The organism is Methylobacterium sp. Leaf94 (assembly GCF_001426045.1).
Classification (GTDB): domain Bacteria; phylum Pseudomonadota; class Alphaproteobacteria; order Rhizobiales; family Beijerinckiaceae; genus Methylobacterium.
This window is the reverse complement of sequence record NZ_LMRM01000001.1, coordinates 166,258-278,298: the sequence shown is the minus strand read 5'-3', so window position 1 is coordinate 278,298 and position 112,041 is coordinate 166,258. Positions and strand designations below refer to the sequence as shown.

105 protein-coding genes and 4 tRNA genes (2 of these 109 cut by a window edge) are annotated in these 112,041 nt (G+C 70.9%); 49 read left to right on the top strand and 60 right to left on the bottom strand.

Going from position 1 to position 112,041, the window contains the following annotated elements; translation table 11 throughout:
• Positions 1-2,058 carry the 5' portion of a transglutaminase family protein gene (locus tag ASG63_RS01300; RefSeq protein WP_056211264.1) on the bottom strand. 1,227 nt of this gene lie to the left of the window's left edge, so only the first 2,058 of its 3,285 coding nucleotides appear in the window; the start codon lies at positions 2,056-2,058; its stop codon lies off the left edge, out of view.
• A 407-nt stretch (positions 2,059-2,465) separates the two neighbouring features.
• Between ASG63_RS01300 and ASG63_RS01295 the strand changes: the two genes are divergently transcribed.
• On the top strand, positions 2,466-3,614 hold the full coding sequence (locus tag ASG63_RS01295; protein WP_056211262.1) for a zinc-binding metallopeptidase family protein: 1,149 nt from the start codon (positions 2,466-2,468) through the stop codon (positions 3,612-3,614).
• Between the two features lie 31 nt (positions 3,615-3,645).
• On the opposite strand, the gene ASG63_RS01290 is transcribed toward ASG63_RS01295, so the two are convergent.
• The 5 genes from ASG63_RS01290 to ASG63_RS01270 form a co-directional block, all read right to left on the bottom strand.
• Positions 3,646-4,041, bottom strand: a complete 396-nt coding sequence (locus tag ASG63_RS01290; protein WP_056211462.1) for an acyl-CoA thioesterase — start codon at positions 4,039-4,041, stop codon at positions 3,646-3,648.
• Between the two features lie 79 nt (positions 4,042-4,120).
• Positions 4,121-4,249: a hypothetical protein gene (locus ASG63_RS26740; protein WP_274534706.1), complete on the bottom strand. Its 129-nt coding sequence runs from the start codon at positions 4,247-4,249 to the stop codon at positions 4,121-4,123.
• 188 nt (positions 4,250-4,437) lie between these two features.
• On the bottom strand, positions 4,438-4,734 hold the full coding sequence (locus ASG63_RS01280; protein WP_056211258.1) for a hypothetical protein: 297 nt from the start codon (positions 4,732-4,734) through the stop codon (positions 4,438-4,440).
• A 150-nt stretch (positions 4,735-4,884) separates the two neighbouring features.
• Entirely contained in the window at positions 4,885-5,070 is a 186-nt protein-coding gene (locus tag ASG63_RS01275) for a YegP family protein (RefSeq protein ID WP_056211256.1), read from the bottom strand.
• Positions 5,071-5,215: 145 nt separating this feature from the next.
• Entirely contained in the window at positions 5,216-6,703 is a 1,488-nt protein-coding gene (locus ASG63_RS01270) for a DEAD/DEAH box helicase (protein ID WP_056211254.1), read from the bottom strand.
• Between the two features lie 401 nt (positions 6,704-7,104).
• Between ASG63_RS01270 and ASG63_RS01265 the strand changes: the two genes are divergently transcribed.
• Positions 7,105-8,523 (top strand): lipopolysaccharide biosynthesis protein, encoded by a 1,419-nt coding sequence (locus ASG63_RS01265; protein ID WP_056211251.1) that lies wholly within the window; start codon positions 7,105-7,107, stop codon positions 8,521-8,523.
• Positions 8,520-9,743, top strand: a complete 1,224-nt coding sequence (locus tag ASG63_RS01260; RefSeq protein WP_082559129.1) for a GNAT family N-acetyltransferase — start codon at positions 8,520-8,522, stop codon at positions 9,741-9,743. The genes ASG63_RS01265 and ASG63_RS01260 overlap by 4 nt, the downstream gene beginning before the upstream one ends.
• Positions 9,744-9,759: 16 nt before the next feature.
• On the opposite strand, the gene ASG63_RS01255 is transcribed toward ASG63_RS01260, so the two are convergent.
• The 5 genes from ASG63_RS01255 to ASG63_RS24870 all read right to left on the bottom strand — a co-directional run bounded on the left by ASG63_RS01255 (position 9,760) and on the right by ASG63_RS24870 (position 12,223).
• Positions 9,760-10,533: a prephenate dehydrogenase gene (locus tag ASG63_RS01255; RefSeq protein WP_056211461.1), complete on the bottom strand. Its 774-nt coding sequence runs from the start codon at positions 10,531-10,533 to the stop codon at positions 9,760-9,762.
• A 219-nt stretch (positions 10,534-10,752) separates the two neighbouring features.
• Entirely contained in the window at positions 10,753-11,142 is a 390-nt protein-coding gene (locus ASG63_RS01250) for a tautomerase family protein (RefSeq protein ID WP_056211249.1), read from the bottom strand.
• Between the two features lie 39 nt (positions 11,143-11,181).
• Positions 11,182-11,535: a hypothetical protein gene (locus ASG63_RS01245; protein ID WP_056211246.1), complete on the bottom strand. Its 354-nt coding sequence runs from the start codon at positions 11,533-11,535 to the stop codon at positions 11,182-11,184.
• A gap of 15 nt (positions 11,536-11,550) precedes the next feature.
• Complete coding sequence (locus tag ASG63_RS01240) at positions 11,551-11,838, bottom strand: hypothetical protein (protein ID WP_056211244.1); 288 nt, start codon at positions 11,836-11,838, stop codon at positions 11,551-11,553.
• A 103-nt stretch (positions 11,839-11,941) separates the two neighbouring features.
• Positions 11,942-12,223 (bottom strand): hypothetical protein, encoded by a 282-nt coding sequence (locus ASG63_RS24870; RefSeq protein ID WP_056211242.1) that lies wholly within the window; start codon positions 12,221-12,223, stop codon positions 11,942-11,944.
• A gap of 198 nt (positions 12,224-12,421) precedes the next feature.
• Between ASG63_RS24870 and sseA the strand changes: the two genes are divergently transcribed.
• The 9 genes from sseA (at position 12,422) to ASG63_RS01190 (ending at position 23,653) form a co-directional block, all read left to right on the top strand.
• Positions 12,422-13,270 carry a 3-mercaptopyruvate sulfurtransferase gene (sseA, locus tag ASG63_RS01230; protein ID WP_056211240.1) on the top strand — a complete coding sequence of 283 codons (849 nt, stop codon included), beginning with the start codon at positions 12,422-12,424 and terminating at the stop codon, positions 13,268-13,270.
• A gap of 9 nt (positions 13,271-13,279) precedes the next feature.
• A complete protein-coding gene (locus tag ASG63_RS01225; RefSeq protein WP_082559128.1) occupies positions 13,280-14,134 on the top strand; it encodes an urease accessory protein UreD in 855 nt (284 codons plus the stop codon).
• 266 nt (positions 14,135-14,400) lie between these two features.
• The gene (gene atzF / locus ASG63_RS01220; protein WP_056211238.1) at positions 14,401-16,206 is read left to right on the top strand and encodes an allophanate hydrolase; all 1,806 of its coding nucleotides are present in this window, start codon (positions 14,401-14,403) and stop codon (positions 16,204-16,206) included.
• Positions 16,207-16,301: 95 nt separating this feature from the next.
• Entirely contained in the window at positions 16,302-18,527 is a 2,226-nt protein-coding gene (locus ASG63_RS01215) for a glycosyltransferase family 2 protein (protein ID WP_056211237.1), read from the top strand.
• A 118-nt stretch (positions 18,528-18,645) separates the two neighbouring features.
• Positions 18,646-19,950 (top strand): SLC13 family permease, encoded by a 1,305-nt coding sequence (locus ASG63_RS01210; RefSeq protein WP_056211235.1) that lies wholly within the window; start codon positions 18,646-18,648, stop codon positions 19,948-19,950.
• Between the two features lie 165 nt (positions 19,951-20,115).
• Positions 20,116-20,517: a succinate dehydrogenase, cytochrome b556 subunit gene (gene sdhC, locus ASG63_RS01205; RefSeq protein ID WP_056211233.1), complete on the top strand. Its 402-nt coding sequence runs from the start codon at positions 20,116-20,118 to the stop codon at positions 20,515-20,517.
• A 12-nt stretch (positions 20,518-20,529) separates the two neighbouring features.
• Positions 20,530-20,943: a succinate dehydrogenase, hydrophobic membrane anchor protein gene (gene sdhD, locus ASG63_RS01200; RefSeq protein ID WP_056211232.1), complete on the top strand. Its 414-nt coding sequence runs from the start codon at positions 20,530-20,532 to the stop codon at positions 20,941-20,943.
• A gap of 29 nt (positions 20,944-20,972) precedes the next feature.
• Positions 20,973-22,787 (top strand): succinate dehydrogenase flavoprotein subunit, encoded by a 1,815-nt coding sequence (sdhA, locus tag ASG63_RS01195; protein ID WP_056211230.1) that lies wholly within the window; start codon positions 20,973-20,975, stop codon positions 22,785-22,787.
• Between the two features lie 62 nt (positions 22,788-22,849).
• Complete coding sequence (locus ASG63_RS01190; protein ID WP_056211228.1) at positions 22,850-23,653, top strand: succinate dehydrogenase iron-sulfur subunit; 804 nt, start codon at positions 22,850-22,852, stop codon at positions 23,651-23,653.
• A gap of 225 nt (positions 23,654-23,878) precedes the next feature.
• Here ASG63_RS01190 and ASG63_RS01185 read toward each other — a convergent pair whose 3' ends face one another.
• The 3 genes from ASG63_RS01185 to ASG63_RS01175 form a co-directional block, all read right to left on the bottom strand.
• Positions 23,879-27,043 (bottom strand): multidrug efflux RND transporter permease subunit, encoded by a 3,165-nt coding sequence (locus ASG63_RS01185; protein ID WP_056211226.1) that lies wholly within the window; start codon positions 27,041-27,043, stop codon positions 23,879-23,881.
• A gap of 3 nt (positions 27,044-27,046) precedes the next feature.
• Entirely contained in the window at positions 27,047-28,366 is a 1,320-nt protein-coding gene (locus ASG63_RS01180) for an efflux RND transporter periplasmic adaptor subunit (RefSeq protein ID WP_244479778.1), read from the bottom strand.
• A 332-nt stretch (positions 28,367-28,698) separates the two neighbouring features.
• Entirely contained in the window at positions 28,699-29,130 is a 432-nt protein-coding gene (locus ASG63_RS01175) for a hypothetical protein (RefSeq protein WP_156389519.1), read from the bottom strand.
• A 248-nt stretch (positions 29,131-29,378) separates the two neighbouring features.
• Between ASG63_RS01175 and ASG63_RS01170 the strand changes: the two genes are divergently transcribed.
• Both ASG63_RS01170 and ASG63_RS01165 read left to right on the top strand, forming a co-directional pair.
• On the top strand, positions 29,379-29,951 hold the full coding sequence (locus tag ASG63_RS01170; protein ID WP_056211222.1) for a L,D-transpeptidase: 573 nt from the start codon (positions 29,379-29,381) through the stop codon (positions 29,949-29,951).
• Positions 29,952-30,028: 77 nt separating this feature from the next.
• Positions 30,029-30,829, top strand: coding sequence for a TSUP family transporter (locus tag ASG63_RS01165; protein WP_056211220.1), 801 nt, complete (start codon positions 30,029-30,031; stop codon positions 30,827-30,829).
• An 81-nt stretch (positions 30,830-30,910) separates the two neighbouring features.
• On the opposite strand, the gene ASG63_RS01160 is transcribed toward ASG63_RS01165, so the two are convergent.
• The 4 genes from ASG63_RS01160 to ASG63_RS01140 form a co-directional block, all read right to left on the bottom strand.
• Positions 30,911-31,123, bottom strand: coding sequence for a DUF4287 domain-containing protein (locus ASG63_RS01160; RefSeq protein ID WP_056211218.1), 213 nt, complete (start codon positions 31,121-31,123; stop codon positions 30,911-30,913).
• 182 nt (positions 31,124-31,305) lie between these two features.
• A complete protein-coding gene (locus ASG63_RS01155; RefSeq protein WP_244479777.1) occupies positions 31,306-33,378 on the bottom strand; it encodes a TonB-dependent receptor in 2,073 nt (690 codons plus the stop codon).
• Positions 33,379-34,485: 1,107 nt separating this feature from the next.
• A complete protein-coding gene (locus ASG63_RS01145) occupies positions 34,486-35,532 on the bottom strand; it encodes a MaoC family dehydratase (protein ID WP_056211214.1) in 1,047 nt (348 codons plus the stop codon).
• A gap of 93 nt (positions 35,533-35,625) precedes the next feature.
• Positions 35,626-35,928, bottom strand: coding sequence for a YggT family protein (locus ASG63_RS01140; protein WP_056211211.1), 303 nt, complete (start codon positions 35,926-35,928; stop codon positions 35,626-35,628).
• A gap of 121 nt (positions 35,929-36,049) precedes the next feature.
• On the opposite strand from ASG63_RS01140, the gene ASG63_RS01135 reads away from it, so the two are divergent.
• Positions 36,050-36,125, top strand: a tRNA-Ala gene (locus tag ASG63_RS01135).
• Positions 36,126-36,202: 77 nt separating this feature from the next.
• On the opposite strand, the gene ASG63_RS01130 is transcribed toward ASG63_RS01135, so the two are convergent.
• Both ASG63_RS01130 and ASG63_RS01125 read right to left on the bottom strand, forming a co-directional pair.
• Entirely contained in the window at positions 36,203-36,556 is a 354-nt protein-coding gene (locus tag ASG63_RS01130) for a DUF3140 domain-containing protein (protein WP_056211210.1), read from the bottom strand.
• Between the two features lie 392 nt (positions 36,557-36,948).
• The gene (locus ASG63_RS01125) at positions 36,949-37,362 is read right to left on the bottom strand and encodes a hypothetical protein (protein WP_056211207.1); all 414 of its coding nucleotides are present in this window, start codon (positions 37,360-37,362) and stop codon (positions 36,949-36,951) included.
• A gap of 210 nt (positions 37,363-37,572) precedes the next feature.
• Between ASG63_RS01125 and ASG63_RS01120 the strand changes: the two genes are divergently transcribed.
• Positions 37,573-38,067: an HD domain-containing protein gene (locus ASG63_RS01120; protein WP_056211206.1), complete on the top strand. Its 495-nt coding sequence runs from the start codon at positions 37,573-37,575 to the stop codon at positions 38,065-38,067.
• A gap of 102 nt (positions 38,068-38,169) precedes the next feature.
• Here ASG63_RS01120 and ASG63_RS01115 read toward each other — a convergent pair whose 3' ends face one another.
• From ASG63_RS01115 to ASG63_RS01105, 4 genes are all read right to left on the bottom strand, one after another.
• The gene (locus ASG63_RS01115) at positions 38,170-38,457 is read right to left on the bottom strand and encodes a hypothetical protein (RefSeq protein ID WP_056211204.1); all 288 of its coding nucleotides are present in this window, start codon (positions 38,455-38,457) and stop codon (positions 38,170-38,172) included.
• A gap of 219 nt (positions 38,458-38,676) precedes the next feature.
• Positions 38,677-38,850 (bottom strand): hypothetical protein, encoded by a 174-nt coding sequence (locus ASG63_RS25880; RefSeq protein ID WP_200927198.1) that lies wholly within the window; start codon positions 38,848-38,850, stop codon positions 38,677-38,679.
• A gap of 145 nt (positions 38,851-38,995) precedes the next feature.
• Positions 38,996-39,655 (bottom strand): 3-oxoacid CoA-transferase subunit B, encoded by a 660-nt coding sequence (locus ASG63_RS01110; RefSeq protein WP_056211202.1) that lies wholly within the window; start codon positions 39,653-39,655, stop codon positions 38,996-38,998.
• A gap of 23 nt (positions 39,656-39,678) precedes the next feature.
• A complete protein-coding gene (locus ASG63_RS01105; protein ID WP_056211200.1) occupies positions 39,679-40,407 on the bottom strand; it encodes a CoA transferase subunit A in 729 nt (242 codons plus the stop codon).
• Positions 40,408-40,776: 369 nt separating this feature from the next.
• Here ASG63_RS01105 and ASG63_RS01100 point away from each other — a divergent pair, with 369 nt between their 5' ends.
• Positions 40,777-42,642: an AsmA family protein gene (locus ASG63_RS01100; protein WP_056211198.1), complete on the top strand. Its 1,866-nt coding sequence runs from the start codon at positions 40,777-40,779 to the stop codon at positions 42,640-42,642.
• Between the two features lie 22 nt (positions 42,643-42,664).
• Here the strand turns inward: ASG63_RS01100 and ASG63_RS01095 are convergent, their stop codons facing one another.
• From ASG63_RS01095 to ASG63_RS01080, 4 genes are read right to left on the bottom strand one after another with little or no spacing between them, the layout of a single operon-like run.
• On the bottom strand, positions 42,665-43,438 hold the full coding sequence (locus tag ASG63_RS01095) for an ABC transporter permease subunit (protein WP_056211196.1): 774 nt from the start codon (positions 43,436-43,438) through the stop codon (positions 42,665-42,667).
• Positions 43,435-44,322 (bottom strand): ABC transporter permease, encoded by an 888-nt coding sequence (locus ASG63_RS01090; protein WP_056211188.1) that lies wholly within the window; start codon positions 44,320-44,322, stop codon positions 43,435-43,437. The genes ASG63_RS01095 and ASG63_RS01090 overlap by 4 nt, the downstream gene beginning before the upstream one ends.
• 2 nt (positions 44,323-44,324) lie before the next feature.
• Positions 44,325-45,407 (bottom strand): ABC transporter ATP-binding protein, encoded by a 1,083-nt coding sequence (locus ASG63_RS01085; RefSeq protein WP_056211186.1) that lies wholly within the window; start codon positions 45,405-45,407, stop codon positions 44,325-44,327.
• 16 nt (positions 45,408-45,423) lie between these two features.
• Positions 45,424-46,116, bottom strand: a complete 693-nt coding sequence (locus tag ASG63_RS01080; RefSeq protein WP_056180343.1) for a Crp/Fnr family transcriptional regulator — start codon at positions 46,114-46,116, stop codon at positions 45,424-45,426.
• 183 nt (positions 46,117-46,299) lie between these two features.
• Here ASG63_RS01080 and ASG63_RS01075 point away from each other — a divergent pair, with 183 nt between their 5' ends.
• From ASG63_RS01075 to ASG63_RS01050, 6 genes are all read left to right on the top strand, one after another.
• On the top strand, positions 46,300-48,174 hold the full coding sequence (locus ASG63_RS01075; protein ID WP_056211183.1) for an ABC-F family ATP-binding cassette domain-containing protein: 1,875 nt from the start codon (positions 46,300-46,302) through the stop codon (positions 48,172-48,174).
• Between the two features lie 479 nt (positions 48,175-48,653).
• Complete coding sequence (locus ASG63_RS01070) at positions 48,654-49,637, top strand: alpha/beta fold hydrolase (protein WP_056211181.1); 984 nt, start codon at positions 48,654-48,656, stop codon at positions 49,635-49,637.
• Between the two features lie 70 nt (positions 49,638-49,707).
• Positions 49,708-50,142 carry a GlcG/HbpS family heme-binding protein gene (locus tag ASG63_RS01065; protein ID WP_056211179.1) on the top strand — a complete coding sequence of 145 codons (435 nt, stop codon included), beginning with the start codon at positions 49,708-49,710 and terminating at the stop codon, positions 50,140-50,142.
• Positions 50,143-50,146: 4 nt separating this feature from the next.
• Positions 50,147-51,748 (top strand): peptide ABC transporter substrate-binding protein, encoded by a 1,602-nt coding sequence (locus tag ASG63_RS01060; protein WP_056211178.1) that lies wholly within the window; start codon positions 50,147-50,149, stop codon positions 51,746-51,748.
• Positions 51,745-52,668 (top strand): ABC transporter permease, encoded by a 924-nt coding sequence (locus ASG63_RS01055; protein ID WP_056211176.1) that lies wholly within the window; start codon positions 51,745-51,747, stop codon positions 52,666-52,668. Before ASG63_RS01060 ends, ASG63_RS01055 begins: the two co-directional genes overlap by 4 nt.
• Positions 52,665-53,747, top strand: coding sequence for an ABC transporter permease (locus ASG63_RS01050; RefSeq protein WP_056211174.1), 1,083 nt, complete (start codon positions 52,665-52,667; stop codon positions 53,745-53,747). Before ASG63_RS01055 ends, ASG63_RS01050 begins: the two co-directional genes overlap by 4 nt.
• Here the strand turns inward: ASG63_RS01050 and ASG63_RS01045 are convergent.
• A complete protein-coding gene (locus ASG63_RS01045; protein ID WP_056211173.1) occupies positions 53,731-53,979 on the bottom strand; it encodes a hypothetical protein in 249 nt (82 codons plus the stop codon). The genes ASG63_RS01050 and ASG63_RS01045 overlap by 17 nt on opposite strands.
• Before the next feature lie 131 nt (positions 53,980-54,110).
• Between ASG63_RS01045 and ASG63_RS01040 the strand changes: the two genes are divergently transcribed.
• A complete protein-coding gene (locus ASG63_RS01040; protein WP_056211171.1) occupies positions 54,111-55,601 on the top strand; it encodes an MFS transporter in 1,491 nt (496 codons plus the stop codon).
• Positions 55,602-56,003: 402 nt separating this feature from the next.
• On the opposite strand, the gene ASG63_RS01035 is transcribed toward ASG63_RS01040, so the two are convergent.
• Positions 56,004-56,471, bottom strand: a complete 468-nt coding sequence (locus tag ASG63_RS01035; RefSeq protein WP_056211169.1) for a nucleoside deaminase — start codon at positions 56,469-56,471, stop codon at positions 56,004-56,006.
• 387 nt (positions 56,472-56,858) lie between these two features.
• Here ASG63_RS01035 and ASG63_RS01030 point away from each other — a divergent pair, with 387 nt between their 5' ends.
• From ASG63_RS01030 to ASG63_RS01010, 4 genes are all read left to right on the top strand, one after another.
• Positions 56,859-57,062 carry a CsbD family protein gene (locus tag ASG63_RS01030; RefSeq protein WP_056211453.1) on the top strand — a complete coding sequence of 68 codons (204 nt, stop codon included), beginning with the start codon at positions 56,859-56,861 and terminating at the stop codon, positions 57,060-57,062.
• A gap of 1,145 nt (positions 57,063-58,207) precedes the next feature.
• Positions 58,208-60,136, top strand: coding sequence for a pseudouridine synthase (locus ASG63_RS01020; RefSeq protein WP_244479730.1), 1,929 nt, complete (start codon positions 58,208-58,210; stop codon positions 60,134-60,136).
• Complete coding sequence (rsmD, locus tag ASG63_RS01015) at positions 60,133-60,690, top strand: 16S rRNA (guanine(966)-N(2))-methyltransferase RsmD (protein ID WP_056211166.1); 558 nt, start codon at positions 60,133-60,135, stop codon at positions 60,688-60,690. The genes ASG63_RS01020 and rsmD overlap by 4 nt, the downstream gene beginning before the upstream one ends.
• 90 nt (positions 60,691-60,780) lie before the next feature.
• Positions 60,781-61,899, top strand: a complete 1,119-nt coding sequence (locus tag ASG63_RS01010) for an SPL family radical SAM protein (protein ID WP_056211164.1) — start codon at positions 60,781-60,783, stop codon at positions 61,897-61,899.
• 15 nt (positions 61,900-61,914) lie between these two features.
• On the opposite strand, the gene ASG63_RS01005 is transcribed toward ASG63_RS01010, so the two are convergent.
• Positions 61,915-62,310 carry a winged helix-turn-helix transcriptional regulator gene (locus tag ASG63_RS01005; RefSeq protein ID WP_056211162.1) on the bottom strand — a complete coding sequence of 132 codons (396 nt, stop codon included), beginning with the start codon at positions 62,308-62,310 and terminating at the stop codon, positions 61,915-61,917.
• Between the two features lie 76 nt (positions 62,311-62,386).
• On the opposite strand from ASG63_RS01005, the gene ASG63_RS01000 reads away from it, so the two are divergent.
• Positions 62,387-62,998, top strand: a complete 612-nt coding sequence (locus ASG63_RS01000; RefSeq protein ID WP_056211160.1) for an FMN-dependent NADH-azoreductase — start codon at positions 62,387-62,389, stop codon at positions 62,996-62,998.
• Here ASG63_RS01000 and mutL read toward each other — a convergent pair.
• Entirely contained in the window at positions 62,995-64,896 is a 1,902-nt protein-coding gene (gene mutL / locus ASG63_RS00995; protein ID WP_056211157.1) for a DNA mismatch repair endonuclease MutL, read from the bottom strand. The genes ASG63_RS01000 and mutL overlap by 4 nt on opposite strands.
• A gap of 161 nt (positions 64,897-65,057) precedes the next feature.
• Here mutL and ASG63_RS00990 point away from each other — a divergent pair, with 161 nt between their 5' ends.
• Positions 65,058-66,146 carry a glycosyltransferase family 61 protein gene (locus ASG63_RS00990; RefSeq protein ID WP_056211155.1) on the top strand — a complete coding sequence of 363 codons (1,089 nt, stop codon included), beginning with the start codon at positions 65,058-65,060 and terminating at the stop codon, positions 66,144-66,146.
• A 4-nt stretch (positions 66,147-66,150) separates the two neighbouring features.
• On the opposite strand, the gene ASG63_RS00985 is transcribed toward ASG63_RS00990, so the two are convergent.
• On the bottom strand, positions 66,151-67,179 hold the full coding sequence (locus tag ASG63_RS00985; protein WP_056211152.1) for a KpsF/GutQ family sugar-phosphate isomerase: 1,029 nt from the start codon (positions 67,177-67,179) through the stop codon (positions 66,151-66,153).
• Positions 67,180-67,462: 283 nt separating this feature from the next.
• Between ASG63_RS00985 and ASG63_RS00980 the strand changes: the two genes are divergently transcribed.
• Positions 67,463-69,169, top strand: coding sequence for an outer membrane beta-barrel protein (locus ASG63_RS00980; RefSeq protein WP_082504697.1), 1,707 nt, complete (start codon positions 67,463-67,465; stop codon positions 69,167-69,169).
• A 61-nt stretch (positions 69,170-69,230) separates the two neighbouring features.
• On the opposite strand, the gene ASG63_RS00975 is transcribed toward ASG63_RS00980, so the two are convergent.
• Positions 69,231-69,827, bottom strand: a complete 597-nt coding sequence (locus tag ASG63_RS00975) for an AprI/Inh family metalloprotease inhibitor (protein WP_056211151.1) — start codon at positions 69,825-69,827, stop codon at positions 69,231-69,233.
• A gap of 566 nt (positions 69,828-70,393) precedes the next feature.
• Here ASG63_RS00975 and ASG63_RS00970 point away from each other — a divergent pair.
• Both ASG63_RS00970 and ASG63_RS00965 read left to right on the top strand, forming a co-directional pair.
• A complete protein-coding gene (locus ASG63_RS00970) occupies positions 70,394-71,362 on the top strand; it encodes a DUF2778 domain-containing protein (protein ID WP_056211449.1) in 969 nt (322 codons plus the stop codon).
• Between the two features lie 466 nt (positions 71,363-71,828).
• On the top strand, positions 71,829-73,466 hold the full coding sequence (locus tag ASG63_RS00965; protein ID WP_056211149.1) for a multicopper oxidase family protein: 1,638 nt from the start codon (positions 71,829-71,831) through the stop codon (positions 73,464-73,466).
• Positions 73,467-73,528: 62 nt separating this feature from the next.
• Here ASG63_RS00965 and ASG63_RS00960 read toward each other — a convergent pair whose 3' ends face one another.
• The 4 genes from ASG63_RS00960 to ASG63_RS00945 all read right to left on the bottom strand — a co-directional run bounded on the left by ASG63_RS00960 (position 73,529) and on the right by ASG63_RS00945 (position 78,490).
• Entirely contained in the window at positions 73,529-75,523 is a 1,995-nt protein-coding gene (locus ASG63_RS00960) for a methyl-accepting chemotaxis protein (RefSeq protein WP_082559125.1), read from the bottom strand.
• Positions 75,524-75,678: 155 nt separating this feature from the next.
• The gene (locus ASG63_RS00955; RefSeq protein WP_056211147.1) at positions 75,679-76,923 is read right to left on the bottom strand and encodes a cytochrome P450; all 1,245 of its coding nucleotides are present in this window, start codon (positions 76,921-76,923) and stop codon (positions 75,679-75,681) included.
• Positions 76,920-78,227 carry an NAD(P)/FAD-dependent oxidoreductase gene (locus ASG63_RS00950; protein WP_056211145.1) on the bottom strand — a complete coding sequence of 436 codons (1,308 nt, stop codon included), beginning with the start codon at positions 78,225-78,227 and terminating at the stop codon, positions 76,920-76,922. The genes ASG63_RS00955 and ASG63_RS00950 overlap by 4 nt, the downstream gene beginning before the upstream one ends.
• Positions 78,224-78,490, bottom strand: coding sequence for a ferredoxin (locus tag ASG63_RS00945; protein WP_056211143.1), 267 nt, complete (start codon positions 78,488-78,490; stop codon positions 78,224-78,226). Before ASG63_RS00945 ends, ASG63_RS00950 begins: the two co-directional genes overlap by 4 nt.
• A 233-nt stretch (positions 78,491-78,723) precedes the next feature.
• Between ASG63_RS00945 and ASG63_RS00940 the strand changes: the two genes are divergently transcribed.
• Entirely contained in the window at positions 78,724-80,850 is a 2,127-nt protein-coding gene (locus tag ASG63_RS00940; protein WP_056211142.1) for a TonB-dependent receptor, read from the top strand.
• A gap of 115 nt (positions 80,851-80,965) precedes the next feature.
• Positions 80,966-81,223 carry a hypothetical protein gene (locus ASG63_RS00935; protein ID WP_056211140.1) on the top strand — a complete coding sequence of 86 codons (258 nt, stop codon included), beginning with the start codon at positions 80,966-80,968 and terminating at the stop codon, positions 81,221-81,223.
• Between the two features lie 201 nt (positions 81,224-81,424).
• Here the strand turns inward: ASG63_RS00935 and ASG63_RS00930 are convergent, their stop codons facing one another.
• Together ASG63_RS00930 and ASG63_RS00925 are read right to left on the bottom strand one after the other, a co-directional pair.
• Positions 81,425-81,799, bottom strand: a complete 375-nt coding sequence (locus tag ASG63_RS00930; RefSeq protein WP_056211138.1) for a DUF6481 family protein — start codon at positions 81,797-81,799, stop codon at positions 81,425-81,427.
• 243 nt (positions 81,800-82,042) lie between these two features.
• Complete coding sequence (locus tag ASG63_RS00925; RefSeq protein ID WP_055952791.1) at positions 82,043-82,252, bottom strand: cold-shock protein; 210 nt, start codon at positions 82,250-82,252, stop codon at positions 82,043-82,045.
• 551 nt (positions 82,253-82,803) lie between these two features.
• On the opposite strand from ASG63_RS00925, the gene ASG63_RS00920 reads away from it, so the two are divergent.
• Both ASG63_RS00920 and ASG63_RS00915 read left to right on the top strand, forming a co-directional pair.
• The gene (locus ASG63_RS00920) at positions 82,804-84,780 is read left to right on the top strand and encodes an autotransporter assembly complex protein TamA (protein ID WP_056211136.1); all 1,977 of its coding nucleotides are present in this window, start codon (positions 82,804-82,806) and stop codon (positions 84,778-84,780) included.
• Positions 84,780-89,111 carry a translocation/assembly module TamB domain-containing protein gene (locus ASG63_RS00915; RefSeq protein ID WP_056211135.1) on the top strand — a complete coding sequence of 1,444 codons (4,332 nt, stop codon included), beginning with the start codon at positions 84,780-84,782 and terminating at the stop codon, positions 89,109-89,111. Before ASG63_RS00920 ends, ASG63_RS00915 begins: the two co-directional genes overlap by 1 nt.
• Before the next feature lie 3 nt (positions 89,112-89,114).
• Here the strand turns inward: ASG63_RS00915 and ASG63_RS00910 are convergent, their stop codons facing one another.
• On the bottom strand, positions 89,115-89,303 hold the full coding sequence (locus ASG63_RS00910; RefSeq protein ID WP_056211132.1) for a hypothetical protein: 189 nt from the start codon (positions 89,301-89,303) through the stop codon (positions 89,115-89,117).
• Between the two features lie 118 nt (positions 89,304-89,421).
• On the opposite strand from ASG63_RS00910, the gene ASG63_RS00905 reads away from it, so the two are divergent.
• The 4 genes from ASG63_RS00905 to ASG63_RS00890 all read left to right on the top strand — a co-directional run bounded on the left by ASG63_RS00905 (position 89,422) and on the right by ASG63_RS00890 (position 91,130).
• Positions 89,422-89,925, top strand: coding sequence for a peptide deformylase (locus tag ASG63_RS00905; RefSeq protein ID WP_244479776.1), 504 nt, complete (start codon positions 89,422-89,424; stop codon positions 89,923-89,925).
• A 112-nt stretch (positions 89,926-90,037) separates the two neighbouring features.
• Positions 90,038-90,502, top strand: a complete 465-nt coding sequence (locus ASG63_RS00900; RefSeq protein ID WP_200957515.1) for a hypothetical protein — start codon at positions 90,038-90,040, stop codon at positions 90,500-90,502.
• A complete protein-coding gene (locus ASG63_RS00895) occupies positions 90,499-90,804 on the top strand; it encodes a hypothetical protein (RefSeq protein ID WP_056211128.1) in 306 nt (101 codons plus the stop codon). The genes ASG63_RS00900 and ASG63_RS00895 overlap by 4 nt, the downstream gene beginning before the upstream one ends.
• 62 nt (positions 90,805-90,866) lie before the next feature.
• Positions 90,867-91,130: a hypothetical protein gene (locus tag ASG63_RS00890; protein ID WP_244472747.1), complete on the top strand. Its 264-nt coding sequence runs from the start codon at positions 90,867-90,869 to the stop codon at positions 91,128-91,130.
• A gap of 111 nt (positions 91,131-91,241) precedes the next feature.
• Here ASG63_RS00890 and ASG63_RS00885 read toward each other — a convergent pair whose 3' ends face one another.
• From ASG63_RS00885 to ASG63_RS00840, 10 genes are all read right to left on the bottom strand, one after another.
• Positions 91,242-91,421 (bottom strand): hypothetical protein, encoded by a 180-nt coding sequence (locus ASG63_RS00885; protein WP_244472776.1) that lies wholly within the window; start codon positions 91,419-91,421, stop codon positions 91,242-91,244.
• Between the two features lie 288 nt (positions 91,422-91,709).
• Complete coding sequence (locus ASG63_RS00880) at positions 91,710-92,384, bottom strand: HAD family hydrolase (protein WP_056211124.1); 675 nt, start codon at positions 92,382-92,384, stop codon at positions 91,710-91,712.
• Positions 92,385-92,492: 108 nt separating this feature from the next.
• Positions 92,493-92,780, bottom strand: coding sequence for a hypothetical protein (locus ASG63_RS00875; RefSeq protein ID WP_056211122.1), 288 nt, complete (start codon positions 92,778-92,780; stop codon positions 92,493-92,495).
• Positions 92,781-92,987: 207 nt separating this feature from the next.
• The gene (locus ASG63_RS00870; RefSeq protein ID WP_056211120.1) at positions 92,988-93,503 is read right to left on the bottom strand and encodes a DUF2934 domain-containing protein; all 516 of its coding nucleotides are present in this window, start codon (positions 93,501-93,503) and stop codon (positions 92,988-92,990) included.
• A 94-nt stretch (positions 93,504-93,597) separates the two neighbouring features.
• Positions 93,598-93,858 (bottom strand): hypothetical protein, encoded by a 261-nt coding sequence (locus tag ASG63_RS00865; RefSeq protein WP_056211118.1) that lies wholly within the window; start codon positions 93,856-93,858, stop codon positions 93,598-93,600.
• A 99-nt stretch (positions 93,859-93,957) separates the two neighbouring features.
• Complete coding sequence (locus ASG63_RS00860; protein ID WP_056211116.1) at positions 93,958-94,359, bottom strand: hypothetical protein; 402 nt, start codon at positions 94,357-94,359, stop codon at positions 93,958-93,960.
• Positions 94,356-94,760: a hypothetical protein gene (locus ASG63_RS00855; protein WP_056211114.1), complete on the bottom strand. Its 405-nt coding sequence runs from the start codon at positions 94,758-94,760 to the stop codon at positions 94,356-94,358. The genes ASG63_RS00860 and ASG63_RS00855 overlap by 4 nt, the downstream gene beginning before the upstream one ends.
• Before the next feature lie 238 nt (positions 94,761-94,998).
• Complete coding sequence (locus ASG63_RS00850; RefSeq protein WP_056211112.1) at positions 94,999-95,454, bottom strand: hypothetical protein; 456 nt, start codon at positions 95,452-95,454, stop codon at positions 94,999-95,001.
• Positions 95,455-95,498: 44 nt separating this feature from the next.
• Complete coding sequence (locus tag ASG63_RS00845) at positions 95,499-96,767, bottom strand: class I SAM-dependent RNA methyltransferase (protein WP_056211110.1); 1,269 nt, start codon at positions 96,765-96,767, stop codon at positions 95,499-95,501.
• Complete coding sequence (locus tag ASG63_RS00840; protein ID WP_056211107.1) at positions 96,764-97,510, bottom strand: TlyA family RNA methyltransferase; 747 nt, start codon at positions 97,508-97,510, stop codon at positions 96,764-96,766. Before ASG63_RS00840 ends, ASG63_RS00845 begins: the two co-directional genes overlap by 4 nt.
• A gap of 248 nt (positions 97,511-97,758) precedes the next feature.
• On the opposite strand from ASG63_RS00840, the gene ASG63_RS00835 reads away from it, so the two are divergent.
• A complete protein-coding gene (locus ASG63_RS00835) occupies positions 97,759-99,336 on the top strand; it encodes a CYTH and CHAD domain-containing protein (protein WP_056211105.1) in 1,578 nt (525 codons plus the stop codon).
• A gap of 22 nt (positions 99,337-99,358) precedes the next feature.
• On the opposite strand, the gene rlmB is transcribed toward ASG63_RS00835, so the two are convergent.
• Positions 99,359-100,186: a 23S rRNA (guanosine(2251)-2'-O)-methyltransferase RlmB gene (gene rlmB / locus ASG63_RS00830; RefSeq protein ID WP_082504699.1), complete on the bottom strand. Its 828-nt coding sequence runs from the start codon at positions 100,184-100,186 to the stop codon at positions 99,359-99,361.
• A gap of 152 nt (positions 100,187-100,338) precedes the next feature.
• Between rlmB and ASG63_RS00825 the strand changes: the two genes are divergently transcribed.
• Positions 100,339-100,414 (top strand) — tRNA-Glu (locus ASG63_RS00825).
• Positions 100,415-100,675: 261 nt separating this feature from the next.
• Here ASG63_RS00825 and ASG63_RS00820 read toward each other — a convergent pair.
• The 3 genes from ASG63_RS00820 to queA all read right to left on the bottom strand — a co-directional run bounded on the left by ASG63_RS00820 (position 100,676) and on the right by queA (position 103,185).
• A tRNA-Lys gene (locus ASG63_RS00820) sits at positions 100,676-100,751 on the bottom strand.
• Between the two features lie 118 nt (positions 100,752-100,869).
• Entirely contained in the window at positions 100,870-102,042 is a 1,173-nt protein-coding gene (tgt, locus tag ASG63_RS00815) for a tRNA guanosine(34) transglycosylase Tgt (RefSeq protein ID WP_056211103.1), read from the bottom strand.
• A 57-nt stretch (positions 102,043-102,099) separates the two neighbouring features.
• A complete protein-coding gene (queA, locus tag ASG63_RS00810; RefSeq protein WP_056211100.1) occupies positions 102,100-103,185 on the bottom strand; it encodes a tRNA preQ1(34) S-adenosylmethionine ribosyltransferase-isomerase QueA in 1,086 nt (361 codons plus the stop codon).
• 181 nt (positions 103,186-103,366) lie between these two features.
• On the opposite strand from queA, the gene ASG63_RS00805 reads away from it, so the two are divergent.
• Together ASG63_RS00805 and ASG63_RS00800 are read left to right on the top strand one after the other, a co-directional pair.
• Positions 103,367-103,615, top strand: a complete 249-nt coding sequence (locus ASG63_RS00805) for a hypothetical protein (RefSeq protein WP_056211098.1) — start codon at positions 103,367-103,369, stop codon at positions 103,613-103,615.
• 119 nt (positions 103,616-103,734) lie between these two features.
• On the top strand, positions 103,735-104,622 hold the full coding sequence (locus ASG63_RS00800) for a cation diffusion facilitator family transporter (protein ID WP_056211096.1): 888 nt from the start codon (positions 103,735-103,737) through the stop codon (positions 104,620-104,622).
• 60 nt (positions 104,623-104,682) lie between these two features.
• Here ASG63_RS00800 and lipB read toward each other — a convergent pair whose 3' ends face one another.
• Positions 104,683-105,456 (bottom strand): lipoyl(octanoyl) transferase LipB, encoded by a 774-nt coding sequence (lipB, locus tag ASG63_RS00795; protein WP_082503893.1) that lies wholly within the window; start codon positions 105,454-105,456, stop codon positions 104,683-104,685.
• 32 nt (positions 105,457-105,488) lie between these two features.
• On the opposite strand from lipB, the gene ASG63_RS00790 reads away from it, so the two are divergent.
• Positions 105,489-105,794: a FliM/FliN family flagellar motor switch protein gene (locus ASG63_RS00790; RefSeq protein WP_056211093.1), complete on the top strand. Its 306-nt coding sequence runs from the start codon at positions 105,489-105,491 to the stop codon at positions 105,792-105,794.
• Positions 105,795-105,929: 135 nt separating this feature from the next.
• Positions 105,930-106,014: transfer RNA gene (locus ASG63_RS00785), tRNA-Leu, on the top strand.
• Positions 106,015-106,094: 80 nt separating this feature from the next.
• Here ASG63_RS00785 and ASG63_RS00780 read toward each other — a convergent pair.
• Positions 106,095-107,273, bottom strand: a complete 1,179-nt coding sequence (locus ASG63_RS00780) for an FAD-dependent monooxygenase (RefSeq protein WP_056211091.1) — start codon at positions 107,271-107,273, stop codon at positions 106,095-106,097.
• 371 nt (positions 107,274-107,644) lie between these two features.
• Here ASG63_RS00780 and ASG63_RS00775 point away from each other — a divergent pair, with 371 nt between their 5' ends.
• Positions 107,645-107,854, top strand: coding sequence for a hypothetical protein (locus ASG63_RS00775; protein ID WP_056211089.1), 210 nt, complete (start codon positions 107,645-107,647; stop codon positions 107,852-107,854).
• 66 nt (positions 107,855-107,920) lie between these two features.
• On the opposite strand, the gene ribB is transcribed toward ASG63_RS00775, so the two are convergent.
• The 3 genes from ribB to ASG63_RS00760 form a co-directional block, all read right to left on the bottom strand.
• The gene (gene ribB / locus ASG63_RS00770) at positions 107,921-108,997 is read right to left on the bottom strand and encodes a 3,4-dihydroxy-2-butanone-4-phosphate synthase (RefSeq protein WP_056211087.1); all 1,077 of its coding nucleotides are present in this window, start codon (positions 108,995-108,997) and stop codon (positions 107,921-107,923) included.
• A gap of 51 nt (positions 108,998-109,048) precedes the next feature.
• A complete protein-coding gene (aroC, locus tag ASG63_RS00765) occupies positions 109,049-110,152 on the bottom strand; it encodes a chorismate synthase (RefSeq protein WP_056211085.1) in 1,104 nt (367 codons plus the stop codon).
• Between the two features lie 94 nt (positions 110,153-110,246).
• Positions 110,247-111,386, bottom strand: a complete 1,140-nt coding sequence (locus ASG63_RS00760; RefSeq protein WP_200917640.1) for an anhydro-N-acetylmuramic acid kinase — start codon at positions 111,384-111,386, stop codon at positions 110,247-110,249.
• Between the two features lie 134 nt (positions 111,387-111,520).
• Here ASG63_RS00760 and tyrS point away from each other — a divergent pair, with 134 nt between their 5' ends.
• Positions 111,521-112,041, top strand: partial view of a tyrosine--tRNA ligase gene (gene tyrS / locus ASG63_RS00755; protein ID WP_056211083.1) — the 5' end (the start) only. 778 nt of this gene lie beyond the right edge of the window; 521 of the gene's 1,299 nt are visible here — the first part of the coding sequence; it begins with the start codon at positions 111,521-111,523; the stop codon falls past the right edge of the window.

Genomic DNA, 112,041 nt, shown 5'->3' with positions numbered 1-112,041 from the left:
CGCGCCGAGGCGGATCTGCCGGGCATCCTCGTAGAGGTCGGTGGTGATCCGCACGGCGTCGCGCCAGGCCGCGGCGGGATGCACGTTGACCTCGATCACGCCGGGATCGGGCGTGACTTTGATGACGTTGAGGCGCGGGTCGAAGGGGGGCTCGTAGCCTTCGATGTGGAGCGGCTGCTTCAGCGCAGCGGCCGTCGCCTCGAGATGGCCCAGGAGCTCCAGGTACTCGTCGACCCGCTGCAGGGGCGGCATGAAGACGTGCAGGATGCCGTCGCGCGGCTCCACCGCGAAGGCGGTGCGGACCGCGACGCCGGTGACGCCGGAGCCGTTGACGGTCTCGGGGCCGGGATGGCCCTCGGGGAGCGGGGCGCGGGCTTCCAGCGTGTCCTGCGGCTGGTAATAGGGATAGTGCTCCGGCGGCACGAAGGGCAGCGAGGACAGGGGCAGGCGGTAGCCCACGGGCGAGTCGCCCGGCGTCAGGAAGGCGTGGCCCCGGCGAAAGTCCCACGGCTCCGAGATCCAGAGCCGGTCGGAATCGCTCGCCTTGCCGGTGGGCAGGCTCGCCAGCGGGAGGGCATAGCCCGCGGCCTCGCCGAGACCGCGCGCGAAGACCCGCGCCATGCGGGCATTGGTCTCCGGGTTCGGGTAGTGCGGCTCCGCCGTCGTGACGTTGGGGGGCAACTCGTCGCGCTTGTCGGACCAGTAGACCGGATCCTCGAAGGCCGGGAACACGTAGGCCCCGAGGCCGAGGCGCTTGGCGACTCCGTCGATCAGGGCCTTGGCCTTGTGGATGTCGGCGTCGCGGGGGCCGTCCTCGGGGGCGATCAGGCCGGCATCCTTCCAGACCGGCACACCGTCCCGGCGCCAGTACAGGGCGAAGGCCCAGCGCGGTAGGCTCTCGCCCGGATACCACTTGCCCTGGCCGTAATGCAGCATGCCGCCGGGGGCGAAGCGATCGCGCAGGCGACGGATCAGCTTGTCGGCGAGGCCGCGCTTGGTCGGACCGACGGCGGCGGCGTTCCACTCGGGCGACTCGAAGTCGTCGATGGAGACGAAGGTCGGCTCCCCGCCCATGGTCAGGCGGACGTCCTGCTCGGCGAGGTCGGCGTCGATGCGGTCGCCGAGGGCGTCCATCGCGGCCCAGACCTCCTCGGAGAACGGCTTGGTGATGCGCGGCGCCTCCGCCACGCGGGTCACCGTCATCTCGAAGCCGAACTCGACGCCCGCCGGTTCGGCGAGGCCGGAGATCGGCGCTGCGGAGGCGTGGTGTGGGGTCGCCGCCAGCGGGATGTGGCCCTCGCCGCAGAGGAGGCCGGAGGTGGCGTCGAGCCCGATCCAGCCGGCGCCCGGCAGGTAGACCTCGGCCCAGGCGTGCAGATCCGTGAAGTCGGTGGTGGTGCCGGCCGGCCCGTCGACGGCGGTGGTGTCGGGGATGAGCTGGATCAGGTAGCCCGACACGAAGCGGGCCGCCATGCCGAGGCGACGCAGGATCTGCACCATCAGCCAGGCCGAGTCGCGGCAGGAGCCGCTCTTCAGCGTCAGGGTCTCGGCGGCGGTCTGGACGCCGGGCTCCATGCGGACGCCGTAGGTGATCTCCTGCGCCACCTGGGCGTTCAGGGCCACGAGGAACAGGACCGTGTTCTGCTCGGCCGGGAGGCGCTCCAGGAAGGCATCCACCTCCGGCGCCATGGCGTCGTCGAGGACGAGGTAGGGCTTCAGCTCGGCCGTGAGGTCGTCCGCGTAGGTGAAGCCGCGGGTCTGGGCATAGTCTTCGACGAAGAAGTCGAATGGGTTGATTACCGACATGTCGGCGGTGAGGTCGACCTCGATCTTCAGCTCGGTGGTCTTCTCCGGAAAGACCAGCCGGGCGAGCCAGTTGCCGTTCGGGTCCTGCTGCCAGTTGATGAAGTGGTTCTCCGGCAGAACCTTGAGCGAGTAGGCCGGAACGGCGGTCCGCGTATGCGGCGCCGGGCGCAGGCGGATCACCTGGGGGCCCAGCGTGATCGGCCGATCGTAGGTGTAGTGGGTGACGTGGTGCAGGGCGGCTTTGATCGACACGGGGGCTCCCGCTGTGACTGGACAGGGCGCCGGGCGGGCGGATCGGCACGCGCCGGCGGCGGAGGGACGGGGCACCACCCTGCGGTGCTCCGAAGAAAGCTTCACCAGAGACATACGCCAACGGAGACCCGCAAGCGATGCCCTTGCGCGCGGGGACCCGGAAGGCCGCCCGCACGACGACCGCCCCATCCTCGCGCCGGGGGATGGCCAGGACGGGTACGGCCCGTGACGGCCTGCAAGTTTCGTGCTCCCGCGATTCGGCCATGCCGGCCGAGCCCCTGGGCCGGAACTTCGGTCCCCTCCCATGCTTTGCCACCGTATCGCGTGCGGATAGGCTAAGAGGGTTCCCTCGCGGGCGGCATGCGACGCTCCGCGGACAGACAGGAAAGGCGTCCCCCGACGGCTCCATGAAGATCTTCCAGTGCCAGGCTTGCCACCAGCCGATCAGCTTCGAGAGCACCCATTGCGAGAGCTGCGAGCGTCGGCTGGGTTATGTCTGCGACGTCCACGAGATGTCGGCGGTGGAGCCGGTGAACGGCCTCTGGCACGCCTACGCGAATCCGGGCCGCAAGTACCGGTTCTGCGCCAACGCGGATCACGACGCCTGCAACTGGCTGGTCCCGGACGATTCTCCCAACCGCTACTGCGTCACCTGCCGCCACAACCACGTGGTGCCCGATCTCTCCATCGCCTGGAACCTGACCCGCTGGCGCCAGATCGAGGCGGCCAAACACCGGCTGTTCTATTCGCTGCTGCGCCTCGACCTGCCGCTGATGACCCGCGACGAGAACCCCACCACGGGTCTCGCCTTCGATTTCCTGGTCGATCCGTCGGAAAGCTATCAGATCGGGCCACCCGTCCTCACCGGGCATCGCAGCGGTCTCATCACCCTCAACATCGCCGAGGCCGACGACGTCGAGCGCGAGCGGCGGCGGATGCTGTTCGGCGAGTATTACCGCACGCTGCTCGGGCATTTCCGCCACGAGATCGGACATTACTTCTGGAACGTGCTGGTGCGCTTCGACCAGAGCCTGTGGACCTTCCGGTCCCTGTTCGGGGACGAGCGGCTGAACTATTCCGGCGCCCTGCAGCGCCACTACGCCCACGGAGCACCGCCGGACTGGGAGGAGAGCTACGTCAGCGCTTACGCCACGGCGCATCCGTGGGAGGACTTTGCCGAGACCTGGGCTCAATACCTCCACATCGTCGACACGCTGGAGACCGCCAGCACCTTCGAGATGCATGTGCGTCCGCGCCTGCGCCACGGCTCGTCCGAGCCGGTGGTGATCGACTTCGACCCCTACCGGATGACGGATTTCAGCCGGATCGTGGAGGCGTGGCTGCCCCTCACCTACGCGGTGAATTCGCTCAGCCGCAGCATGGGCCAGCCGGCCCTGTTCCCGTTCAAGCTGACCCCGGCGGTGATCGCCAAGCTGTCCTTCGTGCACGAACGGATCGAATCGGTCCGCTGCATGGGCAGCTCCGATGCCGACGCGGATGTCCTCAAGGCGGTCATCACGGGCCTGCGCCAGAAGGTGGCGGCCCCCAACGCCTGAGTGCCCGGCCCCGATCGGACCCCCCGGGCGGTCAGGTCGGTTCGATGGCGCGCGGCCGGCCCTCGTCGTCGATGGCCACGAAGGTGAAGGTCGCCTCGGTGACCTGCTCCCGAAACTGGGTGCGGAAGCGCCGCGCCCAGGCCTCGACCTCGATCTTCATGGAGCTGCGCCCCACCCGATCGATCCGGGTGTAGACGCAGAGGACATCGCCGACCCGCACGGGCCGGATGAACGTCATCGCATTCACCGCGACCGTGACCGCCCGTCCCTGCGAGCGCTCCACGGCGGCGATCCCGCCGGCCTGGTCCATCTGCGACATGACCCAGCCGCCGAAGATGTCGCCGTTGGCGTTCGTGTCGGCTGGCATTGCGATGGTGCGCACCGTCAGGTCCCCGCTGGGGCGCCGCGCCTCGTCCGTCTCCGTCATGATCCCGCTCACGTCTCACCTTCGACCGCCAGCAATGTAGGCCGATGCCGGGCCCTTTGCCGAGGCATCGCGACCGCCTTCAGGGCATCACGTCGGCATATTTCAGGGCACCGGCCAGGATGATCGCGAAGGCGGAGAGAACGAGTTCGAGAGGAACCAATTTCCAGAGTGCGCGCACCTCGGCGCGGCGGGCCGCAAGGACGTTCATGGCGTAACCTCCGAAGCGAGCCGTTTCGATGACGGCCGTCTTCCAAGGCAGCAACTTATCGCATCCCGCCGGTGGGTCACAGCCATCGGCCTGAAGTTTACTGCTGAAAACGAGGACGGCCCGGCCCTCGTCGTAACGAAGGCCGGGCCGCGAAGGCTTTGCGTCCGTGTCGGGACGCAGCCGGTTCCTTAGTAGTAGAAGCGGCGCGGGCCGTAGAAGCGACGCGGACCATAGAAACGACGCGGGCCGTAGAAGCGGCGCGGGCCGTAGTAGCGACGGCCGTAGAAGGGGCGCGGGCCGTAGAAGCGACGCGGGCCATAGAAGCGGCGGCGATAGCCGTAATACTGAACCGTCTGCACAGCGGCCGGCGCAGCCTCGCTCTGGAGGGCGAGGGCAGGACCGACGGGGGCGGCCGAAGCGCCCTGTGGCGCGGTGGCGGCGAAGCCTAGGGCCAGCAGCGCGGCCAGCACGAGTTTCCTCAGCACGTTCTCAACTCCCTGAATTCTGTCGAGTCTCGACACACCGGCATCCCTCGTCGCGAGGCCCGGATGCAGCAAACGCACGAGGTGCGAAAGCGTTTCCCACGGCTCGGCAAGCGTTGCCGTGATGGTCAACGAAGCCCTGCGTGCGGTTCGTCACGCGATCTTCAGGGTCATGTCCACCGTCGGTGCATCGGCACTGCCCTTCACGAGGCCGATACCGTGCTCGCAATCCTCACGACGCAGATAGGCCTCCGCCGAATCTGCGACGACGTTTCCGTTCTGCGACCGCAGGCGCCAGCGCCATCCGCCGGCGGAATCCCGGTAGAGTTCAAACCGCATCGCTCATGCCTCCGAAGACGCCGGGCTCGGTACCCGGCCTGTTTGATGTGGCCCCGCGAAACGGCACGGCAATGCCCGGGGCATCGGACGCGAAAACGCCGCCCCGGAAACCGGGACGGCGCTCGAATGCGTCGGGTGTAACGGATCAGGAACGCGGGCCGCGATCCAGCCAGCCGATGGCGCGACCCTCGCCGCCGCCCTGCGGGCGCGGGGCCCGGGGGCGTTCGCCACGCGGCTCGGCGCGGGGCTCGCCCTGAGCGGCCGGCCGGCGATCGCCGCGGCCGTCCTGCGGACGGGCCGCACCGTCGGAACGGCTCGGGCGTCCGGAGCCACCGCGGTTCTCACCGCCGCGCCCCTCGAAGCCACGGCCCTGGCCGGGACGGCCGCCCGGGCGGCTGCTCGGGCGCTGGCCCTGGCGCTGGCCGGGACGCTGGCCGTTCGGCGCCGGACGGCGCTCCTCGGCCTGGGCGTTGTCCGCCGCCTCCTGGCGAGACGGCGGGGTGAAGCCCTCGGGGAAGGCGCCGACGGGGATCTTCTGGCGCGTGGTGCGCTCGATGTCCCGCAGGTAGGCCTTCTCCTCGTCGTTGCAGAACGAGATCGCGAGCCCGTTCGCCCCGGCGCGCGCGGTGCGGCCGATACGGTGGACGTAGCTCTCCGGCACGTTCGGGAGGTCGTAGTTGATGACGTGGCTCACCGCCTCGACGTCGATGCCGCGGGCGGCGATGTCGGTGGCGACGAGCACCCGGCAGGAACCGTCCTTGAAGGCGGCCAGCGCCCGCTCGCGCTGCGGCTGCGACTTGTTGCCGTGAATCGCCGAGGCGTTGATCCCGACCTTCTCCAGGCCGCGGACGACGCGGTCGGCGCCGTGCTTGGTCCGGGTGAAGACGAGGACGCGCTCGATCGCCGGATCGCGCAGGATGTGGTTCAGCAGGGCCTGCTTCGCCCCGGTATGGGCGAAGATGACCTCCTGGGTGACGCGCTCGGCGGTGGTGGCGACCGGAGTCACCGCCACCTGGACCGGATCGCGCAGGTACTGGTCGGCGAGGCTGGCGATGTTCTTCGGCATGGTCGCCGAGAAGAAGAGGCTCTGGCGCTCCTTCGGCAGCATCTTCACGATGCGCTTGAGGGCGTGGATGAAGCCGAGGTCCAGCATCTGGTCGGCCTCGTCGAGGACGAGGATCTCGACGGCCTCGAGGGTCAGCGAGCGACGCTCGATGAGGTCCATCAGGCGACCGGGGGTCGCGACCAGGATGTCGACGCCGTTGGCCAGCGCCTTCTCCTGACGGGAGATGGTGACGCCGCCGAACACCACGGTGTTGGTGAACGAGAGGTATTTTCCGTAATCGGAGAAGTTCTCCGCGATCTGGTTGGCGAGCTCGCGGGTGGGCGAGAGCACCAGCACGCGGCAGCCGCGACGGATCGCCTTGCGCGGGGTCTCGGCGAGGCGGTGCAGGATCGGCAGCGCGAAGGCCGCCGTCTTGCCGGTGCCCGTCTGGGCGATGCCGCAGAGGTCGCGGCCCTGCATGGCGGGGGCGATGGCCTGGGCCTGGATCGGGGTCGGGCTCTTGTAGCCGGCCTCTTCCAGGGCGCGCAGCACGGGCTGGGCGAGGCCGAAATCGGTGAATTGGGTCAAGGAGTCACTTTCAGGCAGCGGGACCGTGCCGGACGCCCTCGTGGCGAGGGAAATCGTCGAAAAAGGTGGTCGGTCCGTTGAGCTGGAGCCGCCCGCGTGCCGGGGCAGTCCGGGTGCATGCACGTTGAAGAGAGGGGCTCAGGTCGCGCGGGGCCCGCAGAAGCGATCCGGCAATCCGTCACGCAGCCCTCTCAAGCGGAACCATGACGGCCGCTGACGCTGCACCTGCGATATGATCCTTCGCGGGTGCGAAGTCAATGGCCACGTTGACGACGACACAGGCCGTTCGCGTTCATCGCCAACGTCGAGGGCGAATGGCGGACGAACGGATTGACGCGGCAGCAACACTGGCGTGTTACCTCGTCCCACCAGCCGGACCGCCCGGCACTTCACGGGGTCGGATGATCGCGCGCCATACCCTCACCTATGTCGGCTCGCGGGGTGTCGCCGCAGCCCTGAACATGGGCGCCCTCGCGGTATTCACCCGGCTCGCGCCCACGGACGTGTTCGGACTCTACCTGCTTATCCTGTCCTGGGCGCTGGTGCTGTACAGCGCCACCTGCCAGTGGCCGAAATTCTCGTTCTTCGCCCTCTACGCCGAGGAGCGTGCGATCTTGCAGGTGGGCACCGTAGTCCGACTCCTCGGCGCGATGGCGGCGCTCGCCGCCCTGATCGCGGCGTGCGCCGCCGGGCTCGGACTGCTCGAGCCGCACGCCGCGCTCGCGATCTTCGCCGCCGTCTTCGGCATGATGGCCTTCGAGGGGGCCGCCGAGATCGCGCGGACGCGGCTGGAGGTCGGTGCGGTCGCCGCGTCTGTGGTGCTGCGCGCCGTGCTGGTCCTGGCCCTCGGCAGCAGCGCCCTCCTCCTCGGTGGCGGCGCGATCCCGCTGCTGCTGGCCACCGCCGGCGCCAACATCGTCGCGGCCCTGCCCACGTTCTATGTCATCCGCGGCCTGCTGCGGGGCGGCGGGAGCTGGGCGGAGGCGCGGCGCCTCCTCGCCTATGGCTGGCCCCTGGTGCTCTCGTTCGGGGCCGCCGCCCTGGCGCAGACTGCCGACCGCCTCGTGATCGGGGCCAGCATCGGCGTCTCGGAGCTCGGGGCCTACGGCGCCTTCGCCGACTTCCTGCGCCAGAGCTTCGTCGTCTTCGGCGACAGCGTGGCCCTCGCGCTGATCTCGATCGCCAAGCGAGATGCCCGCGACGGCGGCATCGCCGCGGCCGGTCCGGTGCTGGAGGATGCCATCCGCCTCCTCACCCTGATCGCCGCCTTCGGCGCGGTGTTCTTCCTGGCCTTCGACGGCCTCCTCGTCACCCTCCTGCTCGGCCCCGATTACCGCGAGACCGCCCTGCGGGTGGCGCCCCTCCTGGTGGCGGCCAGCATCCTGCAGATGTTCCGGTCGTATTATTTCGGGCAGGTCATTTACTTCACCCAGAAGAGCCAGCTCGATGCGGTCGCATCGCTGACGCTGCTCGTGGCGATCGGTGGCCTTTCGGCCCTGCTCATCCCGCGCTACGGCGTCGAGGGGGCGGCCATCGCCATGGCGACGGGGCAGGCGCTGGCCTGCCTCGTCTTCATCCTCGGCTCCCGCGAGCGCTTCCGCATGCCGGTGCCCCTGCGCGACCTCGCGGCGATCTGCGGCCTGGCCCTGGCCTGCGCCGCCGCGATTGCCGGGCTCGGCCGCCTCCCCCTGGATCCGGGTCTCGCCCTCGGCCTGCGCCTCGCCTGCCTCGCCGCCGTCTCGGCCGGGACCGCGTGGGCGTTCAACATCCTGGGCGTCGCCGACCTCGCGGCGCGCCGCTTCGGTCGCGCCGCCTCATGAGCCGCTCCGCCCAGCGCCAGGTCGCGACCCCCGACGGCCTCGTGGTCGCCCTGCGCGCCCTGGCGGCCGACGCGCCCTGGATCGCGGCCTGGCACGACCTCGGCCGCCGGCCACTCGTCGACAACCTGTTCTACGATCCCGACTACGCCCTGCCCGCCGCCGGCGCCTTCGGCAGCGGGGTGCAGGTCGCCCTGGTTGGCGACCGCGCCCCGGAGGAGCCCGGCCTGCGGCTCGTCGCGGTCTGGCCCCTGCGGGTGAAGCGCTGGCGCTGGGGGCTGCCGCTGCTCCTCGCGATGGGCTGGATGCATGATTTCGGCATCTTCGGCGCCCCGCTCCTCGACGGCGCCGACCCGGGTCGCGCCCTCGACGGATTGCTCTTCGGCCTGCGCAGCCTTATCGGCCCGCGCCTGATGCTGACCCATGTCCCGACCTCCGGCCCTTTCGCGGACCTGCTTGCGGACCGGCTCGGGCGCAACCGCCTTCGCCACGCCCGCTTCTGGGCGCACGAGCGCGCCTTCCTCGACCTGACCGGCCGGGACGCCGGGGCGCGCGCCGCCTATCTTGGGCACCTCTCGTCCCGCAAGCAGCGCAAGCTGCGCCAGGCCTGGGACCGCCTAAACGCGGACGGCCCGGTGGCGTTCGAGACGATCCGCGATCCGGCCGCGCTGTCGGCGGCCATCGACGACTACATCGCCCTGGAAGGCGCCGGCTGGAAGGGCGCGCGCGGCACCGCCATCGCGGGCGACGCGGTCCAGACCCGGATGATGCGCGCCTTCGTTGCCCGCCTCGGCGCCCGCGGGGCGGTCCGGATCGACCGCCTGCGCCGGGACGGCCGCACCCTGGCCGCCGTGGTCAGCTTCACGACGCGCGGCCGGCTCTGGAGCCTGAAGATCTCCTACGATCCCGCCGTCGCCCGGCACTCGCCCGGTGCCCTGGCCTTCCACCGCCTGACCCAGGCCATCCTGGCCGATTCGACGCTGAGCACGGCGGATTCCTGCGCCCCGCCGGACTATCCCCTCCCCGAGACCTTCTGGAGCGAGCGGCTGGCCCTCGCCCACATCCTGGTCGAGGCACCGGGCGGCGACCGGTTGTTTCCCCTCGCCGTCCGCCTGGAGGGCTGGCGGGCCGGGGCCAATCTCCGCCTGAAGGCCTGGCGCGACCGCCTGCGGGACCGCCTCTCCGGCGCTGCCGCGGCCCGGGGCCCCGATCCCGAGGCCTGAAGGTGCTCCACCTGCCTCAGGCCGCCCGGATCGCCGGCTCCGGCGCGTCCGACAGGTCGTGGGCGAGCCGGGCCGCCTCGGCGACGAAGCTCCGGCGGACCGCGCCGGCATAGGGGTTGGCCCGCTCGATGGCGTCGAAGACCTCCGGCGCATCGTGGCGCACCATCGCCACCGCCTGCATCAGGAGGTCGAAGCTCCGGGTGGTCATGCGGGTCGGCAGCGGCTCCATCCGCACCATCACCTTCGCGATGAGGTGGGTCAGGCCCTGGACGACCGCCGCGTCCCGGTCATGCGCCTCCGGCGTCGTCAGGATGACGTCGAGGCCGAGATGCCGGCGCAGGAAGGCGGCGACCTGCCGGGTTTGACCGCCCCGCACCTCGCAGAGCGCAATCTTCAGGCCCCGGAGGCCGTCGCGGGCGCTCTGCGGCCCGAACAGCGGATGGGTGGCCACGATGGCGACGTGCCCCGGCAGTCCGTCTCGCATCGCCGTCGCGGCCACGGCCTTCACCGAACCGACATCGAGGACGAGGGCGCCCGGGCGGAGATGCGGACCGATCGCGGCCACGATACCGGGGATCGCCGGAACCGGAGCCGCCAGGATCACCACCGGGCAATCCGCTGCAACGCGCAGGGCGCCTGGGGACACATCGGACACCGGCTCGGCCGGCATCGCCGGGTCGTAGGCGTGAATGACGAAGAATGGTGCAAGGTGGCGCGCCACGAGGCGGCCGAAGGCACCGAAGCCGATCAGGCCGAGGCGGGGACGGGGATTCTCGGGGGAATGGGACAGCACGGACGTGACCTCGGTGGAAGCCGGGCCGTCGACGTGTGGTCCTGGATGGAGATCAACCGCCGACGACGCAGCGGTTGAGACATGACGAGCCCCGCGCCGCTAAGGGTGCGGCGCCGGATACGCGAGGGGGCGAAGGACGGTCGTCATCGTGGCGCCTGTCTAAGGACACGCCGGGTGTCGCGTCAATGCCGCCGCCGCCTCCCTGCGGGTGGGCCTTCAGGCCGGCGCGTACTGCATCTCGCCGTTGCCGAAGGACCAGTTCTCCTTCGCCACCTCGACGAGGTTGATGAAGACGTCCGTACGGCGGATCCCGGTCCGCGCGGCGATACCGTCGGCGATCTGCCGGTACAGGGCGCGCTTGACCGCGACGGAGCGCCCGGCATTCCAGGTGATCTGGATGATGACGAGGTCGTCCGTGTAGGTCACGCCGAGATAGCCGGCCTCGGGCGCCACGATCTCCCCGGCCCCGTGGCGGGTGACGATCTGGAACTCGTCGTTCTCGGGCACGCTCGCCACCGCGCGCAGGGCGGCATAGACCACGTCGCCGACGGTCCGGGCACGATCCGGCGGTGCCGTGCGGTTCAGGTCGATGCGGATGAGGGGCATGGCGGTCTCCCGGCGGCCCTGCGCCTCATGAACGTGGTCTCACCAGCCGAAGCGGGCGATCTCGCCGAGGCGCGCCTGCACGGCGGCCTCGTCGCGCCCGAGGGCGGCGGCGCGCTGGGACAAGGTGTAACACGTCCCGCAGAAGCCGACCTGCATCAGCGGAATGCCGTCCGCCCGCGCCCGCGACACCGATCCGATCAGGCAGGCGATGACGGAGTCGCCCGCCGGGAGGCCGAGACAATCGGCCCGCGGGCTGCCGAAGAGCGGCCGGTTCGGCCAGGCGAGCGACACGCTCGTCCCGCCGCGCCGGTCGGGGGCCGGGGGCACCGTGTAGCTGCGCACGAAGAGGGCCGCGAACAGCAGGACGAGGCCGGGCAGGATGAGGGCGCGCATGGCGGGACCACTCCGTCAGGCCGGTTCGTCGAACCGGCTCCAGCGGAACACCTCCGTGCCGGCGCCGTCGATGACCCGCACGGCTTCAGCGGGCGCGCCGCTGCGCTGGGGCGCCCGGGCCCGGGCGAACAGGATCAGGGCCCGCTCCTTGGCGGCCTCGACCGTGTAGGTGCGCACGGAAATGCGCTGGCTCACGGGATCATCGCCGCGCGCGCCGGCCTCATCCTCCGCGGCGAGGACTTCGATGTGGTAGGTCTCGCGCGGGTTCACGGCGGCTCCATCACGCTGGCACGGCCCGACCATCCATAACCGCAGCGGCCGTGCCTTGGCACCATGGCCGGGCCGGCTGCGACGAAAAAGGCCGGGCCTCGCGGCCCGGCCCTCGGTCCGGATGGTGGCGGAGGCCTCAGCGGGGCGCGGGCCCGGAGGGCGGGGTGCTCGGCGCTGCAGTGCCCGGCGTGACGGCACGCCCGGCGCTCGGCAGCGGGGCGGCGCTCGGGTTGCGCACGGCGCCGGCGCCCGGTGCGGTCCCGGTGGTCGCGGGGGCATTGGAGGTGCCGCCGCCCATGCCGGTTCCGGAACCGTTGATCGCGTTCTGGCCGGCGCCAGTCACCGAGGATTGCGCCTGTGCGGCGCCCGCGAGGGCGAGGCCGAGGGCGGCGGCGAGGAGGAAGGTCGGCGTGCGCATGGCGGCTGTTTTCCGGGAGATGAGGAATTGATCTGGAGCGTCTTGCCGGTTCAACGCGGGGCGGCAACAACGGGTTCAGATCGCAAAGCGGCCGGTGACGGGTGCAACTGCCGGCCGGATGTGGTTTGGTGGCCACTCCCGACAACCCTCCTGGCGAGTCCGGCTGGACGCGTTCCGGCCCACAGAACAGAGAACACCATGCCGACGACGCCCTTCGTCACGGCCGACTGGCTCCACGCCCGTCTCGGCGCGCCCGACATCGTGATCCTCGACGGGTCCTGGTACCTCCCGGCCCAGGGGCGCGATGCCCGGGCCGAGTATCTCGCCGGTCACATCCCCGGCGCGATCCGCTTCGACATCGACACCATGAGCGACGAGACCTCGTCGCTGCCCCACATGCTGCCGCGCCCGGAGGTCTTTGCCTCCCGCATGCGGGCGCTGGGCGTGGGCGACGGCGCCCACATCGTCGCCTATGACGGGATGGGCCTGTTCTCGGCGCCGCGGGTGCGCTGGATGCTGAAGGCCTACGGGGTCCGCGACGTGGAGATCCTGGAGGGCGGCCTCCCGGCCTGGGTGGCGGCGGGCTACCCCCTCGAGGACGGCGAGGGCCGGCCGCGCGCCCGGCGCCACTTCACCGCCCGCCTCGACCACGGCGCCGTGGCGGATGCCTCGGACATTGCCCGGGCCCTCGAATCGGGCAGCGCCCAGGTGGTCGACGCCCGCTCGGGCGCGCGCTTCCGCGGCGAGGAGGCGGAACCCCGCCCCGGCGTCCGCCCCGGCCACATGCCGGGCGCCCGCAACGTCCACTATGCCGCACTCCAGAGCGAAGGTCGCCTGAAGGAGGAGGCAGCCCTGCGCGCGGTCTTCGCAGAGAAAGGCGTCGATGTCGGCAAGCCCGTGATTACCACCTGCGGGTCGGGCGTCACCGCCGCCATCGTCGGGCTGGCGCTGGAGACCCTGGGCCGGCCGCCCCGCGCCCTCTACGACGGCTCCTGGTCGGAATGGGGCTCGGATCCCGAGCGTCCGGTCGCCACCGGCCCGGCCTGACCCGCCGTCTTGCTGAACTCCGACCCTCCGGCGGTTCGCGGCGCCGCGCCGGAGCGCCAGCGATCGCAGGGCCGCATCCACCTGCGCGTGGCCTGCGCGGACGGGCACGACACCCGCATCCTCGACATCGGCGAGGGCGGACCCTTGCGCCTGCGCCTGCCGCGGCGGCCGAAGGGCCCGTGCGAGGCGGTGCTCCTCAACACCGCCGGCGGCATCGCCTGCGGCGACACGTTTCGCGTCACCGCCGATGTCGGTGCGGGGGGCGACCTCACCCTGACCACCACGGCGGCCGAGAAGGTCTACCGTTCGGACGGGCCGGTGAGCCGGATCGCCACCGTGGTGACGGTGGGAGCCGGAGGGCGCCTCGCGCATCTGCCGCAGGAAACGATTCTGTTCGACCAAGCCGCCCTGGCGCGGCGCTTCGAGGCGGATCTGGCGCCGGGTGCCCACCTCCTCGCCTTCGAGGCCATCACCTTCGGGCGGACCGCCCGCAACGAGCCGATGACGCGAGGCCACCTCTCCGACACCTGGCGCATCCGCCGCGACGGACGCCTCGTCTACGCCGACACCCTCCGCCTCGACGGCGCCCTCTCGGACCAGCTCGCCCGAACGGCGATCGGCAACGGCGCCCGGGCGATGGCGACGCTCCTCGACGTCTCGCCCGTGGCGGAGGGCCGCCTGGACGAGACCCGCGCCCTTCTCGACGCGACCGGCGTGGACGGCGTCGCCGCGGCGGCCAGCGGCTGGAACGGACACCTCGTCGTCCGCCTTCTCGGCCGCGATCCGGACGCCCTGCGGGCCGTGGCCCAGCGCTTCCTCACCGCCTATCGGGGACGGCCCCTCCCCCGCGTCTGGCAGAGCTGAGCATTCGGATGGGCCGACCGCCATCTCGGCAGGCCGGTGCACGCGTGCGGGCACCGGCGCTGGTTGCCGTCCCGAAAATCCGGTCGGCGAGGCCGGCCCGGTCGGCACGAAGGATGCAGTGTCCGCCACGAGGCCGGGCAATGTCCGTGGGCGTCGGGGCGCTCCGGCGGCGGACCCCGTGCCGGAGAATCCACGCCGGCCCGACCCGGCGCGGCGGCCGCCTTGTCTCGGTGATCTTGTCGCGGTGACCCAGGAGACCTGAATCCATGCTGCCCACGATCCTGGACATTGCGAGCCTGCGCGCGGCCTTCGCCTCCGGCAGCCTCGACCCCGTCGGCCTCGCCGAGACCGTCGCCGAGCGGATGGCGGCCTCGCCCGACCCGGCCATCTTCATCACCCCGGTGCCGCGCGCCGACCTCGTCGCGGCGGCCCGCGCCCTGATGCAGGCGCACCCGGAGCCGAATTCCCTGCCGCTCTGGGGCCTGCCCTTCGCCGTTAAGGACAACATCGACGTGGCGGGCCTGCCCACCACCGCCGCCTGCCCGGCCTTCGCCACCACGCCCGAGCGCGATGCCGCGGTGGTGGCGCGGTTGAAGGCCGCCGGCGCCCTGGTGACGGGCAAGACCAACCTCGACCAGTTCGCCACCGGCCTCAACGGCACGCGCTCGCCCTACGGTGCCCCGCGCAGCGTGTTCAACGCCGACTTCGTTTCAGGCGGATCGAGTTCCGGTTCGGCCGTGGCCGTGGCGGCCGGGCTCGCCTGCTTCAGTCTTGGCACCGACACCGCCGGCTCCGGCCGCGTGCCGGCGGCCTTCAACAACCTCGTCGGCATCAAGCCGACGCCGGGGGCGCTGAGCACCACCGGCCTCGTTCCGGCCTGCCGCAGCCTCGACTGCATCACGGTGTTCGCGAGCACCGTCGGGGACGGCCTCGCCGTGCGCCGGATCGCCGAGGGGTTCGACCCGGCCGACCCGTATTCGCGCCCGGTGGTCCCGCATCCCCTCCCGGCGACAGGCCTGCGCTTTGGCGTGCTCGCCCCGGCCGAGCGCGAGTTCTACGACGATGCCGAGACGGCGGCCCTCTACGACGACGCCATCGCCCGGCTGGAGCGCCTCGGTGCCGTCGCCGTGCCGTTCGACTACGCGCCGTTCCGGGAGATCGCAGCCCTCCTGTATGACGGCCCCTGGGTCGCCGAGCGGCTCGCGGCGGTCGAAGCCTTCCATGCCGACCATGCCGCCGCGATGGATCCGAGCGTGCGCGCCATCCTCGACTCGGCCCGCACCTACAGCGCCGTCGACGCCTTCCGGGGTCGGTACGCGTTCGAGGCCCTGAAGCGCCGGACCGATGCGATCCTCGCCGGGCTCGACGTGCTGTTGCTGCCGACCGCGCCAACGATCTACACGGTGGCCGAGATGGCGGCGGAGCCCATCGTCCGGAACAGCCATCTCGGCCGCTACACCAATTTCGTCAACCTGCTTGGGATGGCCGCCATCGCGGTGCCGGCTGGGTTCCGCCGGGACGGCCTGCCGGCGGGCGTGACGCTGGTGGGCCCCGGCTTCAGCGACGAGGCCCTGGCGCCCTGGGCCGATGCCCTGCATCGCGACCTCGCCGGCGGCATGGGCGTCGAGCGTGCCCTCTCCCTCCCCGAAGAAGGCCGCGTTCCTGCCTCGCCCTCCGGGCAGATCCCCCTGGTCGTGGTCGGTGCGCACCTCACAGGGCTCGCCCTCAATCACCAGCTCCAGGACCTCGGAGCGACGTTCCTGCGCGCGACCCGGACGGCGCCCGACTACCGGCTCTATGCCCTGCCCGGCACGGTGCCGCCGAAACCCGGCCTCGTGCGCGCGCCCGGCTTCGCGGGCCCCGGGCTCGAGGTCGAGGTCTGGGCGCTCGACCCGGCTGCCTTCGGGCGTTTCGCCGCCGCGATTCCCGCGCCCCTCGGCCTCGGCAAGATCGCTCTGGCCGATGGCGAACCCGTCTCGGGCTTCCTCTGCGAAGCCCATGCCGTCGCGGAGGCGCCGGAGATTACCCGGCACGGGGGGTGGCGTGCCTATCTCGCCGCCGGGCGCGGCTGAGGCGAGGTCCGGGGCTGCCCTTGCGAGGGCCGGTGGGCTTGCCCTAAACCCCCGGGCACGGCAGGCCCTGCGCCCGCCTCGAAGAGGATCCGGGTTTGCCGCGCACCCTACGCTGTCGCCTCGACGCCGTCAGCCAGATCGAGGCGGAGGGGACGCCCGACACGTGGCGCGCGACCGGGTCGGACCCGCATTTCCGCCTCTGGCCGCCGGAGGGACGCCGGCGCCATCGCGGCGGCTGGGTCCGCTTGCGCGCCGACCTCACCGCCCTCGACCGCACGAAGCTCGTCCCGATTCTCTACGTCGATGACGGCCAGGGGTTTCGCGAGACCCTGACCATTCCGCTGGAGGCCGATGCGACCGGCATCGACAACCTCGTGCACCTGCCGCGCCGGGTCCGGGGCCTGCGCCTCGATCCGATGAGCGGCGCCGGACGATTTCGCCTGGGCCACGTCTCCCTGACCCATCTCGGCCCCCTCGGCGCGACCGCGGAGACCGCCCGCCGCCGCGTGCAGGCGCTGCCCGAGGCGGAGCGCGCGCCGGCCCGCCTCCTCGCCCGCCTCCGCGACGCCTGGCGCGCGAAGGGCGCCGCGGAACTCTGGCGCGACTTCCGGGCGAGCGCCCGGCCCCGCCCGGTGCCGGCCTCCTACACGGCCTGGATCGACACGGTGGAGACGCCAAGCCGCCTCAGCGTGGCGGCGATGCGGGCCGAGATCGAGGGCTTCCGCTCTCGCCCCCGTATCTCCATCGTCATGCCGGTCTACAACACTCCCCGGCGCTGGCTGGAAGCCGCCATCGCCTCGGTGCAGGCCCAGGCCTATCCGGACTGGGAACTCTGCCTCTGCGATGACAACTCGCCCGACCCGCAGATCTGGCCGCTGCTCCAGGCCTTCGCGGCCGCCGACCCGCGCATCAAGCTCCATCGCCGCACCACGAACGGGCGCATCTCGGCCGCTTCGAACGACGCAATGGCCCTGGCGACCGGCACATACCTGACCCTGATGGACCACGACGACGCGATTCCCGACAACGCGCTCTACGAGTTCGTCCGTATCCTGAACGCCGACGCGAGCGTCGACTTCATCTACTCGGACGAGGACAAGATCTCGATCGACGGGGTCCGCTACGAGCCGTTCTTCAAGCCGGACTGGTCGCCCGAAGCCCTCGAAGCCTGCATGTATACGGCGCACCTGGCGCTCTACCGGATGGACATCGTCCGCCAAATCGGCGGCTTTCGCGACGAATGCAACGGGGCTCAGGATTACGACTTCGCCCTGCGTTACACCGAGCATGTCCGCAACGTCGTCCACGTGCCGAAGGTGCTCTACCATTGGCGCGCGATCCCGGGCTCCACCGCCCAGACCATGGACAACAAGGACTACGTCATCGCAGCGGCGATCCGTGGCCTGGAGGACCGGGCCCGGCGCACCGGCGAACTCGACTTCGCCCGCTCGAGCGCGTTCAAGGGCTGTTTCGAGATGCGCCGCAAGCTGACCGAGCGCCCTTTGGTCTCCATCGTGATCCCCACGGCCGGGCGCGACAGCACCGTCGGCGGCTGCACGGTGGATCTCCTCGCCGCTTGCCTCGACAGCGTCGCCGCGACCAGCACCTATCCCGACATCGAGTTCGTGGTGGTGGACAACGGGGACCTGCGATCCGGCACGGAGGCGGCCCTCGCCCGCCACGGCGCCCGACGCGTGACCTGGTCGGAGCCGGTCTTCAACGTGGCGGCCAAGATGAACCTCGGCGCCGCGGCGGCGAGCGGCGACATTCTGATCTTCCTCAACGACGATATCGCGGTCATCACGCCCGACTGGATCGAGGCGATGCTGGCGCAGCTGCAGATCCTCGGCGTCGGCGCCGTCGGCCCCAAGCTCCTGTTCGAGACCGGCGAGATCCAGCATGCCGGCGTCTCGATCGTCGACGCCACCCCCGATCATGTCCGGCGCGGCTATCCCGGCGACGATCCTGGGCAGTTCTTCTCCACCGTCGGCAGCCGGAACTACCTTGCGGTCACCGGCGCCTGCGTGATGGTGCGGCGCGCGGACTTCGAGGCCATCGGCGGCTTCGATGCGGGCTTCGCCGTGAATTACAACGACGTCGACCTGTGCCTGCGCCTGCGCGAGCGCGGGCTGCGCAGCGTCTACTGCGCCCAGGCCAGCCTCTACCACTATGAGAGCCGCAATCGCGCCCGCACCGTCGACCCGGCCGAGCACCAGCGGTTTCGCGATCGCTGGGCGGCGAAGCTCCCCCGCGATCCCTATTACGGCGAATGGTTCGAGGCCCTGCCCCCGACCTTCGAGCTCGACCCGGCCCGCTTCTGAGCCTTCGCGTTTCGCGAAGGCTGGATCGGAAAACTCCGAATTGCGAACGGCTCCAAGGTAGGATCATCGTCCCGCCGGAAGAGACGGATCGGACTCGGGCATGCCGGCAGGGGCGTTCATGAGCGGGGAGGCGACGGTCGCGGTGACCGCGCTCCTGCTCGTGCTCTGCATGGGCCTCTGGGCCAGCGGCCTCATCGCGGAGATCGTCACGGCGATGCTGTTCTTCGCCGGGGCGATGCTGTTCCACCTCGCGCCCCCCGCGACGGTGTTCTCGGGCTTCGCCTCCTCGGCGTTCTGGCTTGTCCTGAGCGGCATGGTGGTCGGGCTCGCCATGACGCGCTCCGGCCTCGGCGAACGTCTGGCGCGAAGCCTGTCGGGGCATCTCTCCGCCTCCTACCCGGCCTTCGTCGCCGGGATCGTCGCCCTGTCCTTCGCCGTCGCCTTCGTGATGCCGTCCAATCTCGGGCGGATCGCCCTGCTGGTCCCGGTGGTGCTCGCGCTCTGCGACGCCTTCGGGCTCGCAATCGGGCGCCCGGGCCGGCACGGCGCGGTCCTGGCGGTGGGACTCGCCACGCCGCTCCTCTCCGCCGCGATCCTGCCCGCCAACGTCCCGAACCTCGTCATGGCCGGCACCGCGGAGACGCAGTACGGCCTCCACATCGCCTACCTGCCCTACCTGCTGCTGCACGCGCCGGTCCTGGCCCTGGCGAAGGGGGTCCTGCTCGTCCTGGCGATCCTCTGGCTGTTTCCGGACCGGCTCGACCACGGCGAGAACGGGGCCGCCCTGGTCAAGGAACCCCTGCGCCCGGAGGCGCGGCGCCTCGCCGTGATCCTGGCCGCCACCCTCGCCTTCTGGGTCACGGACAGCCTGCACCACATCGCCCCCGCCTGGGTGGGCCTCGTCGCCGCGATCCTCTGCCTGATGCCCCGCATCGGCGTCCTGCCCGCCGAGGCCTTCGGCGCCGTGAACCTGCGGACCTGCTTCTACGTGGCCGCCCTCCTGGGTCTCGTGGCCACCGTGAACGAGACCGGCCTCGGCGCTCGCCTGGGCCATGCCCTGCTCCACGTCGCGCCCCTGACGCCCGACGCGCCGGGCTACAATTTCGGGATTCTGACAGGGCTCGCGGCGATCCTGACCCTCGCGGTCACCGCGAACGGCGCCCCGGCACTCTACACGGCGCTCGCGGGCGAGATGGCCCGGGTCAGCGGTCTCGACCTCATGGCCGTGGTGATGATCCAGGTGGTCGGCTACTCGACCCTGTTCCTGCCCTACCAGGCGCCGCCGATCGTCCTCGCGGTCGATCTCGGCAAGGTGCCGCTGCGGGCGGCGACCAAGCTGACCCTGGCGACGGGGCTCGCGTCGCTCGTCGTCGTCGCACCCCTGGATTATTTGTGGTGGCGCGCGCTCGGATGGCTGCCATGAGGCGATCCGAACCGGATGACGATTTGGCGCCCATGTCGCATGTGCGCTGCGGCAAGCCGGGGTTGCGCATTGGCGCCTGCCCGCTAGCACTTTAGAGACGATCCAAATTTTTCTTGGCGCGCCTTCAAATCCCGGTGCGCCGCCCAGTCGAGGACCTTCCGCACGATGGCTCCCACCGTCCGTCCCACGGTCGCCCCGCCGCTCTCGCCCCATCTCCAGATCTACCGCTGGACCTGGACCATGGCGATGTCGGTGTTCCACCGCGTCACCGGCACCGCGCTCTACGGCGGCTCGGCCCTGGTGGCGATCTGGCTGGTGGCCCTCGCCTCCGGCCCGTCCGCCTACGGCACCGTGTCGTGGTTCTTCGGCTCGATCGTCGGCTGCCTGGTGCTGTTCGTCTACACGTGGATCCTGATGCACCACATGCTGGGCGGCCTGCGCCACTTCATCTGGGACCTCGGCTACGGCTTCGACCGCGCCCAGCGCATGGGCCTCGCCCGCGCCACCCTGATCGGTTCCGTCATCCTGACCGTCCTGATCTGGGCGCTCGCCCTGACCCTGCGCTGAGGAGGCCGATCGATGGTCGACAATCGCCAGAACACCCACGTCACCATGCGTACGCCCCGCGCCCGGGTGAAGGGCCTCGGGGCTTCGGGCCACGGCGCGGGCCATTTCTGGATCCAGCGCCTGACCGCCGCCGCCAACGCGCCGCTCATGCTGGCCTTCGTGGTGGTCGTCGCCCTGATGGCGAACCGGACCTACCCGGAGGCCGTCGCCCTGATGTCGCACCCGGTGGTGGCGCTCATCCTGATCCTCGCCGTGATCTCGGTCACGGCCCATATGAGGATCGGAATGCAAGTCATCATCGAAGACTACGTACAAGACAAGACACTCAAGCTCTTGAGCCTGCTCGCCAACAACTTCTACGCGGTCATCGTCGCCGTCGCCTGCCTGTACGCGATCCTGCGCGTCAGCCTCGGCAAGCTCGTCTGACCCGCATCCCGAACCCGAAGGATCAGCCCATGGCCACCAACGGAACCAACGGCACCCCCGCCTACACGATCAACGACCACACCTTCGACGTGGTGGTGGTGGGTGCGGGCGGCGCGGGCCTGCGCGCCACCGTCGGTTGCTCCCAGGCCGGCCTGCGCACCGCCTGCATCTCCAAGGTGTTCCCCACCCGCTCGCACACCGTGGCGGCGCAGGGCGGCATCTCCGCCTCCCTCGGCAACATGGGACCGGACGATTGGCGCTGGCACATGTACGACACCGTGAAGGGGTCGGACTGGCTCGGCGACCAGGACGCGATCGAGTACCTCGTGCGCAACGCGCCGGCCGCGGTCTACGAGCTCGAGCACTGGGGCGTGCCCTTCTCCCGCACCGAAGAGGGCAAGATCTACCAGCGCCCCTTCGGCGGCATGACCACCGATTACGGCAAGGGCACCGCCCAGCGCACCTGCGCGGCGGCCGACCGCACCGGCCACGCCATGCTGCACACCCTCTACGGGCAGGCGGTGAAGAACCACACCAACTTCTTCATCGAGTACTTCGCCCTCGATCTCATCATGGACGAGGAGGGCCGCTGCCTGGGCGTCATCGCCATCGATCAGGCCTCGGGCGAGATCCACCGCTTCCGCGCCCAGCAGACCATCCTGGCCACCGGCGGCTACGGCCGCTCGTACTTCTCGGCCACTTCGGCCCATACTTGCACCGGCGACGGCAACGCCATGGTGCTGCGCGCCGGCCTGCCCCTGCAGGACATGGAATTCGTGCAGTTCCACCCCACCGGCATCTACGGCGCCGGCTGCCTCATCACCGAGGGCGCGCGCGGCGAGGGCGGTTACCTGACCAACTCCGAGGGCGAGCGCTTCATGGAGCGCTACGCCCCGAGCGCCAAGGACCTTGCCTCGCGCGACGTGGTCTCCCGCTCCATGACCATGGAGATCCGGGCCGGTCGCGGCGTCGGCAAGTCCAACGACCACATCTACCTGCACCTCGACCACCTCGACCCGGCCATCCTGCACCAGCGCCTGCCCGGCATCTCGGAATCGGCCAAGATCTTCGCGGGCGTCGACGTCACAAAGGAGCCGATCCCGGTACTGCCGACCGTGCACTACAACATGGGCGGCATCCCGACGAACTATCACGGCGAGGTGCTGACCCTGCGCAACGGCAACCCCGACACGGTGGTGCCGGGCCTGATGGCACTGGGCGAGGCGGCCTGCGTCTCGGTTCACGGGGCCAACCGCCTCGGCTCGAACTCGCTGATCGACCTCGTGGTGTTCGGCCGGGCCGCCGGCCTGCGCTGCGCCGAGATCGTCGAGCCGGGCGCCCGCCAGATGGACCTGCCGAAGGATTCCGCCGACAAGGCGCTCGCCCGCCTCGACCGCTTCCGCTACGCCAGCGGCGGCACCCCGACGGCGCAGCTGCGCGCCGAGATGCAGAAGACCATGCAGAACAACTGCGCGGTGTTCCGCACCGGCGAGGTGCTGGAGGAGGGCAAGACCCTCATCCACAAGGTCGCCGCCGGTATTCCCGACATCCACGTCAACGACCGCTCGCTGATCTGGAACACCGATCTCCTCGAGACCCTCGAGTTCGACAACCTGATCGGCCAGGCCGTCGTCACCATGGAATCGGCGGCCAACCGCAAGGAGAGCCGCGGCGCCCATGCCCGCGAGGACTTCCCGGACCGCGACGACAAGGAGTGGATGAAGCACACCCTCGCCTGGATGGACGACTCGTCCAAGCAGGTCAGCATCGATTACCGTCCGGTCCACACCTACACGATGTCGAACGAGATCCAGTACATCGAGCCGAAGGCGCGGGTGTATTGAGGACACCACTCCCGTCGTTCCCTGGACTGGTTCTCACGAGACGGATTTAGGCACGCCACACCATGGCTCAGTTCAATCTTCCCAAAAACTCTCAGATCACCGAGGGCAAGACCTGGCCTCGGCCCGCCGGCGCCAACAACCTGCAGGAATTCCGGATCTACCGCTGGAATCCCGACGACGGGAAGAACCCGCGCGTCGACGTATACCAAGTCGATCGCGACGATTGCGGCCCGATGGTCCTCGACGCCCTCCTGTGGATCAAGAGCAAGGTCGACTCCACCCTGGTGTTCCGCCGCTCTTGCCGCGAGGGCATCTGCGGCTCCTGTGCCATGAACATCGAGGGCCAGAACGCGCTGGCCTGCACCATGGGCATCGACGAGTGCCAGGAGCACGCCAAGGGTAAGAAGACCGGCGCGGTGCGGATCTATCCGCTGCCGCACATGCCGGTGCTGAAGGACCTCGTCCCCGACCTGACGAACTTCTTCGCCCAGCATGCGTCCATCGAGCCCTGGCTCCAGACCGAGACGCCCGCGCCCGAGGGCGAGTGGAAGCAGACGCCGGAGGACCGGGCCCAGCTCGACGGACTCTACGAATGCATCCTCTGCGCCTGCTGCACCACCTCGTGCCCGAGCTACTGGTGGAACGGCGACCGCTTCCTCGGCCCGGCGGCCCTGCTCCAGGCCTATCGCTGGCTGATCGACAGCCGCGACGAGAACACCGGCGAGCGCCTTGATGCGCTGCACGATCCCTTCCGGCTGTATCGCTGCCACACGATCATGAACTGCGCCAACACCTGCCCGAAGAGCCTGAACCCGGCCAAGGCCATCGCCGAGATCAAGAAGATGATGATCGCCCGCGAGGTCTGATACGGGCTCCGCTCGATCACAGCGGAGCGTAATTCAGGCAAGCCGGCGCGTCGTCTGGGCGAAGCCCAGATCCGCCATCCCGAAGGGATCAGCCGGATCTGGTCTGAGGCTCGGCCCCGGTCGCGACCGGACATTGGAAGAAAAGAAGGGGCGCGTGGTCGATCGGACCGCGCGCCCCTTTCTCATGTGCGGGGCTCCCCGGTGGGCGAGCTCCGCCGCGCCGGACTACTCAGCCGGGGCGTGATGGGGCCCATGCACCGTGGCCGGCTCCGCCTTGGGTTGGATGCCCTCGGTGGCGTCCTTGCGGCGGAAGATCCGCATCACCACCACGAAGAACACCGGCACGAACAGCACCGCCAGGATGGTGGCCGAGATCATGCCGCCGAGCACGCCGGTGCCGATCGCCTGCTGGCTCTTCGAGGCGGCGCCGGAGGCGATCGCCAGGGGCACCACGCCGAAGATGAAGGCCAGCGAGGTCATCACGATCGGTCGGAAGCGGAGCGTCGCCGCCTCGATGGTCGCGTCCACCAGGGAGGTTCCCGGCTTCCAGAGGTCCTTGGCAAATTCCACGATCAGGATCGCGTTCTTGGCCGAGAGACCGATGATCGTGATGATCCCGATCTTGAAGTAGACGTCGTTCGGCAGCCCGCGCAGGTACACCGCCGCCACGGAGCCGATGACGCCGAGCGGGATGACCAGCAGCACGGAGAACGGGATCGACCAGCTCTCGTAGAGGGCGGCCAGGCATAGGAACACGATCAGGATCGAGAGGCCGAGCAGCAGCGAGGCCTGTGAGCCCGCCTGCTTCTCCTGCAGCGACTGGCCGGTCCAGGCGTAGCCGAAGCCCTTCGGCAACTGCTCCATCAGCCGCTCCATTTCATTCAGCGCGTCGCCCGAGGTGTAGCCCGGGGCCGGCTCGCCGGTGATGCGCACCGACTGGTAGCCGTTGAAGCCGATGATCTGGGCCGGGCCGACGCCCCATTTTAGGTCGGCGAAGGACGACATCGGCACCATGGTCCCGGAGGCGTTCTTCACCCCGTAGTTCAGGATGTCGGCCGCCTTCAGGCGTTGTGCGTCCTCGGCCTGAACGATTACGCGCTGCATCTTGCCCCGGTTCGGAAAGTCGTTGGTGTAGACCGAGCCGAGATTGACCTGGATGGTGTTGTTGATCTCTTCGAAGTTGACTCCGAGGGCGGCCGCCTTCTCGCGGTCGATGACGAGTTCCGCCTGGGGCGCCGGGGGCAGGCCCTCGACATAGACCTTTTGCAGGACGGGGCTCTTGCGGGCGAGCGACAGCAACTGCTCCTGGGCCGCCATCAGGGCCGAGTAGCCCTTCTGCGCGCGGTCCTGGAGGCGGAAGCTGAAGCCCGATGCGTTGCCGAGATTGTCGATCGGCGGCGGCTCGAGAGCCTGGATCACCGCGTCCTTGTACGATGCCAAAGCCTTGTTGGTGCCCTCGATCAGCTTGGCCGCCGAGTTGTCGGCATCGCGCTCACCCCAGGGCTTCAGCGTCACGAAGGCCTGCGAGGTGACCTGTCCCTGGCCGGAAAACGAGAAGCCGTTGACGACGGTCACGGTGGCGACACCGGGCTGCGCGAGGAGGTGTTCCTCGACCTTCTTCACCGCCGCTTCGGTGCGGTTGAAGGAGGAGCCGGGCGGGGTCTGGATGTCGACGGTGAAGAAGCCCTGATCCTCCACCGGCAGGAAGCCCTCCGGCAGGCGGAGGAAGGCGTAGCCGAGGCCGATGACCAGGGCGAGATAGACCAGCATGACCCGGCCGGAGCGCTTGATCAGCCCGGCGACGCCGCGGCCGTAGCGGGCGGTCTCGCGATCCACCACCCGGTTGAACCAGCCGAAGACGCCGCCCTTCGAATGGCCGTGGCCCTTCTCGATGGGCTTGAGCAGGGTCGCGCACAGGGCCGGGGTCAGCGACAGGGCCAGCAGCGCCGAGAACGCGATCGAGGTCACCATGGCGATGGAGAACTGGCGGTAAATGATGCCGACCGAGCCGGGGAAGAACGCCATCGGGATGAACACCGCGATCAGCACCAGCGTGATCCCGATGATGGCGCCGGTGATCTGGCTCATCGCCTTGCGGGTGGCCTCCTTCGGAGAGAGGCCTTCCTCGTTCATGATGCGCTCGACGTTCTCGACCACCACGATGGCGTCATCGACGAGGATGCCGATGGCGAGCACCATGCCGAACATGGTGAGCACGTTCACCGAGAAGCCTGCGAGCAGCATCACCGTGCAGGTGCCCATCAGGGCGATCGGGACCACGATGGTGGGGATGAGCGTGTAGCGGATGTTCTGGAGGAAGACGAACATCACGATGAACACCAGCACCACCGCCTCGACGAGGGTGTGCAGCACCTTCTCGATGGAAGCCTCGACGGCCGGGGTGATGTCGTAGGGGATGTCCCACTTCACGTTCGACGGGAAGAACTGCGACAGCTCCTCCATTTTGGCGCGGATGGCCGAGGCGGTCTGGAGCGCGTTGCCGTCGGGGGCCAGGGTGACGGAGATGCCGGCGGCCTCGCCGCCGTCGAGGCGGGTCGTGAATTTGTAGTCCTCGCCACCGAGCTCGATCCGGGCGACGTCGCGCAAGCGCACGTTGGAGCCGTCGGAATTGGCGCGCAGCACGATGGCGCCAAACTCCTCCGGCGCGGTCATCTGGCCCTTCACGATGATGGGGAAGTTGACCGGGTTGTTCTGCGGGCTCGGCATGGCGCCGACGGCGCCGGAGGCGATCTGGACGTTCTGGTTCGAGATCGCCTTCGACACGTCCGAGGCGTTGAGCGAGAGACCGCGCAACTTGTCGGAATCGATCCAGATGCGCAGGCTTCGCTCGGTGGAGTACAGCGTCGCGCGCCCGACGCCGGGGATGCGGCGGATCTCATTGATGACGTTGCGGATGAGGAAGTCGCCGAGCGCGATCTCGTCCATCGACTTGTCGGGCGAGACCAGGGTGATGATCTGCAGTGTCGCGGCGGAGGCCTCCTCCACCAGGGTGCCCTGCTGGCGCACTTCGGCGGGCAGCCGGGCCTCGACGCGTTTGAGGCGGTTCTGCACCTCGACGCCCGCAAGGCTCGAATCGGTGCCAGGCTGGAACTGGGCCGTGATCTCGACGACGCCGAAGGCGTCGCTGGCCGATTCGAAGCTCAGGATGTTGGCGGCCCCGTTCAGTTCATCCTCGATGAGCCGCGTGGTGCCCGTGTAGAGGTTCTCCACCGAGGCGCCTGGATAGGCGGTCGAGAGCGCGATGGAGGGGGGCGCGATCACGGGATACTGCGCCACCGGCAATTGCGGGATCGTGAGCAGGCCGCCCAGGATGATGAAGAGGGCGACGACCCAGGCGAAGACCGGTCGGTCGATGAAGAAGCGAGCCATGGTTCAGCGCACCTGCGACACGGGCTTGGGTGAGGCAGAACTCGGTGAATCGGAATTGGGCGACGCCGAGGTCGATGACTCAGGCTTGGGCGTGCCGGGCGCCTCGGCGGCCTCGCGCTCCGGTACCTCCGTATCACGGGGCTTCGGCTCGGCGTCGGCGGTGGCGATCTTCAGCTCGACGGTCTTCACCTGCTGGCCGACGGTGATCTTCTGCACGCCTTCGACGACCACCCGGTCGCCGGCCTTCAGGCCGGAGCGGATGACCCACTGGTTGTCGACCACCGGGCCGACTTCCACGGGCTGAAGCATGACCTTGCTGTCGTCGCGCACCACCCAGACCTCGGCTTTGCCGTCGTTGGTCCGCTGGATCGCCTGCTGCGGCACCGCGAGCGCATCGGTGTCGATGCCCTGCTTGATGCGGGCGCGCACGTACATCCCCGGGAAGAGCTCGTCATGCGGGTTCGGGAACAGCACGCGCAGGGTGACCTGCCCGGTGCTCGGGTCCGCCGTGACGTCGGAGAACAGCAGCTTGCCGGCCGAGCCGTAGAGCGTCCCGTCATCCATGATGATGTGAACGTTGGCCGTGTCGGCCGAGAGACGCGAGAGCTCGCCGCTGGCGAGATCGCGGCGCAGCTTGTTCAGCTCGCCCACCGACTGGGTGATGTCGACGTAGATCGGGTCGAGCTGCTGGATGGTGGCGAGGTTGGCGGTGCCGCCCTGCTCCACCAGCGTGCCCTCGGTGAGGAGCGCGCGGCCGATGCGGCCGGAGATGGGCGCGCGGACGTCGGTCCAGTTGAGATTGAGCTTGGCCCGATCGCGGGCCGCCTTGGCGCCGGCAACCTCGGCCTCGGCCTGCTTCAGGGCGGCGTAGGCGCTGTCGTACTGGGCCTGGCTCGCCGTCTGGCGCGAGAGCAGCTGCTCCAGGCGGTCGGCCTGCTGGCTCGCGAGGACCTGCGCCGCCTCGGTGCGGGCGAGGGCGGCCTCGGCGCTCTGCAGTTCGACCGCGAAGGGGGCCGGGTCGATCTTATAGAGGAGGTCGCCCTCCTTCACGAGGCTGCCCTGCTCGAACGTGCGCTTCACGACGAGGCCGGACACCCGCGAGCGGACCTCGGCGATGCGCAGGGGCGCCACGCGGCCGGGGAGATCCCGAACGTACGGAATCGGCTGCTCGCGGACGGTCACGATGTTGACCTCGGGGATCGGGCCCGGAACCGGCGCCGCGGCCTGCTGCTTCTGATTGCAGGCAGAGAGAGCGACCAGGACGACGCCCGCGGCGAGCGCGGTCGGCCGGGCCCCGAACAGGCGATGATTGAAAGACGTCACGATCGCGTCGCTCCTGCGAGATTCTGGCGGATGGCCCGCGTGGCGCAGGCCGGCATCGCCGCATTCAGGGTCCAGGGCCCCGTCGCCGCGAGCGGTCCGGGCCATGGCAAGCGCTGGGCCATATGGCATGGCCGGGCGCGGTGGGGGCGGTGACAGGGGCCGAGGCATCGCCCGCGCCGCGGCGGCGCGGGTCGCATCGCTTAGACCCGGCCCGAATCGTCCGGTGACGATCCCGGAGATGGCCCACAATCTGGGCGTTCCGACGACACGGGTTGTATTCAACGCGAAAAAGTGACGTCGAATTCCGTGAGCGCCGGACGACTCCGGACCGTTCAGGCCGGGAGGGCGAGCCTGGGGGGGCGCTCGAGGGGAGCGACCGCGCGCGTCGCAAGGACCCGTAGGCTGCGCGGCATCGCGAGGCGATCCACCCTGTGCTTCGTCACGCGCGGGATCCGCAGGGTTGCGACGCTGCCGAAGCTGTCGTCGAGGTCGGCCATCGCAGCCGAGACGCGAAGGATCGTGTCCCGGTTCTCGGGCAGCGAGGCCTGAGACATCACGGTCTGGCGGGCGAAGCCGTGCGGTACGTCCCCCGCCATCCGCATCAGAGGTAGGACGGCGCAGACGAGGAGCAGGAGCGCGAGGAGACCGGACGCAAACACGCCGACGGCGCGCACGACCGGGCGCGCCGCCGAGGGCGAAGCCGGTTCATGCACGTGCGAAGCCGCTTCGGCGGCGCGTGCGATCTGGACAGTGTTGGGTCTCACCGCACCGAGTCTGGGGATAAGCGGGCTTGGCCGCAAGTTCCTGCGGCATCGTGTCTGGGGGCCTGATGGCCCTCCGAGGGATCCCGAGTCGGGGCGTTGCCGGGATCACACAGGGGCACCGCGTTCGATCGCGGTGCGGTTGACCCCCCTTCCCCATCGCGCCAAGGCTCTCGCCCCCGACCACAAGCCTCCGGGAAAGCCGGGTCCTCGCGCCCGCCCTTTGCCGGTCCTCGGCTGGAGGAGAGACCATGCAGACGCGCCGCGTTCTCGCCGCATCCGCCCTCGCGGCGGCCCTGACCGTATCGACCGGACCGGCCTTCGCCGGAAACCCGTTCGACAGCGGGCCGATCGCCGACTTCATGAACATCTTCAAGGAGCAGGCGATTCCGCGCGAGACCGTCGCCTGGAAGGGCGCCGAGAAGCCCGGCACCATCGTGGTCTCGACCAGCCAGCGGCGGCTCTACTACGTGCTCGGCGGCGGCCAGGCCGTGCGCTACGGCGTCGGCGTCGGCCGCCAGGGCTTCTCGTGGTCCGGCGAGAAGCACGTGACCATGAAGAAGGAGTGGCCGGATTGGCGCCCGCCGTCGCAGATGCTGGCGCGCCGCCCCGACCTGCCGCGCTTCATGGCCGGCGGCCAGGACAATCCGCTCGGCGCCCGGGCGCTCTACCTCGGCTCCTCGCTCTACCGCATCCATGGCTCGAACGAGCCCGAGACCATGGGCGCCGCCGTCTCCTCGGGCTGCATCCGCATGACCAACAAGGACGTGGTCGATCTCTACGATCGCGCCAAGGTCGGCACCAAGGTCGTCGTTCGCAACTGAGGCGTGCGTCCGGCGCTTCCCCTCGATCGCCATCCCGCCTCCAGTCGGCCCTCACTGGACCATGACGTGAGGACGGGATGATCTTCGGGGTGGATATCGGCCTGATTGCGGGTCTGTTCGCGGTCGCGGTGGCGGCCGGCTGCGTCGACGCGATCGCGGGCGGCGGGGGCCTCCTGACCCTGCCGGCCCTGCTGCTCTCCGGCCTCGATCCCGTCTCGGCGATCGCCACGAACAAGCTCCAGGGCAGTGCCGGCGCGGTCTCTTCGACCCTCGCCTTCGCGCGCCGCCGCCTGATCCACTGGCCCGACGCCTGGAAGATCGCGGTGAGCGCCGGCTGCGCCTCGGTGGCGGGCGCGCTTTGCGTCAGCCTGCTGCCGCGCGCGGTGCTGGATGCCGCCGTGCCGATTCTCCTCGTGGCCATCGCGATCTACTTCGCGACCGCCAAGCGCATGAGCAACGAAGACGCCACCGCGCGGATCACCCCGAACTGGTTCGCCCTGACCTGGGCCCCGGCGGTCGGCTTCTACGACGGAGTGTTCGGCCCCGGCGCCGGCGCCTTCTACATGATCGGCTTCGTGACCCTGCTGGGATTGGGCGTGGTGAAGGGTACCGCCCACACCAAGCTCGCCAACGCCGCGAGCAACCTCGGCAGCCTAGCGCTTTTCGCGCTCGGCGGCCACGTCGTCTGGGCGATCGGCCTGATGATGGCGGTGGGGGCCTTCCTCGGAGCGCAGATCGGCTCACGCCTGGCGATCCGCATGGGCGCCCGGCTGATCCGCCCGCTCCTCGTCACCATCGCCTGCCTGATGGCCCTGCGCCTCCTCTCCGACCCTGCCAACCCGCTGCGCCGGGCGGTGGCCGGATGGTTCGGGGGGTGACGGCCACCGAAGGGCGTCTACGTCACTGAGAGGGCCGCGCGGTCTCCGCCGCCGTCGGCGCGCGGTGTCGGCGGGAGCGCGTCACGATTTCTGCGCTGCCAGGACGTGCGCCACGATCGCGTTGGCGTGTCCATGCCCCATCCCGTGGTCGGCCTTCAGCATTGCCACGAGGTCCATGTGCTTGGCCGGAAGTCTCTCCCGGACGAGTTGCTGCCACGCCGCGATCGGGCGGCCGTACCGCTTCTCGATCGACGGGAAATACGACGCCGGTCCCTTGGTCGGTTCATCCGGCATGGCAAAGCTTCCTCCGAAGGTGTCGGCGGCCCGATGTTTGCCGACGGGAGGCGCGGCCCGCAAGGCCTCCGCGCCGGACCCCGGTCGGAGCGCCGAGGTGCGATGAGCGTCCCCGCGCCGTTTCCCGTCGCGGCCCCGAGGGATCGCGTCCGGTCGGAGCCGCTCCAGGCCGTTCGGCCCCGTCAGAACGTATAGGAGGCGGACACGACGAAGGTCCGGGGCGAGGCGACCGTCACGAAGGTGCCCGTCGTCAGCCAGTACCGGTTGTCCGCCACGTTCTCGACGTTGAAGCGGAAGACGAACGGCCTGTCGTCGAGGATCGTCGCGTAGCGGAAGCCAAGGTCGAACCGCGTCCAGTCCGGGAAGCGGACGGTGTTGGCGCCGGTGAGATAGGAGCCGGAGGTGTAGAGGACCCGGCCGTTCAGGGCGAGGCCCGGGACCCAGGGGGTATCCCATTCGAGGCCGGCGGAGACGGTCAGGTCCGGGACGCCCGCGGCGTCGTTCCCGCGCTGGAGCGGGTCGATCGGCTTGGTCAGTTCGGGACGCAGGAAGGTCGCGCTCGCGAATCCGCGCAGGGTCGGTGCGAGCGCCCCGAAGGCCGACAGCTCCAGACCCTGGTTGCGCTGCTCGCCGTTATACGCCAGGGCGTTGGTCGCCGTCTGGACCTGGTCCGGCCGGCTGATCTGGAACAGGGCCGCCGTCGTCGTGATGGTGCCCCAGTCGACCTTGATGCCGACTTCCTGCTGATCCGATTTGTAGGGACTCAGGATCGCGCCCGCGTTGCTGTAGCCGGGTCCCACGATGGTGCCGGCCGTCAGGCCTTCGGCATAGTTCGCGTACAGGGAGACGTTCTTCCAGGGCTTGAACACGATGCCGGCGAGCGGCGACGTGGCGTCCGCGTCGTATTCGCTGGTCCGCGCCTGGGTGACGGTGTCGTAGCTCTTCTGGTTCACCATCTGATAGCGGACGCCGGCGGTCAGCAGGACGGTGTCGTCGAAGGCCGTCATCGTGTCGGCGACGGCGACGCTCGTCAGGGTGGTCCCGGCATAGCGCTGCGGGGCGATCCGCTCGCCGGTCACGACTGGCAGCGGCGCCGGCCGATAGATGTTGGACGGGACCGACTCGTCGGCCGAGTTCGCCACGTAGGCGTAGCCGTCCTCCCGCGTGAACCCGGTATAGACGAGGTTCACCGAGTGATTGATGAACCCGGTGTCGAAGCGGGCCTTGAGGCCGGCATTGCCGCTGACGGTGCTGCTGTAGGAATCGTAGAAGGCGTTCACGAGCCGGAAGTTGCCGAGGACGTCGGCACCGCTCGGGAAGCCGAACACCCGGTAATCCGGGAAGGTCTGCCGATTGGACCCCGCGCGATATCCGATCCCGCCATAGGCCGTCAGCCAGTCGGTCAGATCGTATTCCAGGAAGGAGGCGACCGTGTTGTCCCGCTGCTGGAGCTGCGTCCCCGGGAACCAGTTGCTGCGCCCGCTGGGCGGGTGCGGGATGATGGCGATATCCGATTGCAGGCCGATCTGCGGCCGGAAATTCTTGGTGTCGTCGTTCTGGGAGATCACGTCGAGCGCCCAGCGCAGTCGCTCACCCTGATAGTCGAGGGACAGGGCCCCGAGTCCCGTCCGCAGGTTTCCGTCCCGGATCGTCGCCTCGCCGTCCCGGGCGAGGCCGTTGAAGCGGACGCCCCATTCCTTGTTCTCGCCGCCGCGGGTGCTGGCATCGACATGAACACCGAAATTGCCGGGGCTGATATATTGCGGCGTCACCTGGACGAAGGGCACATCGAGGGCGCGTTTCGTAACGATGTTGATGCTGCCGCCGACGCTGCCGCCCGGCGGAATGCCGTACATGAACGCGCCGGGTCCCTTCAGAAGCTCGATGCGCTCGATGTACTGCGCCGCCACGCGATTGGACGAGACCAGGCCGTAGAGGCCGTTCAACCCGACATCCTGCGCCTGAACCTCGAAGCCGCGGATCTGGAAGGTGTCGCTGAAGCCGTTGCTGGCCGTCGTCAGGCGGACCGAAGCGTCGTTGACGAGGGTATCGGCCGCGGTGCGCGCCTGCTGGTCCTGGATGACCTGCTGCGTGAAGTTGACGGTGCTGAACGGCGTGTTCAGGGCGTCCCGGGTTCCGAGCACACCGAGGGATCCGCCCCGCGCGAACTGGCCCCCGGCATAGGGCGGCGGCAGATCCTTCAGGAGCCCGACGCCCTGGCCGCCGCGCCCCGTCCCCCCGGAAGGCCCCGCCACCGAAAGCTCGTCGAGCCGCACGGATTCTTGCGCTTTGGCGCTCGACGTCAGACCTACCGAGCTGAAGACCAGCGCAGTCGTGCTGATCAAAGCATACGTCGAGGTTGCTGACAGCGCTGAGGTGATCTTGCGCACCCGTAAATCCTTGTGCTGGCGCCCGCGCCGCGTATCGAACTCTTGAGGATTACCTTAGATTGATCCTAAATTGCTCATCGATACGTCAACACGTCTGGCGGTTAGTCGATCACGCGCTGGTGATCAAGCGTCGGCAGGAAACGGTTCGAGGCCCGTGCCTTTGCGGCAACAATTCCTAATTGTTCTAATGCGGAAGTGCCGGAAATCGGGGGTGCGGAGGGGGGCTTCGCTCCGGCCCCGATCGGTCGCTATGTGGATTTTTGGGCGATGATCCGGCGCATGTGTCCAGGGAAGCAGGTCGACCCAGGTGTCCTGATGATCTGCTTTGAAGACTTCCTGCGAGCGGCCGGCAGACTGTATTCGACGACGATGGGAAATGGAGCCGCAGTCCTGCGCACGAGACGCGTCGGCTTTCACGCAGACGAGGCGACGTTTTGGACGGCGGCGACTGTGTCGGCGGCAGCCTGAGCGACGCGATCCGAGCGCATATCGCGGAGCCGGCCCGCACCGGAAACGCCGGGGGCGCCCGCGGCGACGAGATCCGTCGCGGCATCGCCGATGGCATCGCGCAGTGCGCGCGGCGCCTGGATCCGAAGCCGGGGGGAGCGGGGGCTCGACCAGGCGACGGGCACCGGTTGATCGTCCGCGGCGGAGCAGGCCAAAGCCGAGAATCTCGTCGTCGCCGCCCGGGGCGTGGACGCCGAGGCCCGGTGCCTCGCGGACGGAGCGTTCGGCGGGGTGGTCCCGACCCTCGGCGGGATGGTCGCGGGCCGTCCCGCGACCGCCGCCGCGGGTCTGCCGGCGAGCACGGCGCCGAGTCGCCGGGGAGCGGTTCGCCGACGGCGACGGCCCGACCTGGCCCGGGACTGCGTCGCCTTCCACGTCCGGTTCGCGACCCCGCACGGCATCCGCCGCTCGTCGCCACCGGACCAGCCCGCCCGGCCCGTCATGCGCCCGGCCGGGACCGGGGGGTCAACGCGGCATGAACGCCCAGTAGTCGAGGTCGAGGATCACCGACGGGTCGTAGGCGTCGCCGACCTTGTCGGGATGGTTGCCGCAGGGCTGGTTCTTGGTGGCCACCGTGCGCAGACGCAGCGCCCCGATGTCTGTGCGGCCGGGAAGCTCGGCGGTCTCCAGGACCTCGCTCCAGGCATAGACCGTGTCGCCGGCGAACAGCGGGGCGACGTGACGGCCGGCATTGATGCCCGCCAGCGCGAAGGCGTTGCCGAGGCCGTTGAAGCTCAGCGCCCGGGCCAGGGAGATCACGACGCCGCCGTAGATCAGCCGGCGGCCGAAGCGGGTGTCCTTGGCGGCGTAGCCGTCGAAATGCACCTTGGCGGTGTTCTGGTAGAGGCGGGTGGCGATCTGATGCTCGGCCTCCTCGACGGTCATGCCGTCGACATGGTCGATCTTCTCGCCGACGACGTAGTCGCCGAATCGGTGGGGCGAGCCGGAGAGCGCGCAATCATAGGCGGCCGGGTTCAGGGGCGGCAGGGCGCCGGCGAGGTCGGCCGGGTCCACCACCTTGGCGAAGGTCGGCACGTACTCCTGCGCGATCTTGGCCTCGGGGTCGCGTTTCTTCACCAGCACCCAGCGGCAGTAGCTCAGCACGGTCTCGCCGTTGGCGTCCGAGCCGGTGGAGCGCACGTAGACGACGCCGGTCTGGCGGTTCGAGCTCTCCTTCAGGCCGATGACCTCGGAGACCGTCGAGAGGGTCTCGCCCGGGTAGACCGGCCGGCGGAAGCCGCCCTCGGCGTAGCCAAGATTGGCCAGCGCGTTGAGGGAGATGTCCGGCACGGTCTTGCCGAAGACCACGTGGAAGGTGAGGAGGTCGTCGAGGGGGCTCTGCGGATAGCCGATGGCGCGCGCGAAGGCGTCCGAGGACTGCACGGCGAAGCGCGGGCCGTAAAGGGCGGTGTAGAGCGCGACGTCGCCGAGGGTGACCGTGCGCGGCGTGGCGTGACGGAGGGTTTCCCCGAGGCGGTAATCCTCGAAGAATCGGCCGGGATTGGTCTTCATGACGGTCTCGTCCCCAGGGCGACGCGATGGCGCGTCTGTTTTTTGATGTCGGGCGGGCCGTCGTTGCGCCCCGCCCCTCGAAAGCCCGACCGGTCAGCGGATGTAGACGGAGGTCTGCGTCGGCACGAATTCGTGCAGCAGGCGGCTGGCGAACAGCAGCAGCAGCACCAGCACGATCGGCGAGAGATCGACGCCGCCGAGGTTGGGCAGGATGTTTCGGATCGGGCGCAGCACCGGCTCGGTGAGGCGGTAGAGCACCTCGCCGATCTGCGACACGATTGGGTTGCGGACATTCACCACGTTGAACGCCACGAGCCAGCTCAGGACGGCGCTGGCGATGAGGACGTAGATGTAGAGCTGCACGACGGTGTCGAAGAGCCAGATGAAGGCGTTCATGCGCGGAAACGATGTCCTCGTGGCCCGCGCCCGCGGGACGCATCACGCCCACGCAAAGCTGCAGGATTTCGGGAATTGACAGGTCGGCGTGAGCGAGCCTAAAAGGCCGCCACCCCGGAACGGGGCTGTAGCTCAGATGGGAGAGCGCCGCAATCGCACTGCGGAGGTCAGCGGTTCGATCCCGCTCAGCTCCACCAGGTTTCCCCAACGCGGGACGGCCGGTGGTTTTCCAACCCGCGATCCGACCTGATCCGAAGCCCGCTCCGGGCCGGACTCAGTCGTCCTTCAGCGGATCGTGTCCCCAATTCATCAGCGACAGGCGCCAGGGGGACTCCTTCACCTTGTCGGCCTCCTTCGGGCCGCCCTGCTTGAGGTGACGGTGCACATAGCCGACGACCTTGGCCATGTGCGCGTAGTCGTCGTCGGTGAGGTCGGTCTTCTTGGTGCGCAGAAGCTCGACGATGCGCCGCCCCTCGCGGTGGCCGGTGGCTTCGCCGCCATCCTTCTTCTGGCCGACTGATTGGCTCTCGTCGGTCTCCAGGAACGCGTCGAGCTTGGCCGCCGTCATGTTCACGGCCTCGTGGAACGCCTTGTAGGTCTCGGCGTGGTCGTCGCCCTTGTCTGACATGCGGTTCTCCCCCGAAACAATCGGGCGGAAAACCGGGGTGAAACCCGCGCGGTTCCGACCCCGCGACGGCGCGTCCGCTCAGGCGATCAGTTGGGCCGCGCCTACGCGATCAACCCGGCCGTGCCTATGCGATCAACCGGGCCGCGGCTACGCGATCAACCAAGCCACGCCCATCACGCCGGCCAGGAATATCCCGTAGGTCACCAGGACGGCGACGATCTCACGGTGCTGGATGACGATGTTTTCTGAGGCGGACAGCATGGCGGTATGGCCGGGAGTGAAACGAGACCCTTCATCTCACGCCCGGCCTGAGAATTCGATGATCAGAACCACGGCGCCGACGAGGAAATTGCCGATGTCTCCCGGCGGCCACAGAGGCGTGAGCGGCCTCCTCAGGCCGGACGGTCGGCCGGCTGGTCGAACAGGAAGTCGTCGACGGCCGGGATGGTGACCGCGAGGCCGGCACCCGCGCCGTAGCTCGCCTTCGAGAGGCGCCACGGCGACTCGGTCCGGGCGCGGATGGCCTCGGACGGGCGCAGGCGCCGGGGCGTGCCGTCGGCCCCGATCTCCTCGATCAGCACGAAGCCGTAGACCTGGAGCCGCGCCGCGATCAGCTTGGTCTCGCGGTCGCCCGCCGCCACGGACAGGCTGCCCGTGGCATAAACCGAATCCATCAGGGCACGCTGCTCGCTGCGCCGGGCCGCGAGTCCGCCGCGGGGCGCCGACGGGGCTGCCGCCGACGGCTGGGGGCGGAGGGCGCGTCGGAAGGGGACCACATTGTCCATCGTCGCCGGAACGCTGCCCATACGCCACTGTCCTCACGCTGCACTCGAAGGGCCGGGCGAACGCCCCGGCACATCCCCTGATTTCGACGGTTCCGCTTAATGGGCCGCTAACGTTACCGGCCGGCGGCGTCCCGTTTCCGGGCCGAACCACAGGTGCACGGCCGCGCTTGTGGATCGCTCGGCGGAATGGTCTACCGGGCCGGCAGGTCCGGCCGGAGAGGAGCGCGCGGCATGGCATCCATCTTCGAGGCCCACAGCTTCGCGATGATCGCGCATGCGGGGCAGATCGATAAGGGCGGGCAACCCTACATCCGCCACCTGGAGCGGGTCGCCAATGCGGCGGTCGGCCGGGCGGGGCACGCGAAATCGGTGGACCGCCTCGCCATCGAGCCGATGGAGGTGATGCAGGCCGCGATCCTCCACGACGTCCTCGAGGAAACCCCGACCACCCCGATCGCCCTGCGGGCCGAAGGCTTTTCCGACGCTGTCATCGCCATGGTGGTGATGCTGACGAAGCCCGCCGAGCCGGTGCCGTACGACGCACGCATCTCCGCCCTGATCGCCATGGGCCATCTCGGGGGGCTGCTGATCAAGATGTCCGACACGGAGGACAATCTCAGCCCCGAACGGACGCTGGCGAACGGCGAAGCCCGGCATGCGCGCTACGCGGAGGCGTTCGACCGTTTGAAGGCCGCCGCCGCCGCGCTCGGCTACACGGGTTCGTAGTCGGGCTCGCAAAAAGCCCCGCAGCGGGGCTGCGGGGCTCGGAACGCACTCAGGCCGTTCGACGGACCCCGATGGGGCCTGCTCGCGGGCTTACTTGCGGGCTTACTTGCCGCTGGGGGCCGCGCCGCTGCCGGTCTCGCCATTACCGCCTGTGCTGCCGCCGGGCGCGCCGACGGTCGCGGTGCTGGGCCCGCCGGAGGTGCCAGCCGGGGCCATGGTCGAACCCGTGGTGGCGGGGGCGCCCATCCGCTCCATCGACTTCTCGCTGTTGCTCTTCACGCTGCCCGGATTGTTCATGTTGCTCTCGGTGCCCGTCGCGGTCTGCGCGAAGGCGGTCCCCGTCAGGGCCAAGGCGATCGAGCCGGCAAAGGCAAGGGTCTTGATAGACATGCTGCGGTATCTCCCAGTTTTCGTTAGCTGATCGACCAACGCAGGCCCGCGATCAATTGTTCAAATTCTTTATCCAGGCTTGGTCCGCCCGGCACCGATCCTGTGGTCCGGTGTGGCGCGAACGATTCCGACCGTCGTGCCCGGGCGCGGGCACATTCGGCGGTGACCCACTCGACCCCGGCGAAGCGGGAGCCGGCGGCGCCGGCTCCCGCGCGGTCCTCAGGTGTCGCTCTCGGCCCGGTCGGTGTTCTGCTCGGCCTCGTCGTAGGTGTAGCCCTCGAGCCAGTCGGCGCTGTTCTGCGAGCCGGCCGGATAGGGATTGACGGAGTCCGGCTGGCCAGCCTGCTTGGCCGCCCTGCCCTCGTCCATCACCGTCTTCGATACCACTGCCATGTCGTGCGCTCCCGTTTGGACCTGTGCCTTACGGTAGGGCGCCGCCGGCGCGCGGGGACCCTCGGGCCCGCAAAAACCCGCCGCGGCCGGCGCCGGGCGGGTTTCCGTCGCCCGGGCGGAGCGGCTCCGCCCGGGACCACGCCGCTCAGGCGAGCTTGGTGGTGAAGCGGGCCGTGGTCTTGGCGCGGACCTCGTCCTCGGTGACGCCGTCGGCGAGTTCGACCAGCGTCATGCCCCCGTCGCCCTTCTTGTCGATGGCGAAGACGCCGAGGTCGGTAATGACCATGTCGACCACGTGGGTGCCGGTGAGCGGCAGGTCGCAGGCGTCCAGCAGCTTGGGGCTCTCCGAGCCGTCCTTGCCCTTGGCGGTGTGCTCCATCACCACCACCACCTTCTTGACGCCGGCCACGAGGTCCATGGCGCCGCCCATGCCCTTCACCATCTTGCCCGGGATCATCCAGTTGGCGAGGTCGCCGTTCTCGGCCACCTGCATCGCGCCGAGGATCGACAGGTTGATGTGGCCGCCCCGGATCATCCCGAAGGATTCGGCCGAGGAGAAGTAGCTGGTGGTGGGCAGCGCGGTGATCGTCTGCTTGCCGGCATTGATCAGGTCGGCATCCTCCTCGCCCTCGTAGGGGAAGGGGCCCATGCCGAGCATGCCGTTCTCGGATTGCAGCTGCACCGACATCCCGTCCGGGATGTAGTTCGAAACGAGGGTCGGGATGCCGATGCCGAGGTTCACGTAGTAGCCGTCCTGCAGCTCTCGTGCGGCGCGCTCGGCCATCTGTTCGCGGGTCCAGGCCATGATCGTGGTCTCCTTGTCGGCTCTCAGACGGCGGCGGGCGGCACGGCGGGCTCGCCGCGCTTGCGGGTGGTGCGCTGCTCGATGCGCTTCTCGCGCTCCGGCACGTGGACGAGGCGCTTCACGAAGATGCCGGGGGTGATGATGGTGTCGGGATCGATCTCGCCGGGCTGTACCAGATGCTCCACCTGGGCCACGGTGATCGTGGCGGCGGTGGCCATCATCGGATTGAAGTTCCGCGCCGTCTTCCGGTAGATCAGGTTGCCCTCGGTGTCGCCCTTCCAGGCGTGGACGATGGCGAGGTCCGCGAACAGGCCGCGCTCCATCACGTAGTCCTCGCCGTCGAATTCGCGCACGTCCTTGCCCTCGGCGATCAGGGTGCCGACGCCGGTCTTGGTATAGAAGGCCGGGATGCCGGCGCCGCCGGCGCGGATGCGCTCGGCCAGCGTGCCCTGGGGGTTGAACTCGATGGCGAGCTCGCCGCCGAGGTACTGGCGGGCGAATTCCTTGTTCTCGCCCACATAGGACGAGATCATCTTGGCGACCTGGCGGGTTTCCAGGAGCTTGCCGAGGCCGACGCCGTCGATGCCGGCATTGTTGGAGACCACGGTCAGGTTCTTCACCCCGGACGCGCGGATCGCATCGATCAGGGCGTCGGGAATCCCGCAGAGGCCGAAGCCGCCGCACATGATCATCATGCCGTCCTTCAGCACGCCGGCCAGCGCCGCCGTGGCGTCGGGATAAACCTTCTTCATGGATGCCCTCCTGTGTGGTTCTGTTCTTCGTCGGCGCGACCGTCACGCGAAAGCGGCGTCCTGCCAACCCCTTGTCGCGGTGCGGCCGTTACATTTTGCACTGCGCGGCACCGCCCGGAACGGGTCTGCGCGCGGGTCCGACCGGACGGCGTGGCCCGGGGGCGCTCGGGCCGGCGGGACCGTTCCGGCTCGCTGCGTGGTGGATGGCACCGGGGCGTCGCCCCCGCCCGGGGAGACAAGCCGGGCGCCGAGGCCTATCAGGAGAGGGTCGCCGGGTCTTCCGCGCGTCGCGGCTGCCGGGGCCGGACGCGCCCATCCCCTCGTCGATCACGCGGTCCGCCGCGCGTCCCACACACCGGATGGAGGGGAATGCCCCTGCGCCGCCTCCTGTCCCTGATGTGCCTCGCGGCGTTCGTCGTCGCCCTCTCGGCCGCCTGCCTGCCCTGGTCGGTCGCAACGCCGCGCCTGCGGGCCTTCGTGGCACGGGACTTCGCGCGGGTCTACGGACTCGCCATGACCGCGCGGGGGCCGACCGAGGTCACCCTTCTGCCGCTGCCGCGCCTGGGGTTTCGCGATGTCCGCCTGGCCGCGGGCGGCGTCGACGGTCCCGTCCTGGCGGAGGGCGGCGCCCTCTCCCTCCAGCTGAGCCTGCTGGCCCTGCTGACGGGGCGCCTCGAGGTGAACACCCTGGGGCTCGACGGCGCGACGGTCTACCTGCCCTCGGGGCCGGACGACGCCCGCTGGGCCGAGCCCGTTCGGCTTCTCGGCGCGCGCCTCGCGGTGGACGGCGCCGCGCATCCGCGCCGCATCAGCCTGTCGCGTGCCGTCGCCAAGGGCCTCGATCCCCGGGACGGCTCTCCCCAGACCGCCCGCGACCTCGACCTGACCCTGTCCTGGCCGCTCTGGAGCGCCCAGGCCGAGATCTTCGGCAGCTTCCAGTGGAGCGCCATGCCGACGCGGTTCTCCGTCTCGGGCCTGCGGGTGATCGACCTCCTCGACGGCGGCGCCACCCCCTACGCCCTCACGGCGAGCTGGGGCGCCGGGACCCTCACGGCCGAGGGCAGCGGCGTCGTCCGGGCCGAGGGCCTGACACTGACCGGGCTCGGCCAGTTCGAGACGCGGTCCCTGCCGGAGACCCTCGCCTGGGCCGGTGGCGACGTCGCCCTCTCGCCGTTCGTCAGGGCGTTCGGGATGACCGGCAATTTCGAGATGAGCGGGCGTCAGCTCCTGCTGCCCAACGTCCGGGTCTCCTTCGGCGACAATCGCCTGGAGGGGGCCGGTGCCGTCTCCTTCGGGCGGGGCCGTCCAGCCGTGCAGGCGACCCTGGCGGCCGAGACGCTGAACCTCGCCCCCCTGCTGGCGGATCTGCTGAGAGCCGTCGGCGCCACCGCCGGCGCCCCCGACTGGCGCCTGCGCGCCCTCGCCCTCGCGCCCTATACCGGCGGCGACCTCGACCTGCGAATCTCGGCGGGCGCGGCCCGGTTCGGTCCGATCCTCGCCGAGGACCTGGCCGCCAGCGTCCTGGTTAGGGACGGGAATATCGAGGCGTCCCTAAGCCGCGCCGCCCTGGGGGGCGGAACCCTCAAGGGCCGCCTCGCCCTCGCCACCTCGCCCAAGGACGCGGCCGTGACCGACGCCAAGGTGCAGGGTGCCTTCGACCGGCTCGACCTGGCGGTCGTCCCCGGCGCGCTGCGCCCGGAGAACTGGATACTCGGCACGGCGCAGGGCCAGTTCCAGGCCGAGGGCTCGGGGGCCGACCTGCACGCGCTCCTGCAGCATCTCGACGGTCATGCCGCCCTCTCGGTCGACGCCGGCACCCTGATCGGGCTCGACCTGAACGAGGCGGCCCAGCGCAACCGGATGCCGGCCCGGCGCGTCGGCCGCACGGCGTTCGAGCGTGCGACCCTGAGCCTGCGCTTCCGCGACGGAATCGGCGAGATCACCGAGGGCACGATGGAGGCCAACGTCCTGGCCGCCTCCCTGCGCGGCACCGTCTCGCTACCGGACCGGCGCTGCGACACCCTCGCGGAGATCTCCGCACGGGGGACGGCGTCGGAGAAGCGGCCGCCGATGCGCGTCCAGATCGCGGGTCCCTTCGGCAACCTCGACGTGCGCAGCCTCGCCCTGGACGCCACGCCGGACCTGCGCGGCGGCGCGGTGGCGCCGTCAAAGTCCCTGCGGATGCCGGCCGTCGGGCTGGCCCTCCCGGCGGGCGCCCGCGCCTACGCCCCGTAGCGGAAGCCCGGCCCTCGGCGTTTCAGGCTACACCCTTGCGCCCGGTCAGCCACGAAGCGGTGAGCACGAGGGCGGTGACGGCGCCGACGAGAAGCGTCGAGGCCGCATTAATCTCCGGGTTCACCCCGAGCCGGACCTGGCTGTAGAGCCGCATCGGCAGGGTCGTCGCCCCCGGCCCCGAGACGAAGCTCGCGATGACGAGGTCGTCGAGGGACAGGGTGAAGGCGAGGAGGAAGCCCGCCGCCAGGGAGGGCGCGATCAGCGGCAGGGTGACGGTGGCGAAGACCCGGCCCGGCGCCGCGCCGAGATCGGCCGCCGCCTCCTCCAGCGCGCCGTCGAGACCGCGCAGGCGCGCCCCGACGATCACCGCCACGAAGCCGAGGCCGAGGGTCGCGTGCGCGACGACCAGGGTGAGGAGGCCACGATCGAGGCCGAGGCCGACGAAGAGCAGCAGCAGCGACAGCCCGGTGATCACCTCGGGCATGACCAGCGGCGCGTAGATCAGCCCGGTGAAGACCCGCCGGCCGGCGAAGCGCCCGCCCCGGTCGAGGGTCAGGGCCGCCAGGGTCCCGAACACCGTGGCGAGGGCGGCCGAGGCCAGCGCCACCGCGAGGGAGACGCCGGCCGCCGCGCGTAAGGGGGCGTCGGCGGCGAGCACGCCGTACCAGCGGGTCGAGAACCCGCCCCAGACCGTGACCAGGGCCGAGGCGTTGAATGAGTAGATCACCAGGATCAGGATCGGCGCGTAGAGGAAGCCGAGCCCGAACGTGAGGGCGATGCGGTCGAGGCCCCTCACCGGCCGGCCTCCCGCGCGGTCGCCCCGTCCTCGCGGAACAGGATCAGCGGGCCGACCACCAGGACGAGGACCAGGATCGCCACCGCGGAGGCGAGCGGCCAGTCGCGGTTGGAGAAGAACTCGCTCCACAGCACCCGCCCGAGCATCAGGGTGTCCGAGCCGCCGAGCAGGTCCGGGATGATGAACTCGCCCACCATCGGCACGAAGCAGAGTAGCGCCCCGGCCACCAGCCCTGGGCGGGCCAGCGGCAGGGTCACGGTCCAGAACACCCGCGCGGGCCCGGCGCCGAGATCGGCCGCGGCCTCGGCCAGGCGTGGGTCGCGCTTGGCCAGCACGGCGTAGAGCGGCAGCACCATGAAGGGCAGGTAGGCGTAGGTCAGCCCGATCAGCACCGCCCCTTGGGTGTTCAGGATCTCCAGGGGCTGCGCGATCAGCCCGAGCCGCATCAGGCCGGCGTTGAGCAGCCCCTCGGGCTTCAAGATCGCGATCCAGGCATAGATGCGGATGAGGAAGCTCGTCCAGAACGGCACGATGAGGAGCGCCACGAGGAGCGGCTGACGGCGCTCCGGGGCGCGGGCCATGGCGTGGGCGATCGGGGTGCCGATCAGGGCGAGAATCGCGGTGGCGACGGCCGCGAGCGTCACGGAGGACAGGGCGGCGTCGCGGTAGAGGGCGTCGCCCGCCAGCGTTTCGAAGTTGGCGAAGTCGAGGGCCTCGAGGAAGCTGCCCCAACCCTCGAACCCCGCGCTCCAGTCGAGCACCGGCAGGTAGGGCGGCTGCGCGGTGGCCGGCGTCGACAGGCTGATCTTTAGGGTCAGGATCACCGGCAGCAGCACGAAGGCGGCGAGCCACAGGGCGGGCAGGACCGGGAGCCAGCGCTTCATGCTCACCCCGCCGCCGGCATCAGCCAGGCCAGCTCGGGCGGATAGGACAGGTGGACGGTCTCTCCCACGGCGGGCGCGTCGGCGCCCGTGGGCGCGCTCACCCGCCAGACCGATCCGTCGGCCATGCGGACCCGGAGCCGGATGCGGTCGCCGAGATAGGTCGTCTCGACCACCTGCCCGGGCAGGGCCCGTCCGTCCCCGGACGGGGCGCGGGCCAGCGCAATCCGTTCGGGACGCAGGGCGATGACGCCCTCCCCCTCGGCTGCGCCGCGGGCGCGCATTGGCCCGAGCGCGGTGTCGAGGGTGGACAGGCCGCCGGGTTCGCGATCCGACACCCGGCCCGGGATCAGGTTCACGTCGCCCAGGAGCCCGGCGACGAAGCGGTTGGCCGGGCGCTCGTACAGGCTCGCCCCGTCGCCGATCTGCACGAGGCGGCCGCCCTCCATCACGCCGATGCGGTCGGCCAGCGCCAGGGCCTCGCCGGGATCATGGGTGACCACGAGGAAGCTCGTGCCGAGGCGCCGCTGCAGGGCGCGCAGCTCGCCTTGCGTCTCCTCCCGCAGGGCGCGGTCGAGGGCGCCCAGCGGCTCGTCGAGGAGCAGCACCTTCGGCGCGCGCGCCAGGGCGCGGGCCAGCGCCACCCGTTGCCGCTGCCCGCCGGACAGGGTGTTGGGCCTGCGCGGGCCGAACCCGTCGAGACGCACGAGGCGCAGGAGCTCGTCCACCCGCGCCGCGCGGGCCGCGCGCGCGAGGCCGGTGAGGCCATAGGCGATGTTGGCGGCCACGCTCATGTGCGGGAACAGGGCGTAGGACTGGAACATCATGTTGACCGGCCGGCGATGCGGCGGGTCGGCCGTGATGTCGGTGTCCCCGAGGCGGATCGTGCCCGAGGTCGGGGTCTCGAAGCCGGCGATGAGGCGCAAAAGCGTGCTCTTGCCGCAACCGGAGGGACCGAGCAGGCAGACGAACTCGCCGGGCTGCAGGGTGAGGTCGAGGTCGGCCACCGCCGCGTGCGCGCCGAAGCGCTTGCCGAGGCCGGCACAGGTCAGCAGGCCGGCGGGACCGGGCGCGCGCGTCGACGCCATCGCGGGTGCCGGACCCTCAGCCGTCCTCGCGCAGCGCTTCGGCGACGCGGGCCTCCAGGAGGTCGGGCCGGCGGATCACCAGGGCGCCGCGCGTCCGGTCGATCAGGCCGTCGGCCGCCATCACGGTGAATTCCCGCGTCACCTGCTCGCGGCGGCAGCCGATGCGGGCGGCGAGCACATGGTGGTAGGGCGGCGGCGTGACCACCCGCTCGCCGTCGCCGCCGGCGCGGGGCACCGACAGGCGCAGCAGCTCGGCATAGAGCCGGTGGCGCAGGTCGAGGAGCGCGTGCTCCATCAGGCGGGTGTTCAGCTCGCGCACACGCTTGGCCAACAGGCGGAACAGCCGGTCGGCGATCGCCTCGGAGGCGAAGATGATCTGCCGGAACACGGGGGCGGGCACCACGCAGACCTCGCCGCGGGTCAGAGCCGTGACGTTGGCCGAGCGGCCGATGCCGTCCAGCGCGGCCAGCTCGCCGAAGAAGGCGCCGCCGCGCATCTCGCCGAGAATCACTTCCTTGCCCGATTGCGAGCGGTTGAGGATGCGCACTTCGCCGGAGGCCAGGAAATAGACGTCGGTGGAGACGTCGTCGTAATCGACCAGAACCTCGTTCTCGTCGAAGCGGCGCCAGTGGCAGCGCGTCTCGTAGACGGACAGCTCGATTCCCGGCTCCTTGAAGAACGGGATGGTCGTCAGCCGTCCTGTGGTCACGCGTCCTGCCCCCTCGATGATCGAACCTGATCGATACGCCGTGCAATTCCTGGGTCAAGCTGTCCCGTACTGCTCGCCTGCCGATAGGCGTGGATGCGAGGTCCGCGCCAACCGCACAGGCCGGGGCGGGGCGCGTGTCCCCGGCCGCTTGCCAGTGAGGCCCCGACCCCGCAAAAGCGCGCCATGCTCCGCGTCAACGACCTCACCTATCGCATCGGCGAGCGCCTGATCCTCGACGGCGCCACCTTCGTCATCCCCGACCGCGCCCGCGTGGGCCTCGTCGGGCGCAACGGCGCCGGCAAGACCACCCTGTTCAAGGCGATCCTCGGCGAGCTGCCCACCGAGGGCGGCACGGTGTCGATGCCCAAGGGCATGCGCATCGGCGCGGTGGCCCAGGAGGCGCCCGCCGGCCCCGAGACCCTGCACGCCGTGGTGCTGGCCGCCGACACGGAGCGCGCCCGCCTGATGGCGGAGGCCGAGCACGCCGACGGCCTGCGCCGCGCCGAGATCGAGACCCGGCTGGTGGACATCGAGGCGCACTCGGCGCCGGCCCGCGCGGCGGCGATCCTCCACGGTCTCGGCTTCGATGCGGAGGCGCAGGGGCGCCCCTGCGCCGACTTCTCCGGCGGCTGGCGCATGCGCGTGGCGCTCGCCGCCGTGCTGTTCTCCGAGCCCGACCTGCTGCTCCTCGACGAGCCGACCAACTACCTCGACATCGAGGGCACGATCTGGCTCTACGACTACCTAGAGCGCTATCCCCGCACGGCCGTGATCATCAGCCACGACCGCGACCTCCTCGACGAGTGCGTCGATCACATCCTGCACCTCGACCGGGGCAAGCTCAGCATCTACCGGGGCGGCTACACGAGCTTCGCCCGGCAGGTCGCCGAGAAGCGCGTGCTCCAGGCCAAAGCGAAGCAGAAGCAGGACGCGGAGCGGGCCCATCTCCAGAGCTTCGTGGACCGCTTCAAGGCCAAGGCCACCAAGGCCCGGCAGGCCCAGTCTCGCGTCAAGCGCCTCGCCAAGATGGAGATCATCGCCTCAGTGATCGAGGACGACGTGCCGGCCTTCCGCCTGCCGAGCCCCGAGCGGCCGCTCTCCCCGCCCATCGTCGCCATGGAGCGGGTGCAGGCCGGCTACCCGGACCGGATCGTGCTCACGGGCCTGAACTTGAGCCTCGCACCCGACGACCGGGTGGCGCTGCTCGGCGCCAACGGCAACGGCAAGTCGACCTTCTGCAAGCTCATCGGCGGGCGCCTTTCCCCCTTGAGCGGCGACTTGCGCCGCTCCTCCAAGATGGAGGTCGCCTACTTCGCCCAGCACCAGCTCGACGAACTGCGCCCGGCCGAGAGCGCCTACGCCCATGTCCGCGACCTGATGCCGGACGTGCCCGAATCGAAGGCCCGCGCGGCGGCGGCCCGCCTGGGCTTCTCGGGCACCAAGTCCGAGACGCCGGTCTCGCAGCTATCCGGCGGCGAGAAGGCGCGCCTGCTCATGGGCCTCGCCGCCTTCCGCGGTCCGCACCTCCTGATCCTCGACGAGCCGACCAACCACCTCGACATCGAGAGCCGCCAGGCCCTGGTGGAGGCGATCAACGACTACGAGGGCGCCGTCATCCTGGTGAGCCACGACCGCTTCCTGGTGGAGGCCTGCGCCGACCGGCTCTGGCTCGTCTCGAACGGCAGCGTGAAGGCCTTCGACGGCGACATGGACGATTACCGCCGCTACGTCCTCGCCGGGCCGGAGCGCGAGGCCGAGAAGGGCGCGGCGGACTCCACCGGCGGCGCCAAGGCGGTGGAACGGCGCTCCAATGCCGACCGCCGCGTCGCCCTCGCACCCCTGCGCAAGAAGCTCGAGGGCGTCGAGGCGCGCATGAAGAAGCTCACCGACGCCATGGCCAAGATCGACGCGGCGTTGGCCGATGGCACCGCCTTCCAGGCCAACCCGGCCAAGGCCGGCGAGATCGCCAAGATGCGCTCCGACGCCGCCGCCGCCCTGGAGGCGGCCGAGGAGGAGTGGCTGGAGCTCAGCGGCGAGATCGAGGGCGCGACCGCCTGAGTGGGGTCGAGCCGCTCCCCGCGGTGCTGCGATACTCCAGGAGAGGACCCCGTGTTCGGAAATCAGCCCGCAGCACCCCGTCATCCCGGGGCCGCGCAGCGGAGCTTGGGATCTTGACACGCAGGTCGTGTAAGACTTCACGCTGTCGGCGGTTCTGGATTCCGGGCTCGCCTGCGGCGCCCCGGAATGACGGTGCGGTCGCGGCTGCCTTTCCGGTGATGGGGGTTACGCACGCATCCTCCCTCGACCGGCGACGTCTGGCGGAACCACCCCCACTCCTAACCTCTCCCCACAAGGGGGAGAGGGACGCGCCCTGTCCTGGGGCGTCGTTTGCTGGAGAGGCACGACGCACCCCTCCTCCCCCCAAGGCGAGCGAGACGCGCCCTGATCGTGAAAGGACCAGCACCGACCGCAAGGCCGCTCGGAAACATCCAAACCGCCGGGGCGTTTCCGACGGCGCAACTCGAGGGACCCCGACGATGCCTGATGCCCCCCGCCGCCGGCTCGGGCCCTTGCTGGCGCTGCTTCCTTTCGGTGCCGCCGGGGCCTGGATCGCCTATAGCCGCCTCGGCATCGACCATCGTCGCCGGATGCCGCCCGCCCTCCCCGGCCGGCAAGAATGCCTGGGCAGCGATGCGGGCGGGCTGTCGTTCTACGCCGATGGGCCGGCCGAGGGCGTGCCGCTCCTGCTGATCCATTCCGTGAACGCGGCAGCCAACGCCTACGAGGTCCGGCCGCTCTATCGCCATTACGCGAGGACGCGCCCGGTCTACGCCCTCGACCTGCCGGGCTTCGGCTTCTCCGAGCGCAGCGACCGGATCTACACGCCGGAACTCATGACGGACGCGATCCACGCCATGGTGGCCGAGATCCGCCACCGGCACGGGGGCGCCGCCATCGACGCGATGGCGCTTTCCCTTTCGGCCGAGTTCCTGGCCCGGGCGGCCCTGGCGCGCCCCGACGATTACCGCAGCCTGGGGCTGATCAGCCCGACCGGTTTCGACCGGCGCTACGAGCGCCGCAATCCGTCCGGCAGCGACACGGCCCGGGCGGTGGCGGCCTATCCGCTCTGGGGCCAGGCGCTGATCGACCTCCTCGTCAGCCGCCCGAGCATGCGGTTCTTTCTCGAGAAGACCTGGGGCTCGCGCAGCATCGACGAGGGCCTGCTCGAATACGATCAGGTCTCGGCCCACCAGCCCGGCGCCGAATTCGCGCCCTTCTCGTTCCTGGCCGGGCACCTCTTCGCCACCGAGACCGGCCGGATCTATCCCCGCCTCGAGGGGCCGGTCTGGATGGTGCACGGCACCCGGGGCGACTTCGTTGATTACCGCCACGCCGACCGCTTCCGCGGCGATCCGAACTGGACCCTCGACGTGCTGGAGACGGGCGCCTTCCCGCATTTCGAGTGCTTGGATGCCGTCACCGCCCGCTACGACGCCTTCTTGGCGCGGCTTGCGCGCTGAGCCCCTGGTCGCTCGCCCCGCGCCGGGTTAGTCGAGGGGCACGCCCCCTCGATCCGAACCCGGAGCCCCGATGTCCGACCTCACCCTCGCCGCCGCGCAGACCATCGTCGCCACCGCCCTGGAGACGGCTCGCGCCCACGCGCTGAAGCCCCTGGCCGTGGTGGTCTACGACGCGCGGGGCGCCCTCAAGGCCATGGGCGCCGAGGACGGGACCTCCCTGCGCCGCGCCGAGGTGGCGATGGGCAAGGCGAATGGCTGCCTTGCCCTCGGCCTCGGCGGCCGGGCGATCCACAAGCGCGCCGAGGAGCAGGCCTACTTCGTCGCCGCCGTCAGCCACCTCGTCGGCCCCGCCGCCCTGGTGCCGGTGCCGGGCGGCGTCCTGATCCGCCGGGGCGAGGCCGTGATCGGCGCCGTCGGCATCTCGGGCGACACCTCGGACAACGACGAGCTCTGCGCGCTGGCCGGCATCGAGGCGGCGGGGCTCACCGCGCAGACCGGCGCCTGAACCGATGCCGCGCCCGCATCGGCGGCACTGGCTCGTCGGCGGTGCGGCGCTCCTGGCCGCCGGCGGCGTCGGCCGGGCCTCGGCCGCGCCGGCCGAGCTCTACCGGCGCGGCAACGATGCGGACCCGGAGACCCTCGACCCGCACAAATCCTCGACGGTGGCCGAGGCGCATATCCTGCGCGACCTCTACGAAGGCCTGCTCACCTACGACAATCACGGCGCGATCATCCCCGGGGCGGCCACCGCCTGGACCCTGTCCGATGATCGCCTGACCTACGACTTCGCCCTGCGTCCGGACGGGCGCTGGTCGAACGGCGATCCGGTCCGCGCCGGTGACTTCGTCTTCGCCCTCCGGCGCATCCTCGCCCCCGCCACCGCGGCCAAATACGCCGAGGTCCTGTTTCCCCTGAAGAACGCCCGGGCGGTGAACCAGGGCGGACTGCCCCCCGAGGCCCTCGGGGTCGTCGCCCCGGACGAGCGGCGCCTGGTGCTGACCCTGGAGCAGCCGACGCCGTACCTGCTCGAACTCCTGACGCACCAGACCGCGCTGCCGGTGCATCCGCCCTCGGTCGCCCGGCACGGCGACGCCTTCGCCCGGGCCGGCAACAGCGTGACCAACGGCCCCTACCGCTTGGCGGACGTGGTGCCGAACGACCGCATCACCCTGGAGCGCAACCCGCATTTTCATGCGGCGGCCACGGTGGCGATCCCGCAGGTGGCCTTCCTGCCGACGCCGGACCTGTCGAGCGCGGTCCGGCGCTACGCGGCCGGCGAGATCGATTCGCTGGCCGACCTGCCCGGCGACCAGATCGCTTCGCTCAAGGCGCGCTTCGGCTCCGAAGTGGTGCTCGGCCCCTCACTCGGCCTCTATGCGCTCGCGGTGAACACCCGCAAGGCGCCCTTCGACGACGTCCGGGTCCGGCGCGCCCTCTCCCTCGTCATCGACCGCGAGTTCCTGGCGAGCCAGCTCTGGGGCGGGACCATGGACCCGGCCTATTCCCTCTGCCCGCCCGGCCTCGACCATTATCGCCGGCCGCCCGAGACCGAAGGCCGCGAGGCCCTGCCGATCGACCGTGAGGACGAGGCCCGGGCGCTGCTGGCGGCCGCCGGCTTCGGCGAAGGCCGGCCCCTGCGGCTCGAGTATCGCTTCAACACCAGCGACAACAACCGCAACACGGCGCTCGCCATCGCCGACATGTGGCGCGGCATCGGGATCGAGACCCGCTTCGTCTACACCGACGCCAAGACCCACTTCGCCTACCTGCGCGACGGCGGCGCCTTCGACGTGGCGCGCATGTCCTGGATCGCGGACTATTCCGATCCGCAGAACTTCCTGTTCCTGCTGGAGACCGGCAATGACGGCCTCAACCCGGGCCGCTACAGCAACCCGGCCTACGACGGCCTGATGCGGCGGGCGGCGGCCGAGGGCGACATCGCCCGGCGGGCCGAGCTCCTCTCCGCGGCCGAGACGATCGTGGTCACCGAGCTGCCCTGGATCCCGGTGATGCACACCCGCTCGAAGGCCCTGATCGCCCCGCGGCTGGCCGGCTACCACCCGAACCTGCGCAACGCCGCCCCGACCCGGTTCCTGAGGCTGACGGCGTGATCGGCTTCGTCCTGCGCCGCCTCCTCCAGGCGATCCCGACCCTGTTCGCCGTGGTCACCGCGAGCTTCTTCCTGATCCGCCTCGCCCCGGGCGGGCCCTTCGACCTGGAGCGGCCCCTGCCCCCGGCCGCCATGGCCAACCTCGCCCGGGTCTACGGCCTCGACCAGCCGCTGATCGTCCAGTACGGGCGCTACCTCGGCGCCCTGCTCACCGGCGATTTCGGGCCCTCCTTCTCCTTCCGCGACCTCACCGTCGGCGACCTGTTCGCCCGTGGCCTGCCGGTCTCGATGACGCTGGGCACCCTCGCCCTGGCGCTCGCCCTGGTGCTCGGCATCGGCCTCGGCGCGCTGGCGGCCTTCCGCCGGGGCAGCGCCGTAGACCGCCTCGTCGGCCTCACCGCCGGCCTGACGCTCGCGGTGCCGACCTTCGTGGTGGCGCCCCTGCTGCAGATCGTGTTCGGCCTGACCTTGCGCTGGCTGCCGGTGGGCAGCTGGGAGAGCGGCGCGCCGGCCAACCTCGTGCTCCCGGTGGTCACCCTGGCCCTGCCCCAGGTCGGGGCGCTCGCCCGCCTCACCCGCGCCGCCCTGGCGGAGGTGCTGGCCGCGCAGCCGGTCCGGACCCAGCGCGCCATGGGCCTGCCGCCCCACCGCATCGCCCGCCACGCCCTGCGCGGGGCCCTGCTGCCGGTGGTGGCGATCCTCGGGCCGACGGCGGCCTCGCTGCTCACCGGCTCGGTGGTGGTCGAGACCATTTTCGGCCTGCCCGGCATCGGCCGCTACTTCGTCGACGGCGCGCTCAACCGCGACTACACCCTGGTGATGGGCACCGTCGTGCTGGTGGCCGTCTTCGTCATCGCCCTCAACCTCGTGGCCGATCTCCTCTCCGGCCTTCTCGACCCGCGCCTGCGGGCGGCCCGGTGAGGCGCGTCCTCGGGCGCCTCGCCCGCAACGGGAGCGCCCTGGCGGCCCTCGCCGTCCTGGCGCTGGTCGCCCTCGCCTGCCTCGCCGGTCCCCCGCTCACCGGCCACGATCCGGGCCGGATCTATCCCGACCTCGTGCGCACCGCGCCCTCGCTCCGGGCCCATCCGCGCCCCGAGGCCATCGCCCCGGCGGTGGAGCGCCTCGCCTTCCGCATGCGGGTGACGGCCGCGGACATCCGGGTCGCGGACGGGCGCCTGCGCGTCACCCTGTCGGCGCCGAACCCGATCAACGCGCGGGTGCTGAGCTACCTGCCCCGCTCGGACCTGTTCGGCCCCGCCACCATCCTGTCGCAGGAGGCCGAGGGGCGCCGCCTCGTGGTCGAGGCGCCGGTGCGGCGGCTCTTTTTTCCCCTCGGCACCGACGTGCTCGGGCGCGACCTCCTTACGCGCAGCCTCGTCGCCGGCCGGATCTCGCTCCTCATCGGCCTCGTCGCCACCGGCGTCGCGCTCCTCATCGGCGTCACCTACGGGGCGGTGGCGGGCTATGCCGGCGGCCGGGTCGACGCGGTGATGATGCGCGGCGTCGACGTGCTCTACGCCCTGCCCTTCGTGTTCTTCGTCATCCTGCTGCTGGTCTTCTTCCGGGCCGGGCTCGGGCTGATCCTCGTCGCCATCGGCGCGGTGGAATGGCTCGACATGGCCCGGATCACCCGGGCGCAGACCCTGTCGCTGCGCCACTGCGACTTCGTGCGCGCCGCCGAGGCGCTGGGCCTCTCCACGGTCGCGATCCTGCGCCGGCACATCGTCCCCAACACCCTCGGACCCGTCACCGTGGCGGCGACCCTGCTGGTCCCCAAGGTGATCCTGCTGGAGAGCTTCCTCTCCTTCCTCGGGCTCGGCGTGCAGGAACCGTCCACGAGCTGGGGCGCCCTGATCGCCGAGGGCGCACGGGCCATCGAATCCGCCCCCTGGATGCTCGCCGCCCCGGCCGGGTTCCTCGTCGCCACCCTGGTGGCGCTGAACGTGCTGGGCGACGGCCTCGCCGAGGCCCTCGACCCGCGTCTCAGCGCGGATTGGTGAGTCCGGGATAAACCACCCGGACCACGCGCCGCTCTTCCGGGATCTCCGAGACCGGCCGGCCCTTGGCGTCCCGCGCAGGGCCCGCCTCCGCCGGCACGACGTCGCTCGGCCGCAGTCGCCACGGATCGAGGGGCCGCGCCGCCGCGCCGCGTCCCGCTTCGGATGCGGCGGCGGGCGGGACCCCGAGGGCGGTGAGGGCGAGAAGCAGGGCGGAAGACACGCGGGCGGGCATCGGCAGGGCGTCCGGGAGAGCCTGCCGAGTTCAGCGGAGATGACTTAACCTTTGCGTGAAGCTTGGCGGAACCGCCGGGCACCGCGCCGGATTGCCAACAACTGTCGTACAGCACGGTTAACGAGGATTCGATGGCAACCAAGGCCGTGGCGGACCGGGGCAGCGCGAGCGCGGGGACGACGCCGGAGCGGGTCCCGATGGGAACCGTGATCGACACCGACATCTCCGCCCGGCTCGACCGCCTGCCCTGGGGGCGCTTCCACGTCCTCGTCATCGTGGCGCTGGGCATCACCTGGGTGCTCGACGGCCTCGAAGTCACCCTCGCGGGCTCCCTCGTCGGGGCGCTGCGAGCCGAGCCCATGAGCTTCACCGAGTTCGACATCGGCCTCGCGGCGAGTTCCTACCTCGTCGGCGCCGTCACGGGCGCGCTGGGCTTCGGCTGGCTCACCGACCGCATCGGCCGCAAGAAGCTCTTCTTCATCACCCTGGCGCTCTACCTCGCCGCCACCGCCGCCACGGGCCTGTCCTGGAATATCTACAGCTTCTGCCTGTTCCGCTTCCTCACGGGCGCCGGCATCGGTGGCGAATACACGGCCATCAACTCGACGATCCAGGAACTCGTGCCGGCTCGCGTGCGCGGCTGGACCGACCTCGTCATCAACGGCTCGTTCTGGATCGGCGCGGCGATGGGCTCGTTCCTCTCCATCGTGGTGCTGCGCCCGGGCATGATCGACCCGGCCTGGGGCTGGCGCATCGCCTTCTTCGTCGGCGGCGGCATCGGCCTCGTCATCCTCCTCCTGCGCACCTGGATTCCCGAGAGCCCGCGCTGGCTCGCCACCCATGGCTACGTCGCCGAGGCCGACCGCGTGGTCACCGCCATCGAGAAGCGCTTCACCGACGAGGGCCACACCCTGCCGCCGATCGACGAGGGCAAGCGCATGAAGCTCAGGACCCGCAGCCACACCCCCCTCAAGGAGGTGTTCGGCACCATGCTGGTCGGTCACCGCCGGCAGACGTTCGTCGGCCTCGCCCTGATGGTGGCGCAGGCCTTCTTCTACAACGCTCTGTTCTTCACCTACGCCCTGGTGCTGCAGCGGTTCTACAACGTGCCGGGCGACCATGTCGGTTGGTACCTGCTGCCCTTCGCCCTGGGCTCCTTCCTGGGTCCCGTGCTCCTCGGGCGCCTGTTCGACACCATCGGCCGCCGTCCCATGATCGCCTTCACCTACGGCATCTCGGCGGTCCTGCTGGCGATCACCGGCTACCTGTTCAAGATCGACGTGTTCGGCCCGGTGGGCCAGACGGCGGCCTGGATGGTGGTGTTCTTCTTCGCCTCCGCCGCCGCGAGCGCGGCTTACCTCACCGTCGCGGAGACCTTCCCCCTGGAGATCCGGGCCCTGGCCATTGCGGTGTTCTACGCGCTGGGCACCGGCATCGGCGGCGTCTCCGGGCCGCTCCTGTTCGGCGCCCTGGTGGAGACCGGCTCGCGGGACTACGTGCTGGTCGGCTACCTCATCGGCGCGACCCTGATGGCCGTGGCGGCGGTCGTGGGCGGTCTCTTCGGAACGGCGGCCGAGGGGAAATCCCTGGAAGACGTCTCGAAACCTTTGGCGGCCGCCTGATCTGCGGCGATCGAGCCCCGGCAAGGCTCGAAACCACCGGGATTGATCCGTGTCGGTCCGGCACCGACCGGGTCACGCCCATCTCGGGAAGGACCCCATGCGGATCGTCCCCACCGCCCTTTCCCTGGTCCTCGCCGGCGGCTCCCTGGCGTTGGCGACGGGCAATGCCCGCGCCGAGATCGAGCCCCCCGGGCCGCCGCGCCTGACGATTCCGGGCGTCGTCGACAAAGGAATCGTCTGGCCCGGCGGCATCGATAATGGGGGACCGGGTTCGATCGGCACCGTCGCCCCCGGAGCCACTGGGGCCTCCAAGTGCCTCGAACGCGTCCGGCGCGTCCGGCAACGCCGCATAGACCCAGACGCCGATCGCCAGCACCGGCGGCGGGGGCGGCAGCTGAACTCTCAGGGCAGGCGGCGTTCGGCGAAGAAATCCCGCAGCAACCCGGCGGCCTCGGCTTCCCGGAAGCCGCCATAGACCTCCGGACTGTGATGGCAGGTCGGCTGATTGAAGAAGCGCGGCCCGTTCTCCACGGCACCGCCCTTCGGGTCCGCGGCCGAGAAGTACAGCCGCCGGATCCGCGCGAAGGCGATCGCGGCCGCACACATCGCGCAGGGCTCCAGGGTGACGTAGAGGTCGCATCCGTTCAGCCGTTCGTCGTCGAGGGCCTGGCAGGCGGCCCGGATCGCCAGGATCTCCGCATGGGCGGTCGGATCGCGCAGGGCCCGCGGGCGATTGTGCGCCACGGCGAGGACCACCCCGTCCCTCACCACCGCCGCACCCACCGGAACCTCCCCCTCCGCCGCCGCCCGACGTGCCGCCGCGAAGGCGTGGCTGAGGGGGTCGGTGGCGGACGGATCGGTCTCGGGCATGATGGAGTCCTGCGGATCGGCGCCCGATCCCTGGCGCCCGATCCTTGGCGACCGCGACGCTGCTTCGCAATGGGCTGCACCCGAGGAACCCTCGGCACCGTCGGCACGAAAGCCCTGCGACCCCCGGCTGGCGGTTCAGCGACGGCAGGTCGGGCTCGACGGCGGCTTCGTCACCGCCATGGGACATCGCTGCCGTCTTCGCACGCGGATTGTTCAAGCGCGGCGCGCCGATGGAGCTCCCGCACCGAGCAGAAGCCGAAGCCGTTCGTGGAATGGCTTCACGAGGATGTTAAATCCCGGAACATCGCTCGGGCGTGGCCGTTGGGATGGGCAATGCGGCACGGCCGAGACGACGCCGACCGCCAACCCGAAGACGAGGAGCGCACGATGAGCAGCACCACCGACAAGATCAAGGGTCTCGCCAACGAGGCTGTCGGCAACGTCAAGCAGGGCATCGGCAACGTGACCGATAACGACAAGCTGAAGGCCGAGGGCAAGGCCCAGGAGCTGAAGGGCGAGACCCAGAAGACGGTCGGCGATGCCAAGGACGGCGTCAAGAACGCCGCCGACGCGGTCAAGAGCAAGCTCTAAGTCTTTCGACCCCGGATCTCGTATCCGGCGACGATGATCTCGGAAGGGCGGCGCGAGCCGCCTTTTCGCATGTTTGGGGACTGCATCCACCGAACCCGCGGCCCTTGCGCGCGGGATCACTCGCAACAACGCGCCCGCTCTGTTATGGGGCAGGCATGACCGACAAGACTGACGATACGATGGGCAAGTCTGAGGACGTGCCTGCCAAGACCTCCCGTTCGAAGCCCAAGGCTTCGGCAAACCCGTCGAGCAAGACCGCGGCGGCGTCCACCCAGACCGCGCCAGCGAAGGCCCACGCGTCCGCGCCCGCCGCAGGGGCGGCCGAGGGGGCGGCGAGCCCGCCCGCCAAGGCGGCCAAGGCCGCGAAGGCCAAGCCTGAGACGGCGGACGCCGCCAAGACGGGTGCGGGCAAGGCCGGCGCTGGCAAGACGGCGACCGCGACGGCTTCGGACACCCCGGCGTCCGGTGCGACGCCTTCGAAAGCGAAGTCCGCGAAGCCGGCCGCGTCCGAGGAGACGCTCGCGGCGGAGACCGTGACGTCCAAGGCCCCGAAGGCGGCCTCCGCCAAGCCGAAGGCTGAGACGGGCAAGCCTGCGACGGCCGATGCCGCGTCGGCCAAGGCTGCGGCGGGCGCCGAACCCGTCGACACGGCCAAGCCGAAAGCCGCGAAAGCCAAGCCGGCCAAGGCCGAGGCGTCCCAGGACGTCTCGAAGGAGGCCTCCACCGTAGCGCCCGAGGCCGCGAGCGCAGTGGCGGAGCCGTCCGCGGCCAAGCCCAGGACGGCCAAGCCCACGACGGCCAAGCCCACGACGGCGAAGCCCACAACGGCCAAGCCCTCCAAGGCCAAGGCACCCGAAGCCGCGCCGAGCGAGGCTGTCGCCGCCGAGCCTCCCGCGCCCGCGGCGGACGCGTCCGTCGCCAGGCCGGCGGTCGAGGCTGCGCCCAAGCGCGCCAAGGCGACGCCGGCCGAGGCGGCGGCGCCGCAGGCCGCCGCCACGACCTCTTCCGAGTCGAAGGCCCCGGCCGGGTCCTGGGCTCCGGCGACCGATGCCGGCATTCCCGGCCCTTCGGCCGAGGAGAAGCCGAAGGTCCGGCACGCCGCCATGCCCCGCGGCGGCGACGCGCCCCTGCGCCGCAAGACCGCCATGGCAACGACCGCCGTGGCGAAGGCCGCCCAGCCGGGGACCGCGGCCGCCGCGTCCGGCGGTCCCGCCCGCGACGAGGGCACGCCCGAGGGCGACCGCATCGCCAAGGCCATCGCCCGCGCGGGCATCGCCTCGCGCCGGGATGCCGAGGCGATGATCGAACAGGGCCGCGTCACCCTCAACGGGCGGGTCCTGACCTCGCCGGCGATGAACGTGACCCCCGATGACCGGATTACCGTCGACGGCGAGCCGCTGCCGGCCCGCGAGCGCACGCGCCTGTGGATCTACCACAAGCCCCGCGGCCTCGTGACCACGGCGCGCGACCCGGAAGGCCGCCAGACCGTCTTCGACAACCTGCCCGAGGACCTGCCCCGCGTCGTCGCCATCGGCCGCCTCGACATCAACACCGAGGGGCTGCTGCTCCTCACCAACGATGGCGGCCTCGCCAAGGTCGTGGCCCATCCGGATACCGGCTGGCTGCGCCGCTACCGCGTGCGCGCCCATGGCGACACCACCCAGGCCGAGCTCGACAAGCTGCGCCGGGGCGTGACCATCGACGGCATGGATTACGGTCCGGTGGAGGCGACCCTCGACCGGGCGTCCGGCGACAACCTCTGGATCACCCTCGGCCTGCGCGAGGGCAAGAACCGCGAGGTCAAGCGCATCCTCGAGCATCTCGGGCTCGCGGTGAACCGGCTGATCCGCCTCTCGTTCGGGCCGTTCCAGCTCGGCGACCTCGAAGCGGGCCTGGCGGAGGAGATCCGCACCAAGGTGCTGAAGGAACAGCTCGGTCCGGCCCTCTCGGAACAGGCCGGCGTCGATTTCGAGAGCCCGGTGCGCGAGCCGATCGCGCCCTTCGGCTCGCCGAAGCAGCAGGCTAAGCAGCCCGCCCGCAGCGCCTCGGCCGCCCAGCGCCGCGACACCCGGGGCACCGACGACGAGGGGCCGCGCGGCGGCGGCCGCCCGATGGCGCCGGCCAAGCCCGCCCGCGTGCCCACCGGCGGCAACAGCGCCGGTCCGCGCCGCTCCGTCTGGCGCGCCGAGGACGAGGCCAAAACCGAGGATGGGACCCGGCGGGTCAAGATCCCGCGCCGGGGAGCCGACCCGAAGGTCGAGCGCGAGACGGCCGCCGCCCGGGGACGCGAACGCGTCGGCGCCATCAGCACCGGCGAGCGCCGTGTCCTCGTGGAGCGCCTGAAGTCGAGCCCGCAGGAACCGGCCGCCGAGCCGCATCGCCGCGACAGCGCCGTGCGCCGTCGCGGGGACGAGGCCGCCCCCCGCGAGGGCCGCTTCCCCCGCGCCGAGGCCCAGGGCCGCCCGTTCCGGCAGGCCGACGACCGTGCCTCGGAGTCTCGCCCCGCCGGTGACCGGCCCGCTCGCGGCTTCGGCGGCGAAGGCCGGCCGCCGCGCCGGGACGACGACCGTCCGCGCGGGAACTTCCGCTCGCAGGACGGTGCCGAGCGCCGTGGTCCCCCGCGCGGGAGCGAGGATCGCCCCCGCGGCCCCTTCCGCGGCAATGCGAATCGCGCCGAGGGCGGCGACGACCGTGGCGCCCGTCCGGCCTCCCGCGGCGCGCCGGCCCGGGACGACCGCCGCGACGGCTTCCGGGGCGACAAGCCCAGCGGCTTCCGTGGCAACGACCGCCCCGGCGGCGACCGTGGCGGCTTCAAGGGCACCCGCCCGGACGGCGAGCGCGGTGGCTACAAGGGCACTCGCCCGGACGGCGAGGGCGGTGGCTACAAGGGCACTCGCCCGGACGGCGAGCGCAGCGGCTTCAAGGGGGCCGGCAAACCCGGCGGCGGTTTCAAGGCCGGTGGCAAACCCGGCGGTTTCAGCAAGCCCGGTGGCAAGCCCGGCGGTTTCAGCCGCGGCGGCTCCGGTGGCGGCAAGCCCGGCGGCGCCCGTCCGCCCCGCGGTGGCGGCCGGTGAGGATCGTCGGCGGCGATCACCGCGGCCGCCGCCTCGCAACCCCGAAGACCGACGCGATCCGGCCCACCTCGGACCGGCTCCGCGAGGCACTCTTCAACGTCCTCGCGCACGCCTATGACGATGCCGTCGCCGGGGCCCGGGTCCTCGACCTGTTCGCCGGCACCGGGGCGCTGAGCTTCGAAGCCCTGTCGCGCGGTGCGGCCTACGCCCTCCTGGTCGACGAGGACGCCGAGGCCCGCGCCCTGATTCGGGAGAACATCGAATCCTTCGGCGCCGAAGGGGCGACCCGCCTGTTCCGGCGCGACGCCACCCGACTCGGCCCGGCCGGCACCAGCGGTACCTTCTCCCTCGTGTTCTGCGACCCGCCCTACCACCGCGACCTCGCTCCGGCCGCCCTGGCCAGCGCGGCCACCGGCGGCTGGCTCGCTCCCGGCGCCCTCGCGGTCGTCGAGGAATCCGCGAGTGTCCACGTCGCCCTGCCGCCCGGGTTCACCGAGCTGGAGCGCCGGGTCTACGGCGACACCGCCCTCGCCTACGCGCGCTACGCCGCCTGACGCGCGACCTCGACGCGAGCTGCGTGGTATACCGGCGCGACCGACGCGCGCGCGGCGGACCCCCGCGGCACCCGGGCGCGTTCCTCCGGTATGGTCCTCGCCGAACCCCGAACCGACGCCGCCGAGATCGATCCGGTCGCCTCCGACCCGCGCCCGTCCCGCCTCTGGCGACCGCGCCGCGTCCTCGTCACCCCGGCCGCCCTGGAGCACGCGCACGGCCGCGCGATGGTGGCTCGCGCCGAGGCCCTCGGGTTACCGGTCGAGCGCTTGGCCGCCAACCGTCTGACGGGCTTACGAAATCCGGACCCACGGATCGCGTATCGCGAGGCGAAGGCGACCCTCGCCATCGTCGTCGCCCCACCGACCAAGCTGAAACTCCAGCCGATTCCACCGAGCGCCGACTGGCGCTTCGACCTCGCCGAGGGCTGCCCGGCCCATTGCCAGTACTGCTATCTGGCGGGCTCTCTCTCGGGCCCCCCGGTGACGCGGGCCTACGCGAACCTCGACGCGATCCTCGACAACCTGCCGGCCTATCTCGGCCAGGGCGCCATCACCTCGACCCAGGCTGACCGCGCCCAGGAAGGCACCACCTTCGAGGCCTCGTGCTACACCGATCCCCTCGGCATCGAACATCTCACCGGCTCGCTCTCGGCCGCCATCACCCGCTTCGGCGCCTGGGAGGCACCGGTCCAACTTCGCTTCACCACCAAGTTCGCGGCCGTGCAGCCCTTGCTCGGCCTTGCCCACAACCGGCGTACCCGCATCCGGTTCTCCGTGAATGCGCGCTCGGCTGCTCGCTACGAGGGGGGAACGGCGAGTTTGGATGCGCGCCTGGCGGCCCTCCGGGAGGTCGCGGAGGCCGGCTATCCGGTCGGCCTCACCATCGCGCCGATCCTGCCGGTCCCGAACTGGCAGGACGCCTATGCCGGCTTGATACGGGATGTCGCCGCGGCGCTGTCGGGCGTGAAGGGCATCGATCTCACCGTTGAACTCATCACCCATCGCTTCACGCCCGGTTCGAAGAGCGTTCTGCAAAGGTGGTATCCCGGTTCGGATCTCCCGATGACGGAGACGGAACGAAGTCGCAAGCTGACGAAATTCGGATCGGTGAAGTACGTCTTTCCGCGGGATCTGATGCAGTCCATGCGTTCTTGGCTGACGGGAGAGATCCAGCGCACCTTGCCGGCTCGTATCCTTTACTGGACGTGAGATATTATCCTGCCTTCAATTCGGTTGGCCTTCATCGAAGCGACTTCGTGCCTCCTGGATTGCCGGAAGATTCGAGAATGCCCAGGCCCCCAGGGCCTGAACGGGGACCTGCAGGGATCGCCCGAGATCCGTAAGTTCATACTCCACCCGGGGCGGAATGGTGGGATACACGGTCCGGGAGACCAAGCCGTCGCGCTCGAGGCCTCGGAGGGTGAAGGTCAGCATCCGCTGCGAGATGCCCCCGACCAGGCGCTTAAGTTCGTTGAAGCGCCGCGGCCCATCCGTCAGCATCATCACCACGAGGATCGACCACTTGTCGCCGATCCGCGACAGGACTGTGCCGACGACCCGGCAATCGCCCGGGTTGTGCTGTGCGGTCGTTGCGGTTCCCTCGTTGTGCCCCAGTTCCACGAATGTGCCTCCTTGCGCGGGAGCGCATCTGGTTCTCTATACCGCCTCGGTACACTTCTGATACCGGGGATCGAAGATGAAACTCCTGCACGTCGACGGAAGCATTCTGGGGGACCATTCGGTCAGCCGCGCGGTTTCGGCTGCGATCGTCACGCATCTGACGGCGGCGACACCGGGCCTCGACGTCACCTACCGCGATCTCGCCGCGACGCCGATTCCGCACCTCTCGGGTGCCTACCTGGCAGGCCACCAGCCGAACGCGACGAACACCCCTGATATCCAGCACGACGTCGAGCTCGGCCGTTCCGTCCTTGCCGAATTCCTCGCCGCCGACATCGTGGTGATCGGCGCGCCTCTGTACAACTTCACGATCTCGTCGCAGCTGAAGGCCTGGATCGATCGTATCCTCGTGGCGGGCCAGACCTTCAAGTACACCGAGAGCGGCGCCGTCGGCCTCGTTCCGCAGAAGCGGGTCATCGTAGCCGTTGCTCGGGGCGGTCTTTACGGAGCGGGAACACCGAACGCGGCGGCGGAGCATGCCGAGACCTACCTGCGCGTGGTTCTGGGTTTCATCGGCATCACGAACCCGGAGATCATCGTCGCCGAGGGCATCGCACTCGGTCCGGACGCCCGCCAGAAGGCCCTCGACGGTGCTCTGAAGGCCGCCTCCGACCTGCCGGCGGCCTAGCGCCGTCCGAAGAGCCGCTCGATGTCGTGGAGCTTCAGCTCCACGAAGGTCGGGCGGCCATGGTTGCAGGTGCCGGCGAGCGGCGTCGCTTCCATCTCGCGCAGGAGCGCGTTCATTTCCTCTGGGTGCAAGCGCCGGCCCGCTCGGATCGAGCCGTGGCAACTCATCCGCGACAGGATCGCGTCCAGGCGCCGGCCGAGGGTGCCTGCACCCGCATCGGTGCCATCGGGGCTTTCGTCTTCGAGACCACTCTGGCTGAGCGCATCGAGGATATCGGTGACGAGGGTCCGGATCGAAGCGCCGGCGAGAGCGGCCGGTACCTCCCGCACGAGGACGGCGCCCGAGCCGAACGGCTCGAGCGTGAGGCCCAGGCGGTCGAGATCGGGGGCCGCGGCGACGAGGCGCTCCGCCTCGCCGGGAGCCATCTCCACCACGTCGGGAATCAGCAGACCCTGACGGGCGATGCCGCCCCGTGCGCGTTCGCGTTTCAGCCGTTCGTAGACCAGGCGCTCGTGGGCGGCATGCTGATCGACGAGGACGAGACCATCGGCCGTCTGGGCGACGATGTAGGTCTCGTGCAACTGAGCCCGCGCCGCTCCAAGGGGGTGCACCTGTTCGTCCGCTGGCTCCACCCGTGGGCGCAGATCCGCCGCCGGGGGGGCGAAATCATGCGCGAAGCGGGCCTGGGGCGCCTCGGCCATTCCGGTGAGCGCCGGCGAGCGCGGAACCGCCTGGCGGTAGGGATAGGGCGCAGCAATGGACGGCACCGAGCCCGGTCGGTTCAGTGAGGGGATCGGATAGGTACTGGTGCCCGAATGAACGGCGAGACCGGTCGGCCGCAAGGCGTCCAACGTGCGGGCAGCGCCCGTGGTGGAGCCGCGCAGGCCGGCTTGTCGGAGGGTCTCGTGGATCGCACTGACGATCAGGCTCCGGACCAGGCCGGGATCGCGAAAGCGGACTTCGGTCTTGGCCGGGTGCACATTCACGTCCACCAGCGACGGATCGCACAGGATCGCCAGAGCCAGGACCGGGTGGCGGTCGGAACTCATGGTATCGGCATAGGCGCCCCGCACGGCGCCGAGCAGTAGGCGGTCACGGACCGGCCGGCCATTGACGGTGAAGTGGATCTGGCTGGCAGCGCCGCGATGGAAGCTCGGCAGGCCGATATGACCCGCAAGCGCGAAGCCCTCGCGGGCCATGTCGAGGGCTAGCGAATTTGATGCGAAGTCGGTGCCGAAGATCCCAGTCAGGCGCCGAAGGGTTGCGGAAGAACCCGTTTCTGTCTCGGCCGGGAAAATGAGCGGCGTCCCACTTTCCGATCGCAGGACAAGTCGGATTTCGGGCTGCGCCACCGCGAGCCGGCGCAGGATGTCGCCGATCGCCGCCGTTTCGGCCCGGTCGGACTTCAGGAATTTCAGTCGCGCAGGTGTGGCCGCGAACAGATCGGACACCTCGATGCGCGTGCCGCGCGCGCTCGGTGCCGGGCGGACTTCGCCCTTGATGCCCGCATCGACCGTAAGGGTGACACCGGTTTCGGCCTTGGACGTACGACTGGTAAGAGTCAGGCGCGCGACCGCGCCGATGGAGGGTAGGGCCTCGCCACGAAAGCCCAGCGTTTCGATGCGGGTAAGGTCTCCCCCTGGAAGCTTCGAGGTGGCGTGTCGCTCTACGGCGAGCGCAAGATCATCCGCATCCATGCCCGCGCCGTCATCGACCACACGGATCAAGCGTCGGCCGCCTCCTTCGATCGTGACCTCGATACTGCGTGCGCCAGCATCGATCGCGTTCTCGACGAGTTCCTTGACCGCTGAGGCAGGCCGCTCAACGACCTCGCCCGCAGCGATACGGTCGACGAGGATCGGATCGAGGCGACGGACGGGGCGAGGTGGCGTGGACATGCGAAGGAAACTATAGGTGCCCTCGGACACAGCCGAAAGGCCAGGATGGAAACGTTGGTTCGTGCCACACCCGCTGCCGATTCGACGCACGCTCACGAGGGTGACGACAAGGTCGACGGTATGAAGACCTTACGGTTCTCTTTCGAGGGGCTTATCCGCGCGTGAAGGCCAAGCTGCAGCGCTGCCGCACCGTATGGGGACGGACCGAACAGCGCGATACACTTCCGGGACTGCGTGCGGTGACCAACGCCGTGTATCAGCCGGCGACCCCGGACGGGAGTTGGGCGCTGTGCGATGCCGATGGCACCATCATCGAATTTGGCGCCAATCCCATGCTGACGGACGTCGTGGACGAGGCGGACGATCGCCCGACTCTCTTCATCGGTCCGCTGATCACCCATTACGGCCATTTCCTCCTCGGCACCTTCGCGCGCCTCTGGCCACTCCTCACCTGGAGGGGACCGAAGCCACGCCTCCTCTGCTACGCTGAAGGACCTCTGGATGCGCTGCACGCGAAATGGGCGACGCTACCGTTCCTCGCCGACATTCTCGCCCGCTTCGATCTGACCATCGCAGACCTCGTGACCTTCCAGAACGTGACGCGGATCCCGAAGCTGCTGGTTCCGGAGCCGAGCGTAAAGGAGCAGGACTTCACCCATGCGATCTACGGCACGCTCACGCACTATACCGGCGAGGCGTTCTACGACCCAGTCGCTGTCGATCGGGAAACGCGGCCGGTCTACCTGTCGAAAGCAAGATTGGCATCGGGGATCTCGCGCCTGCGCAACGAGGATGTGCTGTGCGAGCGTCTGGCGCGGCAGGGGGTGGACATCGTTTTCCCGGAGACCCTGCGGTTTCCTGAGTTGGTTCGTCTGCTTTCGGAACGGAAAATGGTTCTTGGAACGGCAGGCTCGGCGTTCCATACGGCCGTCTTCGCGGCGCCGAACCGCCGGATCCTCGCGTTGAACTGGACGCCTCCGGTCCACGCCAACTATCCCCTGCTCGATGCGCTCAATGGCACGCAGGCGCGGTACTACTTCGTTCCGGGGAGCATGATCGAAGAGGAGCCTGGCTTTCATTTCGGGTGGTCGATCCCGGACCCACAAGCGGTCGCGGCCGAGATGCTGGAGCGCGCGCATGCCTTCGACAGCCTCGAGGCCCGCGATGCCGCCGAGGACACGGCGCGTTGGCGATCCAAGTGGATCCCGGGCTGGAAACCGGTTCAGCGCTGGCTCGAGCGCCGCCTCTGACGGCTCAGGCGACGCCTGACCGGAGCAGATCGTGGTAGTGCACGAGCCCGACCGGGCGGTCGTCCTCGACGACGATCAGCGCCGTGATCTTCATCGATTCCTGGATTTCCAGGGCCTTCGCGAGCAACGTTTCGGGGGCGACCGTCCGTGGCTTGCCGCTCATCAGCGCCTCGACCGCGAGGCTATCGAGATCGGTGCGGAAGACGTTGCGGCGCAGATCGCCGTCCGTGAGGATCCCCGCGAGGCGTCCCTCGGCGTCCACCACGACCACCGAGCCGAAACCTTTCGCATCGATCTCGGCGATGGCCGCGCGCATCGGGGTCCCGCATGGGACCACCGGCAGCTGGGATCCGGTATGCATCACCTCGCGAACCTGACGCAGCGACGCGCCGAGGCGACCGCCCGGGTGATAGATGCTGAATTCCCGCGCGGAGAAGCCGCGTGCTTCGAGGAGCGCAATGGAGAGCGCATCGCCGAGGGCAAGCTGCATCGCCGTGGACGTCGTCGGGGCCAAGCCATTCGGACAGGCCTCGCGCGCCTTCGGGAGGGTCAGGCAGATGTCGGCTTCGCGGCCCAGGGTCGATGAACTGTTGGATGTGATGGCGATCAGGCCGACGCGGTAGCGACGGGCATAACCGATGATGTCGGCCAGCTCCGTCGTCTCGCCCGACCAGGATAGCGCCACCACGACGTCTTCGGGCTGTATCATGCCCAGATCACCATGGCTGGCCTCGGCGGGGTGAACGTACAGGGCGGGCGTCCCGGTCGAGGCCAGCGTCGCAGCGATCTTGCGACCGATATGGCCCGATTTGCCCATGCCCGTGAGGATGGCGCGTCCCTTGGCGCGGGCGATGCGCGACACCGCATCGGTGAACGCCGCGCCGAGCCCATTGCCGATGGACTCCATCAAGCAGGCGAGCCCATCGCGTTCGGTCTCGATCGTCCGCAGGGCGGAGGCGACCGCCGGCGAGAGCGTCGAATCCGCGGGGATCGAGGCGGGGCGCAAGGCCTGGGCGCTGTCTGCTGGAGCCATACTGCCCCGTATCCTTCTCGTGAGATCGCGTGCGCGTGCGGCGCCACGGTCGTCCGCCTATGGACAGGGATTGTGGTCGGATGGCGACCCCTTGGCCTTGCCCGATGTGTCCCGCTCCGCGTTGACGCCCCATTAACCGTGCCGGTTGTAGGCCTGTTAACCATGAGGTCGGGGCGTCTTCCCTTGAAAGACGGTCTGGCGTCGTCCGTCTCGCGCATCCGCAGGCGGCCCAGGTCTCGAAGCGCCGTCTTCGGCGTCAAGGTCAGCGGAAAGACGTCGATCCGTGACATGCGCAGGGCCGATCGCAGGATGGCAGAGCCAAGGTCTTCGTGGCTTTGCCCTGATCGCTGCCCTCACGCTTCCGTCCCTTGCCCGGGCTCAGGCGCTTCCCTCCGGTGCGCCCGATAGTACCTTCGGAGCGCCGGCCGTGGGCGACGTCCTGCCGCTGGGCGCGGGCCTGCGGGGCAGTACCGTCTCGGGCAGCGGGGTTCTGAACAGCAACGGCTCTGCGACCGGCGGAGAGACGTCAGGCAGCGGAGGACTGGCCACCCGTGCGCTGGCCGGAAGCCGATCCGGCAGCGCCCTCGCCTCCGGCGGGACGAATGGGCCCAACAATCGCGGACTGACGAATCTCCTGCGGCTCAGGGCGATCCCGCCGCGCCGCTTCGGGAGCGCGACGGTCCGGCCGGTCCGATCGATCACGCAAGTGCCGCCTTACGATCTGCGTCTCACGCCGGTGGTGCGCAATGCCGTGAGCGGCGTTCCGTTGCCGACGGTGCTGCCGCTCGCTGGTGTCCAGACGCCGGGATTCTTTCTCTCGACGGCCCTTCGGCGGCCGATCACCATCGACGAGGCCTACGCGCCGCTCGGGATCAAGGTCGGCACCTTCACGATCCTGCCTGCGATCCAGCAGAGCATCGGCTATGACACCAACCCCGACCAGATCACGAATCGGCTGGCCAAGCCGTCGCTGGCGCTGCGGACCGATGGCGAATTGAGCTTCCGGAGCGACTGGTCGTCGAGCGAGCTCACCGGCGACCTGCGGGGGGGCTACGTCGATTATCCGGACAATCAGGGGGCCAGCCGGCCGAACGGAGCCGGCGTGACGCGGCTGCGGATCGACGCGAATCGCGACACGCGGATCGAGGTCGAAGGCCGATTTCTCCTGGAAACACAACGCACTGGCACGCCGGACCTGGCGGCCGCGACGGCGACCCGGCCGCTGATCGCGAGCTATGGCACGACGGTCGGCGTCTCCGAGCGCTTCAACCGGGTCCAGGTTTCGCTGCGGGGGTTGCTCGACCGCTCGGAGTTCGAGGATGCGCAGCTCTCGGATGGCACCATCCTGCGCCAGAGCGATCGCAACCTGAACCAGTATGGCCTGCAACTTCGGGCCGGATACGAGATCTCGCCCGTCATCACGCCCTTCGTCGATGTCCTGGCTGACACGCGCGTCTACGATCTACGCGTCGACTCATCGGGAATACGGCGCGATTCCGATGGCATCACGCTCTCGGGCGGCGCGTCCTTTGCCCTGACCCGCTTCGTCACCGGGGAAATCTCGGCGGGACTTCAGCACCGCAGTTATGTCGACCCGGCCCTGCGCGATCTGACGGCGCCCGTCATCACCGCGGCGCTGATCTGGAGCGCGAGTCCGCTCACCACAGTCCGCCTGAATGGAGCGACGGGCATCGTCGAGACGTCGGTGCCCGGTTCGAGCGGCGTCCTGACACAAACCGCGACGCTGGAAGTCCAGCACGATCTCCTGCGCAATCTCTCGCTGACCGGCGGCATCAGCTACCTGTCGAACGACTATGACCGGGTGAACATCACCGAGCGCGGATTCTCGGCGACGGCGCGGATCGACTATCGCTTCAACCGCTGGCTGGCGATGCGCGGGAGCTACATCTACCAGCGCCTCGACAGCACCTCGTCCGGTTCAAGCTTCCACGCGAACACGTTCCTGCTCGGCCTGCGCGTCAATCCGTGACGCGCGGACCCGCTTTTTCGTCGCGGTATACCGAGAGGGACGTGTCGAGGTCGCGCGGGTATCAGCGCACCATCGCCAGCGACGCGCCGGATTTCGACAGCGCGCCGTCGAGGGCCCCGCCACCCTGACGCAGCCGGGCCGCGACGGTGCCGCCGGGCTGGTAGAGGTAGACCTCGCCGTCGCGGTAATCCCAGGCGGTGACCTTGGAGAGGTCCTTGTTCGGGCAGCCGGAGGCGCTGGCCTTGTAGAGGTCCAGGGCCGGAGCGCTCGACAGGGAGACCTTGCAGCTCGCGCCGGTGGCGTCCTTGGCATTCCAGGTGCCGACGACGGACGAGCGGCCGCCCGCCACGACCGGCGGCGGAGCCGGGGCGACGGGGGGCGCCTCCGGGGCGATCACCGGGGTCGAGGGGGCGACGGCCACGGTGGCGCCCACCGGGGGCGGCAGGTCCGCCGGGGCGGCGGTGGCGCCCGGCGGCGGGGCCAGCGGCTCCGAGGTGACCGGGCCGGACGGCATGGCGGGGACGACCGGCTCCAGGGCCGCCTGGGGGCCGGGGGCGATCCGGCCGCGCGTGGGACCCTCGAGGCGCTGGGAGGCACAGGCGCCGAGGCTGGCGGCGAGCGCGAGGACGGCGGCTGTCGACAGAAGCGAACGCGGCATCGATGTCATGTTCCGAGCAGGTGCGGGTGGGGAGCCCGGGGGCTCCTCGTTTCGGCCTGCGTCACCGGCAATTGCGCTGGCGGCAAGGCGCCGGGCGCGGGCGGTAAGGGATTTGCCGGGACCGCTCGATCTTTCGCGGCGGGTGTGGCGTTCGTGCCTCAGGGGATGGGGCCGACCCCCGGCTCCGTCGCGCCGGCCTGCCGCGCGGGCATCCGCCGGCGTTCCGCCAGGACGAGGGGCCGAGCGGGATCCGACCCCGGCGTGAGGATCGACGAATCGCGCTCGGTATCGCATTCCGGACGAAAGTGTGGCGACACAGGATCGGCAGTCTTGCGACGGAGGTTCGACAGATTCCGCGAATAAAGGCGCGCCGGATACAAGCATGTGTCCAGTTTCGGCACAATCCCGCCTCAGAAACGCCGAGTCGACCGGGTCGGATGGCCCCTGACGGACGACGCAAGTCGCGCGCCCGTCATCCGCGCCCTGGGGCCGGACCGAAGGCCCGGCACGTGCGCCGGCCCATGCAGGAGATGGAGCCGACCATGGCGGAAGCTGCCGAGCGTTCCATGTCGACCCGACCCGGTCGCGCCGCCCGAGGCCTCGGCCTCGCGGCCCTCCTCCTCGGCGGCGGTATCGCGGGTTTCGTCGCCTGGTCCCGTCCGCCGGCCGCGATCCCGACCCTCGCCGCCGTCACGCCGGTGGACCCGCCGGCAGCGGCCCCGGTCGGTGCCGACAGGTCTGCCGACTCCGCCGCCGCGACGTCCGCCGACTCGGCGCCCGTGGCACCCGAAGTCCCGGCGCCCGCGAGCGTCGCCGAAGCCACGACAGCAACCCCCGAGGCCGCGCCCGAGACCGCGCCCACGGCTATGGCGGAGCCGGCCACGGCCCAGCCGCCCCTCGTGGCGCGGTGGGTGCCGCTGCCGGTGCCGCGGCCCCCGGAATTTCGCGCCGGGCGCCTCTCCGCACGGTCGACCCGCGCGGCGCCCGCCCGGACCGCCAGCGCGGCGCCGCCCCCGGAGGACACCCGCTCCTTCATCGAGAAGCTCTTCGGCGTCGAGAGTTCCGAGCCGCCGCGGCTCGCCTACGCGGCCCTCGAGACCAAACCCGTCGACGACGTCTTCCGGCGCGCCCTCAGCGCCGTGCCGACCAGCCCGACCGGCGGCGTCGCGGTCTACGATATTCGCGCGAAGGTCGTGACCCTCCCGAACGGGGAGAAGCTCGAGGCGCATTCGGGGCTGGGCGAGAGCATGGACAATCCCGGCCACACGCATGTGCGGATGAGGGGGCCGACCCCCCTCGGCACCTACGACATCCGCGAGCGCGAGCAGCCGTTCCACGGCGTCCGCGCCCTGCGTCTCACCCCCGTCGGAGGCCCGGAGGCCATCCACGGCCGGGTCGGCCTCCTCGCCCACACCTACATGCTGGGTGCGAGCGGCGCTTCGAACGGCTGCGTCTCGTTCCGCGACTACGACAAGTTCCTGCAGGCGTACCTGCGCGGCGAGGTCCAGCGCCTCGTCGTGGTCGCGGGCGGCTAGGGGCCTCACGGCCACTCGTCACGGGGCCGCGGTCCGGGATCTTGTCGGGCGCATCGGCGCCGTCGAGATCCCTTCGCGGAGGCCGTGCGTCGCGGTCCCGGCTGAGACCGCGTGGAAAGATCTGTCCCAGGACTCATCCGCATTCGGCGCGTTTCCCGTGCTGTTCGCGCGTCTTCGCGCGTCGGCAGGCGCGCCCGCCCCCGATGGGGTCCAGGGTCTCGTCGGTGTTCGGGATCGGTACGACACGCCGACGACGCTCGGCGGGTCGTCTGCGCGTCGCCGCGGCGTTCCGCCTGCGAAGGGGCGTCGCCGTGCGCGCAACGACACCATGACGAAGACTTGCGCAATACTGTCGTATCAATACTGTCAAATATACAACAAACGCTGCTTTCGGGATGGTGTTGGCCGATAAATTCCTGATAAGGCGATTGATGGATTAGTCGAATGAACCGGTGAGAGGCGGAGGATGCGGCGGCGTACATTCGTGGCGGGTCTCGCCGGGTTCATCGGGTCCCGGCCCGCGTCGGCGCAGATGCAGCACGACATGGGCACGATGGCGGGCCAGGGTGCACTTGCCGCCCCGACGCCGGCGGCGCCCGTCCTGCCCCAGGGGCAACCGCTGCGCGACCTGCCGCGCCTGCCGAACCAGTCCACCGTTCCCGGCCGCTTCAGCGCGACGATCACGGCCGGCCCGGGCGTCGTGCGCTACGCGGAGGGTCTCGAGACGCCGGTGCTGCTCTATAACGGCGTCCAGCCCGTGATCGAGGCGACGGAGGGCGACCGGATCGCGATCCGGTTCCGGAACGGCGTTCCGGGACAGCCCTCCACGATTCACTGGCACGGGATGCCGGTCCCGTCCGATCAGGACGGCAACCCGATGAACCCGGTCGCGCCGGGGGACGAGCGCGTCTACGCCTTCGATCTCCCCGAGGGCAGCGCGGCGACCTACTGGTTTCACCCGCACCCGCACGGCTTCACCGCCGAGCAGGTCTATCGCGACCTGGCGGGCCTGTTCCTCGTCAAGCCGAAGGTCGATCCCATTCCGGCCGCCTACGGCGACACCGTCCTGATGCTCACCGATCTGCGGATCGCCGCCGATGGAACGATGCCCCGGAGCACCATGGCCGACGCCATGAACGGACGCGTCGGCGACCATGTGCTGGTCAACGGGCAGAAGAACCCGGTCCTGTCCGTAGCGCCGGGGGAGAAGCGCCGCATCCGCCTCGTCAACGCGACGAATGCCCGGTTCCTGCGCCTCGGCTTCGAGGGCGCGCGCATGCTCCTCGTCGGCACCGATGGCGGCTTGGTGGAGACGCCGGTTCCGGTCGACGCCGTGCTGATCACGCCGGGCGAGCGCGTGGAACTCATCGTCACCTTCGACCGGCCCGGGGAGGCCCGGCTGACGACGCGCCCCTATGCGCGGGGCTGGATGGGGCCGGGTGAGCCGAAGGAGGCCGGCCTCGTCCTGCTGACGGCCCGGGTGTCGGGCCAGCCGGCCGCCGCCTCCCCGCCCCTGCCGCCGGTCCTGAACCGGATCGCACCGCTCGGCGAGCCGGTCGTCTCCCGGCGCTTCGTCTTCACGGAAGCCATGACGCAGGGCAGCGGCCGGGATGGCTCGAAGGGCATGGCGGGCATGGGAGGCATGGCGGGCATGGGAGGCATGGCGGGCAAGGGAGGCATGGCGGGTATGGACGGCATGGCGGGCATGGACCGGGGCGCGACGGCGCCGCCCGGACCCGCATCGGCCGCGCCGTCCGGCGGCATGGCGATGCGATTCCTGATCAACGGCCGGAGCTTCGACCTGGGCCGCATCGACGAGGTCTCGAAGGTCGGCCAGGTCGAATCCTGGAGCATCGTCAACGAGTCGGACATGGACCATCCGTTCCACGTCCACGGGACCCAGTTCCAGATCGTGGACATCGCGAAGGGCGGCGCGGTCCGGACGCCGGAATTCCGGTCCTGGAAGGACACCGTCAACGTGGCGGCCGGCGAGACGGTCCGCATCCGCCTGCGCCAGGACATGGCGGGGCCGCGCATGTACCACTGCCACATCCTCGAACACGAGGATCTCGGCATGATGGGAACGCTCGACGTCCGGGCCTGAGCCAGGCCGGATGCCGGCGCGGCTGCGGGACGGACCGTCGCGCAGCCGGCGCCGGGCCGAGGTCAGGCAGCCCGGATGGCGTCGAGGAAGGTCTCGACCTCGCGCTGGACGGCCACGGCCTGGGTCGAGAGTTCCCCGGCCGCCATCATCACCTGCTGGGCGGCGCTGCCGGTCTCGCCGGCCGAGGCCAGCACCCGGGCCACGTTCGCCGAGACGTCCTCCGTCCCGTGGGCGGCCTCGATGGCGTTGCGCGAGATTTCTCCGGTTGCCGCCGTCTGCTCGATCACGGTCGCGGCGATCGTTTCCGTGATGCTGTTGACCGACCCGATGGTCTGGCCGATCTGGCGGATCGCGGTGACGGCCTGGGCGGTGGCCTGCTGGATCGCCGCGATGTGTCCGCCGATCTCGTTCGTGGCGCGCGCCGTCTGGCCGGCCAGTTCCTTGACCTCCGTGGCGACGACGGCGAAGCCGCGTCCGGCCTCCCCGGCCCGCGCCGCCTCGATGGTGGCGTTCAGGGCCAGTAGGTTGGTCTGGCCCGCGATGCTGGAGATCATCGTCACGGCTTCGCCGATCTGCTCGGCGGCGGCCGACAGGCTGGCCATGGCCACGTCGGTCGCCTGGGCCTCCCGCGTCGCCGCGGCCGCGACCGTGTTCGACTGCTTCACCTGACGCTCGATCTCGCGCAGGGAGGCCACCATCTCCTCGGCCGCCGAGGCGACCGTCTGCACGTTCGCGGAGGTCTGCTCGGCGGCCGCACTGGAGGCCTGGGCCTGATGACTCGTCGCGTCGGCCACGCCCGTCATGGAGCGGGCGGTGGCGTCGAGTTCGGTGGAGGCCGCGGTGACGACCCCCACGGCGGCGCCGATCGTCCGTTCGAACCCCTTGACCAACTCGTCGACGCGGTCGGCGCGGCGCTGACGGGCGGAGCGCTCCGAGACCTGCTGGGCCTCGAGTTCGATGCGGGCGATGGCGTTCCGGCGGAAGACGTCGACGGCCTTGGCCATCGCGCTCATCTCGTCCGTGGCGTCCTGCGACGGCACGACGACCGCCGTTTCCCCGGCGGCCAGACGGGTCATGGCCTCGGTCATCCCGGCGATCGGGCGGATCAGGCTGCGGGCGATCAGGACGGCCATGCCGCCGCCCAGGATCAGCGCCAGGGCGATCAGGCCCTGCTGCAGGCGCTCGCCGAAGGCGACGGTCGCTTCGGTGGTCGCGGCGACGGCCTTCATCCGCCCCTCGGTGACGGCGCGGGATTGGACCCCGGCGGCCGCGATGGCGGCGACCTTCGTCTTGATGCCGTCGAAATCGCGGCGGCTGTCCTCCATGGCCTTGGCGGCCTCCTGGAAGGCGCCGATATAGCTGGCGAACGCAGCCTCGCCGCGGGTGATCGCCGCGGCGGACGCCGGGTCGGGATCGAGGGCCCGCAGCGCCTTGCCGGCGGCCACGGCCGTCTGGGCGTAGTCCGCGAAGATCGTCGGACCCTTGGGGTCCAGGGTCGTCAGGAAGCGCCAGGCGGACATCCGCGTCAGCAGGACCGCGCTGTCGTAGGTCTGGGCCTGGATGAGGTGCGCCACGCTGCCGTTGGCCCGGATCTCCTGGAGGATGGCCTGGTTCAGGCGGGTGAGGCCGTTGCCCTCGTCGAACAGGCGGGTGCGGGCCTCGGCCAGGGCGGCGCCGCTGGCTCCCAGGCGGACGACGTCCTGCTCTAGGTCCCGGCCCCCGTCGGGCAATTGGGCGTAGACCTTCCGACGCTCGTCCGAGGCCGTGTTCCGCGTCACCCGGTCGCCGATCTCGACGATGCTCCGGCGGGTCTGATCGAGGTCGACCAGGGTCTCCGGCTTGGCCGTGGCGCTGTATGCGAAGGATTGGGCGATGAGCCGGTCGGTCAGGCCCGTGATCGTGTAGATGTCGCGGGTGTTCGTCTCGATCCGGTTGCGGTTCTCGTACTGGCCGGACAGTTCGGCGAACTGGTAATGCGATGCGATGCCCAGGCCGGCGATGAGGAGCATCAGCGTGCCGAAGCCGGCATACAGGCGGGTCCGAATACCGAACTTCATTGCAGTGTCTCGCTGAGTAGGATTACGTCGCGAGACCTTTAATAGGCTAGATCCAACAATATTCCGTTAAAAGAGCAGTATAGAAGTCTCTCTGAGCAAGGTGCATTGCTTGCGGGGTCCGCCTGACCTTCGGGATGGTCCCGCGCGGCCGGACCCTACGGAGCGATGCCGTCGATGGCGAGGCGCAGGTGCTTCGGGCCGCGCAGGGCCGAGCCCGGCCGGTAGGGCGGGGGGTCGACGGTCAGGCGCGGGTTCTTCAGGCGGCGGGCGAGGGCCACCAGGGCGGCCTCGACCTCGAAGCGGGCGAGCGGCGCGCCGACGCAGTAGTGCAGGCTGCCCCCGAAGCCGAGATGGCGGTTGTCGGCCCGGTCGGGATCGAAGCGGTCGGGCTCGGCATAGACCTCGGGGTCCCGGTTGCCGGAGGCGAGCAGCAGGACGAGGGGGGCCCCCTCCGGGATGGTGACGCCGTTCTGCGTGATCGGGCACAGGGTCTTGCGGGTGCGGAACTGGACCGGGGGCTCGTAGCGCAGCAGCTCCTCCACGACGCGGGGGGCGCGGGACGGGTCCTCGCGCAGGCGCCGCAGCTCCTCCGGGTGGCGGAGCAGGGTCAGCATGCCGTTGGTGATGAGGTTCACCGTGGTCTCGTGGCCGGCCACCAGCATCAGGATCGCGGTGGCGATGAGGTCGAAGTCGCTCATGCGCCCGTGGCCGTCGGCGCGCGCGGTGGCCAGACCCGACAGCATGTCGTCCTGCGGCTCCTTGCGCTTCTGCGCGATCAGGCCCTGCATGTATTCGGAGATGGCATCGAAGGTGCGGCTGTTCTCGGCGCGCAGCTCGTCGTCCTGCAGGGTGTCCGGTTCGAGGGCGGTGGCGAGCTGCGTCGCCCAGCCGTGGAACTGCGCCTCGTCCGCCGGCGGGATGCCCAGGAGTTCGCAGATCACCGTCACGGGGAGCGGATAGGCGAGGTCGTCGACGATATCGATGGCCGTCGCGTCCCCGAGCCTGTCGAGGATCTCGTCCACGAGGACGTGGGAGCGCGCCCGCAGGGCCTGGACCCGCTCCGGCGTGAACTGCTGCATCACGGCGGCGCGCAGGGCGTCGTGGTCCGGCGGATCGCGGAAGATGAAGGGCCGGTGGGTGTCGGTGATGTGGTCGCGCACCGGCTTCACCAGCCAGTCCTTGAGCGGGTTGCCGGTCTTGGGCCGGTCGGCCGGCGGCAGGGTCTCGGAGCTGACCCGCGGGTCGTGCAGCAGGCTCGCGATCGCCGCGTGGGAGGCGGCCACGTAGGTGCCGTCCGCCTGGCGCGAGACCGGGCATTCCCGCAGGCGGGCGAAGAGCGGGTACGGGTCCGGCCGGGCGGCCTCGTCCTTGATCTGCGCGAACAGGGTGTGGTCGCTCATGCCGCGTCCTTCTCGGAAGATGTGGGCTCGGCGGGTTCGGGGAAGGCCGGCGGTAGCACCGCGAACGGGCCGGCATCGACGCCGCCGGTCTCGGGCGGGAACGGCGCCCCCGCGGCGATGTGCTCGGCATAGGTTGGGAGCCAGCGGGCGCAGTCGAAGGCCACGGCGGCGATGCAGCGGCCCTCCCGGCCGTAGACCGCCACGAACCGGCCCTCCTTGAGGCTGCCCCGGGCGACGACGAAGCCGTCGGCGCCCGTGGTCAGGCCCACCGACTTGAGGGTGATTCCGCCCTGGCTCGACCAGAAGGCCGGCACCTCGGCGTAGGGCTCCGGCGCGAGGCCGGCCAGGAGCCGGCCGGCATGCCGGCCCTGCGCGACGGCGTGGCCCCAGTGCTCCAGGGCGATGCGGTGGCCCGGATAGAGCGGATGGGGAAACCGCGCGACGTCGCCGGCCGCCGCGATCCGGGTGTCGGGCCGTTCGGATTCGTCGAGGACGTAGCCCTGCGCGTCGCAGTCGATCCCGCCGTCGTCGCAGGCGAGGCCCGAGCCGGCGAGCCAGCCCGTGTTGCGCACGGCGCCGAGGGCCACCACCACCACGTCGGCCGGGAGGATCGTGCCGTCGGCGAGGCGGACCCGCGCCACGCGGCCGGTGCCGTCATCCTCCAGGGCCGCCACCTTCACGCCGCTGCGGATGGTGGTGCCGAGGCTGGCATGCAGGGCCTCCACCGCGGAGCCGAGATGCTGCCCGAGCACCTTGGCGAGCAGGGTCGGGCCGGTCTCCACCAGGGTGACGGTCAGACCGAGGGCCTGGCACGAGGCCGCCACCTCGCAGCCGATGAAGCCGCCGCCGATGATGACCACGTGGGCCGGGCCGGCGGCGAGGTCGCGCCGCAGGGCCTCGGCCTCGTCGCGGCCCCGCAGGGTATGCACGCCCGCGAGCCCTGCTTCCGCGGCGTTCGGCCAGCCACGCGCGGAGGCCCCGGTGGCGATGAGCAGCCGGTCGTAGGGCACCGCCTCGCCGCTCGCCAGCGTCACGGTCCGCCGGGTGCGGTCGAGGCCGGTGGCTGGGTCTCCGAAGCGCCAGTCGGCCTCGAGCGCCACGAGGTTCGGCAGCGTCGTGGCGTCGGCCGCGACCTCCCCGGTGAGCACCGCCTTCGAGAGCGGCGGCCGGTCGTAGGGGCGGTGCGGCTCGGCCCCGATGATGGTCAGGGGGCCGCGGAAGCCCGCCTGCCGCAGGCTCTCGGCGCCGCGCAGGCCGGCCAGGGAGGCCCCGACCACCACGATCCGCGTCTCGGCGTCGCTCATCGCGGGTCGGCCCCGGCATCCTCGACGCGGATGGCCTGCACCGGACAGGCGATCCGCGCGCGCTCGATGTCGTCGCGGGCGGCGGCCGAGGGGGCCGGGTCGTAGTGGAGGGCCTCGCGGCCCTTCAGGACGAAGTGGTGGGGGGCCGCGTAGCAGCACTGGGCGTAGGCCTGGCAGAGGTTCAGGTCGACGGTGACCCGCAGGCCCCCGGCGGCCCGGCGCCCGTCGGCGCTTGGCCGGTCGTGGTGGTTCAAGTCGGACATGCTTGCGCAATCTACCCGACCCGCTCACGGTTCCGCGACGCACCACGTGCCACGGGGACGCGGCCCGGCGCGCGGACGGACGCCGCCCCGGGACCGGCCGCCGGTGATGCGCCCCGGCCACAGGGGAGCGGGAAGAGGGTCCGCGCCCCGTCAGGCACTTGTCATACAATAACATCCCCATCATGAAACATTATAACGTTGAGTGATGGGGTGAGCGGGTGCGTCGATCGCGGATGGTGTGGGCCGGCGCGGCCCTGGCGGGGGCCGGCCTCGGGGCGAATGCCGGCGCGGCGCAGCAGGCCCAGGCGACCCTGGACGAACTCAGCGTCACCTCGCCGAGCCCGATCCAGCCCGTCCGCGGAGCGGGCGGCGCCGCGGGCGACGCCGGCGCGTCGTTCCCGGTGGGCGTGCTCCCGGTGGTGACCAGCACCTACTCGCCCGTCACCGCGGTGACGCAGCAGCAGATCGCCCGCGAGCAGCCGCGCACCCTCGGGGACGCCCTGTTCGACCGCCCCGGCATCTCCTCCTCGACCTACGCGCCCGGCGCCGCCAGCCGGCCCATCATCCGTGGCCTCGACAACGCCCGGGTGCGCATCCAGGAAAACGGCGTCATCAACAACGGCGTGTCGGACCTCGGCGAGGACCACACCGTTCCGGTGAACCCTCTCGTCAGCGACCGGATCGAGGTGATCCGCGGGCCGGCGACCCTCCGCTACGGCTCCGGGGCGATCGGCGGCGTCGTCTCGGCCGAGAACAACCGGGTCCCGACCTTCATCCCGGCGAACGGGGTGTCCGGTCAGGTCACGACCGGATTCTCCAGCGTCGACAACGGGCGGCTCGGCGCCGCGACGGTGGATGCCGGCAAGGACGGTATCGCGGTCCATGCCGACGGCTTCCGCAGCGCCACGGACAGCTACGCCATTCCGGGCGGGATCCAGCGCAACTCGGCCACCGAATCACAGGGCGGCTCCGTCGGCATCTCGGCCATCGGCGATCGCGGCTTCGTGGGCATCTCCTTCAGCCACTACGACGCGCTCTACCAGATCCCCGGCGGGGAGGCGGCCGAGAGCCGGACCCGTCTCGACCCGCGCCAGGATCGGGTCGTCGCCCGGGGCGAGTACCGCCCGCTGGACGGCCCCCTGGAGGTGATCCGGTTCTGGGCCGGCGGCTCGGTCTACCGGCACGACGAGCGCGGCATCGGCGAGACCGGGATCGACGGCATCCAGGCCACCTTCAAGAGCCGGGAGGTCGAGGGGCGCATCGAGGCCCAGCACGTGCCGGTCTTCACCGCCCTGGGGACGCTGACGGGCGCCCTTGGCGTGCAGAGCGGACGCCGGGTGCTCAACACGCAGGGGGAGAGCTTCCTGCCGGCGACGGAGTCGCGCTCGAACGCGGTCTACCTCTTCGAGCAGCTCGACGTGGGCCACGGCCTGCGCTTCCAGGCGGCCGGGCGCATCGAGGGCACGCGCTCGGCGAGCACGGCGGTGCAGTTCCCGAGCGACTACCTGCCGGTCGAGGGGCAGGATCCCCTGGCGTTCGGCCTCAAGCGACGCTTCGCGCCCAAGAGCGCCAGCTTCGGCGCCCTGCAGGACCTGCCCTACGGCTTCGTGGCCAGCGTGAACGGCTCCTACGTGGAGCGGGCGCCCACGGCCTACGAGCTGTTCTCGCAGGGACCGCACGACGCGACCGAGACCTTCGAGATCGGCGATCCCCGCCTGAAGCTCGAGCGTGCCCGCACCGTGGAGATGAGTCTCCGCCGGGCGCAGGGGCCGCTGCGCCTCGACGCGACGGGCTACTACACCCGCTACACCGGCTTCATCTACAAGCGCGACACGGGTAACCGCTGCGGCGACGACTTCGCCTCCTGCGGCAGCGGGGACGAACTTCGGCAGATCGTCTACGCGCAGCAGAACGCCACCTTCTACGGTGCGGAGATCGCCGCGCAGCTCGACCTGATCCCGGTGGGCAACGGCTGGGCCGGCCTCGAGGCGCAGTACGACTTCGTCCGGGCGCAGTTCGACGACGGCTCCTACGTGCCACGCATTCCACCCCATCGCCTGGGCGGCGGCGTGTTCCTGGCGACCGAGGGCTGGTTCGCCCGGGTGAACCTGCTGCACGCCTTCGACCACGTGGAGATCGCGCCGTTCGAGACGGTCACGCCCGGCTGGAACGACCTGCGCGCCGAGGTGAGCTACACCAAGGCCGTCGATCCGGCGCTCTACGGCGCGAGCGAAGTCACCCTCGGGCTGCAGGGGCGCAACCTCCTCGACGACGACATCCGCAACTCGGCCTCGTTCAAGAAGGACGAGATCCTGCTGCCGGGCCGCAATGTCCGCCTCTTCCTGACGGCACGCTTCTGAGCCGCGGCGCTTCCGCGTCGCGCCGTGACAATAAAAGCCGACGCGGGGGCCCAACCGTGCTACACGGAGCCAACCCCGCACGACCCCGTGCCCTGGGCAACCCCATGAGGCCCAAGTGGCAAATGCGTTCAAGAGCGGTGCGTCGCAGTCGCGATCGACCAATGATTTCAACGAGCGCGCGAAGCTCCTGTCCGAGCGCCTGGGCGCGATCGAGAAGCCGGTCCAGATGAAGCGCGGGAACGCGCCGCGCCGCACCTTCAAGGCAGGCCCGCGTCCCGAAGAGGAGACGGCGGAGCCGGCCGAGGCCCAGACCGAGGGCCAGGAGACCGCCGAGGGCGAGGACGCCGAGTCCGAGACGCGCTCCGAGAGCTGAGGACGAACGCGGTTCGCCCGATCGTCCAACACGAAAAGGGCCGACGCGCCGCGTCGGCCCTTTTCGCTGTCCGGTTCGCGTCCGTCCCGTTCCGGGCGCCGCCGAAGAGGTGCGCTCAGGGGCTCGGCGGCGCGCTCATACGCCTTGCGGCGGGCCTTGACCCCTCGCGACGGGTCTTGACGCCTCGCGTCAGGCCTTGGCTCAGCGGCGGGCCTTGGCCTTGCGCGCCGCGTAGCGGGCATCGCGGGCCGCCTTCTTGGCGACGAGCTCGGCGGCCTTCGCCTCGGCGGCGGCCAGAGCCTCGGCTTCTTCGCGGGCGATCTGCGCGGCGAGTTCCGCCTCCTCGCGGGCCCGCTTGGCTTCCGCCGCGGCCTTCTCGGCGGCGATCCGGGCCGCCTCGCGCTCGCGGGCGCGCTCTTCGCGGGCGCGGGCGACCTCGGCGCGGGCCTGCGCCTTGGCGATCATCTCCGGATCATCAGCCGGAGGACGGGCCTTGAATTTTTCCAGCAGCATCTGCTTGGCGCTGACGGAGTTCTTACGGCGATCGTCGAAGTTCCTGTAGTCGAAGGCGCCCATCTGACCTTTCTCATGTGGTGTGTCGCCCGCATCCGGCGTGGAGCACGCGCGGCATGGGGCCGTGGAAAAACTGGGGTATACGCTGATCTTGCACCGCAACAGCCCAATGCCCGACCGCCTGCCGGGAATCAACAGAACCCGCTCATTGAAAAGCGGCTTCTGACAGGTTGTTGAAACGATGCCGCAGCATTCGAGCCGGTCTCGGGCCGCCCGCATCGGGCGACCCGGACCGGCCGGCGGCGATCAGGCCGCCTGGAGGTTGCCGGCCGACTGCTTGCCGGTGCGGCGGTCGTTCTCGATCTCGTAGGAGACCTTCTGACCCTCGATCAGGTTGCGCATCCCGGCGCGCTCCACGGCGGAGATGTGAACGAACACGTCCTTGCCGCCGTCATCCGGCTGGATAAAGCCGTAACCCTTGGTCTCATTGAACCATTTCACGGTGCCCGTGCTCATGGTGCTGTTCTCCTGAAGCGTTGTCTTGCCTGCCATCGGCTGCCCGGTGCCCGCGTCGCAATCGCGCGGGCACCCGAGGCGCAGGGTCGTCGGATGGGATGTGCGATCGCAGCGGCACCCGCGTGCAGGACTGGCGAGCAGTCCTGGGAAAAGGGCGGGTGAGCTACCCGGAATGAGCCGGCCATGGAGCGATGGGGACAAAAGTAGGAAGCCTGCGACGCAGGGACAAGGCGCCAGCCAAAGCCGGGTTCCCTGGCCGATGGCGGAAAGCCGAGGCGGAGCCGGGCCTGCGGCGAACCGCGCAACCACCCCCGCGGCTGGGGGTAGAGCGGTGCACCGCGGTTGCTGCACCGCCGCCGGACCGGTAGGCTGGCGGTCAACATATGTGGGTCCGAAGGGCCCTGGGACAGGGCCGGGATGCGGGACCGGCAGCGGGGCCGCGGCCCGGAAGGGGATGGGATGGCGAGGCCTGCGACGCAGCGACGAAAGCCGGGAGCGCAGGCGCACCGGGCTCACCGGAACGGCCATTCGTGACGCGGATTCGGGGGCGGATGCGTCGCGGGTCGGTCTGGAGGCTCGCCTGCTTCGCCTGGCCGCTCGTCCTCGGTTCGGCCGGGGCCGGGCTCGCCGTGGGGCCGGCCCGGGCTTTCGACCTGTTCGGCCTGTTCGGCTCCGAGGAGGAACCGCCGGTCCCGAGCGCGGGCGCCCTGCCCTACACGGTGAAGATCTCGGGCATCGATGACGACGACGTCCTGCGCGCGCTGCAGGACACCTCGACGCTCTATCGCCTGCGCCAGGAGGCGCCGCCGGACGGAGAGGGCCTGGTGCGCCGGGCGGAGGCCGACCAGCGCCGCCTCGCCGACGTGCTCTCGGGCTACGGCTACTACCAGGGTACCGTCGCGATCCGCATCGACGGCGTCGCGCTGGCCGGCGAGTCCACCGTGGTGGCGGCTGCCCGCGCGGCCGAAGCGTCGCGCTCCCGCGCCCTCGTGCCGGTCAAGGTCGTGGTCGATCCCGGTCCGCTCTACACCCTGCGGTCGATCCGGGCTCGCGACCCCCGGGGCAACCCGTTTCCCGAGGAGGTCCTGCCGGAGCGCTTCACCCGGGTCGGGAACGACGTGCCGGCCCGCTCGGCCACCGTGCTGGCCCGCGAGGCCAAGATCGTCGATCGCTTCCGGGCCCTGGGCCATCCCTTCGCCAAGGCGGTCGCCCGCGACCCCGTGGTGGACGACGCCGCCCACGTCATGGACGTGACCTACACCGTCGATCCCGGGCCGATCGCCGGCCTCGGCGAGGTCGCGGTGCGCGGCACGCAGGACATCGACCCGGCGGTGGTGCGCTCGTTCATCTACGCCGAGCCGGGCGATCCCTACTCGCCCAAGGCCGTGTCGGACATCCGACGCTCGGTCGCCAAGGTCGAGGGGCTGGGCTCGATCCGGGTGCGCGAGGGCGAGACCCTCGATCCGTCCGGCAACCTGCCGATCTTCGTCGACGTCACCGAGCGCGAGAAGAACCTGATCGGCGTCGCGGCCCGCTACTCCACCGTCGATGGGCCCGGCATCCGGGCCTACTACGCCAACCGCAACCTGTTCGGCGGCGGCGAGACCTTCCGGGTCGATGCCGACATCTACTATCTCGGCAACGACCTCTACGCCAAGCAGCGCAAGGCCGCCGGCATCGACTCGAACGGCCTCGGCGGGCGGCTCTCGGCCACCTTCGTCAAGCCGGCTCTCTGGGGCACCCGGAACGACTTCATCGCCAACGTCTTCGTGGGCCGCGAGGCACAGCAATCCTACGTCAGCGACGCGGCGGGCGGCACCGTCGCCCTGCGCCACCGCTTCTCCGACACCTTCTTCGCCCAGGTCGGCCTCGACGGACAGGCCGGGCGCTCGCAGGACGCCCTCGGCAAGGTCGATTACCGCCTCGTCGGCGTGCCGCTCTCCGTGAGCTACGATTCCACCGACAACCTGCTGGATCCGACCGAGGGCGTGCGCCTCACCGCCTCGGCGACGCCCTATGCGGGCTTCCTCGGCTCCGATCCGTCGATCTTCGTCGCCAAGGCGCAGGGCTCGACCTACTACGCCTTCGACGACGAGGGCCGCTACATCCTGGCCGGCCGCATCGGCTTCGGCTCGATCTCGGGGGCGAACCTCGAGGACATCCCGGCCAACATCCGGTTCTTCGCCGGCGGCGGCGGTTCCGTGCGCGGCTTCCCCTACCGGACGCTCGGCCCGCGCGGACCCTTCAACCTGCCCATCGGCGGACGTAGCCTGCTCGAGGCCTCGGTGGAGGCACGCATCAAGGTGACCGACACCATCGGCGTCGTGCCCTTCATCGACGCCGGCACCGCCTTCGCCGGCAGCCTGCCCGATTTCGACGAGCGCATCCGCTACGCGGTCGGCCTCGGCCTGCGCTACTACACCGGCATCGGCCCGATCCGGGTCGACCTCGCCTTCCCGATGGACCGCATCAAGGGCAACCACGAGCGCCCGGTGGCCCTGTACATCAGCCTGGGGCAGTCCTTCTGATGGGATTCTGGAAGCGTCCGCGCGCGCAGGTCGCCGCCGCCACCCTGTGCCTCTCCGTCTTCGCCGCGACGCCGGCCACCCTGACCTACGCCGACGAGGGCGAGAAGACCGTGCTCGGCGGCCTCCTCTCGAAGGCCCTGTCGACGCCGGGTTCGCGGGTCGCCATCGGGGCCGTGGACGGCGCCCTCTCGTCGGACGCCACCATCCGCGACGTGGCGATCAGCGACGCCAACGGCGTCTGGCTGAAGCTCGACCGGGCGCGCCTGGTCTGGCGCCGCCTCGCCCTGCTCTCCGGCCGCCTGGAGGTGGACAGCCTGGAGGTCGGGCGCCTCGAAGTGCTGCGCCGCCCCCTCCCCGCCCCGGTCTCGGCGACGCCGGAGCCCGACGGATCGCTGCTGCCCGACCTGCCGGTGAAGGTCGAGGTGAAGACCTTCAAGCTGGCCGAACTCGTTCTCGGCGAGGCCCTCGCCGGGCAGCCGGCCCGCCTGACGGCCGAGGGCCGGGCCAAGCTCGGCGCGCCGGCCGAGGGGCTCGACCTCGATGTGGCGGTGCGCCGCCTCGACGCCGAGGGGCGCTTCGGCGCCCGCCTGCTGTTCGTGCCGAAGGGCGAGACCCTGGAGCTGAAGACCACCCTGGTGGAGCCCGCCGGCGGGCTTCTCTCCAAGGCCGCCAACCTCCCCGGCGCGCCCCCGATCAACCTCGACCTCGACGGGCGCGGCACGCTCGACGCCTGGAACGCCCGCCTCGACTTCGATGCCGGGCCGGACCTCGGGGCCCGCGGCACCGCCCGCATCTCCCGCATCGGGGCCGAGCGCCGGCTCGCCCTCGACCTCGCCTCGCGGATCGAGGGCCTGCTGCCCGGCCCGGCGGCGGCGATTTTCTCGGGCACGACCAAGCTCGACGGCGGCCTGCGCTTTTCCGACAGCGGGGCCTTCGGCATCGACCGGCTGGAGCTGACCTCGCGCACGGCCCGGCTCGAGGCCCGGGGTACCCTCACCGCCGACCGGATCGCCGACTTCCTCGTCTCCGCCCGCGCCCTGCCCACCGAGGGCGGCGTCACCAAGGCGGCGGATGCCGAACTCGACACCCTGGTCTTCGATGGCAGCCTGAAGGGGCCGATCGCGCGGCCCGTCGTCAACGGCACGCTGAAGGCCGCGGGCCTGCGCGCCGGCGGCTCGGCCCTGGAGCGGGTCGACGCCACCCTGTCTATGGCGCCGGCCGGCGCCGATCCCGCCGCCGCCCGCTTCGCGCTGGCCGCCGACGCCAAGGTGGACGGCCTGCGCCTCGCCGATCCGGCCCTTCGCCGGGCCATCGGATCGCGGGCCGGGCTGAGCTTCCGGGGCACGCTGCAGCCCGACGGCGTCGTCGACGTCGCCGAATTCAAGCTCGACGGCCCGACGGCCCGGGCCGCCTATGTGGGCCGGATCGGGCAGAACACCCTCGCGGGCACGCTCGATGCGGCGCTGTCCGACCTCGCGGCCTTCTCGGAGGTGGCCGGGCGGCCGCTCGCCGGCACCCTGACGGCGCGGGCGGCGCTGAGCGGCGACCCGGCCCGCAAGGCGGTGAACGCCGATCTGGACCTGCGCACCTCGGGCCTGGTCCTGTCCCTGCCGGCCCTCGACCGGACCCTCGGCCCGTCGCCGCGCTTCAGCGGCCGCCTGTCTCAGGTCTATGACGGCTACGCCTTCGAGAGCGCCCGCCTCGAGGGCGCCGAGATCGTCGGGCGCCTGGAGGGCCGCGCCACCGCGCGCCTCGCCGACGCCAAGCTGCTGGTCGACCTGAAGGACCTGTCGACCCTCGACCCGAAGCTGTCGGGCCGCGCGCTCCTCGACGGGCGCCTCACCGGCACCCTGGAGAAGCCCGACCTCACCGCCACGCTCACCGCCGACGACGCGCGCGCCCTCGGTCGCCCCTTACGCGACCTCCGGGTCGAGACGGCGCTGACGGACGTCACCGGCGCCCTCGACGGCACCCTGCGCCTGTCCGGCGCGGTGGGCGGAAAGGCCCTGCGCGGGGACGCCCACGTCGCCCGGCCCGCCCCCGACGCCTGGGTCCTCGACCGCCTCGCCTTCGGCCTCGGCTCGGTCACCCTCGACGGGCACGCCGCCCTCGACGCCCGCACCTTCCTCACCGAGGGGGCGCTGGCCCTCAAGGCCGGGAATCTCGACGACCTCGCGCCCCTCGCGCTGACACCGATGGCGGGCAACGTCGAGGCCGCCGTCACCCTGTCCCGCGCGGGTGGGCGCCAGGACGCCGGCATCCGGGCGAACGGGGCGTCCCTGCGCTTCGGCGAATTCGCCCTGTCGCGCCTTGACGCCGACCTCACCGGGCGGGACCTGCTCGGCCGGCCCATCGTCGACGGGCGGGTGAACGCCGACCGCCTCCTCGCCTCCGGGCAGAGCCTCGACACCGTGCGTCTCGTCGCCGTGGGCTCGCCGAGCGCCAGCGACATCACCCTGACGGCCAAGGCCCGGGGCTTCGACCTCGACGGCGCCGCCCGTCTCGTGCCGGGCGAGAGCACCCGCATCGACCTGTCGCGCTTTTCCGCCGCGCGGGGTGGGGACCGCTTCGCCCTGGCCGGCCCCGCGAGCGTGACCCTCGACGGAGGCTCGGCCGTGATCGACAACCTCGTGGTGTCCGCCGGTAGCGGCCGCCTCAGCCTGTCGGGCCGGGTCGGCGAGGCCCTCGACCTCAAGCTCGGCATCCGCAGCCTGCCCCTCGCCCTGGCGCGGATCGCCGCGCCCAACCTCGCCCTCTCCGGAACCCTCGACGGCGAGGCGGACCTGCGCGGCTCCGCCAACCGGCCCGAGGGCCGCTACGCCCTGACGGTCGCCCGCCTCGTCACGCCCGAGACCCGCAAGGCCGGCCTTCCGCCCATCGACGCCCGGGCGAGCGGCACGGTGAGCGACGGACGCGCCGGGATCGACGGACGGGTCTCCGCCGGGCGCGGCGCCGAGCTGACGGTGACCGGCTCCCTGCCGGTGGCCCCCGGCGAGGCGCTGGCGGTGAAGCTGCGCGGCACCCTCGACGCGGCGCTCGCCAACAGCCTCCTCAGCGTCGGCGGCCAGCGCGTCGCCGGGCGCATCGCCCTCGATGCCGGCGTGACCGGCACCCTCGCGGCCCCCCGCGCCGAGGGCAGCGCCACCCTGACGGGCGGTTCCTTCACCGATCCGCTCCAGGGCATTCGCCTGACCAACATCGAGGGACGGGTCACCGGCCGGGGCGACACCCTGGTGGTGGAGCGCCTGACGACGCTGACCCGCAACGGCGGAAGCCTGCGCGGCGACGGCCGGGTGGCGCTCGATCCCGCCGCCGGCTTCCCGGGCTCGCTCCGGGTCTCGGCCGAGCGGGCGGAGCTCGTCTCCAGCCCGCTGATGACGGCCGTGGCGAGCCTCAACCTCGCGCTCACGGGGCCACTGGCCCGAACCCCGAAGGTGGCGGGCCGGATCGACCTCGTCTCCGTCGACGTCTCGGTGCCGGACCGCCTGCCCGCCACGGTGCAGCCCCTGCCCGAGATCCGTCGCGTGAACACGCCCCCGGAGGTGCGCGCCCGGCTCGCCGCCCGGGCCGACCGCCGCGCCAAGGTCGCGGCCCTGGGCAAGCGGGGCAAGGTCGCCCCGCCCTTCGACGCCACCCTCGACGTCGCCGTGAACGCCCCCAACCGCATCTTCGTGCGCGGTCGCGGCATCGATGCCGAATTGGGCGGCGCCCTCCGGATCACCGGCTCCTCGCGGGATCCCGTCGCCACCGGCGATTTCGAGATGCGGCGCGGCCGCCTCAGCGTGGTCGGCCAGCGCCTCGACTTCACCCGCGGGCGCCTGACCTTCGGCGGCGAGATCGCCACGCCGGATCTCGACTTCGTCGCCGAGACCAAGGCCGCCGAGGTCACGGCACGGATCGCCGTGACGGGTCCGGCCAACCAGCCGAGCTTCCTCCTCACCTCGGACCCGAGCCTGCCGCAGGACGAGGTGCTCTCGCGCCTGCTGTTCAAGAAGGCCTCGGGGGGCCTGTCGCCGTTCCAGGCCCTGCAGCTCGCGCAGGCCGTGGCCCAGTTCTCCGGCGGGGCCGGCGGCGTCGACGTCTTCGAGCAGGCCCGCAAGGGCCTCGGGCTCGACAGCCTCGACGTCTCCACCGGCGCCAGCGGCGGACCGGCGCTGGGCGCCTCGCGCTATCTCAGCGACCGCCTCAGCGTCGGCGTGAAGGCGGGCGCCAAGCCCGCCGACACGGCGGCGACGGTGGATTACGACGTGACCCGGCGCATCAAGATCCAGGGCGAGGCCGGCAGCGACGGCCGCACCGCGGTGGGCGTCGGGGCCGAGTGGGAATACTGACGCTCAGCGCGTGAGCCAGAGGGACTGGCCGATGCCGCTGAGCGGTTCGTGGAAATGCGTGACCAGGACGATCGCCCAGAGCAGGCCGAGGATCGTGGTGAGGGCGACGAGGATGACCTCGCCGGACTCGCGCAGCCTCAGGAATCGGTGGGCCCCCTTGGGCGATGGGGTCTCGGTGCGTTGCTGTGCCATTCCGTCTCCGGGTCGAGCTTGTCATCCATCGAACGCCGCAAGCCGCGGGCCAGGAACCCGCGTCCGGGTCGCCCTCGCGCAACCGTGACGTCCCCCATCCCACTCCGGAATGACCCTCGTGTCCGCCTCCTCCCTGCTGATCTATCCCGATCCCCGCCTCCGCCTCGTGGCGGCTTCGGTCGCCCGGTTCGATGACGCCCTGCGCGAATCCGCCCGTGACCTCGAGGCGGTGATGCTGGCGGTCTCCGCCCTCGGGCTCACCCTGCCGCATATCGGGCAGGGCCAGCGCCTGGTGCTGCTGCGGATGGAGCCCGGCGAGCCGGTGACCGCCTACGTGAACCCGGAGATCGTTTGGGCCTCCCCCGAGCGCGGACCGCAGCAGGAGGGCAGCGTCTCGATGCCGGGGGTGACGGACGTGGTCGACCGAGCCGTGCGGATCCGGGTTCGCTACCGCGACCTCGAGGGCGCCGAGCACGAAGAGGACGCCGAGGGATTCCGGGCGGCCTGCCTCCAGCACGAGATCGACCAGCTCGACGGGATCTTCTGGATCGAGCGCCTCTCCCGCCTGCGACGGGACCGGGCGATCAGGCGCTTCGCCAAGCTGCGCCGGTCAGGCTCCTGAAAGCGCGGCCGCCATGCGGCGGAATGGCCGCGAGCGCGTTATGGCTTGGCGGCCCGCCCTCCTCCCGAGAGGCCGGCCGCCGATCACGTTCGTCTCTGCCGAGAATTTCCCGATGCGTTCGATCCGACCTCTCCTGCTCGCCCTGGCGGTCGCCGGCACGGCGCAGGCGACCATCCGGGAGGCCCCGGCTGCGCCGGCCCCCGCACCGGTTCCGGCGATCGGATGCGCGTCCCTGGCGAACCTGCGGCTGCTCCTGCGCGAGAGCAAGGACGTGGTGGCCACCGCCGTCGCGCGCCTCACCGACGACAAGGCCGACCACCTCGGCTGCCAGGTGGTTGCGCGCGATGCGGTGGCGGGCATCGCCGAGCACCTGACCCTGAACGGCAGCGCCTACGATTGCCTGACCCTGCGCACCACGAGCGTCTGCCATTGGGTCGTCGCCGGCACGGTCAAGCCCACCGAGGCCGTGGCGAAGCCTCGCGCGGGCGAGAAATCCAAGGCGTCCGACAAGACGTCCGACAAGGCCGCCGACAGGACGTCCGACAAACCCGCCGCACCGGAGAAGAGCCGCCGATGACCCGACCGTTGCGCGCCCTCCCCCTGGCCCTCCTCCTCGGCCTCGCCGCCGGCATCGCCGCCCGCGCCCAGCCGGTCGAACCCACCGACGTCATCGCCTGCAAAACCCTGGTCGCGTTGCGGGTCCTGATGGCCAGCGGCGACCGGGCTGCCGCAGAGGCGGTCCTGCCGCAGCATCCGGATTGCCGACGGATCGCGCGTGCGCGCATCGGCGCCGCGGAGCACCGCGCCATGGTCGGCGGGGCCCCGTTCGAGTGCCTTACCGTGGCGAACGAGGCCGATTGCGCCTGGGTGATGCCCTGACGGGCACGCCGAAACGACGTCACCACCACGACAGCAGGGGGAACAGGATGCAGACAACAGGGATGTGGCGTGGGCCGGCGCTCGCATTGACGCTCTCGGCCATCGCCTCGGTGGCCATGGCTCACGCGGCTTCGGCGCAGGGGGAATCCACGCCGATCCAGAGTCCGCAGGACGCGGCCTGCCGCACGGAGGCCCGCGACCGGGTGTTCTCGACGCCCGACCCGAAGGGGCTCGGCCTCTACGCGATCGGCCGTCAGCTCTACTTCGCCTGCATGAAGCGCGCCCAGCCGGGGCCTCGCCGCCGGGAGCGGGCGCGCGCCTCGTAGAATCCGGCGGGTTCATCCTGAACCTGGCAGACTCCCGATTCCGGCCGTGTCGTTCGTCTCTTCGGGATCACCGGTTTCCGCTGATCCCCGACAAACGCGAAGGCGGTGCGATCAGACGCTGAGGGGCGCGCCGATCCGGGCCCGGAGGACGTGCCGAAGGTTCTCGTTGTCGTTGGTGTCCGCGTCGAGGGCGGCCATCAGGCGAAGCAGCCGGCTGATCGGCGTGGTGCGGTCCTCGACCGCCGCGTCGATGAGCGCCCGAAGGGGAACAGGCTCGCTGGCCGGGTGCATTTTCAGGTTCGTCTGGGCCGGCTGGGGCATGGTCCGCGGATCCGTGGCGTGATCAGGCGCGATCACGGGCGGCTCGCTACGCCATCGAAGGACCCGGCGCCAGGGTTTTTTGCCATCTATCCATAGCCGGCACGCAATCCTGCCCTGCGCCACGGAACAAAGCGGGATTACGCGGGAAATGTGTGGATCGGTGCAGATCCCACGCGTCGCGTGGCCGGTTTGCCACCGGGCCCGTCCGAATCGACAGGCCCGGACCGAAACCCCTGCGCCGGGATCCCGGTCGCCGGATCACCGAGCCAGCGGCGAGGCGGCGTAGGCGTCGAGAAGGTCCTGCGGATCCTTGTAGAGGGCGATGCAGCCGGACGCGCTCAGGTCGGCTTCCGGAAAACCGCCGCAGAGAACTCCGATGGTCGGAAGGCCGGCCTTCCCCGCCGCCTCGGCGTCGTAGGGCGTGTCGCCGATCACCACGGCCTGCGCCGCCGTGATCGGGGCAAGCTTTGTCAGGGCGGCCTCGAAGATGTCGGGGAAGGGCTTCGAGCGTTCGACGTCGTCGGAACTGACCACCACGTCGGTGAGGTCCTCGACCCCCATCAGGGTCTGGTAGTGATCCACCTCCTTCGCCTTGCCGGAGGAGGCCAGGGCGAGGGTCAGGTCCTGGGCCTTCAGGTGCTCGAACAGGGCCCGGACGCCGGGGAAGGGCTTCACCTTCGAGAGATAGTCGCGCTTGAACAGGTCCGAACGGTAGGCCTCGATCGTCTTGCCCTCGCGCTCCACCTGCTCCGGGTCGAGGAAGACCGGCAGCAACTGGTCGCCGCCCTTGCCGATCTGGCTCCGGGCCTGGTCGTGGCTGACCGTGACGCCGAAATGCGCGAAGGCGTCCACCCAGGCCTGGGCATGGAGGTCGACGCTGTCGAGCAGGGTTCCGTCGATATCGAAGATCACCGCCCGTACGGTCTTGGTCATCGCGTCATCCCGAACCGGTTGCACGCCGGCGGACAGGCCGGGGCTCCCAGGGCGAACGGATGGCTCTCCCGGCCGTTCCGCCGGAATGGCCGGATTCATTCGGCGGGCTCAGCGGGGAAAGATGTGCAGGCCGTCGTCGGGCAGGAGGTTGCGGGCCGGACCGCCGGTCTGCTGGCCGCGGCCCTGCTGGTAATAGGGCAGCTCCGGACGGCGATCATTGTCGCCGCCGGAATCATACTCGTAGGGCTTGCTCCAGGGCGCCCGTCCGCCAACGCCGCCGGTGGTGTCGACGTCGAGGAGCGCGGGGCCGCCGCGCAGGCCGCCGGGTCCCGCCAGGGCGGCGAGCGGCAGGCCGGCCATGCCGAGGGCCAGAAGGGTCGCGATCGTCGTCTTCATGGAAGCCTCGCCTGGGAAAGCGCACGGCCCTCAGGGCCGCGGCCACGTCTCTGGATCTGGCCTGACAACGGTCAAGGTTTTCCTTCGTTCCGGCGTCCCTCGCGTGGAGGCTGCCTCCGCGGCCAGCGAAAAGCCCGCCCCACCGGTCCGGTGAAGCGGGCTCTGATTCGTCCGGGGGCGGGGCCGGAAGGCTCCGGCCCGCGCGTCTCAGTGAACGGTGGCGACGCTCTCGACCACGCGGCCGCGGGCGGAAGCCCGGGGCGTCTTAGTCACCGCAGCCTTGGCCACGGCAGCCTTGGCCACGGCCGCCTTGGCGACAGTGGCCTTCTCGGCGGCGGGCGTCTTGGCAGCGGCGGTCTTGACAGGGGCGGTCTTGGCAGGGGCGGTCTTGGCAGGGGCGGTCTTGGCAGCGGGCGCCTTCGCGGCCACCGGCTTGGTGGCCTTCGTGTCGGCGGCGGCCTTCGCCTTCGTCTCGACCTTGGCGCCGGCGCTGCGGCTGCGGCTCGGCTTGGCCTTGAGGGTCTCGGCGAGGACGGCGGCCGGGCTGGCCGAGAGGGTGACGTCCGCGGTGGCGGCCTGGATCACCTCGATGCCCATCCGCGACGGGGTCAGGAGCTCGATCTCGGCGCGCAGCCAGTGCGCCTCCGCCTGGCCGAACACGCGGCCCTCGTCTTCCCAGATGTAATAGGCGCGTTCGCGCACCTGCTGCTCGAAGGGGTTCATGCTGTCTCCTCGTCCGATCGGTTCCGACGTCCCGGGCGAGGATGAAACCGGATGGTTAAGCGGGCGTTAACCGCCCCGGCATGGCGGCGGGTGCTCAGCCCTGGGACAGGCGTCGGGCGTTGGCGCGGACCTTCCGCCGGTAGCCGGCCACGACCCCGGCGGTGGAGCCGCCGGTGGCGATCAGCAGGGCGGCCTCCTGGGCGGCCATGATCTTCTCGGTGACCATGTGCTGGGCCTCGGCCTGGGCCGCGGCACCGCCCGTCGCCAGCTTGGCGAGGCGCAGGGCGATGACCTGCTGCGATTCCATCGCGAGCAGGGTCGCGTCCATGCCGAGCTTCCACCACGAACCGAACATCAACATCCACTCTCAAGATAGGTCGCGCCGAGCCGGCTTGGCGGCTCGGCCTTACCGATAGGGTCCCGCGCCCGGTATCCGGGCTGGGGACCCGTTCGCTCAGTCGAACAGGCGGTTCTTCGCGCCGGAGCCGCCGAGGCTGATCTTCTTGGTGCCCGATCCGCCGAGGCTGATCTTCTTCGGCGGGGCGGCGGCCGGGCTCGGCGTCGCCGGGCGCGCCGGCTTCAGGCGGGACTGGCCGTAGACCACCGAACCGATCTCGTCGGCGACGCGCACGAGATCCTCGCGCTCGCAGGCCCGCGCGACCCGCAGGCCGAGCTGGTGCATGTGGCTCTTGCCGTAGAGGTAGACGGCGAGGCGCGCGCGCGTCGTCGTGGACATCGCCTCCAGGATCTCCGGCAGGTCCTCCTCGTCCGCCCGGTAGACCTGGCCGAGGAGTTCGAGGGAGACCGGGCAATCCGGATCGGGAACGGCGCCGCTGGTCGGGTGAGCCTGCGTCATGGGGCATCTGCCTGTGCGAGGGGCGGAGGGGGAACGGCCGGCGAATCGGCCGCGAGGGGCGTAAGGCCGCCCGCATCGGCGCGGGCGGGCGGTGCGGCGACCGGCACCGAGGAGGGCGGCACGGCCGCGAGGCAGCCGGTGCAGACCGAGGCGATGGCGATGCGGGACCGGGCTTCGGCCCGCTGCCAGACCGCCTCGCTGCGGGCCCGCGCCGCCTGGGCCGCGGCGTCGTCGAAGGCGCCGGACCCACCGGAGCCGACGCTCGCCTCGCCGCCGGGGCGGATGCGGATGAACAGCGGTTCCTCAGCGAGGGCCGGGCCGCCCGTCAGGACCCCGATAGCAGGCGCGAGGGCGGTCAGGCTACCCGCGATCGCCAGGGCTGCGGAACGGGAACGGGGCATCGGCTCCTCGGTGCGATTCGACGGCGTGGGGATCGGCCATGCCGGCCGCCATCGTTCGGCTGAACAGGGTTAACGATGTCTGAAGCGAACCAGATGCCGCAGCGGCAGCGCGTCCGCTCGACCCACGGCGCCCGGGCGGCCTAACAGGACGCCATGGAACCGAACGTCTACCTCCTGCTGGCCGCAGCCCTCCTGTATTCCGGCTACATGGTCCTCGCCATGAGGTCCTGAACGAGGCTCAGCGGCGCTCGTCGCGCTCGATCACCGCGCAGGCGGTGACGGGCGCTTCGCGCGATCCGGAGAGGGAGCAGGTCACGAGGACTTTCCCGGCATCGACGTTGCTGTGCCGCGTCGTGGCGGCGGCGGTGCGGGCCGTCCGGGCCGCCTGCGCCAAGTCCTCGGACGCGAGGCCCGTGACGGCGTGGCCCGCCCGTCCGAACAGATCGAAGTAGCCAGCGGGGAGCGGCGTGCCCCGGAACTGGACGCCGGTGGCCGAGAGCTCGCCGCAGGCCAGCGTCATCCCGATCCCGTCGGGGGCGCTGAATTCCGCGAAGTCCGCCGTCCGCTTGACCAGGGTGGCCTGGGTCTCGGCCACCACCCGGTCGATGAGGTCTCCGCAGGAATCCGCCGCGGCGGGTCCGGCGAGGGCGAGGAGGCCGAGGGTCGCGGCCAGGGTGGGACGAATCACGCGCATGCCCTTCTACCTAAGAGCGGCCCGGCGGTTGTCGAGCGCTGCGGCTACAAGCGCTTGCGGGGTGGCGGCGGGCGGCGGAACACCCCGACCATTTCCAGATGGCCCGAATAGGCGAACTGGTCGACAGGAATCACCCGCTCCAGGGTGTAGCCGCCCGCCACCAGGGTCGCGGCATCTCGCGCGAAGGTGCCGGCGTCGCAGGCGACCCCGATCGCCAGCGGCACCTTCGATTCGGCGATCCGGGCCGCCTGCGCGCCCGCGCCCGCCCGGGGCGGATCAAACACTACGGCGTCGTAGGCGTCGAGTTCGAGGGCCAGCAGCGGCCGGCGGAACAGGTCGCGGCGCTCGGTGGTGACCCGGCGCAGGCCCGGCACCGCCCGCACGGCCCGGTCGAGGCTGGCCAGGGCCGCCGCCTCGCCCTCGACGGCATGGACGTCCCGGCTGCGCGCCATGGCGAGGCTGAACGGTCCGCTGCCGGAGAACAGGTCGACGACCCGCTTCGTCTTCTTGTCGAGGGCCGCCACCACGGCCTCGGTCAGCACCCGCTCGCCCTCCTCCGTGGCCTGGAGGAAACCGCCGGCCGGCGGCACCAGCCGCAGGCCCGCGCTGGTGACCGCCGGAGCCCGGCGCTCCACCAGCACCTCTCCGTGCAGCGAGAGGCGCGCGAGGTCGAGGTCTCCGGCGAGGCGTACCAGCGCGGCGCGGACTCCCTCGGCCGCGGGTCCGTGCCCGCGGATGTCGACGTCGAGGCCGGCCTCGGTGGCGCTGACGGCGACGTCGAGGGGCTTGCGGCCGTGCCCGAGCGGCGCGCTCAGGGCCGTCGCCACCTGGGGCGCCCGGTGCAGGGCCGCCACGGTGATCGGGCAATGGTCGATGGCGACGAGGTCGTGGCTGCGCGCCGCCATCAGGCCGGCCTGCGCCCGGCCCTCGATGGCCCGCACGTGCAGGGTGAGGCGCCGCCGCCCGGCCCCGCGGGCATCGACCAGCGGCTCCGGCGCGACGGCGAGCCCCGCATGGGACAGCGCCTGGACGAGGTGGTCCCGCTTCCAGGCGGCGTAGGGCCCGGGCGCGAGGTGCTGCACGGTGCAGCCGCCGCAGGTGCCGAAATACGGGCAGAACGGCGCGATGCGATCCGGCGAGGCGTGCAGAACATCGACGACCGTCCCGCGCGTGCCCGCCCGCAGCACCGTGACGCGCTCCCCCGGCAGCGCCAGGGCGACGGCGGTGCCGTCCTCGGCCAGCCCGTCGCCGCGGGCGCCGAGGCGGCGGATCTCCAGGGTCTCGGGGGTCGGCTGGGTGTCCGGCTCGGTCATGGTCGTAGGTCCAGGCGCGCCCCGATCAGGAACTCGCGGTTGCCGTCGCCGCCGGCGACGGGTGACGGGATGAGGCCGAGGATCTGAAGCCCCAGAGCCTCGAGGGCGGCGCGGATCTCGGCGCAGACGGCGTCGTGGATGGCGGGATCGCGGACGATCCCGCCGCGCCCGACCCGGTCGCGCCCGGCCTCGAATTGCGGCTTGATCAGCGCCGCGAGGTCGGCGCCGGGGGCCAGCAGCGGCAGGAGGGCCGGCAGGATCAGCCGGAGGGAGATGAAGCTGACGTCGATGGCGCAGAGGTCCGGGGGGCGCGGGATCGCGGCGCGGTCGAGGCTGCGGGCATCGGTGCCCTCCAGGCTGGTGACGCGGGCGTCGTCCCGGAGGGAGACGTGGAGCTGGTCGCGTCCCACGTCGACGGCGTAGACGTGGGCGGCGCCCCGCGCCAGCAGCGCGTCGGTGAAGCCGCCGGTCGAGGCCCCGACATCGAGGCAGACGCGGCCGGCCGGGTCGAAGCCGAAGGCGTCGAGGGCGGCATCGAGCTTCAGCCCGCCGCGGGACACGAACGGATGGGGGGCGGACGCCACGAGGCGCGCGTCCCGGGCGAGGAGGTCGGAGGCCCGCGTCACCGGCTGGTCGTCCGCCCGGACGAGACCCGCCGCGATGGCGGCCTGGGCCCGGGCGCGGCTCTCGAAGAGGCCCCGTTCCACCAGCAGGCGGTCGGCCCTCAGCCGCTCCCGATTCATCACCACGCCCAACGAGTCTCGTTCCCGCCGGCCCCGGGCCGGTTCCTCCCGCTACACCACTCGGCGCCGGCGGCGAATGAAAATCGTCACGAATTCAGTCGCGCGTCCGGGTCGCCCTGCTCCATAACCGACGACGATGGCTGCTGATTCCGCACGGAACGGTTGCCGCCGGCCGGGCTTGTCCCGATCGCTGGGGGCCCGCCGCCCCGTCGGGGACGACGGATCGGGGCCGAAACTTGGGACACATCATGGTCGCGCCGCGTGAGATCGAGTTGAAGCTGGAATGCGAGGGCAGCGACCTCGCGGAGCTGAGCCGCCATCCCTTCCTGCAGGCGGAAGGCTCGGAGGACTCCCGCTTCCTCACTTCCACCTACTTCGACACGGCCGCCGGCGACCTGCGTGCGGCCGGGCTGACCCTGCGGGTCCGCCGCGACGGCGAGACGTTCGTCCAGACCGTGAAGGCCGCCGCCACCGCCCCCGGCCTGTTCGACCGCTCGGAATGGGAGGCGCCCGTCCCGGGGAACGCGCCCGACCTGGCGCAGGTCTCCGAGACGCCGGTGCCGGAGGTGCTGGCGGGCGCCGAGGCGCCGGAGCTGTCCCCCACCTTCGCCACCCTGGTGGAGCGGCGCAGCCGCGTGGTGCTCTACGGAGCCTCGCGGATCGAGGTCGCCTTCGACGAGGGTCGGATCGAGACCCCGAACGGCGACGCGCCCCTGTGGGAGCTCGAACTCGAACTCAAGGAGGGCCGGTCGGAGGACCTGTTCACCCTGGCCCAGGCCCTGGCCGAGACCGTGCCGCTCCGCCTCGGGGCACTGAGCAAGTCGGCCCGCGGCTTCAGCCTCCGCGACGGCACCCTGCGGCGCCCGAGCAAGGCGCGGCCGGTTTCGCTGGCGCCGGACGCCACGGCCGGCGAGGCCTTTCGCGCCATCGCCTTCGCCTGCCTGTCCCACCTGCGCCTCAACGAGGACGTCTTCCTGCACAACCGGGACGTGGAGGCGCTGCACCAGCTGCGGGTCGCCCTGCGCCGCCTGCGTTCGGCCCTCACCCTGTTCAAGCCGGTCCTGGCGCAGGACGCGACGGCCGCGACCCTGCGCGACGAGATCAAGCGCATCACCGAACCCTTCGGCCACGCCCGGAACCTCGACGTGTTCCTGGCCGAGACCCTGACGGCCGAGATGGCCAGGCGCCCGGACGAGGCCGGTCTCGACGACCTGCGCCGGCGCCTCGAGGCGGAGCGGGACCGCGCCCATGACGGCGTCCTCGCCACCCTGGAATCGCAGGAATGGCGCGGCCTGGTCCTCGACGTCGCCGCCTGGCTGGAGACCGGCGCCTGGCGGACCGGACCGGCCGCCCCGGACCGCGAAGTGCCGGACCGCGGAGTGCCGGCGCGCGACTTGCCGGCGCGCGACTTCGCCGCCCAGGTGCTCGACAAGGCCCTGCGCCGAATCCGGAAGCGCGGCCGCCACCTCGACCGCCAGGAGGCCGAGGAGCGGCACCGCGTCCGGATCGAGGCGAAGAAGCTTCGCTACGGCGCGGAGTTCTTCGCCAGCCTCTACACCGAGAAGAAGCTGCGCAAGCGCCACAAGGCCTTCGTCTCGGCCCTGTCCGACCTGCAGGACCATCTCGGCAGCCTCAACGACCAGGCCACCGCCCACACGGTGCTGGCCAGCCTCGTGGCGGTGCCCGACCCGCAGGAGATCCCCGGCGAGACGGCGTTCGCCGCGGGCCTTGCGGCCGGCGACAACGAGGCCGACGGCCGGAAGCTGCTGAAAGCGGCCGCCGAGGCCCACGGGGACCTCGTGGCGGTCAAGCCGTTCTGGCGCTGAGGCGCCAACGCCGCGGTGTGACTCAGCCGCGGGGGCTGAGGGCGTAGAGCGTGATCGCGGCGGCGTTCGAGACGTTGATGCTGCGGATCTCGCCGCTGAAGGGGATGCGGGCCAGCACGTCGCAGTTGTCGCGGGTGCGCTGGCGCAGGCCCTTGCCCTCGGCCCCGAGCACGATCACGGCCGGGCGCTTCGGGCCGATGGTGTCCAGTACGGTCTCGGCGTCGGAATCGAGCCCGATCCGGGTGAAGCCGCGCTTGCCGAGGTCGACCAGGGCGTCCGACAGGTTGCGGACCACGATCAGGGGCACGTGCTCCAGGCCGCCCGAGGCGGATTTGGCCAGCACGCCCGTGGCGTTGGGCGAGTGCCGCGCGGTGGTGATGATGCCCGCCACCCCGAAGGCGGCGGCGGTGCGCACGATGGCGCCGACATTGTGCGGATCGGTGATCTGGTCGAGGGCGAGGAGCAGCACGTCGTCGCCCAGCTCGTCGAGATTCGGCCCCGGCAGGGGGTCGGCCTCCAGGTAGAGGCCCTGGTGCACGGCGTCGGGTCCGAGCAGCGCGTTGATCGCGCTCGGGCGCACCAGCTCGGGATCGATCCGCAGCGTCCCGATCTCCTCGGTGAGCCGGATCATGGCGTTCTCGGTGGCGAGCAGCCGGTGCAGCTTGCGGCCCTCGTTGGCCAGGGCCTGCGCCACCGGGTGCCAGCCGTAGAGGACGACGTGGTCGCCGGAGGCCGCCGCGACGCTTGCCGCGCCCCGCTGATTCTGCGGCGGCCCGCGCCGGAAGGGACTGCGCGAAAAGCCGGGCTTGTTCGTCCTCGGCCCCGGCGGGCCGTCGCGTCGCGTGGTCATGCAGTCAGGTCCGCTCTCCGGCCGCCGGAAGGAGCGGTCCGCGTGTCCGCCCGACAAACCGGCCGGGGCCGCATTCGTCAAGCCGCAAACCCGCGGCGATTCCCCCGTTGCCCCCGCGCCCGAAGCCGCATATAGAACCGCTCACCGCAGCGGCGCCCTTCGTCTAGCGGTCCAGGACGTCGCCCTTTCACGGCGAAAACACGGGTTCGATTCCCGTAGGGCGCGCCAGCGATGTCTTCGCGGTCGATCTCCGATCGCCCCCGATCCGCTCTATCTTGCCAGTCCGCAACAATGCTCGAACGCCTCTTCGGGCATATCGGACCACCGGTTTCGCTTCTCTAACGACCCCCCTCCGGCGAGGGGTCCCGTACGGTCGCGGCCACGCAATTTATCGGCTCGCTCATGCGCGGCGACGGGGCGTCACCATTCCTGCGGAGCCACGAGAAGCGGCGCCGCGCAGCGAATCACATTTCGAGATCTGGAAAGAGATGGTGAGCGCGCTGGGGCTCGAACCCAGGACCTACAGATTAAAAGTCCGTTGCTCTACCAACTGAGCTACGCGCTCGTGTGCGACGGGGCGTTGCGGCGCTCGGCGCCGCGCCGTGTCGAACAGCGTGGCTCGCAATAGGGGGTCGGCGGTATGGGGTCAACCGGCTTCGCGGTCGTCCCCCGGGGATGGTGCGTCAGGCCGCGGCGCGTTCGGCCTCGGCCCGGGTCCAGGCCGCGCGGGTCTCGTCGCTGAAGTCGGCGAGGCGGCCCTGCGCGATGGCGGTGCGCAGGCCCGCCATCAGGTCCTGGTAGTAGGACAGGTTGTTCCAGGTGAGCAGCATCATTCCCAGGATCTCGTCGCTGCGCACGAGGTGGTGGAGGTAGGCCCGGGAATAGTCGCGGGCCGCCGGGCAGGACGAGGCCTCGTCCAGGGGGCGGGTGTCCTCGGCGTGGCGGGCGTTGCGCAGGTTGATCCGGCCGTGTCGGGTATAGGCGAGGCCGTGGCGGCCGGCGCGGGTCGGCATCACGCAGTCGAACATGTCGATGCCCCGGGCCACCGAGCGCATCAGGTCGTCCGGAGTGCCGACGCCCATGAGGTAGCGCGGCTTGCCCGCGGGCAGGTGCGGCTCGACCGTCTCGATCATCGCCAGCATCACGTCCTGGGGTTCGCCCACCGCGAGCCCGCCGATGGCGTAGCCCTTGAGGTCGAGGTCCACGAGGGCGCGGGCGCTCTCCACCCGCAGGGCCGGCACGTCGCCGCCCTGGACGATCCCGAACATCGCCTTGCCGGGCTGGGTGCCGAAGGCCACGCGGCAGCGCTCGGCCCAGCGCAGGGACAGGTGCATCGCCTTCTCGATAGCCGCGTGCTCGGCCGGCAGGCGGACGCACTCGTCGAGCTGCATCTGGATGTCGGAGCCGAGCAGGCCCTGGATCTCGATGGAGCGCTCCGGGCTCATGTGGTGGGTCGAGCCGTCCACATGGGAGCGGAAGGTCACGCCCTGCTCGTCCAGCTTGCGCAGGGCCGAGAGCGACATGACCTGGAAGCCGCCGGAATCGGTGAGGATCGGGTGCGGCCAGTTCATGAAGCGATGCAGGCCCCCGAGGCGGGCCATGCGCTCGGGACCGGGGCGCAGCATCAGGTGGTAGGTGTTGCCCAGGACCACGTCGGCCCCGAGTTCGCGGACCTGGCCCGGATACATCGCCTTCACGGTGGCGGCCGTGCCCACCGGCATGAAGGCCGGCGTCCGGATGGTGCCGCGCGGCATCGTGATCGCGCCGGTGCGCGCGGCCCCGTCGGTGGCGTCGACGCGGAAGGTGAATTCGGCGGGCAGGCCGGCGGATGCGGCGGGAGAGGCGGGCTCGGACATGGGCGCCGTCTTAGAGCCTCCGGCGCTTTCGAGGCAAACCCCGCGCGGGCCGGCGCCTCAGCCGCGCGCCGGAAACAGCAGGCTGGAATCGCCGTAGGAATAGAAGCGATAGCCCCCCGCGATGGCGTGCGCGTAGGCCACCCGCATGGTCTCCAGGCCCGAGAAGGCCGAGACCAGCATGAACAGGGTCGAGCGCGGCAGGTGGAAGTTGGTCATCAGGGCGTCCACCGCGCGGATGCGCGTGCCCGGGGTGATGAAGATCTCGGTCTGGCCGGCGAAGGGGTGGAGGCGGCCCTCCCCGTCGGCCGCGCTCTCGAGGAGGCGCAGGGCCGTTGTGCCCACAGCGACGATGCGCCCGCCCCGCGCCCGCACGCCGTTGAGGGCCTCGGCGGTGTCGGCGTCGAGGCAACCGATCTCGGCATGCATGCGATGGTCGGCGGTGTCGTCGGCCTTCACCGGCAGGAAGGTGCCGGCGCCCACGTGCAGGGTCACGGTGTGGCGGGCGATGCCGGCGGCATCGAGTTCGGCCAGCATCGCCTCGGAGAAGTGCAGGCCGGCGGTGGGGGCCGCCACCGCGCCGGGCTCGCGGGCATAGACGGTCTGGTAGTCGGTGGCGTCCTGCGCGTCGGTGGGGCGCTTGCCGGCGATGTAGGGCGGCAGCGGCAGGTCCCCTATGGCGGCGATGGCCTCGTCCAGGGCCGGTCCGGCGAGATCGAAGCGCAGGGTGATCTCGCCGCCCTCCCCCTTCGCCGCGATGGTGGCGTCGAGGCCGCCGAGGGCGCAGGGCGCGCTGGCGCCGTGGCGGCCGAAGCTGACCCGGTCGCCGGCGGCGAGGCGCTTGCCCGGCCGGGCGAAGGCGCGCCAGGTGTCCGCCGCCTCGCGCAGGTGGAGCATCGCCTCCATCCGCAGGCCCGGCGAGCCCGGGCGATGGCGGACGCCGGCGAGCCGCGCCGGGATCACCCGGGTGTCGTTGAAAACCAGGGCGTCGCCCCGGCGCAGGAGCTGCGCGAGGTCGCGCACCCGCCGATCCTCCAGGCCGTCGTCGGGCCGGACCACGAGGAGGCGCCCGGCATCGCGGGGCACAGGCGGCCTGAGGGCGATGCTGTCTTCGGGCAGCTCGAAATCGAAGAGATCGACGCGCATGCCGCGCCACCTGCCCGGTTTGCCCGCGCGGATCAATGGTCCGGCGCGCGTGCCCGGAACCCGGGACGGTCCTGCCGGTTCGCTGAGGGGCCGGGCCACCGCCCGGCGCGCCTGGATTTTCGTACTTCCGGTTGCGATAGTCCGACCCCCTCACGGTGAGATCGAGTCAGGAGTTCGAGGCATGAGCGACGGGACCCCCCGGCCGGTGCGGCCGGGCCGCGTGACCCTGGACGGGCAGCTGGTGACGTACTGGGAGCGGGAGGCGCAGCGCCTCGAGACGCTGGCCGATGCCGCGCGCTGGAACTGGAGCGCCCGCAGCTTCCGGCGCAAGGCCGAGCGCGCCCGGGCCGAAGGCGCGCGCTTCGCTGCCCGCGAGCGGGCGCGCAAGCCCGTGGCGCCGGACACGCCGGAGACCTCCAAGTCGGCATAGCCCCGGCTCAATCGTTCAGCGGCGGGTTCAACCTTTGCCGTGGCCTTGGCGCCGGGACGGGCGCTATGGCCGCGCGACCGGGCGTCGCTGCTGCGCCCGGGCCGAGACCGGACGTCGCCATGGACCGTACCCAGAAAGCTGCCCTCCTGAGCGCCGGCCTCGGCGCCCTGGTGATGGGCCTCAAGTTCGCCGCCTACTGGGTCACCGGCAGCCTCGCGCTGTACTCGGATGCCCTGGAGAGCATCATCAACGTGGTGGCGGCGGTGTTCGCCCTTGTCGCCCTGCGGGTCGCCGCCCGTCCGGCCGACGACGACCACCCCTACGGCCACCACAAGGCCGAGTACTTCTCCGCCGTGATCGAGGGCGCGCTCATCGTCGTGGCGGCGATCCTGATCCTGCGCGAATCCTTCCACGGGCTTCTCGACCCGAAGCCCCTCGACGCGCCGCTGACCGGCCTCCTCGTCAACCTCGTGGCCACCGCGATCAACGGCGCCTGGGCCGTGATCCTGCTGCGCCGCGGCCGGGAATGGCGCTCCCCCGCCCTGGTGGCGGATGCCCGGCACGTCATGGCCGACGTCGTCACCTCGGGCGGCGTGCTCGTCGGCGTCGCCCTGGTGGCGGTCACGGGCTACGCGATCCTCGATCCGCTCATCGCCGGGCTCGTCGCCCTCAACATCCTGTGGTCGGGCTGGGGCATGATCCGCGATTCGGTCAGCGGCCTCATGGACAAGGCGGCCCCCGGCGAGATGGTCGCGCAGATCCGCGCGCTCATCTCCCTCCACAGCACCGGCGCCCTGGAGGCGCACGACGTCCGCACCCGCCACGCGGGACAGGCCACCTTCATCGACTTCCACCTCGTGGTGCCGGGCACGATGACGGTGCAGGATTCGCACGCGATCTGCGACCGGCTGGAGGCCGCCATCGAGAACGCCATCGAGGGCTCCGTGGTGGTCATTCACGTCGAGCCGGGCGAGCACGCCAAGGGACGCGGCGTGCCGGTGATCTAGGGTCTCTCTCGTGGATTTGTCTTCTCGGGAGAACCGGTTTCCCCTCATCCCGGGCGAACTCTAGCCGACGGACACCGTCTCGCCGAAGATCGCCTCGAAGGCGGCGCGCAGTTGCATGTCGACCTCGGGCATCGAGACGAGGTGGCCGAGCTCGACGAGGCTGGTGACGCCGTGGCCGGCGATGCCGCAGGGGACGATGCCGGAGAAGTGCGACAGGTCCGGCTCCACGTTGAGGCTGATGCCGTGGAAGCTGACCCAGCGCCGGACCCGGATGCCGATGGCGGCGATCTTGTCCTCGACCGCCGCCCCGCGCTCCGGTCGGCGGACCCAGACCCCGACCCGGTCCTCCCGCCGCTCGCCGCGCACGTTGAAGGCCTCCAGGGTCGCGATGATCCAGGCCTCCAGGGCGGCCACGTAGGCCCGCAGATCCCGGCGGCGCCGGTTGAGGTCGAGCATCACGTAGGCCACCCGCTGGCCGGGCCCGTGATAGGTGTACTGCCCGCCCCGGCCCGTCCGGTGCACGGGGAAGCGCCCGGGGGCGACGAGGTCGTCGTCCTGCGCGGAGGTGCCGGCCGTGTAGAGCGGCGGGTGCTCCAGCAGCCAGACCAGTTCCGGCGCCTGCCCCGCCGCGATCGCCTCGGCGCGCGCCTCCATGGCGGCCACGGCCTCCCCGTAGAGCACGAGCGCGTCGCTGATCCGCCAGTCCACCGGCGCCGCGCCGGCCATGGGCCGGAAGTCCCTCGGCGGGAGCGCCAGCCGGGTGGCATTTAGGGTTTCGTTTACCAAGACTTCACCATCGCGCGTGGAAGGTGGACGGAAGGGCGGACGCCGCATCGCGCGCCGCCCCGGAGCGGGGGACGGGGCGCGTGGCGGTTCTGGAAGACCTGAAGGTCGATCTTAAGGTGGTGCTCGGCCGTAGTCATATGCCGCTGCACATGCTGCTGCGCATGGGCCGGGGCGCCGTGATCGAACTCGAATCCACCGAGTCCGATATGGTCGAGATCCTCGCCAACGACCACCCGATCGCGCGGGGCCAGATCGTCGTGACGGGCAACCGCATCTCCGTGGAAATCACCGAGCTGATCCGCAAGGCCGAGGTGGTGCGCCTCGCTGGGGTGACCATCGGCGAGGGCGCGGTCCCGGTCCTCGAAGGCGGTGTCGATTTTCTCTGATCCCGCCCACGCGGCGCTTGTCGGACGGAAATCCCTCTGTTATTGGCTGCGCCGCGCCCCGAGAGATCGGCCGCCGCAGCCGAGTGAGACAGGATCTCCGGGCCCGGTGACCGACGCGAACGGTGTGTTGACGATGCGGCCATGGCGGAATTGGTAGACGCGCTAGCTTGAGGTGCTAGTCCTGCAAGGGGTGGAGGTTCGAGTCCTCTTGGCCGCACCAACTCAACAGAGTTGGTGTCCCCTCATGAACTGACGAGGTCGCTACCAGGCCTCCCCTTCTCCATCCGACAATTCGTACGATCAGGCGCCCTGCACAGACGCGCCTCTTCCATCGCCCGTCCGCTCCCACACCGAGACCGGCTCGCGGAGGGGCGCATAGGCGGCGCGGTAGCTGCGTGGGCCGATGACGGGCAGCAGCCGGTTTCGCGCCCAGTCCGGCAGCGCGGCGGTGCGCGACAGGCGATCGGTCATGGCCTGGACATGGGCCACGCGGGGGCGACGCCGCGCCTCGTAGGCGAGGCCGACCGTGTTCCAATCCGCTTCGCGCCCCAGGAGGTCCGCGAGCACCAGGGCATCCTCCAGGGCGAGGGCGGCGCCCTGTGCCCAGACCGGCGCGGTGGCATGGGCGGCATCGCCGGCCAGGAGAACCCGGCCTTGGGTCCAGCGCGCGATCCGCACCTCCTCGAGCGGGGAATGATGGATCGCGTCGAAATGGACCAGGACTCGATCCAGGGTGTCCTGCACCAGGCGCGGGAAGGGGGCGAACACCCGGCGGACTTTCGCCAGATCCCGTTCGCCCGCCCCGGTCCGGCTGATCGAAACCCAGCCATAGACCGTGCCGGTGTCGACCGGGATGAGCAGGAACAGGCCCCCCGCCCCCGCCCAGAGGGTCCACGCATCGATGCCGGGGTTTGGGGCCATGAAGCGCCAGCTGGCCTGTCCGAGCACGGCCGCGCGGGTCGCCTGTTCGCCGAACATGGAACGCCGGACCGTCGAGTGGACCCCATCCGCGCCGACGAGCAGGCCGCCCTGCTCCACCCCTCCTTCGCCAAAATCGACGCTCACACCCGACGCGGTCGCCCGGACCGCGCGGATCGTGCCGCCACGCCGGATCGCCTCCGGCGGGAGGTCCTGACCCAGGAGGCGCTGAAGGTCGGAGCGGCGCAGGCAGCGCGGGCAGGCCGCCTCCCCCCAGAACGCCGCCTCGTCCACGGCGAACAGGAGCTGGCCGCGATGGGTGCGATATTCGCGCCGCCGGACGGGCGACCCGACGCGCTCCAGGGCGTCGCCCAGCCCGAGTTGCCCGAGGGCCTGCACCGCGTTGCCCGGGAGGTTGATGGCGAGCCCGCCATCCTCCGGCGCCGTGCGCCGCTCCAGGGCGAGGACGGGCACCCCGCGCCGGTGCAGGGCCCGCGCCGCCGCCAGTCCCGCGATGCCGCCGCCGGCGACGAGGACGCGCCCGCGCGCATCATCGATCATGAAGCCTCTCCATTCGCGTCCCGACCGGCGCTGCGCACTCTGCACGCGCGCCACTGTGGCAAGGATACGCGCGCGCGGGAACCGCCTGCTGCGCCGGACCTTCCCGGTATGGGTTCGCCCTGTGCGGCGGGTTCCCGCGCAGGTCTGCCCTGTGCCAGACCGCCTTGTCCGGGTCGGGCATGTGCGAGACCGATACGCGCGGCCCGGCGCTTGCAAGCGAATCGCAGCAAGTCGAACGCGGGTGTCGGCGACGACGCTCCTTGCTGGCGGTTCTCGCCGCCGGCCCGCGGCGATGACGGAAAATGGGTGCTATCGCGACCGAAACTACGTAGGTTTGACGGAGACGCTCGCCGAGCGCAGAGGGAAGCGGAATGCGGTTGATCGAGGACGTGGATGCGAGAGGGGGGCGACGGCTCCTGCGCGGTGCCTACATTTGGTATCGCTTCACCATCCTCGCCGTTCGCGAGATCCTGACGCGCCGCGACACCGAGCACCACCGGGGCGGGGCCCCGTCCTACCCAGGGCCGCACGCAGGATCCCACCCGCGCCGGCTGTCCTGGTCGAGCGGCCCCAAGGCCTGAGAGCCGGCCGACCCGATCCTCGGTGGGGTCGAGCAGCAATTGGATGCTCTCGCCCCCCGCGTCGGCTCAGCTCTCCAGGCGCTCGTCGCCCAGGAACTCGATCCCGAATCCCGAGAGTCCGACATAGGCGCGCGACGAGGTCGCGAGGTTGCGGATCGACGAGACGCCGAGATCGCGCAGGATCTGGGCGCCGAGCCCGACTTCGCGCCACTGCGCCACGCGCTGCGCCTCCGAACCCTCCTCGACGAAGGGCTTCAGGGGCACGCCGGCCGTGCCGTCGCGGAGGTAGACGAGGATGCCGCGGCCTTCCTCGGCGAAGCGGCGCATCACCGCCTCGATCTGGCGCCCGCCCTCGATGACGTCGGCCACCACGTTCGACCGGTGCAGGCGCACCAGCACGTCCTCGCCGTCTCCGATGCGGCCGTGGACGAAGGCGAATTGCTGCACGGTCTCGAACGGCGTCGTGTAGGCGTAGCCCGTCATCTCGCCGAACTCGGTCTTCACCGGGAAGGTGCCGACCCGCTCCACCAGGGTCTCGCGGGCCTGCCGGTAGGCGATCAGGTCGGCCACCGAGACGCGCTTGAGGTTGTGCAGCTCGGCGAAGGCCGTAATCTGCGGACCCTTCATCACCGTGCCGTCGTCGTTGGCGAGTTCGCAGATCACGCCCACCGGGGGTAGGTTCGCGAGCTTGCACAGGTCCACCGCCGCCTCGGTGTGGCCGGAGCGCATGAGCACGCCGCCATCCTTGGCGATCAGCGGGAAGACATGGCCGGGACGGACGAAATCGTCCTCGCCCATGTTGCCGTTGGCCAGCGCCCGCACCGTGTTGCAGCGCTGCTCGGCCGAGATCCCGGTGGTCAGCCCGTGCTTGGTGTCCACCGTCACCGTGAAGGCGGTACCGAGCGGCGCGTCGTTCGAGGCCACCATCGGGTCAAGGCGCAGGCGCCGGGCCTCGGCCCGGGTCAGGGGCGCGCAGACGATGCCGCAGGTGTTGCGGATGATGAAGGCCATCTTCTCCGGCGTGCAGAGCGCGGCGGCGACGACGAGGTCGCCCTCGTTCTCGCGGTCGTCGTCGTCGGTGACGACGACGATCTCGCCGCGAGCATAGGCCTCGATGGCCTCGGTGACGTGGGTGTGGGGCACGGGCTGTCTCTTGGCGTTTCGCGGATCGGACGACGGCGGGCGCGGGCAGGATCAGTCCCGCGCGCCGACCTGCCCCCGATGACGCAGATAGTGATCGGCGAGGACGCACGCCATCATGGCCTCGGCCACCGGCACGGCGCGAATGCCGACGCAGGGGTCGTGGCGCCCCTTGGTGACGAGGTCGACGTCGCGGTTGTCCCGGGAGACGCTCATGCGCGGCGTCAGGATCGAGGAGGTCGGCTTCACGGCGAAGCGGCAGACGATGGGCTGGCCGGTGGAGATGCCGCCCAGAACCCCGCCTGCATGGTTGGCGAGGAAGGTCGGGGCGCCGGCATTGCCCGAGCGCATCTCGTCGGCGTTCTCCTCGCCCCGCAGGGACGCGGCGGCGAAGCCGTCGCCGATCTCGACGCCCTTCACGGCATTGATCGACATCATGGCGGCGGCGAGATCCGCGTCGAGCTTGCCGTAGATCGGCGCGCCGAGACCGGGGGGCACGCCCTCGGCCACCACCTCGATCACCGCGCCGACGGACGAGCCGTCCTTGCGGATGCCGTCGAGGTAATCGGCGTAGAAGGTCGCGGTCTCGGGGTCCGGACAGAAGAACGGGTTGGCGTTCACGGCCTCCCAGTCCCAGCGCGACCGGTCGACGGCGTGGGGGCCCATCTGCACGAGGGCGGCCCGGATCGTGACGCCGGCGGGCAGGACCTTGCGGGCGACGGCGCCCGCCGCGACCCGCGCGGCGGTCTCGCGCGCCGAGGAGCGCCCGCCGCCGCGATAGTCACGGATGCCGTACTTGGCCTCGTAGGCGTAGTCGGCATGGCCGGGCCGGTAGCTGTCCCGGATCTCGGAGTAATCCTTCGAGCGCTGATCGGTGTTCTCGATCTCCAGGGCGATCGGCGTGCCGGTGGTGAGCTGGACGCCGCCGGTGCGGTCGTCGGCGAAGACGCCCGAGAGGATGCGGACCTGGTCGGGCTCGCGCCGCTGGGTGGTGAAGCGCGACTGGCCGGGCTTGCGCCGGTCGAGTTCCGCCTGGATGTCCTCCGCCGACAGGGCGAGCCCGGGCGGACAGCCGTCGACCACGCAGCCGAGGGCGACCCCGTGGCTCTCGCCGAAGGTGGTGACGCGAAACAGGTGTCCGAACGTATTGTGCGACATGGCGCTCCCGCTCTAGCGCGGGTTTGGCCCGAGGGCCAGCGCGGGGCCATGCGCCGGTCCGGGGGCGACCCTGCGCCAGGACACGCGCTGCGCCTCAGGCATCCGGCCGCGCGAGCACGCCGCCGGTGGTCGGCTCGCGCACGCCGGTGGTGGACGGGAAGGTGATCGGCAGGCCCTTGAGCGAGCGCACCGCGAGATGCGCGAAGGCCTGTGCCTCGAGATAGGCCGAGGACCAGCCGATGGCGTCCGCCGTCGTGATCTCGGCGCGCAGGTGGTAGTTCAGCAGGCGCACGAGCTCGCCGTTGCGGGCGCCGCCGCCGGCCACGATCCAGCGGGCCGGGATCTCGGGGGCGTGGTCGAGGGCGCGGGCCACCGCGCGGGCGGTGAAGGCCGTGAGGGTCGCGGCGCCGTCCTCCGTCGAGAGCTGGCCCGCGAGCTTGTGCGAGAACCAGTTGCGGTCGAGGGATTTCGGCGGCCGCCGGGCGAAGAACGGGTGGATCAGCAGCCAGGCCAGCAGCGGCTCGTCGGGGCGTCCGCGGGCGGCGGTGCGGCCGCCGTCGTCGAGGGGGCGGCCGGTGCGCTCCCGCATCCAGTCGTCGATCAGCGCGTTGCCGGGCCCCGTGTCGAACGCGATGACGTCGCCGTTCGCCGACAGGATGGTGGCGTTGGCGACCCCGCCGATGTTCAGGATGCCGAGGGCCCCCTCGAAGCCGGAGGCGCGGGCGAGGGCCTGGTGGAACACCGGGACCAGGGGGGCGCCCTGCCCGCCCGCCACCACGTCGGCGTGGCGCAGGTCCGACACCACGGCGATGCCCAGCCGCCGGCTCAGGGCCGCGCCGTCGCCGATCTGCACGCTCATGCGCTGGTCCGGCCGGTGCACCACGGTCTGGCCGTGGAAGCCGATCACGTCGATGTCGGCCGGGGTGAGATGGTTGTCCGCCAGGAAGCTCTCCACCGCCTCGGCATGGGCGGCAGTGACGAAGGCCTCGGCCTCCGCCAGGCAGCCCGGCCTGTCCTCGCGGGCGGTGACCCCTTCCGAATCGATCAGCGCCTGGCGCAGCAGGGCCCGGTCCTCGTCCGAGTAGCCGCGATAGCCCGTCGGCCCGAGGGGCTCGAGGTAGCCGTTGTGGCTCTGGACCACCCGCACGGTCTCGCCGTCGGTCTCGATCAGGGCGACGTCGACGCCGTCGAGGGACGTGCCGCTCATCAACCCGATCGCGCGCATCATCGTCATGGTGCCCTCCCCGGGCCTTGATGCCCGTGCCTTCCGTCCGCAGCCCTGCTAAGAGCCGCCCCACATCCCGTGCGGTGCTATCACGCGGCCTTCAACGCTGTCCCGCGCCGCGATTCTCGAAACCGGAACCTCGCATGTCCTCCGACGCCCCCCAGGCTGCCGCCGCAAACGCGCCCTTCCAGCCGCAATCCGATTTTCTGAAGGTCCTGACCGAGCGCGGCTACATCCACCAGGGGTCGGACCTCGCCGGCATCGATGCGGCCGCCCGCGAGGGCCGGCTAACGGCCTATGTCGGGTACGACTGCACTGCAGCCTCCCTGCATGTGGGCCACCTCCTCTCGATCATGATGCTGCACTGGCTCCAGGCCACCGGCGGCACGCCCATCACCCTGATGGGCGGCGGCACGACGCGGGTGGGCGACCCCTCGGGCCGGGACGAATCGCGAAAGATTCTCACCCTCGCGCAGATCGAGGAGAACAAGGCCGGCATCCAGAAGACCTTTTCGCGGTTTCTCACGTTCGGTGACGGCGGCCAGGCTGCGACGATGGTCGACAATGCCGAGTGGCTGACCAAGCTGAACTACATCGAGATGCTGCGCGACATCGGGCGCCACTTCTCGGTCAACCGCATGATGTCGATGGACAGCGTGCGCAT

Excerpts from the sequence above, each read along its gene's own strand:
- ASG63_RS01295 (WP_056211262.1), top strand. The coding sequence starts at position 2,466 with ATGAAGATCTTCCAGTGCCAGGCTTGCCACCAGCCGATCAGCTTCGAG.
- ASG63_RS01290 (WP_056211462.1), bottom strand. The coding sequence starts at position 4,041 with ATGACGGAGACGGACGAGGCGCGGCGCCCCAGCGGGGACCTGACGGTG.
- ASG63_RS26740 (WP_274534706.1), bottom strand. The coding sequence starts at position 4,249 with ATGAACGTCCTTGCGGCCCGCCGCGCCGAGGTGCGCGCACTCTGGAAA.
- ASG63_RS01275 (WP_056211256.1), bottom strand. The coding sequence starts at position 5,070 with ATGCGGTTTGAACTCTACCGGGATTCCGCCGGCGGATGGCGCTGGCGC.
- ASG63_RS01265 (WP_056211251.1), top strand. The coding sequence starts at position 7,105 with ATGATCGCGCGCCATACCCTCACCTATGTCGGCTCGCGGGGTGTCGCC.
- ASG63_RS01260 (WP_082559129.1), top strand. The coding sequence starts at position 8,520 with ATGAGCCGCTCCGCCCAGCGCCAGGTCGCGACCCCCGACGGCCTCGTG.
- ASG63_RS01250 (WP_056211249.1), bottom strand. The coding sequence starts at position 11,142 with ATGCCCCTCATCCGCATCGACCTGAACCGCACGGCACCGCCGGATCGT.
- ASG63_RS01245 (WP_056211246.1), bottom strand. The coding sequence starts at position 11,535 with ATGCGCGCCCTCATCCTGCCCGGCCTCGTCCTGCTGTTCGCGGCCCTC.
- ASG63_RS01240 (WP_056211244.1), bottom strand. The coding sequence starts at position 11,838 with ATGGTCGGGCCGTGCCAGCGTGATGGAGCCGCCGTGAACCCGCGCGAG.
- ASG63_RS24870 (WP_056211242.1), bottom strand. The coding sequence starts at position 12,223 with ATGCGCACGCCGACCTTCCTCCTCGCCGCCGCCCTCGGCCTCGCCCTC.
- sseA (WP_056211240.1), top strand. The coding sequence starts at position 12,422 with ATGCCGACGACGCCCTTCGTCACGGCCGACTGGCTCCACGCCCGTCTC.
- atzF (WP_056211238.1), top strand. The coding sequence starts at position 14,401 with ATGCTGCCCACGATCCTGGACATTGCGAGCCTGCGCGCGGCCTTCGCC.
- ASG63_RS01210 (WP_056211235.1), top strand. The coding sequence starts at position 18,646 with ATGAGCGGGGAGGCGACGGTCGCGGTGACCGCGCTCCTGCTCGTGCTC.
- sdhC (WP_056211233.1), top strand. The coding sequence starts at position 20,116 with ATGGCTCCCACCGTCCGTCCCACGGTCGCCCCGCCGCTCTCGCCCCAT.
- sdhD (WP_056211232.1), top strand. The coding sequence starts at position 20,530 with ATGGTCGACAATCGCCAGAACACCCACGTCACCATGCGTACGCCCCGC.
- sdhA (WP_056211230.1), top strand. The coding sequence starts at position 20,973 with ATGGCCACCAACGGAACCAACGGCACCCCCGCCTACACGATCAACGAC.
- ASG63_RS01190 (WP_056211228.1), top strand. The coding sequence starts at position 22,850 with ATGGCTCAGTTCAATCTTCCCAAAAACTCTCAGATCACCGAGGGCAAG.
- ASG63_RS01185 (WP_056211226.1), bottom strand. The coding sequence starts at position 27,043 with ATGGCTCGCTTCTTCATCGACCGACCGGTCTTCGCCTGGGTCGTCGCC.
- ASG63_RS01170 (WP_056211222.1), top strand. The coding sequence starts at position 29,379 with ATGCAGACGCGCCGCGTTCTCGCCGCATCCGCCCTCGCGGCGGCCCTG.
- ASG63_RS01165 (WP_056211220.1), top strand. The coding sequence starts at position 30,029 with ATGATCTTCGGGGTGGATATCGGCCTGATTGCGGGTCTGTTCGCGGTC.
- ASG63_RS01160 (WP_056211218.1), bottom strand. The coding sequence starts at position 31,123 with ATGCCGGATGAACCGACCAAGGGACCGGCGTCGTATTTCCCGTCGATC.
- ASG63_RS01145 (WP_056211214.1), bottom strand. The coding sequence starts at position 35,532 with ATGAAGACCAATCCCGGCCGATTCTTCGAGGATTACCGCCTCGGGGAA.
- ASG63_RS01140 (WP_056211211.1), bottom strand. The coding sequence starts at position 35,928 with ATGAACGCCTTCATCTGGCTCTTCGACACCGTCGTGCAGCTCTACATC.
- ASG63_RS01130 (WP_056211210.1), bottom strand. The coding sequence starts at position 36,556 with ATGTCAGACAAGGGCGACGACCACGCCGAGACCTACAAGGCGTTCCAC.
- ASG63_RS01125 (WP_056211207.1), bottom strand. The coding sequence starts at position 37,362 with ATGGGCAGCGTTCCGGCGACGATGGACAATGTGGTCCCCTTCCGACGC.
- ASG63_RS01120 (WP_056211206.1), top strand. The coding sequence starts at position 37,573 with ATGGCATCCATCTTCGAGGCCCACAGCTTCGCGATGATCGCGCATGCG.
- ASG63_RS01115 (WP_056211204.1), bottom strand. The coding sequence starts at position 38,457 with ATGTCTATCAAGACCCTTGCCTTTGCCGGCTCGATCGCCTTGGCCCTG.
- ASG63_RS25880 (WP_200927198.1), bottom strand. The coding sequence starts at position 38,850 with ATGGCAGTGGTATCGAAGACGGTGATGGACGAGGGCAGGGCGGCCAAG.
- ASG63_RS01110 (WP_056211202.1), bottom strand. The coding sequence starts at position 39,655 with ATGGCCTGGACCCGCGAACAGATGGCCGAGCGCGCCGCACGAGAGCTG.
- ASG63_RS01105 (WP_056211200.1), bottom strand. The coding sequence starts at position 40,407 with ATGAAGAAGGTTTATCCCGACGCCACGGCGGCGCTGGCCGGCGTGCTG.
- ASG63_RS01100 (WP_056211198.1), top strand. The coding sequence starts at position 40,777 with ATGCCCCTGCGCCGCCTCCTGTCCCTGATGTGCCTCGCGGCGTTCGTC.
- ASG63_RS01090 (WP_056211188.1), bottom strand. The coding sequence starts at position 44,322 with ATGAAGCGCTGGCTCCCGGTCCTGCCCGCCCTGTGGCTCGCCGCCTTC.
- ASG63_RS01085 (WP_056211186.1), bottom strand. The coding sequence starts at position 45,407 with ATGGCGTCGACGCGCGCGCCCGGTCCCGCCGGCCTGCTGACCTGTGCC.
- ASG63_RS01075 (WP_056211183.1), top strand. The coding sequence starts at position 46,300 with ATGCTCCGCGTCAACGACCTCACCTATCGCATCGGCGAGCGCCTGATC.
- ASG63_RS01070 (WP_056211181.1), top strand. The coding sequence starts at position 48,654 with ATGCCTGATGCCCCCCGCCGCCGGCTCGGGCCCTTGCTGGCGCTGCTT.
- ASG63_RS01065 (WP_056211179.1), top strand. The coding sequence starts at position 49,708 with ATGTCCGACCTCACCCTCGCCGCCGCGCAGACCATCGTCGCCACCGCC.
- ASG63_RS01060 (WP_056211178.1), top strand. The coding sequence starts at position 50,147 with ATGCCGCGCCCGCATCGGCGGCACTGGCTCGTCGGCGGTGCGGCGCTC.
- ASG63_RS01045 (WP_056211173.1), bottom strand. The coding sequence starts at position 53,979 with ATGCCCGCCCGCGTGTCTTCCGCCCTGCTTCTCGCCCTCACCGCCCTC.
- ASG63_RS01040 (WP_056211171.1), top strand. The coding sequence starts at position 54,111 with ATGGCAACCAAGGCCGTGGCGGACCGGGGCAGCGCGAGCGCGGGGACG.
- ASG63_RS01035 (WP_056211169.1), bottom strand. The coding sequence starts at position 56,471 with ATGCCCGAGACCGATCCGTCCGCCACCGACCCCCTCAGCCACGCCTTC.
- ASG63_RS01030 (WP_056211453.1), top strand. The coding sequence starts at position 56,859 with ATGAGCAGCACCACCGACAAGATCAAGGGTCTCGCCAACGAGGCTGTC.
- ASG63_RS01020 (WP_244479730.1), top strand. The coding sequence starts at position 58,208 with ATGGCAACGACCGCCGTGGCGAAGGCCGCCCAGCCGGGGACCGCGGCC.
- ASG63_RS01010 (WP_056211164.1), top strand. The coding sequence starts at position 60,781 with ATGGTCCTCGCCGAACCCCGAACCGACGCCGCCGAGATCGATCCGGTC.
- ASG63_RS01000 (WP_056211160.1), top strand. The coding sequence starts at position 62,387 with ATGAAACTCCTGCACGTCGACGGAAGCATTCTGGGGGACCATTCGGTC.
- mutL (WP_056211157.1), bottom strand. The coding sequence starts at position 64,896 with ATGTCCACGCCACCTCGCCCCGTCCGTCGCCTCGATCCGATCCTCGTC.
- ASG63_RS00985 (WP_056211152.1), bottom strand. The coding sequence starts at position 67,179 with ATGGCTCCAGCAGACAGCGCCCAGGCCTTGCGCCCCGCCTCGATCCCC.
- ASG63_RS00975 (WP_056211151.1), bottom strand. The coding sequence starts at position 69,827 with ATGCCGCGTTCGCTTCTGTCGACAGCCGCCGTCCTCGCGCTCGCCGCC.
- ASG63_RS00970 (WP_056211449.1), top strand. The coding sequence starts at position 70,394 with ATGTCGACCCGACCCGGTCGCGCCGCCCGAGGCCTCGGCCTCGCGGCC.
- ASG63_RS00965 (WP_056211149.1), top strand. The coding sequence starts at position 71,829 with ATGCGGCGGCGTACATTCGTGGCGGGTCTCGCCGGGTTCATCGGGTCC.
- ASG63_RS00960 (WP_082559125.1), bottom strand. The coding sequence starts at position 75,523 with ATGAAGTTCGGTATTCGGACCCGCCTGTATGCCGGCTTCGGCACGCTG.
- ASG63_RS00955 (WP_056211147.1), bottom strand. The coding sequence starts at position 76,923 with ATGAGCGACCACACCCTGTTCGCGCAGATCAAGGACGAGGCCGCCCGG.
- ASG63_RS00950 (WP_056211145.1), bottom strand. The coding sequence starts at position 78,227 with ATGAGCGACGCCGAGACGCGGATCGTGGTGGTCGGGGCCTCCCTGGCC.
- ASG63_RS00945 (WP_056211143.1), bottom strand. The coding sequence starts at position 78,490 with ATGTCCGACTTGAACCACCACGACCGGCCAAGCGCCGACGGGCGCCGG.
- ASG63_RS00940 (WP_056211142.1), top strand. The coding sequence starts at position 78,724 with ATGGTGTGGGCCGGCGCGGCCCTGGCGGGGGCCGGCCTCGGGGCGAAT.
- ASG63_RS00930 (WP_056211138.1), bottom strand. The coding sequence starts at position 81,799 with ATGGGCGCCTTCGACTACAGGAACTTCGACGATCGCCGTAAGAACTCC.
- ASG63_RS00925 (WP_055952791.1), bottom strand. The coding sequence starts at position 82,252 with ATGAGCACGGGCACCGTGAAATGGTTCAATGAGACCAAGGGTTACGGC.
- ASG63_RS00920 (WP_056211136.1), top strand. The coding sequence starts at position 82,804 with ATGCGTCGCGGGTCGGTCTGGAGGCTCGCCTGCTTCGCCTGGCCGCTC.
- ASG63_RS00915 (WP_056211135.1), top strand. The coding sequence starts at position 84,780 with ATGGGATTCTGGAAGCGTCCGCGCGCGCAGGTCGCCGCCGCCACCCTG.
- ASG63_RS00910 (WP_056211132.1), bottom strand. The coding sequence starts at position 89,303 with ATGGCACAGCAACGCACCGAGACCCCATCGCCCAAGGGGGCCCACCGA.
- ASG63_RS00900 (WP_200957515.1), top strand. The coding sequence starts at position 90,038 with ATGCGTTCGATCCGACCTCTCCTGCTCGCCCTGGCGGTCGCCGGCACG.
- ASG63_RS00895 (WP_056211128.1), top strand. The coding sequence starts at position 90,499 with ATGACCCGACCGTTGCGCGCCCTCCCCCTGGCCCTCCTCCTCGGCCTC.
- ASG63_RS00890 (WP_244472747.1), top strand. The coding sequence starts at position 90,867 with ATGTGGCGTGGGCCGGCGCTCGCATTGACGCTCTCGGCCATCGCCTCG.
- ASG63_RS00885 (WP_244472776.1), bottom strand. The coding sequence starts at position 91,421 with ATGCACCCGGCCAGCGAGCCTGTTCCCCTTCGGGCGCTCATCGACGCG.
- ASG63_RS00880 (WP_056211124.1), bottom strand. The coding sequence starts at position 92,384 with ATGACCAAGACCGTACGGGCGGTGATCTTCGATATCGACGGAACCCTG.
- ASG63_RS00875 (WP_056211122.1), bottom strand. The coding sequence starts at position 92,780 with ATGAAGACGACGATCGCGACCCTTCTGGCCCTCGGCATGGCCGGCCTG.
- ASG63_RS00870 (WP_056211120.1), bottom strand. The coding sequence starts at position 93,503 with ATGAACCCCTTCGAGCAGCAGGTGCGCGAACGCGCCTATTACATCTGG.
- ASG63_RS00865 (WP_056211118.1), bottom strand. The coding sequence starts at position 93,858 with ATGTTCGGTTCGTGGTGGAAGCTCGGCATGGACGCGACCCTGCTCGCG.
- ASG63_RS00860 (WP_056211116.1), bottom strand. The coding sequence starts at position 94,359 with ATGACGCAGGCTCACCCGACCAGCGGCGCCGTTCCCGATCCGGATTGC.
- ASG63_RS00855 (WP_056211114.1), bottom strand. The coding sequence starts at position 94,760 with ATGCCCCGTTCCCGTTCCGCAGCCCTGGCGATCGCGGGTAGCCTGACC.
- ASG63_RS00850 (WP_056211112.1), bottom strand. The coding sequence starts at position 95,454 with ATGCGCGTGATTCGTCCCACCCTGGCCGCGACCCTCGGCCTCCTCGCC.
- ASG63_RS00845 (WP_056211110.1), bottom strand. The coding sequence starts at position 96,767 with ATGACCGAGCCGGACACCCAGCCGACCCCCGAGACCCTGGAGATCCGC.
- ASG63_RS00840 (WP_056211107.1), bottom strand. The coding sequence starts at position 97,510 with ATGAATCGGGAGCGGCTGAGGGCCGACCGCCTGCTGGTGGAACGGGGC.
- ASG63_RS00835 (WP_056211105.1), top strand. The coding sequence starts at position 97,759 with ATGGTCGCGCCGCGTGAGATCGAGTTGAAGCTGGAATGCGAGGGCAGC.
- rlmB (WP_082504699.1), bottom strand. The coding sequence starts at position 100,186 with ATGACCACGCGACGCGACGGCCCGCCGGGGCCGAGGACGAACAAGCCC.
- tgt (WP_056211103.1), bottom strand. The coding sequence starts at position 102,042 with ATGTCCGAGCCCGCCTCTCCCGCCGCATCCGCCGGCCTGCCCGCCGAA.
- queA (WP_056211100.1), bottom strand. The coding sequence starts at position 103,185 with ATGCGCGTCGATCTCTTCGATTTCGAGCTGCCCGAAGACAGCATCGCC.
- ASG63_RS00805 (WP_056211098.1), top strand. The coding sequence starts at position 103,367 with ATGAGCGACGGGACCCCCCGGCCGGTGCGGCCGGGCCGCGTGACCCTG.
- ASG63_RS00800 (WP_056211096.1), top strand. The coding sequence starts at position 103,735 with ATGGACCGTACCCAGAAAGCTGCCCTCCTGAGCGCCGGCCTCGGCGCC.
- lipB (WP_082503893.1), bottom strand. The coding sequence starts at position 105,456 with ATGCGGCGTCCGCCCTTCCGTCCACCTTCCACGCGCGATGGTGAAGTC.
- ASG63_RS00780 (WP_056211091.1), bottom strand. The coding sequence starts at position 107,273 with ATGATCGATGATGCGCGCGGGCGCGTCCTCGTCGCCGGCGGCGGCATC.
- ASG63_RS00775 (WP_056211089.1), top strand. The coding sequence starts at position 107,645 with ATGCGGTTGATCGAGGACGTGGATGCGAGAGGGGGGCGACGGCTCCTG.
- aroC (WP_056211085.1), bottom strand. The coding sequence starts at position 110,152 with ATGTCGCACAATACGTTCGGACACCTGTTTCGCGTCACCACCTTCGGC.
- ASG63_RS00760 (WP_200917640.1), bottom strand. The coding sequence starts at position 111,386 with ATGACGATGATGCGCGCGATCGGGTTGATGAGCGGCACGTCCCTCGAC.